This window comes from Rhizobium arsenicireducens (assembly GCF_964021225.1).
In genome coordinates, this window is the sequence record NZ_CAXHYK020000001.1 from 3,255,665 (window position 1) to 3,368,587 (window position 112,923).

At 61.6% G+C, this 112,923-nt stretch carries 106 protein-coding genes, 1 tRNA gene and 4 pseudogenes (1 of these 111 running past the window's edge); 62 read left to right on the top strand and 49 right to left on the bottom strand.

Features of this window, described 5'->3' with window-relative positions:
* Positions 1-16: 16 nt before the first annotated feature.
* Genes fabI through fabA form a run of 3 tightly spaced genes read right to left on the bottom strand, consistent with a single transcriptional unit; the run spans position 17 to position 2,607 of the window.
* Positions 17-823 (bottom strand): enoyl-ACP reductase FabI, encoded by an 807-nt coding sequence (gene fabI / locus ACWPVA_RS16155; protein ID WP_454288651.1) that lies wholly within the window; start codon positions 821-823, stop codon positions 17-19.
* A gap of 4 nt (positions 824-827) precedes the next feature.
* Entirely contained in the window at positions 828-2,051 is a 1,224-nt protein-coding gene (gene fabB / locus ACWPVA_RS16160; RefSeq protein ID WP_454288652.1) for a beta-ketoacyl-ACP synthase I, read from the bottom strand.
* Between the two features lie 40 nt (positions 2,052-2,091).
* A complete protein-coding gene (gene fabA, locus ACWPVA_RS16165) occupies positions 2,092-2,607 on the bottom strand; it encodes a 3-hydroxyacyl-[acyl-carrier-protein] dehydratase FabA (RefSeq protein WP_454288653.1) in 516 nt (171 codons plus the stop codon).
* 306 nt (positions 2,608-2,913) lie between these two features.
* Between fabA and irrA the strand changes: the two genes are divergently transcribed.
* Positions 2,914-3,333, top strand: a complete 420-nt coding sequence (irrA, locus tag ACWPVA_RS16170) for an iron response transcriptional regulator IrrA (RefSeq protein ID WP_454288654.1) — start codon at positions 2,914-2,916, stop codon at positions 3,331-3,333.
* Positions 3,334-3,363: 30 nt separating this feature from the next.
* On the opposite strand, the pseudogene ACWPVA_RS16175 reads toward irrA, so the two are convergent.
* Positions 3,364-4,000 (bottom strand): annotated as a pseudogene (locus tag ACWPVA_RS16175) (trimeric intracellular cation channel family protein).
* 109 nt (positions 4,001-4,109) lie between these two features.
* Here ACWPVA_RS16175 and ACWPVA_RS16180 point away from each other — a divergent pair.
* Positions 4,110-4,583, top strand: coding sequence for a hypothetical protein (locus ACWPVA_RS16180; RefSeq protein ID WP_454288655.1), 474 nt, complete (start codon positions 4,110-4,112; stop codon positions 4,581-4,583).
* Between the two features lie 10 nt (positions 4,584-4,593).
* Here the strand turns inward: ACWPVA_RS16180 and ACWPVA_RS16185 are convergent, their stop codons facing one another.
* A complete protein-coding gene (locus ACWPVA_RS16185; RefSeq protein ID WP_454288656.1) occupies positions 4,594-5,385 on the bottom strand; it encodes a YdcF family protein in 792 nt (263 codons plus the stop codon).
* 168 nt (positions 5,386-5,553) lie between these two features.
* Here ACWPVA_RS16185 and ACWPVA_RS16190 point away from each other — a divergent pair, with 168 nt between their 5' ends.
* Complete coding sequence (locus ACWPVA_RS16190; RefSeq protein ID WP_454288657.1) at positions 5,554-5,748, top strand: hypothetical protein; 195 nt, start codon at positions 5,554-5,556, stop codon at positions 5,746-5,748.
* A 128-nt stretch (positions 5,749-5,876) separates the two neighbouring features.
* Here ACWPVA_RS16190 and ACWPVA_RS16195 read toward each other — a convergent pair whose 3' ends face one another.
* Positions 5,877-7,040 carry a TMEM43 family protein gene (locus tag ACWPVA_RS16195; protein WP_454288658.1) on the bottom strand — a complete coding sequence of 388 codons (1,164 nt, stop codon included), beginning with the start codon at positions 7,038-7,040 and terminating at the stop codon, positions 5,877-5,879.
* 312 nt (positions 7,041-7,352) lie between these two features.
* On the opposite strand from ACWPVA_RS16195, the gene ACWPVA_RS16200 reads away from it, so the two are divergent.
* Positions 7,353-8,789, top strand: coding sequence for a DUF6538 domain-containing protein (locus tag ACWPVA_RS16200; protein WP_454288659.1), 1,437 nt, complete (start codon positions 7,353-7,355; stop codon positions 8,787-8,789).
* 876 nt (positions 8,790-9,665) lie between these two features.
* Here ACWPVA_RS16200 and ACWPVA_RS16205 read toward each other — a convergent pair.
* Positions 9,666-10,034: a hypothetical protein gene (locus ACWPVA_RS16205; RefSeq protein WP_454288660.1), complete on the bottom strand. Its 369-nt coding sequence runs from the start codon at positions 10,032-10,034 to the stop codon at positions 9,666-9,668.
* Between the two features lie 185 nt (positions 10,035-10,219).
* On the opposite strand from ACWPVA_RS16205, the gene ACWPVA_RS16210 reads away from it, so the two are divergent.
* The gene (locus ACWPVA_RS16210) at positions 10,220-10,855 is read left to right on the top strand and encodes a recombinase family protein (RefSeq protein WP_454288661.1); all 636 of its coding nucleotides are present in this window, start codon (positions 10,220-10,222) and stop codon (positions 10,853-10,855) included.
* A 200-nt stretch (positions 10,856-11,055) separates the two neighbouring features.
* Positions 11,056-11,331: a hypothetical protein gene (locus ACWPVA_RS16215; protein WP_454288662.1), complete on the top strand. Its 276-nt coding sequence runs from the start codon at positions 11,056-11,058 to the stop codon at positions 11,329-11,331.
* Positions 11,332-12,146: 815 nt separating this feature from the next.
* Here the strand turns inward: ACWPVA_RS16215 and ACWPVA_RS16220 are convergent.
* Positions 12,147-12,338 (bottom strand): hypothetical protein, encoded by a 192-nt coding sequence (locus ACWPVA_RS16220; protein ID WP_454288663.1) that lies wholly within the window; start codon positions 12,336-12,338, stop codon positions 12,147-12,149.
* A gap of 478 nt (positions 12,339-12,816) precedes the next feature.
* On the opposite strand from ACWPVA_RS16220, the gene ACWPVA_RS16225 reads away from it, so the two are divergent.
* From ACWPVA_RS16225 to ACWPVA_RS16240, 4 genes are all read left to right on the top strand, one after another.
* Entirely contained in the window at positions 12,817-13,233 is a 417-nt protein-coding gene (locus tag ACWPVA_RS16225) for a hypothetical protein (RefSeq protein WP_454288664.1), read from the top strand.
* 191 nt (positions 13,234-13,424) lie between these two features.
* On the top strand, positions 13,425-13,910 hold the full coding sequence (locus tag ACWPVA_RS16230; RefSeq protein ID WP_454288665.1) for a CC0125/CC1285 family lipoprotein: 486 nt from the start codon (positions 13,425-13,427) through the stop codon (positions 13,908-13,910).
* Positions 13,911-14,219: 309 nt separating this feature from the next.
* Entirely contained in the window at positions 14,220-14,678 is a 459-nt protein-coding gene (locus ACWPVA_RS16235) for an SH3 domain-containing protein (RefSeq protein WP_454289616.1), read from the top strand.
* A 103-nt stretch (positions 14,679-14,781) separates the two neighbouring features.
* Positions 14,782-15,297: a hypothetical protein gene (locus ACWPVA_RS16240; RefSeq protein WP_454288666.1), complete on the top strand. Its 516-nt coding sequence runs from the start codon at positions 14,782-14,784 to the stop codon at positions 15,295-15,297.
* A gap of 179 nt (positions 15,298-15,476) precedes the next feature.
* On the opposite strand, the gene ACWPVA_RS16245 is transcribed toward ACWPVA_RS16240, so the two are convergent.
* The 5 genes from ACWPVA_RS16245 to ACWPVA_RS16265 form a co-directional block, all read right to left on the bottom strand.
* On the bottom strand, positions 15,477-16,223 hold the full coding sequence (locus ACWPVA_RS16245; protein WP_454288667.1) for a hypothetical protein: 747 nt from the start codon (positions 16,221-16,223) through the stop codon (positions 15,477-15,479).
* Between the two features lie 625 nt (positions 16,224-16,848).
* Complete coding sequence (locus ACWPVA_RS16250) at positions 16,849-17,793, bottom strand: restriction endonuclease (RefSeq protein WP_454288668.1); 945 nt, start codon at positions 17,791-17,793, stop codon at positions 16,849-16,851.
* Between the two features lie 172 nt (positions 17,794-17,965).
* Positions 17,966-18,448: a hypothetical protein gene (locus ACWPVA_RS16255; protein WP_454288669.1), complete on the bottom strand. Its 483-nt coding sequence runs from the start codon at positions 18,446-18,448 to the stop codon at positions 17,966-17,968.
* A gap of 320 nt (positions 18,449-18,768) precedes the next feature.
* Positions 18,769-18,844 (bottom strand) — tRNA-Ala (locus ACWPVA_RS16260).
* Between the two features lie 151 nt (positions 18,845-18,995).
* Positions 18,996-19,382, bottom strand: a complete 387-nt coding sequence (locus ACWPVA_RS16265; protein WP_454288670.1) for a TIGR02300 family protein — start codon at positions 19,380-19,382, stop codon at positions 18,996-18,998.
* Between the two features lie 402 nt (positions 19,383-19,784).
* Here ACWPVA_RS16265 and cmk point away from each other — a divergent pair, with 402 nt between their 5' ends.
* Positions 19,785-20,423: a (d)CMP kinase gene (gene cmk, locus ACWPVA_RS16270; protein WP_454288671.1), complete on the top strand. Its 639-nt coding sequence runs from the start codon at positions 19,785-19,787 to the stop codon at positions 20,421-20,423.
* 159 nt (positions 20,424-20,582) lie between these two features.
* The gene (gene rpsA / locus ACWPVA_RS16275; RefSeq protein WP_454288672.1) at positions 20,583-22,286 is read left to right on the top strand and encodes a 30S ribosomal protein S1; all 1,704 of its coding nucleotides are present in this window, start codon (positions 20,583-20,585) and stop codon (positions 22,284-22,286) included.
* Positions 22,287-22,386: 100 nt separating this feature from the next.
* On the opposite strand, the gene ACWPVA_RS16280 is transcribed toward rpsA, so the two are convergent.
* Complete coding sequence (locus ACWPVA_RS16280) at positions 22,387-24,168, bottom strand: hypothetical protein (RefSeq protein WP_454288673.1); 1,782 nt, start codon at positions 24,166-24,168, stop codon at positions 22,387-22,389.
* 275 nt (positions 24,169-24,443) lie between these two features.
* Between ACWPVA_RS16280 and ACWPVA_RS16285 the strand changes: the two genes are divergently transcribed.
* On the top strand, positions 24,444-25,841 hold the full coding sequence (locus ACWPVA_RS16285) for a nicotinate phosphoribosyltransferase (protein WP_454289617.1): 1,398 nt from the start codon (positions 24,444-24,446) through the stop codon (positions 25,839-25,841).
* 3 nt (positions 25,842-25,844) lie between these two features.
* Here the strand turns inward: ACWPVA_RS16285 and ACWPVA_RS16290 are convergent, their stop codons facing one another.
* The 3 genes from ACWPVA_RS16290 to ACWPVA_RS16300 form a co-directional block, all read right to left on the bottom strand.
* Positions 25,845-26,216 carry a hypothetical protein gene (locus ACWPVA_RS16290; RefSeq protein ID WP_454288674.1) on the bottom strand — a complete coding sequence of 124 codons (372 nt, stop codon included), beginning with the start codon at positions 26,214-26,216 and terminating at the stop codon, positions 25,845-25,847.
* A gap of 483 nt (positions 26,217-26,699) precedes the next feature.
* On the bottom strand, positions 26,700-27,326 hold the full coding sequence (locus tag ACWPVA_RS16295; RefSeq protein ID WP_454288675.1) for a ribonuclease D: 627 nt from the start codon (positions 27,324-27,326) through the stop codon (positions 26,700-26,702).
* 110 nt (positions 27,327-27,436) lie between these two features.
* Positions 27,437-28,939: an alkaline phosphatase family protein gene (locus ACWPVA_RS16300; RefSeq protein ID WP_454288676.1), complete on the bottom strand. Its 1,503-nt coding sequence runs from the start codon at positions 28,937-28,939 to the stop codon at positions 27,437-27,439.
* A 694-nt stretch (positions 28,940-29,633) separates the two neighbouring features.
* On the opposite strand from ACWPVA_RS16300, the gene ACWPVA_RS16305 reads away from it, so the two are divergent.
* Positions 29,634-30,140: an N-acetyltransferase family protein gene (locus tag ACWPVA_RS16305; protein ID WP_454288677.1), complete on the top strand. Its 507-nt coding sequence runs from the start codon at positions 29,634-29,636 to the stop codon at positions 30,138-30,140.
* A gap of 139 nt (positions 30,141-30,279) precedes the next feature.
* Positions 30,280-31,710 (top strand): phosphomannomutase, encoded by a 1,431-nt coding sequence (locus ACWPVA_RS16310; RefSeq protein ID WP_454288678.1) that lies wholly within the window; start codon positions 30,280-30,282, stop codon positions 31,708-31,710.
* Here the strand turns inward: ACWPVA_RS16310 and ACWPVA_RS16315 are convergent.
* Together ACWPVA_RS16315 and ACWPVA_RS16320 are read right to left on the bottom strand one after the other, a co-directional pair.
* A complete protein-coding gene (locus ACWPVA_RS16315) occupies positions 31,707-32,984 on the bottom strand; it encodes a glycerate kinase type-2 family protein (protein ID WP_454288679.1) in 1,278 nt (425 codons plus the stop codon). The genes ACWPVA_RS16310 and ACWPVA_RS16315 overlap by 4 nt on opposite strands.
* Positions 32,985-32,997: 13 nt before the next feature.
* Positions 32,998-33,312, bottom strand: a complete 315-nt coding sequence (locus ACWPVA_RS16320; RefSeq protein WP_454288680.1) for a Dabb family protein — start codon at positions 33,310-33,312, stop codon at positions 32,998-33,000.
* Between the two features lie 57 nt (positions 33,313-33,369).
* Between ACWPVA_RS16320 and ACWPVA_RS16325 the strand changes: the two are divergent.
* Positions 33,370-33,576, top strand: a pseudogene (locus tag ACWPVA_RS16325) (DUF993 family protein); the annotation flags it as partial.
* Between the two features lie 75 nt (positions 33,577-33,651).
* Positions 33,652-34,452, top strand: coding sequence for an SDR family NAD(P)-dependent oxidoreductase (locus ACWPVA_RS16330; protein ID WP_454288681.1), 801 nt, complete (start codon positions 33,652-33,654; stop codon positions 34,450-34,452).
* 4 nt (positions 34,453-34,456) lie between these two features.
* On the opposite strand, the gene ACWPVA_RS16335 is transcribed toward ACWPVA_RS16330, so the two are convergent.
* From ACWPVA_RS16335 to ACWPVA_RS16345, 3 genes are read right to left on the bottom strand one after another with little or no spacing between them, the layout of a single operon-like run.
* Positions 34,457-35,674 carry a class I SAM-dependent methyltransferase gene (locus ACWPVA_RS16335; protein ID WP_454288682.1) on the bottom strand — a complete coding sequence of 406 codons (1,218 nt, stop codon included), beginning with the start codon at positions 35,672-35,674 and terminating at the stop codon, positions 34,457-34,459.
* Entirely contained in the window at positions 35,671-36,462 is a 792-nt protein-coding gene (locus tag ACWPVA_RS16340; protein WP_454288683.1) for a DUF1365 domain-containing protein, read from the bottom strand. Before ACWPVA_RS16340 ends, ACWPVA_RS16335 begins: the two co-directional genes overlap by 4 nt.
* Positions 36,459-37,817, bottom strand: coding sequence for an NAD(P)/FAD-dependent oxidoreductase (locus tag ACWPVA_RS16345; protein WP_454288684.1), 1,359 nt, complete (start codon positions 37,815-37,817; stop codon positions 36,459-36,461). The genes ACWPVA_RS16340 and ACWPVA_RS16345 overlap by 4 nt, the downstream gene beginning before the upstream one ends.
* A gap of 276 nt (positions 37,818-38,093) precedes the next feature.
* Between ACWPVA_RS16345 and ACWPVA_RS16350 the strand changes: the two genes are divergently transcribed.
* The 13 genes from ACWPVA_RS16350 to ACWPVA_RS16410 all read left to right on the top strand — a co-directional run bounded on the left by ACWPVA_RS16350 (position 38,094) and on the right by ACWPVA_RS16410 (position 51,364).
* Entirely contained in the window at positions 38,094-38,618 is a 525-nt protein-coding gene (locus ACWPVA_RS16350) for a sigma-70 family RNA polymerase sigma factor (protein ID WP_454289618.1), read from the top strand.
* Positions 38,615-39,295, top strand: a complete 681-nt coding sequence (locus ACWPVA_RS16355) for a ChrR family anti-sigma-E factor (protein WP_454288685.1) — start codon at positions 38,615-38,617, stop codon at positions 39,293-39,295. The genes ACWPVA_RS16350 and ACWPVA_RS16355 overlap by 4 nt, the downstream gene beginning before the upstream one ends.
* 41 nt (positions 39,296-39,336) lie before the next feature.
* Positions 39,337-39,738 carry a DUF2177 family protein gene (locus ACWPVA_RS16360; protein WP_454289619.1) on the top strand — a complete coding sequence of 134 codons (402 nt, stop codon included), beginning with the start codon at positions 39,337-39,339 and terminating at the stop codon, positions 39,736-39,738.
* Positions 39,739-39,784: 46 nt separating this feature from the next.
* Positions 39,785-40,795, top strand: a complete 1,011-nt coding sequence (locus ACWPVA_RS16365) for a ligase-associated DNA damage response exonuclease (protein ID WP_454288686.1) — start codon at positions 39,785-39,787, stop codon at positions 40,793-40,795.
* A 6-nt stretch (positions 40,796-40,801) separates the two neighbouring features.
* On the top strand, positions 40,802-42,415 hold the full coding sequence (locus tag ACWPVA_RS16370) for a cisplatin damage response ATP-dependent DNA ligase (RefSeq protein ID WP_454288687.1): 1,614 nt from the start codon (positions 40,802-40,804) through the stop codon (positions 42,413-42,415).
* A gap of 151 nt (positions 42,416-42,566) precedes the next feature.
* Positions 42,567-43,781, top strand: coding sequence for an MHYT domain-containing protein (locus ACWPVA_RS16375; protein WP_454289620.1), 1,215 nt, complete (start codon positions 42,567-42,569; stop codon positions 43,779-43,781).
* A 162-nt stretch (positions 43,782-43,943) separates the two neighbouring features.
* Entirely contained in the window at positions 43,944-44,810 is an 867-nt protein-coding gene (locus ACWPVA_RS16380) for an FAD binding domain-containing protein (RefSeq protein ID WP_454288688.1), read from the top strand.
* A gap of 14 nt (positions 44,811-44,824) precedes the next feature.
* On the top strand, positions 44,825-45,325 hold the full coding sequence (locus ACWPVA_RS16385) for a 2Fe-2S iron-sulfur cluster-binding protein (RefSeq protein ID WP_454288689.1): 501 nt from the start codon (positions 44,825-44,827) through the stop codon (positions 45,323-45,325).
* Complete coding sequence (locus tag ACWPVA_RS16390; protein ID WP_454288690.1) at positions 45,322-47,742, top strand: aerobic carbon-monoxide dehydrogenase large subunit; 2,421 nt, start codon at positions 45,322-45,324, stop codon at positions 47,740-47,742. The genes ACWPVA_RS16385 and ACWPVA_RS16390 overlap by 4 nt, the downstream gene beginning before the upstream one ends.
* 222 nt (positions 47,743-47,964) lie before the next feature.
* On the top strand, positions 47,965-48,843 hold the full coding sequence (locus ACWPVA_RS16395) for an AAA family ATPase (protein ID WP_454288691.1): 879 nt from the start codon (positions 47,965-47,967) through the stop codon (positions 48,841-48,843).
* Positions 48,840-50,045 carry a vWA domain-containing protein gene (locus ACWPVA_RS16400; protein WP_454288692.1) on the top strand — a complete coding sequence of 402 codons (1,206 nt, stop codon included), beginning with the start codon at positions 48,840-48,842 and terminating at the stop codon, positions 50,043-50,045. The genes ACWPVA_RS16395 and ACWPVA_RS16400 overlap by 4 nt, the downstream gene beginning before the upstream one ends.
* An 11-nt stretch (positions 50,046-50,056) precedes the next feature.
* On the top strand, positions 50,057-50,887 hold the full coding sequence (locus ACWPVA_RS16405; protein WP_454288693.1) for an XdhC family protein: 831 nt from the start codon (positions 50,057-50,059) through the stop codon (positions 50,885-50,887).
* A gap of 18 nt (positions 50,888-50,905) precedes the next feature.
* On the top strand, positions 50,906-51,364 hold the full coding sequence (locus ACWPVA_RS16410; protein ID WP_454288694.1) for an SRPBCC family protein: 459 nt from the start codon (positions 50,906-50,908) through the stop codon (positions 51,362-51,364).
* Positions 51,365-51,413: 49 nt separating this feature from the next.
* Here the strand turns inward: ACWPVA_RS16410 and glpK are convergent, their stop codons facing one another.
* From glpK to uxuA, 13 genes are all read right to left on the bottom strand, one after another.
* Entirely contained in the window at positions 51,414-52,910 is a 1,497-nt protein-coding gene (glpK, locus tag ACWPVA_RS16415; RefSeq protein ID WP_454288695.1) for a glycerol kinase GlpK, read from the bottom strand.
* Between the two features lie 76 nt (positions 52,911-52,986).
* The gene (locus ACWPVA_RS16420) at positions 52,987-54,708 is read right to left on the bottom strand and encodes an ABC transporter substrate-binding protein (protein ID WP_454288696.1); all 1,722 of its coding nucleotides are present in this window, start codon (positions 54,706-54,708) and stop codon (positions 52,987-52,989) included.
* Between the two features lie 81 nt (positions 54,709-54,789).
* Positions 54,790-55,071 carry a DUF2160 domain-containing protein gene (locus ACWPVA_RS16425; RefSeq protein WP_454288697.1) on the bottom strand — a complete coding sequence of 94 codons (282 nt, stop codon included), beginning with the start codon at positions 55,069-55,071 and terminating at the stop codon, positions 54,790-54,792.
* 17 nt (positions 55,072-55,088) lie between these two features.
* Complete coding sequence (locus tag ACWPVA_RS16430; RefSeq protein ID WP_454288698.1) at positions 55,089-55,901, bottom strand: carbohydrate ABC transporter permease; 813 nt, start codon at positions 55,899-55,901, stop codon at positions 55,089-55,091.
* Between the two features lie 13 nt (positions 55,902-55,914).
* Positions 55,915-56,784: a carbohydrate ABC transporter permease gene (locus ACWPVA_RS16435; protein ID WP_454288699.1), complete on the bottom strand. Its 870-nt coding sequence runs from the start codon at positions 56,782-56,784 to the stop codon at positions 55,915-55,917.
* Between the two features lie 2 nt (positions 56,785-56,786).
* On the bottom strand, positions 56,787-57,857 hold the full coding sequence (locus ACWPVA_RS16440) for an ABC transporter ATP-binding protein (protein ID WP_454288700.1): 1,071 nt from the start codon (positions 57,855-57,857) through the stop codon (positions 56,787-56,789).
* 14 nt (positions 57,858-57,871) lie between these two features.
* Positions 57,872-58,948, bottom strand: coding sequence for an ABC transporter ATP-binding protein (locus tag ACWPVA_RS16445; protein WP_454288701.1), 1,077 nt, complete (start codon positions 58,946-58,948; stop codon positions 57,872-57,874).
* Positions 58,949-59,004: 56 nt separating this feature from the next.
* Positions 59,005-60,519, bottom strand: coding sequence for a glycerol-3-phosphate dehydrogenase (glpD, locus tag ACWPVA_RS16450; protein ID WP_454288702.1), 1,515 nt, complete (start codon positions 60,517-60,519; stop codon positions 59,005-59,007).
* Positions 60,520-60,622: 103 nt separating this feature from the next.
* Complete coding sequence (locus tag ACWPVA_RS16455; RefSeq protein WP_454288703.1) at positions 60,623-61,414, bottom strand: DeoR/GlpR family DNA-binding transcription regulator; 792 nt, start codon at positions 61,412-61,414, stop codon at positions 60,623-60,625.
* A gap of 190 nt (positions 61,415-61,604) precedes the next feature.
* Positions 61,605-61,889, bottom strand: a complete 285-nt coding sequence (locus ACWPVA_RS16460; RefSeq protein ID WP_454288704.1) for a YARHG domain-containing protein — start codon at positions 61,887-61,889, stop codon at positions 61,605-61,607.
* 163 nt (positions 61,890-62,052) lie between these two features.
* Positions 62,053-62,973 carry a sugar kinase gene (locus ACWPVA_RS16465; RefSeq protein ID WP_454288705.1) on the bottom strand — a complete coding sequence of 307 codons (921 nt, stop codon included), beginning with the start codon at positions 62,971-62,973 and terminating at the stop codon, positions 62,053-62,055.
* Positions 62,970-64,439, bottom strand: a complete 1,470-nt coding sequence (locus tag ACWPVA_RS16470) for a mannitol dehydrogenase family protein (RefSeq protein ID WP_454288706.1) — start codon at positions 64,437-64,439, stop codon at positions 62,970-62,972. The genes ACWPVA_RS16465 and ACWPVA_RS16470 overlap by 4 nt, the downstream gene beginning before the upstream one ends.
* The gene (gene uxuA, locus ACWPVA_RS16475; RefSeq protein ID WP_454288707.1) at positions 64,436-65,653 is read right to left on the bottom strand and encodes a mannonate dehydratase; all 1,218 of its coding nucleotides are present in this window, start codon (positions 65,651-65,653) and stop codon (positions 64,436-64,438) included. Before uxuA ends, ACWPVA_RS16470 begins: the two co-directional genes overlap by 4 nt.
* A gap of 115 nt (positions 65,654-65,768) precedes the next feature.
* Here uxuA and ACWPVA_RS16480 point away from each other — a divergent pair, with 115 nt between their 5' ends.
* From ACWPVA_RS16480 to ACWPVA_RS16540, 13 genes are all read left to right on the top strand, one after another.
* On the top strand, positions 65,769-66,470 hold the full coding sequence (locus ACWPVA_RS16480) for a GntR family transcriptional regulator (protein ID WP_454288708.1): 702 nt from the start codon (positions 65,769-65,771) through the stop codon (positions 66,468-66,470).
* Positions 66,471-66,472: 2 nt separating this feature from the next.
* Positions 66,473-67,708 (top strand): AGE family epimerase/isomerase, encoded by a 1,236-nt coding sequence (locus ACWPVA_RS16485; protein ID WP_454288709.1) that lies wholly within the window; start codon positions 66,473-66,475, stop codon positions 67,706-67,708.
* Positions 67,709-67,750: 42 nt separating this feature from the next.
* Positions 67,751-68,731: a C4-dicarboxylate TRAP transporter substrate-binding protein gene (locus ACWPVA_RS16490; RefSeq protein WP_454288710.1), complete on the top strand. Its 981-nt coding sequence runs from the start codon at positions 67,751-67,753 to the stop codon at positions 68,729-68,731.
* Positions 68,732-68,802: 71 nt separating this feature from the next.
* Positions 68,803-69,294 carry a TRAP transporter small permease gene (locus ACWPVA_RS16495; RefSeq protein WP_454288711.1) on the top strand — a complete coding sequence of 164 codons (492 nt, stop codon included), beginning with the start codon at positions 68,803-68,805 and terminating at the stop codon, positions 69,292-69,294.
* Positions 69,291-70,580 (top strand): TRAP transporter large permease, encoded by a 1,290-nt coding sequence (locus ACWPVA_RS16500; protein ID WP_454288712.1) that lies wholly within the window; start codon positions 69,291-69,293, stop codon positions 70,578-70,580. The genes ACWPVA_RS16495 and ACWPVA_RS16500 overlap by 4 nt, the downstream gene beginning before the upstream one ends.
* A 55-nt stretch (positions 70,581-70,635) precedes the next feature.
* Positions 70,636-72,027, top strand: coding sequence for a glucuronate isomerase (gene uxaC / locus ACWPVA_RS16505; protein WP_454289621.1), 1,392 nt, complete (start codon positions 70,636-70,638; stop codon positions 72,025-72,027).
* A 313-nt stretch (positions 72,028-72,340) separates the two neighbouring features.
* Positions 72,341-73,123 carry an ABC transporter substrate-binding protein gene (locus tag ACWPVA_RS16510; RefSeq protein WP_454289622.1) on the top strand — a complete coding sequence of 261 codons (783 nt, stop codon included), beginning with the start codon at positions 72,341-72,343 and terminating at the stop codon, positions 73,121-73,123.
* Positions 73,124-73,252: 129 nt separating this feature from the next.
* A complete protein-coding gene (locus ACWPVA_RS16515; protein WP_454288713.1) occupies positions 73,253-73,903 on the top strand; it encodes an amino acid ABC transporter permease in 651 nt (216 codons plus the stop codon).
* A gap of 3 nt (positions 73,904-73,906) precedes the next feature.
* Positions 73,907-74,566, top strand: a complete 660-nt coding sequence (locus ACWPVA_RS16520) for an amino acid ABC transporter permease (RefSeq protein ID WP_454288714.1) — start codon at positions 73,907-73,909, stop codon at positions 74,564-74,566.
* The gene (locus tag ACWPVA_RS16525) at positions 74,563-75,327 is read left to right on the top strand and encodes an amino acid ABC transporter ATP-binding protein (protein WP_454288715.1); all 765 of its coding nucleotides are present in this window, start codon (positions 74,563-74,565) and stop codon (positions 75,325-75,327) included. Before ACWPVA_RS16520 ends, ACWPVA_RS16525 begins: the two co-directional genes overlap by 4 nt.
* A gap of 24 nt (positions 75,328-75,351) precedes the next feature.
* On the top strand, positions 75,352-76,992 hold the full coding sequence (locus ACWPVA_RS16530; RefSeq protein WP_454288716.1) for a N,N-dimethylformamidase beta subunit family domain-containing protein: 1,641 nt from the start codon (positions 75,352-75,354) through the stop codon (positions 76,990-76,992).
* A gap of 10 nt (positions 76,993-77,002) precedes the next feature.
* A complete protein-coding gene (locus ACWPVA_RS16535) occupies positions 77,003-77,932 on the top strand; it encodes a 3-keto-5-aminohexanoate cleavage protein (protein WP_454288717.1) in 930 nt (309 codons plus the stop codon).
* Positions 77,933-77,991: 59 nt separating this feature from the next.
* Positions 77,992-79,020, top strand: a complete 1,029-nt coding sequence (locus tag ACWPVA_RS16540; protein WP_454288718.1) for a histone deacetylase family protein — start codon at positions 77,992-77,994, stop codon at positions 79,018-79,020.
* Positions 79,021-79,024: 4 nt separating this feature from the next.
* On the opposite strand, the gene ACWPVA_RS16545 is transcribed toward ACWPVA_RS16540, so the two are convergent.
* Positions 79,025-79,999, bottom strand: coding sequence for a LysR family transcriptional regulator (locus tag ACWPVA_RS16545; RefSeq protein WP_454288719.1), 975 nt, complete (start codon positions 79,997-79,999; stop codon positions 79,025-79,027).
* Between the two features lie 106 nt (positions 80,000-80,105).
* Here ACWPVA_RS16545 and ACWPVA_RS16550 point away from each other — a divergent pair, with 106 nt between their 5' ends.
* Positions 80,106-80,516, top strand: coding sequence for an acyl-CoA thioesterase (locus tag ACWPVA_RS16550; RefSeq protein ID WP_454288720.1), 411 nt, complete (start codon positions 80,106-80,108; stop codon positions 80,514-80,516).
* Between the two features lie 121 nt (positions 80,517-80,637).
* Here the strand turns inward: ACWPVA_RS16550 and ACWPVA_RS16555 are convergent.
* Positions 80,638-81,381 (bottom strand): annotated as a pseudogene (locus tag ACWPVA_RS16555) (IclR family transcriptional regulator); the annotation flags it as partial.
* Positions 81,382-81,510: 129 nt separating this feature from the next.
* On the opposite strand from ACWPVA_RS16555, the gene ACWPVA_RS16560 reads away from it, so the two are divergent.
* From ACWPVA_RS16560 to pcaF, 3 genes and pseudogenes are all read left to right on the top strand, one after another.
* Positions 81,511-82,233, top strand: a complete 723-nt coding sequence (locus ACWPVA_RS16560) for a 3-oxoacid CoA-transferase subunit A (RefSeq protein ID WP_454288721.1) — start codon at positions 81,511-81,513, stop codon at positions 82,231-82,233.
* A pseudogene (locus ACWPVA_RS16565) lies at positions 82,230-82,847 on the top strand (3-oxoacid CoA-transferase subunit B); the annotation flags it as partial. The gene ACWPVA_RS16560 and the pseudogene ACWPVA_RS16565, both read left to right, overlap by 4 nt.
* A gap of 57 nt (positions 82,848-82,904) precedes the next feature.
* Complete coding sequence (pcaF, locus tag ACWPVA_RS16570) at positions 82,905-84,110, top strand: 3-oxoadipyl-CoA thiolase (RefSeq protein ID WP_454289623.1); 1,206 nt, start codon at positions 82,905-82,907, stop codon at positions 84,108-84,110.
* Positions 84,111-84,551: 441 nt separating this feature from the next.
* Here pcaF and ACWPVA_RS16575 read toward each other — a convergent pair whose 3' ends face one another.
* From ACWPVA_RS16575 to ACWPVA_RS16605, 7 genes are all read right to left on the bottom strand, one after another.
* On the bottom strand, positions 84,552-84,971 hold the full coding sequence (locus ACWPVA_RS16575; protein ID WP_454288722.1) for a hypothetical protein: 420 nt from the start codon (positions 84,969-84,971) through the stop codon (positions 84,552-84,554).
* Positions 84,968-85,681: an ABC transporter ATP-binding protein gene (locus ACWPVA_RS16580; protein WP_454288723.1), complete on the bottom strand. Its 714-nt coding sequence runs from the start codon at positions 85,679-85,681 to the stop codon at positions 84,968-84,970. Before ACWPVA_RS16580 ends, ACWPVA_RS16575 begins: the two co-directional genes overlap by 4 nt.
* A 4-nt stretch (positions 85,682-85,685) precedes the next feature.
* Entirely contained in the window at positions 85,686-86,819 is a 1,134-nt protein-coding gene (locus tag ACWPVA_RS16585; RefSeq protein WP_454288724.1) for an ABC transporter permease, read from the bottom strand.
* On the bottom strand, positions 86,816-87,979 hold the full coding sequence (locus ACWPVA_RS16590; RefSeq protein ID WP_454288725.1) for an efflux RND transporter periplasmic adaptor subunit: 1,164 nt from the start codon (positions 87,977-87,979) through the stop codon (positions 86,816-86,818). Before ACWPVA_RS16590 ends, ACWPVA_RS16585 begins: the two co-directional genes overlap by 4 nt.
* Before the next feature lie 2 nt (positions 87,980-87,981).
* On the bottom strand, positions 87,982-88,590 hold the full coding sequence (locus ACWPVA_RS16595; RefSeq protein WP_454288726.1) for a TetR/AcrR family transcriptional regulator: 609 nt from the start codon (positions 88,588-88,590) through the stop codon (positions 87,982-87,984).
* A 213-nt stretch (positions 88,591-88,803) separates the two neighbouring features.
* Positions 88,804-89,562, bottom strand: coding sequence for a response regulator (locus ACWPVA_RS16600; protein ID WP_454288727.1), 759 nt, complete (start codon positions 89,560-89,562; stop codon positions 88,804-88,806).
* A complete protein-coding gene (locus ACWPVA_RS16605) occupies positions 89,559-90,788 on the bottom strand; it encodes a GAF domain-containing sensor histidine kinase (RefSeq protein ID WP_454288728.1) in 1,230 nt (409 codons plus the stop codon). The genes ACWPVA_RS16600 and ACWPVA_RS16605 overlap by 4 nt, the downstream gene beginning before the upstream one ends.
* Positions 90,789-91,069: 281 nt before the next feature.
* Here ACWPVA_RS16605 and ACWPVA_RS16610 point away from each other — a divergent pair, with 281 nt between their 5' ends.
* From ACWPVA_RS16610 to ACWPVA_RS16635, 6 genes are all read left to right on the top strand, one after another.
* Positions 91,070-92,083: a substrate-binding domain-containing protein gene (locus tag ACWPVA_RS16610; RefSeq protein WP_454288729.1), complete on the top strand. Its 1,014-nt coding sequence runs from the start codon at positions 91,070-91,072 to the stop codon at positions 92,081-92,083.
* 115 nt (positions 92,084-92,198) lie between these two features.
* Entirely contained in the window at positions 92,199-93,662 is a 1,464-nt protein-coding gene (locus ACWPVA_RS16615) for a sugar ABC transporter ATP-binding protein (protein ID WP_454288730.1), read from the top strand.
* Complete coding sequence (locus tag ACWPVA_RS16620) at positions 93,659-94,603, top strand: ABC transporter permease (protein ID WP_454288731.1); 945 nt, start codon at positions 93,659-93,661, stop codon at positions 94,601-94,603. Before ACWPVA_RS16615 ends, ACWPVA_RS16620 begins: the two co-directional genes overlap by 4 nt.
* Entirely contained in the window at positions 94,600-95,547 is a 948-nt protein-coding gene (locus ACWPVA_RS16625) for an ABC transporter permease (protein ID WP_454288732.1), read from the top strand. Before ACWPVA_RS16620 ends, ACWPVA_RS16625 begins: the two co-directional genes overlap by 4 nt.
* A 46-nt stretch (positions 95,548-95,593) precedes the next feature.
* A complete protein-coding gene (locus ACWPVA_RS16630) occupies positions 95,594-96,514 on the top strand; it encodes an SMP-30/gluconolactonase/LRE family protein (RefSeq protein WP_454288733.1) in 921 nt (306 codons plus the stop codon).
* Positions 96,515-96,565: 51 nt separating this feature from the next.
* On the top strand, positions 96,566-98,095 hold the full coding sequence (locus ACWPVA_RS16635) for a UxaA family hydrolase (RefSeq protein ID WP_454288734.1): 1,530 nt from the start codon (positions 96,566-96,568) through the stop codon (positions 98,093-98,095).
* A 220-nt stretch (positions 98,096-98,315) separates the two neighbouring features.
* On the opposite strand, the gene ACWPVA_RS16640 is transcribed toward ACWPVA_RS16635, so the two are convergent.
* Complete coding sequence (locus tag ACWPVA_RS16640; protein ID WP_454288735.1) at positions 98,316-99,593, bottom strand: L-fuconate dehydratase; 1,278 nt, start codon at positions 99,591-99,593, stop codon at positions 98,316-98,318.
* Positions 99,594-99,681: 88 nt separating this feature from the next.
* Here ACWPVA_RS16640 and ACWPVA_RS16645 point away from each other — a divergent pair, with 88 nt between their 5' ends.
* A complete protein-coding gene (locus ACWPVA_RS16645; protein WP_454288736.1) occupies positions 99,682-99,810 on the top strand; it encodes a hypothetical protein in 129 nt (42 codons plus the stop codon).
* Positions 99,811-99,850: 40 nt separating this feature from the next.
* On the opposite strand, the gene phnF is transcribed toward ACWPVA_RS16645, so the two are convergent.
* Positions 99,851-100,588, bottom strand: coding sequence for a phosphonate metabolism transcriptional regulator PhnF (phnF, locus tag ACWPVA_RS16650; RefSeq protein WP_454288737.1), 738 nt, complete (start codon positions 100,586-100,588; stop codon positions 99,851-99,853).
* Positions 100,589-100,754: 166 nt separating this feature from the next.
* On the opposite strand from phnF, the gene ACWPVA_RS16655 reads away from it, so the two are divergent.
* The 5 genes from ACWPVA_RS16655 to ACWPVA_RS16675 all read left to right on the top strand — a co-directional run bounded on the left by ACWPVA_RS16655 (position 100,755) and on the right by ACWPVA_RS16675 (position 107,038).
* The gene (locus ACWPVA_RS16655; protein ID WP_454288738.1) at positions 100,755-101,684 is read left to right on the top strand and encodes an ABC transporter permease; all 930 of its coding nucleotides are present in this window, start codon (positions 100,755-100,757) and stop codon (positions 101,682-101,684) included.
* A 15-nt stretch (positions 101,685-101,699) separates the two neighbouring features.
* Positions 101,700-102,623 (top strand): ABC transporter permease, encoded by a 924-nt coding sequence (locus ACWPVA_RS16660; RefSeq protein WP_454288739.1) that lies wholly within the window; start codon positions 101,700-101,702, stop codon positions 102,621-102,623.
* A gap of 94 nt (positions 102,624-102,717) precedes the next feature.
* The gene (locus ACWPVA_RS16665) at positions 102,718-104,274 is read left to right on the top strand and encodes an ABC transporter substrate-binding protein (RefSeq protein WP_454288740.1); all 1,557 of its coding nucleotides are present in this window, start codon (positions 102,718-102,720) and stop codon (positions 104,272-104,274) included.
* Between the two features lie 65 nt (positions 104,275-104,339).
* Positions 104,340-105,218 carry a metallophosphoesterase family protein gene (locus ACWPVA_RS16670; RefSeq protein ID WP_454288741.1) on the top strand — a complete coding sequence of 293 codons (879 nt, stop codon included), beginning with the start codon at positions 104,340-104,342 and terminating at the stop codon, positions 105,216-105,218.
* A gap of 8 nt (positions 105,219-105,226) precedes the next feature.
* Positions 105,227-107,038 carry an ABC transporter ATP-binding protein gene (locus tag ACWPVA_RS16675; protein ID WP_454288742.1) on the top strand — a complete coding sequence of 604 codons (1,812 nt, stop codon included), beginning with the start codon at positions 105,227-105,229 and terminating at the stop codon, positions 107,036-107,038.
* An 85-nt stretch (positions 107,039-107,123) separates the two neighbouring features.
* On the opposite strand, the gene ACWPVA_RS16680 is transcribed toward ACWPVA_RS16675, so the two are convergent.
* The 3 genes from ACWPVA_RS16680 to ACWPVA_RS16690 form a co-directional block, all read right to left on the bottom strand.
* Complete coding sequence (locus ACWPVA_RS16680) at positions 107,124-108,575, bottom strand: amidohydrolase family protein (protein ID WP_454288743.1); 1,452 nt, start codon at positions 108,573-108,575, stop codon at positions 107,124-107,126.
* Between the two features lie 81 nt (positions 108,576-108,656).
* The gene (locus ACWPVA_RS16685) at positions 108,657-109,460 is read right to left on the bottom strand and encodes an IclR family transcriptional regulator domain-containing protein (protein WP_454288744.1); all 804 of its coding nucleotides are present in this window, start codon (positions 109,458-109,460) and stop codon (positions 108,657-108,659) included.
* Positions 109,461-109,485: 25 nt separating this feature from the next.
* Positions 109,486-110,349 carry a dioxygenase family protein gene (locus ACWPVA_RS16690; RefSeq protein WP_454288745.1) on the bottom strand — a complete coding sequence of 288 codons (864 nt, stop codon included), beginning with the start codon at positions 110,347-110,349 and terminating at the stop codon, positions 109,486-109,488.
* A 116-nt stretch (positions 110,350-110,465) separates the two neighbouring features.
* Here ACWPVA_RS16690 and ACWPVA_RS16695 point away from each other — a divergent pair, with 116 nt between their 5' ends.
* The 3 genes from ACWPVA_RS16695 to ACWPVA_RS16705 form a co-directional block, all read left to right on the top strand.
* Positions 110,466-111,242 carry a citryl-CoA lyase gene (locus ACWPVA_RS16695; RefSeq protein ID WP_454288746.1) on the top strand — a complete coding sequence of 259 codons (777 nt, stop codon included), beginning with the start codon at positions 110,466-110,468 and terminating at the stop codon, positions 111,240-111,242.
* Positions 111,239-112,381 (top strand): CaiB/BaiF CoA transferase family protein, encoded by a 1,143-nt coding sequence (locus tag ACWPVA_RS16700; RefSeq protein WP_454288747.1) that lies wholly within the window; start codon positions 111,239-111,241, stop codon positions 112,379-112,381. Before ACWPVA_RS16695 ends, ACWPVA_RS16700 begins: the two co-directional genes overlap by 4 nt.
* Before the next feature lie 72 nt (positions 112,382-112,453).
* Positions 112,454-112,923, top strand: the beginning of a protein-coding gene (locus ACWPVA_RS16705) for a C4-dicarboxylate TRAP transporter substrate-binding protein (protein ID WP_454288748.1). Its footprint extends 610 nt past the window's final position; the window shows 470 of its 1,080 coding nt (coding positions 1-470); the start codon lies at positions 112,454-112,456; its stop codon lies off the right edge, out of view.

The window sequence follows — 112,923 nt, forward strand, 5'->3', positions numbered from 1 at the left end:
GATTGAGGGAGAAGCCTTACTCGGAGTCAGAGCTGCGCAGCATGTCGAGCGTCGGCATGGACGTGATGTTGTAGCCGGAATCGACATAGTGGATTTCGCCAGTTACGCCGCGCGACAGGTCCGACAGCAGGTAAAGCGCCGAGTTCCCGACGTCCTCGATCGTGACGGTGCGGCGCAGCGGCGCGTTCTTCTGCTGCCATGAGAGCATTGCGCGTGCATCCGAGATACCGGCCCCTGCGAGCGTCCGGATCGGGCCGGCAGAGATGGCGTTGACCCGAATACCTCGCGGACCGTAGTCGCCCGCAAGATAGCGGACCGAAGCCTCCAGAGCGGCCTTGGCGACGCCCATGACGTTGTAGTTCGGCATGATACGCACGGAACCGCCATAGGTCAGCGTCAGCATGGAGCCACCATCGGTCATCAGGTTGGCTGCCCGCTTGGCAATCTCGGTGAAGGAGAAGCACGAGATCACCATTGTGCGGGTGAAGTTGTCGCGCGTCGTATCAGCGTAGAGGCCCTTGAGCTCGTTCTTGTCCGAGAAGCCGATCGCATGCACGATGAAATCGAGCTTGCCCCAACGCTCTTTCAGCGCCTCTATGACCGCGTCGACGGAGGCGATGTCCTCTACGTCACAGGGCAGAAGGAAGTCCGAACCGAGTTCCGAGGCCAGTGGCTTGACGCGCTTGCCGAGCGCCTCACCCTGGTAGGTAAAGGCTAGCTCTGCGCCAGCGCCAGCAAGCGCCTTGGCGATTCCCCAGGCGATCGAGTGGCTGTTCGCGACGCCCATGATAAGGCCGCGTTTTCCCTGCATAGAGGCGATCATACCGTTATCCATTATGACGCTGGAAGACCAGGGTTGCGTTGGTGCCGCCGAAACCGAAGGAGTTGGACAGAACGGTGTCGATTTTGGCATTGTCGATGCGCTTGCGAACAATCGGCACACCCTCGAATTCCGGATCAAGCTCGGTGATGTGGGCGCTTTCGCCGATGAAGCGCTCCTGCATCATCAGCAGGCCATAGATCGATTCCTGCACGCCGGCCGCACCGAGCGAATGGCCTGTCAGCGACTTGGTCGACTGGATAGGCGGGATCTTGGCCCCGAAGACTTCACGGATGGCGCCAACCTCCTTCGAATCGCCGACCGGCGTCGAAGTCCCGTGGGTATTGATGTAGTCGATGTCGCCCTTCACGGTGGATAGCGCCTGACGCATGCAGCGGATTGCGCCTTCGCCCGACGGAGCGACCATGTCGTAGCCGTCGGAGGTTGCACCATAGCCGACGATCTCGGCGTAGATCTTGGCGCCGCGTGCCTTTGCGTGCTCCAGTTCCTCGAGCACCAGCACGCCCGCACCGCCGGCGATGACGAAGCCGTCCCGCGAGGCGTCATAGGCCCGCGATGCGGTCGAAGGCGTATCGTTGAACTTGGAGGACATGGCGCCCATGGCGTCGAACAGATCAGACATGGTCCAGTCAAGATCCTCATGGCCGCCGGCAAACATCATGTCCTGCTTGCCCCACTGGATCATCTCATAGGCATTGCCGATGCAATGTGCCGAGGTCGAGCAGGCCGACGAGATCGAATAGTTGACGCCGTGGAGCTTGAACCAGGTCGCGAGCGTCGCGGAGGCGGTGGACGACATGGCCTTCGGCACGGCGAAGGGTCCAATGCGCTTGGGACTGTTGTTCTGGCGCACGATGTCGGCGGCCTCGACGATGGTGCGGGTGGAGGGACCGCCAGAACCCATGATGATGCCCACGCGTTCATTCTGCGCGTAGTCGGCCTCTTCCAGAGCGGCGTCGGCGATCGCCTGCTTCATGGCGACATGGTTCCAGGCGCCGCCCTGAGACAGGAAGCGCATGGCGCGACGGTCAACGTGTTCAGTCGGATCCAGTGCGGGCTTGCCCCAGACCTGGCACTTGAAGCCATGCTCGGCGAAATCGGGAGAAAAGCTGATGCCCGACTTCGCCTCACGCAGAGATGCAGTCACCTCTGCCGCATCGCCGCCGATAGAGGACACGATACCAAGTCCCGTAACAACTACCCGTCTCATCTCTCAGACCTTCTTATTATCGTAACTGGACACGGCCTCTTCAGGCCGTCTTTTCCTTTGACAGACCCACGCGAAGGTCTGTTGCCTGGTAAATTGTCTCTCCGTCAGCCTTCAGCCAGCCGTCGGCGGTGCCCAGAACCAGGCGGCCACGCATGACGCGCTTGAAATCGATCCCGTACTCCAGGAGCTTGGTGTCTGGGCGAACCATGCCCTTGAACTTCACTTCACCGGTTGAAAGCGCCATGCCGCGGCCGGGCTCGCCCAGCCAGCCAAGAAAGAAGCCAGTCAATTGCCACATGCCATCGAGGCCGAGACAGCCGGGCATGATGGGATTGCCCTGGAAATGGCAGGGGAAATACCAGTCATCCGGATGGACGTCATATTCTGCACGGATATAGCCCTTGTCGAAGGCGCCACCGGTTTCGGAAATGTCCGTGATCCGGTGTACCATCAGCATCGGCGGCAGAGGGAGCTGCGCATTGCCGGGACCAAACAGTTCGCCGCGACCGCAGGCGAGAATCTCTTCGTAGTTATAGCTGGATTGTCTTGGTGCCATTTTCTTCTTCTTCCCCCTCAGGCTTCGCGTTCACGGACCCTTAGAGCAAGATAGGGACAAATTGAAGTCTCACAATAGCCGACACAGAATGCCAGGGAACTTCCCGATCCGCCGCCAGTTGGTGACTAAGCCGTCGCATTACAGGAAGCACCCCGTCAGGGCCAGTCCCCAAACCGCCAAATCGCGGCTTTTTCGACGCATTGTGGAGCGGTGACCCGGTAGAAACTATTGAAAGGGCAGCGCGTAAAAGTTATATCGTCACATGAAGTCGGTGAACGACCGATAGGCAATGCGGAGATCGTCTTGATGACGACGGAAGACCGTTCACGTACGGAACTGAAATTGCGGCAGGCGGGCCTTCGCCCGACGCGTCAGCGTATTGCACTCGCAAGCCTGCTTTTCGCCAAGGGCGACCGTCACCTGACCGTGGAAGAACTGCACGAGGAAGCCACAGTTGCCAAAGTGCCAGTGTCACTCGCGACGGTTTACAACACGCTACACCAGTTCACCGAGGCGGGCCTCATCCGCGTGCTGGCCGTCGAAAGCGCCAAGACCTATTTTGATACCAACACCTCAGATCATCACCATTTCTTCATTGAGGGCGAGAACGAGGTTCTCGACATCCCGCTCAACAATATTGCCATCGACAATCTCCCCGAGCCGCCGGAGGGCATGGAAATTGCCCATGTCGACGTGGTGATTCGTCTTCGGCCGAAGATTCGCTGAGGCCTTCGCCCCCCCCCCCCCACGAACTCCCTACAAAACATCTTCTGGCGCTCGTCCGGGACGTGAATTGTAGCGCGGAAAGCTCCAGCCGAAGCGAAGCGCGCCGCCTCTGATGGCGAAGGCGGTGACTCCACCGAGCATCGACGCGACAAGGAGCGGCAGGCCGAACATTGTGCTCGCTGTGAAAACGCAGGCACCAGCCAGGGCCGCCGTCACATAAACCTCGGGGCGCAGGAGCACGGAAGGTTCGCCGGCGATGATATCGCGCAGGATGCCGCCGAATGTGGCGGTCAGCGTGCCGGTGACGATCGCCACTGTCGGGGAACCGGTCGCGGCAAGCCCCTTGGCTGCCCCCATGACGCAATAGGCCGAAAGCCCGATGGCGTCGAGCCAGATCAGCAGTCGGTAGCGCGATTCAAAGAGATGTGCGGTGAAGAAGACCAGCACGCCGACAAAGGCGCAGACCAGGATGTAGCCAGGATCGCGCACCCAGAAGACCGGAGCACTGCCGAGTACAAGGTCGCGCAAGGTGCCGCCGCCGATGCCGGTAACAGCCGCCAGAAACAAGAAGCCGATCACGTCGAAGCTCCTTGCGCGAGGCCGAAAGTGCACCGGTCGCAGCAAAGACGGCGACCCCCGCATAGTCGAGAAATCCGAGCAGTGTCATATCAGCCCTTTCCGGCGAAAGCGTTTGGCAACCTTAACGGCGTCAGGGCCGCACAAGCAACGAGACATAGAATAGGAAAAAGAGAGCTCATCTTCCTGGGACGATCGCTGTGAAATACCTGCTTATGGCCCTTCTGCAAAGCGCGTTTCTATTGACCGCGAACTCCATATCGCTTGCCCAGCAGGCACTCATCAGTGATCCCGAGATCTATGAAAAGCAACATTTCCAGAAACGCTGCAGCGAGGCCACGTTTGGCCCGGACTACATCACCCGACTGGATATCAACAATGACGGCATCAAGGACGTCGTGGTGAACGAAGGCGAACTGGTCTGCGACGGCGTGCGCGGCCCGGACTGCTCCGACGACGGCTGCCCCTATAACTTCTATCTGCAGGTGAAGGAAGGCGGCTACTTCATGATCGCCACCGCCAAGATGTACGGTTACGACTTCATCAAGCGCTTCGGCAACATGGTCTTCGTGATGCAGATGCACCCGCGCTTCTGTGAACGCACCGACGAGGTGCCATGCGAGATCACCGTCCGCGTTCGCGGCACCAAGTTTCTGACAATCTCGAAAAAATAGCTACTGCCGTTCAGGGGGCTGGATACAACGCCTCGATGCGGCCTGTCAGGTAATAGGCGGCAAGCCCGATCCACTCGCGTATCGCGGTTGCAGTCTGTTGGGCATTCAGCGTCGGCTGGGTAAAATCCACCCCGAGTTGCACCTTTCCGCTCGTGCGGTAGTCGGTCGACCAGGGTATGACGGGGATCCCGACCCTGCGGAAAAGGCCCACGGCACGCGGCATATGAAAGGCCGACGTGATCAACAGGCAATCCGCTAAGCCCAGGTCCGCGAGGAGCGTCCGACTGTTGTCGGCATTCTCCGAGGTCGTGCGCGACAGCGTCTCGCCGATCAACCGGTCGGACGAGACGCCGAAGGTGGTAAAGAAGCGTTCGGAGGCGACGGCATCGCCCTCATAATCCCCACTCAAGGACCCGTCGCCACCCGACACGATAATGACTGACTGGGGAAACCGGTGCGCAAGGCGCAAGGCCTCGATGAAACGGTCCGCCGCCTGGTTCATCTCGATCCCGCCCCGCGTCGTCGTCACCTCGGTTTCGAAGGCCCCGCCGAGTACGATCACGCACGAGAGGGTTTTCGGCTCTGCGCCCGGTTTGGGGAAGCGCGCCTCCAGCCCCTGCAGCAGGAAGGATCCAGTGCTCGTGTAAAGCATCACGAAGAGAATGAGGCCCGCCAGGGCACAGAGGGCCAGGCCGAATCGGCGCAGGCCCGAGAGGAGCGCGATGACTGCAGCCAAGATCATCAGGAAAGCCAGCGACAGCGGCTGGGCAAACAGCCAGAACAGCTTGGAAAGTATAAACATTCGTCTCGCTCTCTGCACGAGGTGGCCGCGGTCGCGGGAAAGCGTCGTGCTACCAACTGCCCAAATATGAGAGTTGCTCATATGGCAACAGCCTCGCTCAAGGCAGCTCACTTAAGCCTGCGACACTCGAAAATAAAGATTTTTACGCGATTGAATTTTGGGGGGCTCATGCGCTTCGCAATCGATACCCTGGACGAAGCGGGCAACAGCCGGATCTATATCGGCGTGCCGCTCGGCAGATCAGGTGACAAGCTCCGCGTTCAACTCCGGAACGGCGAGGCCGAGCTTGAAATAGACCGTATTACCGACTGGTTCCAGATCGATCAGGCGACGAGCGAGGAGCGGGGCGAACTGTTCTACTGACCCGCAAGCTGGTTCAGCAAACCCTATCCACAGGCGGACAGCCAAGTCCAGCGAACCCTGAAAGGCGCGCCCCGTCTGTGCGGCACGCCTCCCGCAAGGCCGGGACGCATCCGCTCATCTCGCAAGGTTCAGTTCGCCGCACTCACCCGAGGCATCATGCGTCGGCGAAACCGGAGGACAGCGAAGGCCACTAGCACACCGCAGGCCACCAACCCGAGAGACAGAAGCGGCCGATAGGCAAACCAGCCGATGGCAATCGCCAAGGGCCCGACCAGCGCGGTCAGCACCAGTGCGATCAAACCCGTACCGAAGCGCACCAGCGAGCCGGCAATCGGAACCACATCGGCAATGACGCCGAGGATCGAGAAGAACAGGCTGAACCCGACCAGGAGGCCGACAATACCGCCGAGACGGATCAGCCACATGATCATCGTGTTTTCCGCCTGGGCGGCATCGAACATTGTCGCGGCATTCGCCTCTCCGGCTGCGCTCAGAAAGATCTCGCGACCGTTCGATGCGGTAAAGGGCTTCAGCCATCCGCCACTCTGTGCCGCCACGAAGCTGGCCTCGGCCAGGTCCGCCCGGTTGTAGCGGATGCGCAGATCGCCCACCCGCGGCTGCGACGGATCAGATCCGACATAGAAGCCGCCACGGTCGAGATGTACAGTACGAGAGAGCAGCCGTTCAGCGCGCCGGACCTCCTCTTCCGTCAGCCTAAGGTCGGTTTCGGCGCCAAGGCCAGCGACGTTTTCGCCCGACACGGTAAAGGCGCCGACCTTGGCGCTGTCGATGGCAAACGACTGACCGTCGACTACGAGATCGGGGTTTTCGTGGCCCTCCGGCTGGCGGAAGTCACCTAAATCCTCCCGCCCGGATTTCCACTCCCTGGAATAAGTGTAGGTGGTGACGGTTTGCTCGCTTCCCCCCAGTTTGGTCTCGGAACGCGATTCGCTTTTCTCCACCCACTGGTACATCTCGACCTCGCGCCGGATCGCCACGGCGCCGTCGGCGGCAATCCCGAATTCTGGATCGGTCGGAACGCCGCCTGGCGTCAGCTTGCCGGAGATGTGGATGAGCTTTCCCTCGTTCGAGGGTGCGATCTCTTCGGCACTGACCGAGACCACCACGCCCGCGCCTTCAGTCAGCGCACGATAGGCCTTGATCGAGCGGCCCTCGTTCCATACCAGCGCCCATATGGCGGCGATGACCAGAATAATGCCGATGACAGCGCCAATCAGTGCATTCTTCAACCGCGCAAGCCACGATGTCCGCGTCGTTTCCGTGAAGCTCATGTCACCACCACCCTTCAGCAATCCGAATATGCATACCCGATGTATGTTCGCGATTCCCTATGGGAATCGCGGAAGCGCATCAAGCGGCGGCACAGGACTGCAGCCTGACTTGTTTTGGCAAAATCCGGGGACCGTGTGGAATGGCTGCATCACGTTGCGGAAAACGAACATAATGCTCGAGAAGACCTAAAGGGAAGGTATCGAGAGATTTGGTGGAGCTAAGCGGGGGACAACCTCAGGTCGGAATTTTTCCTTTAGCTTCAAATTCTTGTTGAATATCAGAGGCTCTTGGGACTAAGACTGGGTACTTTCTTGGGTACTCAGCAGGGAATTATGCCGGCTCCATCATCAGCAGACACGAAATACCTTGAGGTCCACGGCAGCAAATGGCGTGTGGTCATGAATGTTCCGCGAAAGCTACGCCCGAAGCTCGGGACCAAACTAAAGCGAGCGCTCGGCACCGATAGCCTCAGTGAAGCTAACCGCCTCAAGTGGGACGTCGTGGCCGAATTTAGAGCCGTCATAGAGCAAGCTCAGAACCCGGCCATGACTAAGGACGCAGCCTTGGCGGTTGCACGGGTTAGGGCGATGGACGAGGCTCGGCGGCTCTCAAGGCTTAGGTTGCTGGCCATGAGCAGTGAGCAGCGAGATCGGATTGACGACAGCATCGAAGACCAAGCCGAAGAATTGGCAGGTTTCCCTATAGGTGTTGGTAGCCATGGTATACCGGAGTTCGACCCCGGACGGGATGCCCTTTCCCTAGAGTTCGTTTCTATCGCGAAGAACGAGCAAACGCCTCTCGACTTCCACCACGACAAATACATGTCGATGTCCTCTGTGAAGCCCCGGACGGCAGCGGACGATAGGCGAGCGCTCAAATATCTGAAGACGTGGTGTGAGCGGAACGACGTGCGCCCGACCCTTCAGTCTTTCACCAAGCGAGAAGCGGTGCGGTTCTGCGATGACCTTGCCGGACTGGTGGGCAAGACTGACCCCGCGACCCTCAACAAGTACATTAGCCGTCTCTCGGTCTACTGGACGTGGCTGGAGAAGCGTCACGAGGTTGACGGCAACATCTGGCGGGGCCGGAGGTTCGTGAAGCCAATGCAGACGACAGACGAGAAGGAGCGCCCCTTCACGGATGCTGAGATGAAAGCGCTGCTCACCGGTCCTGCTTCTCAGGCGATGCACGACGTTATGCGGATCGGAGCCCTAACGGGGGCAAGACTGGATGCTATAGTCTGCCTTCGGGTGAAGGACTGCCGGAATAACAACTTTGTCTTCAAACCCCAGAAGAAGGAGCCCGGGCCGCGTCTGTGTCCGATCCACCCGGCTTTGGTCGAAATCGTTTCCCGGAGGTCCGAAGGCAAAGAAGAAATGGATGACATATTCCCCGAATGGCCCGGACCTAAGAACTCGAAATCCCTCCGAGAGCGTTCGTTCAAAACATCCAACCAGTTCACTGACTACCGTCGAGAAGTTGGTGTCGATGATCAGAAGACGGGAAAGCGGCGAAGCCTTGTGAATTTCCATTCCTTCCGACGCTGGTTTGCGACCAAGGCCGAACAGGCCGACCAGCCGGAACACATCATCGCAGCTGTAATCGGCCACAAGCGTAATGGGATTACTCTTGGCATCTACTCAAGAGGACCGCTGCTGGAACAAGCGAGACGGTGTGTGGAGGCGGTTAATCTGCCGGATTTAACCCCGAGCCACGCCGCTGCCAATGTGGAAGAAGAGGCTGCATAGGCCGTCGGGAAGGGGCTCGGCTCTATCTGTGCCATCCTGACTGCCATGCAAATCATGGTGTCAGACTGAGAATGTTTGGGGAAAATTTCTCCGCCACCCATCAGATATACGGCAAACCGTTCACCCCCCCGGGTGCCCCCTAGACTTGCTTTGGAGACGTTCTCTGATAGGCCTTCATCTGAAATGACTGGGAGGCTTGATCTTGCATTGCGCGGTTGTGGACATTGGCTCGCCCAGCAAGGGCAACCTTGGCTGGTGGCTGTATGGTCCCGATTGGGACGTCGGCGGCACGGACCCGGCAGCGATGAAGGCCGCATTCGCCATTTGCTTGGCACAGGGGCCCATGGCCCTCGGGTTCGAAGCACCGATGTATGTCCCCGCCAAGCGAGACCTGATGAAGTCCCTTCAGCAGAGACCGGGGGAAGGCAACCGACCGTGGAGCGGCTCTGCGGGAGCAACAGTCGCAACGATCTCGATGGCAATCGTCCCGTCCCTCCTCGACTTCCTAGGTGCCGAGGTTCCACGGGCAACCGCGTGGCAAGATTGGAAGCGGACACCCACTGAGGCCGGGCAGATGCTCGTGTTTGAAGCCTTCGTCTCGGGCGGACGCTCCTCGGGGCACGATGTGGACGCGAGGCAAGCCGCAGTGGAAGCCTACCGATTGCTGACCGGTTCAGCCGAAGTGCGGAGCTGTTTGGGTTCTGAGGAGTGCTTCAGTCTGTTGGGCGCTGCCTTGATCCACGCTGACCTATCCAATGACCTCTCCGAACTCAAAAGACCGTGTCTCGTGGTCCGTGCTGAGAAGCTTTGGCAGAGCGTGGATAGCGCAGCAACGCCTTCCGCCTGAAAGCCAGCGCTCGGCTGCCGGTCCTGCCTTCAGTCGCCAGCGCTGTAACCGTCGATACCCTCCTTCCCACGGTCGAGGCCGGAGACGGCTGCGGCTTTCTCCGTGCGGGAGAACATGCAGATCAGCAGGGCTTGCTGTTCGTTCAGGTAGAAGACCTTGGCTGGTCTCCCCGCCTTTCCTGAATTTGGAGTAGACGCCTCCAAAATACAGTGGGCTTCCAGCTCTCGCTGGTTTGGAGCGATCAGATCGGATCGGATCCTGCGCGGGATATTCATCCCGAGGCGTTTGGCCAAGTCCGTGTCGAGGACGCGGGGCTCCTCGTTCTGGACGACGATGGGGAGCAGCGGCTGGAGGTTGGTGATGACGGTCTCCGGGGATTTGCTCGGGTCTCCAGACACAGAAGATGTACGTTCTGGCGTGTCTAGCGGTCCGCTTAAGGGCCAAGCCAGGGCGCTGTTCCTGATGGGTTCGCTTGGGTGTGCCTCTGGCGAACTACCCGCGAACCGGTTCGATAATGCCCCATTGACAAGTCAAAGCGAACCATTGATAAGAGAACCACCTAAATCGAACTCAGGGGTTCCCGATGCATGTCCGTGCCTACCTCCGCGCAAGTACCAAAGAACAGGATGCAAGCCGCGCGAAAGCCGACCTCCAGAGGTTTGCCGAAGAGCGCGGACTGAAGATCGTCTCTTGGTATATCGAGAACGAGAGCGGCGCTTCCTTGGCCCGACCAGAGCTATTCCGGCTGCTGTCCGATTGCCACCCCGGGGACGTTCTGCTGTGTGAGCAGGTTGACCGCCTGAGCCGCCTGAACGCGGAAGACTGGGCAAAGCTCAAGGCAGAGATTGCCGCCAAGCGGGTTCGGGTGGTCGCTCTGGACCTGCCCACGTCTTATCAGTTGGCCAGCGCCGGGGACGATTTCAGCAGCCGAATGCTGGACGCAATCAACGGCATGATGCTGGACATGCTGGCAGCCATCGCCCGGAAGGACTACGAGGACAGGCGGCGGCGACAGGCTCAGGGCATCGCCACAGCCAAGGCTGACGGGGTTTACAAGGGCAGACCCGAGGATGCGCAACGGAATGCCGAGATTGTTCGGATGCTTCGCGAGGGCAAGAGCTGGAGCAGCATCATCGCCGCGACCCGATGCTCCCGGTCAACGATCAGCCGCCTTCTCCAGCGGGTGAAGGAAGGACCGGAGGAGAGCCTTGCCGAATAGGCTCGCTTTCTTCCGCCCTCGGGGCCGATTTCTCGCGTTTTGCGGTCGGCCGGTACCGAGGTAGCCAAAATTGATGGATCGCGCCAAATCGCTCTTACGCGGGAATGAGGCGGTATCGAATAGGGGCCACATGAGCAATTTCCAACAAAGTCGTTTTTGTCATTTCGCACGGCATCCACGACGCAACGAAAGGCTCTCAAATGTCGCATGTTTCCGCCACCCGCACCGCCGCCCTCCCGCGCTACTTCGAAGCGTTCTTCTTCTCGGATGATTTCTTCTTCGATGGCCATCAGCGCCTGATCGTCTGCAAGGACTGGAATGAAGCACACTCCGCCGCCCACAAGTCGGGACCGGACGAGGCGCTGGAGGTCTATCTGGAGGAGCTTTCTCCCGAAGAGTTCGAAGCGCGGTGCGACCTCTATCAGCAGATTGATCCGCAACAGAAATGGATCGTGGCCGTCACGCCTGACGCCTGAACCTCCCAGACACAGACCATCAATCGGCCTCGGTTCATCCCGGGGCCTTTTTCTTAGGAGAAACGCATGCAGCCCACACCGCCCACACGTCCGCAGCCGCCGATACCATCAGCCCGTCCGGCCAACCGGCACCGGGTCCGACCCGCTACTTTGCCGTGACCTACTTCGACGGCGGCCAAGCCATGGACGACAGCGCCAACCGAACCTTCCGGGCGAAGAAGATGCAGAGAGCAAGGCGCATCGCCATGAGCTTCATGCCATGGAATGCCGACCGCATGGAGATTGTCGAGATCAACGGGCACGAGTTCGAACAGCACCGGGCGAAGCGAAAGGACGCTTTGGCCAGCCCGGGCCGGAACCGTGGTCAGACCCCGGCAAGACCTCCGGTATCGGAGCCCGGAAGCGATAGGGACCACAATAGGTACGCCCCGGGTTAAACACTTAGGTTATAACCATGGTTAGGGCATGGGCCTGACCCGGTAGGGATGGACCCATGGTTGAGCCATGGACTGGCTATGGCTGTCTGTGGTCCCCATGATGGTGAGGGATGATCATCATCATCATTCCCTCTTGTCCAAAGCAGGAGCCTAAGCCCACCATGGTCAGCTCCCGAGCCTGAGCCTGTCAGGTGGAGCTTTGGTCTCCTCCCCTCGGGCTGTAACCATGGCATCCACCCGGGAGCATCCAAGGAACGCCTAGGCCCATTACTGAAGCCCACAACAGCTCAGGAAATCACCTTGGGGTCCGATGGTCTCCGGCCCGGTGCTGATGAGGTCGACAAAGACCGATCGGCCCAAGTCAACCACAGCACACCATCAGCCTCGTCTCCGGACCTCGCCTTGCGAACCCTTGGCCTCTCGCTTCGCCAGTTCGTCCCGGGCTTCCTGCTCGGCAAGGGCGATCAGATACACCAGCATATCCGCTCCCTCTGTCTCGGCAATCTGTCCCAGCCGCCCGAGTTCCGTGGTGAGGGTCGCCAGCGCCGCCGTGTTTGTCTGTTCGGTCATTGCTTGGCCTTCTCGTTTCCCTGTGGGTGGCGGCTCTCTATCAGGGCCATCTCTATCAGATAGACGAGGAATGGCCGTCGCTGAGCCCTAGCAATGTCCAGCGCTGCACTCAGGTAACTTCCGACATGCCCCCCTTGGTCCATCGCAGCCTCCCCCGTTGACCCCCGACAGGCATACTCTCACAAATTGCAGACCGTCGCGAGCCCCGCTCCGCCATCCGCCAGGACGATCTTGGACAGGCACCGGCTGCTCTGGTGACGACGGCGGCGCGACCTCCGCCCCGGATAATGGCCGCTGTGGTCCTCGCCATAGACAGGCTCGGGCCGTCCTACGGCACCAGCCCCCACCTCACATCGCCACGCTCATAAATCGCGTTGACCGGATCGGAAAGAATGCCGGTTCCGCCGCGAAGGACGTGCGCCTCCTCCCCCCCTCCCGCTTCTCATCCCCCAACCAACAGGAAAGGTATCCTGACTTGATGACTTCGCTTCTCACCGTCTGCCACACAATCGAGCTGATCGGCTCCCACATCGCCCGCCATGTCGAGAGCGGCTTGACCATTGACCTCACCTCCCGCCGGAACCGCAGCACGACCAAGGGCCCGATCTCTCCGCTCTGCCGGAAGATGCTGGAGGAAGGCCACAGCCCTGCCGACCGTGTCCACATCATCCGCAAGTCGCTGGACCACGATGGTCATATCCCCGTCTTCAAGCGGGACCGCTCGCTGAAGGTTTGGGCTGATGCGGACTGTGTCGAGAGCGAGACTAAGTCGGTCCGGTTCGTGAAATACTGCCCGCTTCCAGACACGGTCAAAGCCAATTACGCGCGTGGGGCAACCCGGGGCAGGGTAGCCGCAGCCGAGGGCGAAAGGCGCTCTGTGGTAAGTCCGTGCTAGCGCCCCGCTGACCCCACCCACCTGCCGCCGTGGCTCCCTTCCGAGGTTGAGCCATGGCAACCGCCCCCAATCAGTCTGTTTTGGTCCCGCCCGTGCCATCGGTGTATCTGGCGAATGCCCGTTTTGGTCACACCTTTTGGTTGACACGGGTCCGAGCTTCTCGTTTCTTATCAGGACTGGGGGAAATTCACATGGATATGAAACGCTTCGCACTGGTGGCGGTTGCTGCCGTAATGCTGTCTGCCTGTCAGACCCAATACCAAGATATGGGTGCAACGGGCGGGGTAACCGCTGCTCCAATCACCAACGACACCTACCGCATTTCTTCGAGAGGCAACGGCTTCACGGACGCTACCACCATTCAGGATTACACCCTCTTGAAGGCCGCCGAAGTGACCTTGGCCGCCGGGGGCTCACACTTCCTTGTTGTGACGTCTAACGATGCGACAAGGCGTTCTGTCGGATCGACACCGGGGACCTTCCAAACGAACGTCTACGGCAACACGGCTTTCACCACCTACAATCCGGGTGTGAATTACGACATCGTCAAGCCGGGACAAGACGTGATCATTCAGGTGTTGAAGCTCCCGAGCGGTGCGGCAGCGCCCCCGGGCTCCTTTGACGCTCAACAGGTCTACAACAACATCAATCCCCGGGTGATGAGGCCTAAGAAGTAGGTCCCGAGCCGGGCGCTGGCCAGAAGGTTCGGATCAGTCGGTGTGGGCTGATGAGCTGGAAAGTCCAGAGTTGCACCCATGCGCAAGTTTGCGGTCTATATCGCACTCTTTCTCGCTGCCGTCGCGTTGTTTGGCCGCAAGCCCGATGCGCCGTCTACGATTGCGCCAAGTCCACCCGCGCCCCCGGCTACCTCGTCTCCGGCTCAAGCCCCGGCTCAGGCTCCGGTGGAAACTCCGGGGATGGCCCTCGCACCGACCCCGGTCCAGACTGTCCCGGTGCCAACTCCAGAGAAGCCTCCCGCTGTCAGGATGTATGTGACTGGCAGTGGCGTTGGTTTCCGCTCTGGTCCCAGCACTGCCGCCGCCATCATTGATCGCTTCGACAGGGGCCGCGAGGTCAGTGTCCTTGGGTCGGCTGAGGAATGGTCGCAGGTGCGAGACCAACTCTCCCAGCGAGAGGGGTGGATGGCTACACGCTTTCTGTCGTCAACGAAGCCAGCGGCAGAAGAGGCTAAGCCGAGCAAGCCCAAGCCAACAGAGGTCACACCACAGCCACCACCTGCGGTCTCCGATGCCGCGATTGTTCAACGGATCATCGCCCAGTCAATCGCAAGCTATCCGGGGTCTTGCCCCTGTCCCTACAACACGGACCGAGGAGGGCGAAGATGCGGCAAAAGAAGCGCCTATTCAAAGCCCGGAGGATATGCGCCTATCTGCTTCGCGGGGGATGTGACGCAAGCCATGATCGAGGCCTTTGGGCGGCAGTGACGTAGTGCCTGAATTGCGACTGCTGACAGTCTATGGGCAGTCCGCTGATCGTTAATCTTATGATGCCATAGTTATGGCGTGCGTTGTCTGAGGTGATGTTTAAATGCGGATCTTTATACTCATTGCTGTATTCTCGCTGGTGACATCTCAATTAACCGGTGCAGCCGCAAATGCGGCCGAGTTCCGACCCGAGAAGACCGTTCGGCACGGGGTTTGGGAGGCCACGCTTTACAGGAACCTCGGTAGCAATCAGCTGTTCTGCGCAGCCGAGACCCGTGATGGCAATACCGATTTCCGCATCAACAGGTACAAGGTGTCAGGTGAGAGTTTCCTCGAGATTTATAGCCAAGAATGGTCCCTCATGCCTGGCAACGTGGGTTTCAAAATTGACTTCAACGTGAGAGGTCAGGCTTACACAGCAGAATTGCGTGGTCGCTCCTGGGGTGACAGCTACACCCATGATTTTACGGACGTGAAAAACTATGAGGCCCTATTAGGGCTGATAGCCCAATCGAGTTCGTTCGACGTTAAAAACTCAAACGATGTAACCATCGCTCAATTCAGTGGCATAGGAGCGAAAGATGCAATCCTGGCTTACCTTGAATGTGTGGAGGATTGACGGGGGACCCTAAGAATTTGGGCAGATTTGCAGCAGCCACTCTCGGCCCAGCACTCCGTTTCTCCGGCATTCCGCCTAGCGCTATCGAACGCCTACCGGGTAACTCCGTGCCAGCGGTTGTCGTCCAAATGACACAACGCAAATTGGAGCAGTGCGATGTAAAGATTACTTGCTCTGCACTAACAGCCGTTTTCCGCACGAATTGTCTTTATGAAGTCGCGGCCGCCCCGTTTCACCGTACTTATCGTGGCCGATCCATCGCATCGCCGTGTCCCGTTCTGAAAATGATATCTGACAGCGAAACGGCTCTCACCGATCCTGCGGATGTCGAGCAGCGTGATTGGCTCAGACAGAGCGCCATAGAACGCCGTGAGAGCCTGGGGGCTGAATGCTCCCTTTCCCGTCTTCTCTGGAACGACAAAAGTCGCTGCAAGCCTTCCATTCCCCACTCGTAAGGCAGCATAGAACGCTTCTATCGTGGTGGCAGCCGTACCGTAGCTCTCAACGATATCACGCGCAGAAGCGACTGACTTCACCCAAGCTAGCAGAGGTCGATGATGGTGGCCTGTCATTGCTGGCATCGGATCCACGACTTCTACCAAGACATCGGTATCCTGCAGACGGGCCAACTCCTTCTCGGTCCATTCGTTCGGAACGAGCTGGATCTCGTCGAACATATGCGATGGGTCCGCGAACTCGTCGCCAGTGATGCAGATCGAGCGATCGAGTTTCAAAACATACCCGGGTTCGGGAGTGTCGCCCTTCTGCACATCCTCGAAATTCGGAGGGCCTGCGAAGATCCTATGCGTCAAGTGGCCACTGAGGCTGGAAGGCTCTCCCTTGGAAACATCGTAGCAGTCTGCATGAGCGATTGAGCCGAACACCATCGATGCAATGATCGCGCAGATCCCAGTGTAGGCCCTCATCGCTACTCTCCAGTTTACCAACGTGAGAAAGATAGATGGATAGCCCATAGATTTGTAGTCGCTTTCTTTCCTTGATTTGAGACAAGGAGAAACTCGTGGGCAAATGAAGCGAGTTTACTTAGGCATGCGCCCGACCCCGGCCAACGAGGTCTCGCTGTTCAAGTTCAAGGACGCCGGTGTTCTGCGGATCGGACGCTTGCCTCATCCTCGGCCTTACGAACGCGGGAAACGCCTATGCACGGCTCGAAGATGGACAGAAGACCAACATCCGGCGAACGGATGTAGGGTTGAGTGCTGGCCGACCGATGAGCGGACTAGCAAGAAAGTTGCTAGGGCGCACCCTCGCAGATCGTCATTGCTGAGAGCGGCCTCTACAAGCTGGTCCTCCGGTCGAAGGTCGCCGGGGCCAAGGACTTCCAGCCGCTGGCGCTCAGAACTGGGTGACCAAGGTCGTCCTCCCGGCCATCCGCAAGGACGGCGGCTATATCCACGGCGAGGAGCATGTGATCAGGGAAATGCCGCCAACGAATTGTTGGCCGGTGCCACGATCAAGTGGACCCCATGGCCGGACGTCAGACAGAAGCTTCGTGGTGCAGGCCAGACCTCTCGTGAGGCCGCAAACCACCTATTCGGACACATCAGCGAAGAATGCCTCGTCAACACCTTGAACGATGTAGTTTCGGTGTGTCCGAACACCGACACCGTGTTGGATCATAAGTTGCGCGAGCTTTCTACCGTTTATTAGTACCACTCGATGTTGGACGCGGTGGAGATATTCCTGCGCCTCCTTTGAGAAGTCAGACGTGGTCACAAAGACGCCCTTTGTCGCGCCCTCACCCGTCAGAGAACCTATGAACCTCTGAATATCGGGACGGCTCACCTTATTTTCCGGAGCGTAGCGCTTCGCTTGGATGTACACCGCGTCCAGTCCGAGAGCATCCTCGTGGATCACGCCATCGATCCCACCGTCACCAGCCACCTTGGTCAATTGCCCATTAGACGCTTCACCGCCACCATAGCCCATAGCTGTCAGCAGCTCGAGAATGAGGCGTTCAAAGCGTTGCGGTGACATCTGCTGCAGAAGCGCTTGCAGTTCATCCCGAAGGGCGGAGTTGAGCAGCGAATACGCAGCTTCGATGGCATCTTCCGGCGTTTGGCTGTCATCCATCGGGGTAACTGGAGTGATCGGAGCAGCATCTGAAGAGTACCTCTCGGTATCAACTTGACGGGACTGCACGATCCAGTCTGTAAATCCACTGAACTCCGCGAGCGTTGAGTTATCAATCTTCTCCGGCTTCCGGGAGAGCAGCGCCTTGCCTGCTTCTGTTATGACATGCTGGTTACGCCGAGGCGACATTAGAAGGCCAGCTTTCGAAAGGTAGGTTCGAGCCCAGTGTGTTCTGCTTTGCAGAATGGTGACACGGCCGCTAGGGATCAACTCCGCAGCTTCATCATCGCTGATGCCATACATCGCTTTGAGCCTTGGCACACACTGCGCGACATTAGTGGCGCCCTCCGCGAACAGCTTGAGGGTGGGGAGCATCAGGGTTTCATAATCGGGAATGGCCATTGATAACACCGGGGTTGCACTTATTCAGACGGTGATCATGCACAGCCGCGTAGCTTTTTCCAGCGTGAGGCCATGTAAAGGGTGAGGCGGGCGAGAGTGTTTCGTGGGAAGGGGAGTAGATTGTCAAAACCCGAAAAACTCGCGGCGCGAAATCGACGAAATACCAGACGGCTCAGCGATCACACTGCCATTCGTCCGCCCGGCCGCACCCGTGTCCGGGGCCTCCTAAACCCATACACTTTACCAAGATCCCGCCAAGCAGAACAACAACCAGTATCGTCAAAACAATATTCCCTCCCCGCTCCCGCTCCTTTGTGATCTTGTCCATAGCGTCGATTTGCAGGGGACCAGACCAATTCGCCCGGCGGCGGGCATCGGCTGCCTTCTGGGCTTGGTGAGCTTCTGCGGCTAATCTCTGCTCGGCGTTGAAGAGCTGCCGAGCCGCCTCCTTCTCATCTGCGTAACGCTCATATTCCCACCAACCGCGCTGCTTCATTTCGCTGCGCAAAAAAGCGTCCAGTTCGGGCGGGTCGCCAGTACGCAGGGGAAACGGATTGTAGGCGACGTTATAGAATACCGTACCGCTAGCAGGATCAGGCTTTCCCGGCCCCTCCTTGTACCACCATTGCCTTATGTCCTGCTCCTCTAGGATCATTCGGGCACGACGGCCGGTTAAGATACGGAGCGGAGACCTTGGAGGGCGGTCGGCCATTTCTTCCTCTCGCTGCTAACCATTTCCTTGGACGGCACCCAATAGACGGAGGCTCAGGATCAAAGGGCTGCACCGAGGGCGATCTTGCCCTGTCCCCACTTGAATGGTGAGCGTCTTCCCGCACCCATGTTGATCCACGTACTATCCCGCTGGTGTTACCAAGAACGTGGGTACGCACTCTGGGTACTTTCTTGGGTACTCACTTTTTCGATGATCGTATCAAGCGATTGAAATCATTATCACATTATAAATAGAGAGGAGGTTGGTGGAGCTAAGCGGGATCGAACCGCTGACCTCTTGCATGCCATGCAAGCGCTCTCCCAGCTGAGCTATAGCCCCAAACCATGGGTCCGGCATTGCCGGTTCCGGGAACCTGCCGAACAAGCTGTCCGGCGGGGTGGCGGCTTATTACTTCCGGTGCTCGGAGATGGCAAGCCGAAAATTGCAGGCTCGGAAATTTTTTCGTGATTTCCGAGCCTGACAGAGTCGATCAGACTTCGTCATCGTCGCCGGTAACGCCGATGATGCCGGTCATGTCATCGTCATCATCGTCTTCGTCGGCTTCGAGGAAGGTATCGTCGTCATCGTCGTCGAGTTCGACATCGTCGTCGCCGATATCCGGGATGTCGTCATTGCCGTCGTTGTCATCCGCCTCCTCGAGCGAGACCAGCTCGACCTCGGTGTTTTCGGCGTCGACTTCAGCGACTTCCTCCTCTTCGGCCTTTTCCATAATCGTGGCGACCGAGGTCTCCTCGAAGTATGAAAGCGGCCAGGATTTGCCGGTGTAAGGCGACACGACCGGATCGTTGTTCAGATCGTAGAATTTCTTCCCCGTGTCCGGGCAGGTGCGTTTGGTGCCAAGTTCTGCTTTCGCCACTGTCAAAGCCTCTTGAAGTCCTGAAGAAATTACCGGCGCGTGCGGTCAATCCGCTTTTACCCGGTCAGACTGTTAGCCGGTCCCCATAGTCGTTGCAATATCTTCTGTCAAAGGCAAACTTTGCGACCCCATTGCGGGCTTTTTGACAGACCAGGGATGACCGTATTTCCGCTTTGTGCTAACGAGCCGGAAAACAGCGCCGAGAGAAGCCCGACGAGAAGCCCGACGTTCGTCCCCGGTGCATCACACGAGACCTGATCAGAGGACGACTGAATGGCGGATGAGAGGCCGCAGCAACTCGCGATGGCGTGCATCTCACCCAGCACTCCGGCATCATCCGCCTCCTTTTGACAACACGACAGAACCGGGCGACCCAATCATGGTATTACAAGGCTAAGCTGCATGGCTTCTTTCATCATCGCCATCGACGGTCCTGCTGCGGCGGGCAAGGGAACCCTCTCGCGGCTCATCGCAGCGCATTACGGTTTCCACCATCTCGATACGGGGCTGACCTACCGCGCGGTCGCCAAGGCGCTGCTCGATGCCGGCCTGCCGCTGGATGACGAAGGAGTCGCCGAGAAAACGGCGATCGAGATCGATCTCGCCGGCCTCAATCGTTCAGTTCTCTCCCAGCACAGGATCGGCGAAGCCGCCTCCAAGATCGCCGTCATGCCGTCGGTGCGTCGTTCGCTCGTTGCAGCCCAACGCAGGTTCGCCGCCAAGGAGCCCGGTGCGGTTCTCGACGGCCGTGACATCGGCACGGTTGTCTGCCCCGACGCACCGGTGAAGCTCTATGTCACGGCCTCGCCCGAGGTGCGCGCCAAGCGCCGCTATGAGGAGATCATCGCTGGCGGTGGCTCGGCGGTCTTCGATGAAGTTTTTGCCGATGTAAGGAAGCGCGACGCGCGCGACATGGGGCGCGCAGACAGCCCGTTGAAACCTGCGGACGATGCGCACTTGCTAGACACGTCGGAAATGAGTATAGACGCGGCATTCTTGGCGGCTCGCGATTTCATCGATGCTGCCTTGAAGAAGCACTGAACTGCGGTTGCCGGCTTGCCGGGAGCCTTGATCAAACCAGCCGATACGATCGTCCCCGCGCCGGACAGCCCTTCAAAGGGCGGACGATCTGTCAGGCTTTGTACAACTCGAACCCACCGGCGCATACCGCGTCCTTGTTGGATGCGTTTAGGAGATTTCATGTCTGTTTCTACTCCCTCGCGCGATGATTTCGCAGCAATGCTCGAAGAGTCGTTTGCCAAGACCGATCTGGCAGAAGGCTATGTAACCAAGGGCATTATCACGGCCATCGAGAAGGACGTCGCAATCGTTGACGTCGGTCTCAAGGTCGAAGGCCGCATCGCGCTCAAGGAATTCGGCGCCAAGGCCAAAGACGGCACAATGAAGGTCGGCGACGAAGTCGAAGTTTATGTCGAGCGCATCGAAAACGCTCTCGGCGAAGCCGTTCTGTCGCGCGAAAAGGCTCGCCGCGAAGAAAGCTGGATCAAGCTCGAAGCCAAGTTCGAAGCTGGCGAGCGCGTTGAAGGCGTCATCTTCAACCAGGTCAAGGGCGGCTTCACTGTCGATCTCGACGGCGCCGTAGCCTTCCTGCCGCGCTCTCAGGTGGACATCCGTCCGATCCGCGACGTGACCCCGCTGATGCACAACCCGCAGCCCTTCGAAATCCTCAAGATGGACAAGCGTCGCGGCAATATTGTCGTATCGCGCCGTACGGTTCTCGAAGAATCCCGTGCCGAGCAGCGTTCTGAAATCGTTCAGAACCTCGAAGAAGGCCAGGTCGTTGACGGCGTCGTCAAGAACATCACCGACTACGGTGCGTTCGTCGACCTCGGCGGCATCGACGGTCTGCTCCATGTCACCGACATGGCATGGCGTCGCGTCAACCATCCGTCGGAAATCCTGTCCATCGGCCAGTCGGTCAAGGTTCAGATCATCCGCATCAACCAGGAAACCCACCGCATCTCGCTCGGCATGAAGCAGCTCGAGTCGGATCCGTGGGATGGCATTGCCGCCAAGTACCCGGTGGGCAAGAAGATCTCCGGCACCGTCACGAACATCACCGACTACGGTGCATTTGTCGAACTGGAGCCGGGCATCGAAGGCCTGATCCACATCTCGGAAATGTCCTGGACCAAGAAGAACGTTCATCCCGGCAAGATCCTTTCGACCACGCAGGACGTCGACGTGGTCGTTCTCGAAGTCGATCCGTCCAAGCGTCGTATCTCGCTCGGCCTCAAGCAGACCCTCGAGAACCCGTGGCAGGCATTTGCCTACAGCCACCCGGCCGGCACTGAAGTTGAAGGCGAAGTCAAGAACAAGACCGAATTCGGCCTGTTCATCGGCCTCGAAGGCGACGTCGACGGCATGGTTCATCTCTCGGATCTCGACTGGAACCGTCCGGGCGAACAGGTCATCGAAGAGTTCAACAAGGGTGATGTGGTCAAGGCTGTCGTTCTCAACGTCGACGTCGAGAAGGAACGCATCTCGCTCGGCATCAAGCAGCTCGGCAAGGATGCCGTCGGCGATGCAGCCGCTTCCGGCGACCTGCGCAAGAACGCTATCGTTTCCTGCGAAGTCATCGGCATCAACGATGGCGGCATCGAAGTGAAGCTCGTCAATCACGAGGATATCACTTCCTTCATCCGTCGTGCCGATCTCTCCCGCGACCGCGATGAGCAGCGTCCGGAGCGTTTCACGGTTGGTCAGGTTGTCGACGCTCGCGTCACCAACTTCTCCAAGAAGGATCGCAAGGTGATGCTGTCGATCAAGGCTCTGGAAATCGCTGAAGAGAAGGAAGCTGTTGCTCAGTTCGGTTCGTCCGACTCGGGCGCTTCGCTCGGCGACATCCTCGGCGCAGCCCTGAAGAACCGCGGCGGCGAATAAGCCTCCATAGAACTGAAATGAAAGAGCCCGCCGGTCATCGACCGGCGGGCTTCTCTTTAGGTCGCAGAATGCCCCGGGCTGGCCGCGATCGCGATCGCCTTCAAGACCAACCGGCCATGCGCCAATAGAGATCGTTCGGAGTTTCGTCCTCGCCACCAGCTTCGATCTGGTCCGCTCGTTCGCTCTCGTTCATGTGCGGCTGGCCGATGCTTTCGGGCTGCGCCTCGCCCTCCCTTTCGTCTTCGCCTCGCTCGTCGGCTAAGCCATCGGCGTCGCCGTCGCTCGCCTCACCATCCCGATCATCGCGGAAGCGATGCTTTATTCCTTTCTGCTCCTCCATCTCGTCCTCGGCGAAGAGATAGCTGACCAGTGGCAGCGGCACGCCGTCGCGCCCAATGGCAGGCTGACGCTGCAAGGCGGTCTCTACATCGGGCAGATCATGCGGGAGGCTCTCCCTTGCCGACCTTGCATCATCCGCAGCTTCGGCATGGACCGCAGCGCCTTCCGGTTGGTCGAGCGCCTCGTCGATATGGCGCTCCGTCGCGGGCACCGATTGCTTGGCAGCGGCCTCTGGCCCGTCGCCTGTAAGGCCTGCGTTCTGCGACGCCTGTGCGGCCTCGGCATCGCCAGCGGCGGCAGAGCGCAACAGGCGCGCGGGTTCAGGCTCGACTTCCTGCGCTGTCCGGGAAAGCGGCAGCAGGGTCTCCGCTTGGCTGGAGCTCTCCTCCGTCCAGCGCTTAAGGGCGAACAGCGTCTGTGCCTTTGTCGTCGGCTCTGGCTGATCTTTGCCGTCCTTCTCGGGCGATATCCGGATCATCGGGCCGGCCGGTTCTAAGGAAGAAGTATTCTTGGAGGGCACCGGATCGTCTGCGGTATCGATGACAGCAGCCGGGGTCGCACGGGCACTCGTCGCAGGCACTTCAAACGACTTCTCAGCCGACATCCTGCCCGATATCGCGGGCGCTTCGCTTTCCTTGCCAAGCTGGCGTGCCCGTTGCTCCTGTGGAGGAGCGGCGTCATCGGTCCCCTTGCCTGTTTCGACCAATGCCGGTTCTGCTACGGAACCGCGCGCGGTGCTCATCGCACCATGAAACATGGCGGCCTGCATAGCGCGGGCGGCCGCGAGCTTCAGCGTCTTGCGTGACTGCTCGTCCTGCATGCCGAAAAGCCTGCCTTTCGCGACTGACGCCATCGGGTCGTCGGGCGCCTCGCCGTCGACCAGGACAATCTCGCCGCGATTGGCCTCACCCACCGACGTCGACGTTTGTTGGGCGGACGGAAGCCCGCGTGCCGGGTGGACCGGTGCGGCACTGGAGCTCAGTCGACCTGCAGACGTCTGCGCAGTCAAGGGAATTGCCCCAGCACGCGCTTCGCCGGAATTCTGACGATAGGATGTCACCACCGTCCGGGTGGCAAGATCCTTGTCCTTGGTTCGATAGTGCTCGAGATAGATCGCAAGGGTGGCAGCTTCCGGTCCAACGGGATTGCGGAAGGCTTCCATCAAGGTGCGCAACTGCAACCCCGCGAACATTTGGGTCAACTGGCGCTGGACGGATTGCCGCGCCTGCGGACTCAACTCGCCAAGCGCCTGGACGAGGCGGGCCGCATAGCCGCTTCCACTCTCGCCTTCGCGCCGCTCGATGCCGAGCCTATTGCCCAGCAGGTTGACGAGCATGGCCAGGCTCTCAGACATCCGTTCCTGGCTGGACAGGATGAGAATATTGAGACGGCCGGCGATGGTTGCGTTCTGTTCCAGGCCATTTGCTGCTTGGGGTGGCGCGCCTTGCGGCCGCAGATTTGCAGCGACCGGACCGGCTTGCACGGGGCGCGGTTCCTGAAACCCAATGGACGAATTGGCGGCGGCGTTGACCGGAAGCAGCATGATAGCTCCCCATCCTGCAATTTGCTGAAGGATCACTGGCAATAACGGTTCGCTCATGCGACCGGATTCTCCGTCGATGACGACGGCGCCTTTTAAGGAGGGACTTGCCCTGTCCATGATCGGATATCTTGCGGCACAATTCTTAAGAAAGCGTTAACCATAATTGCGACTACTAACCTTGTCGCCCAATGGGGCCTCGCGTACAGATTTTGAACAATGCGATTCCCGCCCAAGCGGTTTTCTGCGCCCGACAACAGAACGCTGGATGCTGTCCGATAAATCACCAAAATCTCATTCTGAACACAGACAGCTACAAGCTGGGGCATTACCTGCAGTATCCTGAGGGGACGCGGGCAGTCTCCAGCTACATGACCACGCGAGGCCATTCCTACAAGCCCGAGGTGATGTTCTTCGGCCTACAGATGTTCCTCAAGGACTATCTCTCGAAACGCGTCACGTTGGCCGACATCGATGAGGCCGAGGAGATCGCCGCGATGCACGGCCAGCCCTTCGACCGATCGGGCTGGATGCGTGTGTTGAACGCCCATGGCGGACACCTGCCCCTCGTGATCGAAGCCCTGCCGGAAGGGGTTGCGATCCGCCGCGGTGTTCCGGCAATGCAGGTGGTCAATACCGATCCACAGCTCCCCTGGTTGACCGCCTATATGGAAACGGCGCTGCTTCGCGCGGTCTGGTATCCCTCAACAGTGGCAACACTTTCCTGGCGCCTGCGCCAGACGATCCGCCCCTTCCTCGACCGAACGTCCGATCGCGCCGATCAGGTCATGGCCGGCATGGTCAGCGATTTCGGCGCGCGTAGCGCCACCAGCCTAGAGCAGGCCGCCATCGGCGGTGTCGCTCATCTCGTGCATTTCCAGATGTCCGATTCCCTGCCAGCCATCCACCAGGCACGCCGCTGCTATGGCGCGCCGATGGCCGGCCGCTCAGTACCCGCATCGGAACACACGACAATGACCGCCTGGGGGCAGAGCCGAGAGACGGAAGCCTATTCCCATATGATCGACCGCTTCGGGCGTTTCGGCGCCTATTCGGTTGTCTCGGACAGCTACGACCTGCACAACGCCGTCGCCGAGATCTGGGGCAAGACGCTGCAGACGAAGGTCCGGGCTGCCGGTGCAACACTGATCGTCCGCCCCGACAGCGGCGATCCGATCGACACGCCGGTTCAGGTCGTGGCTCAGCTCGCCTATGCCTATGGCACACAGCTGAATGGCAAGGGCTTCAAGGTGCTCGATGACACCGTGCGCGTGATCCAGTCGGACGGCGTCACGGCGCAGGACATACAAATGATCCTCGGCCGCCTGGAGGGTATGGGATTTGCCGCCGAAAATATCGCCTTTGGTGTCGGCTCCACGCTCCTGCAAAAGCTCAGCCGTGACACGCTTTCCTTCACCATGCTGGCAAGCGCGCTGCAGGATGACAGTGGCTCCTGGCACGATATCGGCCGACGGCCCGCCAACCCCAGGGAGCGTCCACTTGCTGCCGGCCGCCAGGCCGTCATTCGTGACGGAAAAGACATATTTCCCATTCCCCTTGCCGATCTGGGACAGCGGGAGAACCTGCTTCAGCCGGTCTGGCAGGACGGACGGCTGTTGAAGGACTGGGGATTTGAAGAGATCCGCCGCCATGCCGATGCCGCCATGGAGCAGTGAGCGTCACGGCGAAACGTTCCTGAACATACGATAGAGACCATTATCGTCGGAATTGACCGCGGATATTTGGCCCGAGCGGTCTGTGCTCGGTTCGGAATGGTCCCGGCCAAGGGCATCCAGCCAGGTGGCCGGAACGTAAGCCTTTTGCACCTCGATCGGGGGATCCGGTGCATCGTAACCTTCCCACCCGAAGTCCATGGAGGACCCCGGTGTGGGATTGCCAGTCTCTTCGAGCCAATGACTGAGTATCTCGCTGACGGCAGCGTCTTCCGCATCGCTGCGGGCTTCAATCGGAATAGCCGCACGCGTGTGGGTCAAAGGGTCTACAGGTTTTGTCGATGCTTCCATCATGGCCGCATTCATGTCTTTGGTCATCGTTCAGTGGACAGGGATGATGCGCCGGAATCATTAAAAACCGGTGCAGGTTCCTCCCATTGCCAGACCAAAGGGGAGCGCCCTTTTTTCGGCAGGACAAACTGCGACTGGATGAAAGGCGCTTTCGCTCGCCCTTCTCCTCCACCGACCGCAATGGTGCGGCGCTGCTGGCGCTCAACGACGAACTTGCCGCGGAGCAAGCCGATGCCGTCGGGCGTACCGGCCGGAAGGGGGAAGCCGCCCTCGCGGCTCTGGCAACGGCGAGAGCGGAAGGCGTCGAAGCTCCGCGCATCGTGGAGCTCGCAGACGAGGCCGCCGAACTGGGCGGAGCTCTCTTACGCAGTGGGAAATCTGCGGCTTGCCCAGCCAGACGCATGCGGTGAAGAGCTATCAGACCCCGTGCAAGATGCAGGCTCACGTCGGAGCGGGACCAAAACGGTCAGGCGGCCCCTTGACCTGTGGCGATGGCTGACTGAACGGTGGTCAGCTATGGGCGAAAATGTCGGTCTCTTCCCAGCCGAGCAGGTCGAGCTTGGCGCGCGTCGGCAGGAATTCGAAACAGGCCTTGGCATGCTCGATCCGTCCGTCCCGGACCAGGCGCGCGGTTTGCTTGTCGCGCAGGGCATGCAGGTAGAGCACGTCCGAGGCGGCGTATTCGAGCTGCGCCGGCGACAGCCTCTCGGCCGCCCAGTCGGACGACTGCTGCGCCTTGGAGATATCGACCTCCAGCATCTCCTTGAGATTGTCCTTCAGGCCGTGGCGATCGGTATAGGTCCGGCTGAGACGCGAGGCGATCTTGGTGCAGAAGACCGGGGTGGTGGTGACGCCGAAGGTGTGGAAGAGCACGGCAATGTCGAAGCGGCCGAAATGGAAGATCTTTTCGCGGCTCTGGTCGGCCAGCATGGCGACCAGATTCGGCGCCTCCGTCTGCCCTGCTGCGATGCGGATGACGTCGGCGGTGCCGTCACCCGGCGAAAGCTGCACGACGCACAACCGGTCCCGGCGCGGCACGAGGCCCAGCGTTTCAGTGTCGATGGCGATTGCCCCGGTATAGCGGGCCGCGTCGGCTGCGGAAATGTCACCTTCGTGATAGCGGATCGTCGCTGCCATCATTGTCTCCAGATCGCGATGAATGTTGTTGCCGCCGGCTATAGCTGAAAGCAGAGCAAAGCACTACCGCTTTCGCCCGAGCCCCGACAATCGCGTCGGCGCTGCGCAGATCATAGCGTCGGCCGGCTGACCGGGCCCTCGACCGTCAGTTCGGTGAAGGCCAGGGTCTGGTCGAGATGGGCGGCTCGAAGCGCCAGCAGCTTTTCTGCATAGCGCAGGCGAACCGGGAGATAGGCCGGGTCTTCCGCGACATTGCGCAGTTCCATCGGATCCGCCTTCAGATCGAACAACAACGGCGGCATCCCGGAAAAGTGCACGTATTTGAACCCCTCGTCACGCAGCACCGACAGGTTGCACTGGTCGGAACGCAGGCCGAACTGCGCCTCCCGCGTACCATTCACCACATCACGGAAATCGAATTCGAAGAAGGCCGCGTCCCGCCAGCGCTCCGGTTCGCGGCCCGCGACGAACGGCAGAAGGGAGCGGCCGTCCTGATGATTGCGCGGGACAAGGCCAAGCCGTTCGCAGAGCGTCGGCATGATGTCGGCGGCGCTGGTGAAGGCGTCGACCTGCCGGCCCGCAGCCGAGGTCGCCGCAGGATCCCGGATGATGAGCGGAATATGATAACTGCCCTCGTGATAGCCGCCCTTACCCAGGCTCCAATGGTCGCCCATCATCTCGGCATGGTCGGACGTGAAGAGGATGATGGTGTTGTCCCACTCGCCGCTGTCGCGAAGTGCGGAGACGATCCGGCCGAATTGCGCGTCGACCTCGGCGATCATGCCGAAGTAAGTAGCGCGGATGCGATCAAGATCCTCCGCGCTCCAGTCGCTGACCGGCCCCTCTGCGCCTCGGACAAAGCTTGATTTCTGCTGGATGGCCATGGCGAAATGCAGGAACGGGTGCAGGTCTGCCTCGTCCTGCCGATCGGCGGCGCGGGCATAGGCCGGTCCGTCGCCGGGCACGAACATGCTGGCATAGGGTTCCGGCACGCAAAAAGGCGGGTGTGGCCTCAGAAAGGAGATGTGCGCGAACCACGAACGATCCTGGATCTCCCGCCAGTTGAGGAAGGCATCGGTCAGGAAAGCGGTCTGCGTCTCGTCGCTCGAATAGGCGGGGGGAGCGTTCAGGTGGTTCGTCTTGTGGACGTCGCGGGTAAGCGCATCCCCGTGCCCCTTCGACCGCAGCCACGAAAGCCATTGTTTCTCATGTTCGAGCAGGATCTGGCCAACGGTGAACCCGGGCAGCACGCCTTCGTAGCTGTTCAGTACCGGGTCCTGGGGATCGACCGCGCGCGGATCGGGCGAGACGTCGGTATAGCCGAACAGGGCCGGATCATAGCCGGCGCGTCGCGCGGCGAGCGCCAGGTTGTCAAAGCGCGCATCGAGCGGCGAGCCGTTCTGGCAGACACGATGATTCGCCTGGTAGAGGCCGGTGTAGAGCGTTGCGCGGGCCGGGGAACAGGGCGCGGCTCCGGCATAGTGACGGCGGAACAGGACACCTTCAGCGGCGAGCGCATCGATATGCGGGGTCATGACCGTCGGATGGCCCGCCGCCGACAGGCAGTCGCCCCGCCACTGGTCCGCGGTGATAAGCAGGATATTCGGCTTCATGAAAGGTGGCTCCGGCGAGACATGGTTCTTTCGGGCGATCGACCACTCGACCACTCGACCACTCGACCACTCGACCACGGCCGTGCAGTTTCCTCGCTCTGCGGCAAGAAGCAAATGAAAAGCAGAAGTGTCCGGCACGTCGCACCAGGTTATCCGCTACCATCATCCATGGAACCGGGCCAACCCGATCTACGAGACACCTCCGGGTTCAGGAGCCCCTGCATCAGTTGGAAAACTCTGGGCGGTTTCGCCCAAGGTTTGATCAATTTCGAGGCAGATGCCGCCCCGGCAATTCTGCTTTCCGCTCGCAGTATTATGATCGCGACCAAAACGCCGCAGTGAGCCATGCAAAAATAGCACTGCTGCATTGCAGCAATCGAACTGGCAATCGGGAAAAAAGAGAATATCTTACAACCATCGACGCGGCGCACTCCTCCTCCCAGTGCCGCTAGATAGGATCGGCAATCCTCCTCCTCCTCCCAATTGCCGATCAAGTTTAAGAGCCTGGCGCACCTCCTCCCGCGCCAGGCTCTTTTCGTTTTGGCCTTCGGCCCTTTCCTCCCCCATTCCCGAAAACTATAGTTGGCATTCGACCGCTCTATTTGAACTCCGGCGGAAATGGAGGATATTTGCCCGCTTTGACGCAATCCGAATTTCGGCCTTGCCCGACGCGCAGGCTTCCCGAGGAGTTCCCATGACTGACATTACAACGGTAACGATCCGCGAGGCGCGTGCCGAGGACGTCGGCCTGTTGCACGAAGCGTTGCTTTCACTCGCGCGCCACACCGGCGACGAGCACAAGATCGAGAGCACAGTGGAAGATCTGCTCGAACACGGCTTTGGTCGGCAGCGCTCCTTCGAGGCGCTGATCGCCGAAATCGGCGGTCAATTTGCCGGCATGTGCCTTAGTTTTCCGAGCTTCTCAACCTGGCGGGGACAATCCGGCATTTATGTTCAGGATCTCTATGTCGATGACGCGTTCCGGGGAAAACGAATCGGTGAACGTCTTCTTCAGGCCGCAGCCGCGCGTGGACGTGCCCGCGGCGCCCGTTACCTCAGACTCTCGGTCGAGCGAGCCAATGTCTCGGCCCAGGCTTTCTACGAACGCATCGGGGTCAGTCACTCGCGCGATGAACAGATCCATATGATGCGGGGTGAACAATTCGATACTTTTGCGCAGCGATGGAACGGCGACGAATGAGGGCATCTCCAGCTGGATTGCCGATGCAGCAGCGCCATCCCCGTATTACCCCCTGCAATGGGCACACATTGCCTCGTCCACGCAACCACCCTACTTATAATCAGGACTGGATGAACGGCAGGGACAGGAGACCGGCAATATGGCAGTGAAATTCGGGACGAGCGGCCTGCGCGGGCTTTCCACGGAACTGGCCGGCAGCGTCTCGGCACTCTACGCCACAGCCTTTGCCCGGTTTCTGCTCGGTGAAGGGCTGGCGGCTCCCGGCGGCCCGGTCGTCGTCGCCCAGGATTTCCGCCCCTCTAGCCCCGAAATCGTCGCGACCGTGATGGCTGCGCTTAAACGGGCGGGCCTGACGCCCATCGACTGCGGGCCCATCCCGACACCGGCGCTCGCCCTTTATGGCGGGAAGATCGGAGCGGCCGGCATCATGGTGACTGGGTCACATATCCCCGCCGACCGCAACGGCATCAAATTCTACCGCCCGGGCGAAGAGATCACCAAGCGGGATGAGGCAGCGATCACCACGCTCGCCGACACGCTTTCCAGCGATACGACCGCCAACCTGGTGGAGGCCGGCTCGGGCGAGAACCACCAACAGGCGGCGACAGAACTCTTCCTCGCCCGCAACATGGCTGTGCTACCGGATGGCGCGCTGAAAGGTCTCCGCATCGGTATCTACCAGCATAGCACGGTCGCCCGCGACATGATGGTCAAGGTATTCGAGCACTATGGCGCGACAGTCTTCCCACTCGGCCGCTCCGAACAGTTTATCCCCGTCGACACCGAAGCCGTTTCGGATGACACGATCCGGTTGATGGCTGAGTGGACAGACGAATTGTCGCTCGACGCGGTCGTTTCGACCGATGGCGACGGCGACCGGCCCCTGGTGGCAGACGAACACGGCCGACCACTACGCGGCGATTTCCTCGGCCTCATCGCCACCCGCTTCCTTGGGGCAAAGGCGGTAGCGACACCGGTTACCTCGAATTCCGGACTGGAAGCCATCGGCGGTTTCAACGTGATGCGCACGCGGGTCGGCTCGCCCTTCGTGATTGCCGCGATGGAGGAAGCTCTTGCCGCCGGCGAGGCTGGCGTGATCGGCTTTGAGGCCAATGGTGGCCTGATGCTGGGCTCCAATTTCACGATTGGCTCCTCGACGCTGAAGGCCCTTCCGACGCGCGACAGCTTCCTGCCGGCGCTTGCCGTGCTCGGCACGGCGGCCAAAGCCGGTCAGTCACTCTCAGAGTTGGCAACAGCCTATAGCCTGCCGATCGCGCTCAGCGACCGGTTGGAGAACTTTGCCGTCGAACGCAGTGTGGCGCTCATGGTCCATCTGAGAGCATCGGCGGACAACCTTTCGGGCTTCGTAGCGCCAATCGGCATGATCAAGGCGGTGAGCGATATCGACGGACTGCGCATCACGCTCTCCGACGACAGCGTCATCCATTTCCGTCCCTCGGGCAATGCGCCGGAAATGCGTTGCTATGTCGAGGCGCCGGATCAGCGTGCGGCGGAAGCGCTACTCGCCAAGGGGCTTGCGGCGCTCAACGACTGGAAGCCGGCTGATTAATTGTCGATCACGAAGATTGCGCGGAAATCGTTGACATTGGTGCCGGTTGGACCCGGCACGTACAGGCTCTTGGCGAGCGAAAAAGCCGACCAGGCGTCATGACCGGCGAGAAACGTGCGTGGATCGCCACCAGCGGAGCGAATGAGTGCCGCCGTCGTGCCGTCGGCGAAAGCGCCGGCATTGTTCTCCGAGCCATCGATACCGTCGGTGTCGGCCGCCAGTGCATGAATACCGGCTGAACCCTCGATATCGAGCGCCAGTGACAGCAAAAACTCGCTGTTGCGCCCGCCCTTGCCGTAGCGATCGTTGGAAATCGTCACCGTCGTCTCGCCACCGGAGAGGATCACCACCGGCCGGGCGAAGGGGCGGTTTCGCTCCCTCACCTCCCGCGCGATCGCGGCATGCATGCGACCGATATCGCGGGCCTCGCCCTCGATCGCGTCGGAGAGGATGACGGCCGGAACGCCGAGTGCCTCCGCCTTGCGCGCAGCCGCCGCGAGCGAGACGCTGGCCGAGGCGATCACGTGCACTTCGTTGCGGGCAAAAACCGGGTCGGCCGGATCCGGCGCATCCGCAGCTTCGGTTTTCAGATGGGCCATGACGGCGGCGGGGAGTTGCATCCCATATTCGGCGATGATCGCCAGCGCCTCCGCGGGGGAAGTTTTCGACGGCACGGTCGGCCCCGAGGCGACGAAGGCCGGATTGTCGCCCGGCACATCGGAGACGATCAGGCTGACGACACGGGCCGGCGCACAGGCTGCGGCGAGGCGCCCACCCTTGATGCGCGAGACATGTTTTCTCACCGTGTTCATCGCCGAGATCGGCGCGCCCGAGGCGAGCAGCGCCTTGTTGACGGCAATCTCCTCTTCCAGCGTCAGCCCGTTCGGCGGGGCGGGCAACAGCGCCGAGCCTCCGCCGGAGATCAGCGCCACGACGAGGTCGTCCTCGCTGAGACCTTCAACCCTCTTCAACAGGGCATCCGACGCCCGCAATCCCGCCTCGTCCGGAACCGGATGGGCCGATTGCAGGACCTTGATGCGCTGGCAATGCTCGATCGGGCCGTGGCGCGCGACCACCAGCCCTTCGAGCGGACCATCCCACAGCCTCTCGAAGGCGCCGGCCATCTGGCTCGCCGCCTTGCCGGCGCCGATCACGATTGTGCGGCCCTTGGGTCTTTCCGGCAGGTGCGCCTTGATCGCGGCATAGGGGTCTGCAGCCGCCACGGCCGCCTCGAAAAGCGATGTCAGGAAAACGCGTGGGTCTATCAGGGTCACGAATTTTGGTCCGCTATCTCGATGTCATAGACCAGAATGCCGTCGAGGCCGTCGACGGCGTTGTCGACGATCCTGGCGCCGGTCTTCCGGTGTACGCATCTGCAAGATAGGCATCCCGCGCCTCCGGTCCATCGAAATCGACGACGAAGCCCTCACTATGGCCCTTGTCCATGCCTGTTTCCGGGCTGACATTATTGCCAATGTGGGCGGCGAGAACGCCGGGCAGTCGCGATTTCAGCGTCGCAATCTCGGCATAGATCGCTGCCTTGGCTTCCTTCGGCGTTTCGCGACGTCTGGGCGATGGACTTCGTTCACGACCAGCTCGCAACGGGCAAGAAACTGCGCATCCTAGCCGTGGTCTGCACTCATTTACGCTTTTGCCCTGCAGTCGACGAAGGCGGGCGTCGTGTTCCTTGCCTGGCTGAACGGGCATCAGGACCACTTCACCATGCCGGCCGGCATGCAGTCGGCCCGGGGCATCCTGCACTATTGCGACGTCTTCCGCCTCACCGACCAGGCCAATGTGCTCGACCACCCGGAACTGGCGCTGCTGCGCATGGAGAACTTCGTCGCCGTCAATGGCGGGCGTTGACCGGCCGCTACCCATCTGAACCGATCGAAGCCGTTTGCCGTATCGGAAGATAGGTAAACGGTTCGAGAGGTTTTCATGGAAAAGATCAGCACGATGCAGCGGGCAGGTGCCAGTGTGACAGCAACACGCCGCATTGCCTGGATCACCGGTGCGAGCTCCGGCATCGGCCGCGCTCTGGCGCTGCGTCTCGTCCGTGACGGTTGGACCATCGCTGTCAGCGCCCGTAGCGTCGATGAGCTTGCTTCGCTGGCCACCGAGAGCGATGGACGGATCGTCGCCTTCCCGCTCGACGTGACGGACAAGGCAGCGGTCGACGAAACCGTGCAAGCGATCGAGGATCGGTTGGGATCCATCGATCTCGCTGTTTTTGCCGCCGGAACCTATTTCCGCGATTATGCCGTGGGTTTCGACAGCGCTCGCTTCCGCGCTATGGTGGAGTTGAACCTGATCGGCACGGCGCAGTGCCTCGAAAGGGTCATGCCGGCGATGATTGCCCGGGAGAGCGGCCAGATCGCCGTCGTCGCCTCGGTTTCCGGCTATGTGGGCCTACCGGGCGCGGCCAGCTATGGCGCAACCAAGGCGGCACTCAACGTCATGGGCGAGGCCCTCTATCCCGAGCTCCGGTCGCATGGCGTGAAGCTGTCGATCGTCAACCCGGGTTTCGTCGACACGCCGCTGACCCGCAAGAATGATTTTCCTATGCCTTTCCTCATTTCGGCAGAGGAAGCCGCCGACACGATCGCTGATGGTCTTGTCGCCGGCAAATACGAAATCGTCTTTCCGCGGAAAATGGCGTTGGCGATGAAGGTCCTGCATGCTCTTCCGGCGCGTGTGCGGTTCGCGCTGACGCGCCGGATGCTGAAATCACCGTCCTGACGGCTCAGGCCGGCCTGTCGAGGCGAAACTGCACGACATCGATGCGGCCGGTGCGAAAACCGACGGCACAATAGTGCAGATAGAAGCGCCAGAGCTTGTAGAACTTGCGGTCGAAGCCGAGCGTTTCGATCGTCGGCCAGTTGGACACGAAGGCTTGATCCCAGGCAAGCAGTGTCCGGTCGTAGTCGCTGCCGAAGGCGAGCATATGGCCGACCTCGAGTCCCGCATGCCGCGCGCCGGCGCTGAAGGCTTCGACCGAGGGCAGCATTCCGCCGGGGAAGATATAAGTCTGAATGAAATCGGCGTTGCGCCGATAGCTGTGAAAGCGATCCTCGTGAATGGTGATCGACTGTACCATCGCGCTACCGCCGGGCTTCAGCCGGTCCCGCACCGCTTCGAAATAGACTGGCCAGTTCTCCTCGCCGACCGCCTCGAACATCTCGATCGAAACGATCTTGTCGAACGTTCCCTCGCAGTGGCGATAATCCTCCAGGCGAATGTCGGCATAATCGGAGAGGCCGCCACGCTCAAGACGGTCGCGGGCGAACTTGGCCTGTTCGACGGAAAGCGTGAGACCCGTGACACGGCAACCGGTTGTGCGGATGGCGTATTCGGCAAAGCCACCCCAGCCGCAACCGATCTCCAGAACATGATCCTCGGAGCCGATTCCCAGTTCGCTGACAATTCGCGCATATTTCGCCTCCTGAGCCTCGGCGAGGCTTTGCGCGCGATCGGTGTAAAGGGCAGAGGAATAGGTCATCGTCCGATCGAGCCAGAGCTGATAGAACGTGTTGCCAAGATCATAGTGAAACGAAATATTTCGCCGGCTACCCTTTACCGAATTTCGCCGCAGACGATGGCGCAGCCGAGCGAGCCCGCCGATGAGGGCGGATGGTGCCATCAGTCCGGAAAAGGACTCTTCATTGGCGACAGCCAGCTCGAGCACGGCGCCAATGTCCGGGCTGTCGACGTCGCCATCGATGAAGGCCTTGGCAAAACCAAGCGTCCCGCCGGTCAGGAGGCGCAACAGCGCTCGCGGGCGGCGTAGGGTCAGAACCGCCTGCGGCCCGTGGGCAGCGCCAACCGCGACATGCTCGGCGCCACCTTCGAATTGTAGGACAAGACGTCCACTGGCGATCCGGTCCGCAGAACGACACAGTATCTTCTGCCACATCGGACGGGCGGCGGCGAAAGTCGAAGTTCCCTGTTCGGCGTAACTCATGGCTTTTCCATCCCGTTGTTCAACACGATCGTACTGGCTATCGGCTCGGATGCGGCCACGTGACGATGGATCGGTATGCGCTTCAACCAGAGTCGCAGCGCCTCCCAGTGGATCCCCCCGAGTACCTTTAGTGTCATCAGAGGATAGGCCAGCAGCATGGCTGATAGCGCGCGGTCCGAAAGTTCTCGCCGCTTGCCGGCAAAGGATGCGAAGAGCAACATTCCCTCGCGATCGGTCTCGCTGATGTTGACGGCGACCGTCTGACCAGGCTGATGGATGCGGAAATTGTAGGTGCAATCCATCGGCATGAACGGCGAGACGTACATCTCCTTGGCGCAGGCATGTCTCACCGCGCCCGGTTCGCCACCGACCGGGATGACGTAGGTGTGCCGCTCCTTGAAGGTGTTGCACACTTCGTAAAGGATGGCCGCCGGCGAACCGTCTGCCTTGTTGCAGAAATAGACCGTCAGCGGATTGAATACAAAACCCAGGATGCGCGGATAGCAAAGCATACGAATGGACATGCCCGGTTCGAATGCGCCGGCGCTCTTCAGGTGGCTTTCAGCCCAGGCCTTCAAACCGCCGATCGTTCCGTCACCATGATCCGTGTCACGCAGGGAGAACACTGCCCGTCGATTATATCCGAACAGCGAGAGGTTCCGGTCTAACTCCGGCAATTCGTCGAGATCGATCAGCAACGAAAACACGCTGTAGCGCATTTTGTGCTTCTTCGGCCGGTGCCGCACATGCAGCACATGTCCCGTATAGATTGCAGAGAGAAAGCTCATTCGGCTGCCTCGAGCTGTCGGACATGGTCTATTCTGGCGGATTCGCCCTCAACCGTCCACGGGCGCCGCACGCCTCCGAGCGCCTCCGCCACGGCGAGGCCGGCCTGCAACCCATCCTCGTGGAAGCCGCTTCCGAAATAGGCGCCACAGAACCAAGTATGATTGCGCCCTTGAATTTGCCAGAGACGCCGCTGTGCCGCAATGGCTTTCAAATCGAAGAGCGGGTGCTTGTAGTCCATCACTTTGATCACATGCTGCGGATCGATGGTACGGCTGGGATTGAGTGTAACGAACAGCGGCCGGGCCGGATCGAGCGACTGAAGCCGGTTCATCCAATAGGTGACGCACAAGGCCTTGCCATCGGCGTCACCACGGTCGGCGATATAATTCCAGCTCGACCAGACCTGCCGGCGCTTCGGCATCAGGCGCGGGTCGGAATGCAGCACGGCGGCGTTCGGGGTATACTGGAAAGCACCGAGAGTCTCGCGCTCGGCGGTGTCAGCGTCGGACAGCATGCCCAGCGCCTGATCTGCGTGGGCCGCAATGACCACGTCGTGGAACCGGTCGACATGGCCCTCGCCATCGGTCAGTTCCACGCCCAACGCGTCGCGCCGGACCTGGCGCACAGGTCGTCCGAGGCGAAGCTCGCCCGAAAAATCAGCGAGCAGGCGCTTCACGTATTCGCGGCTGCCGCCGGCCACCGTTCGCCACCTTGGCCGGTCATTGAGCGACAAGAGTCCGTGATTGGCGAAAAACCGGATAAATGCATGCAGCGGATAAAGGCGCATCTCGCCCGCTGTCGTCGACCAGATCGCTGCGCCCATCGGAAGCAAATGGTCCTCGACGAAGGAGGCGCTGTAGCGGCCGGACTCCAGATAGTCGCCGAGGCTGACACCAGCGAGATCGGGGCGCTCAAGAAGCCCGGGCGCTTCCTTGTAGAAACGAAGGACATCCGAGACCATCGACCAGAAGCGCGGTCGCAGGAGATTGGTTTTTTGGCCTGTAAGTCCCTTGAGACCCGAACCGGAATATTCGAAGGCTCCACCATCGAGCGAGGCGGAAAAGGACATTTCGGAGGCGAGCGTCGGCACCTTGAGATGCTCGAAGAGCGCAACCAGATTGGGATAATTGCGATCGTTGTAGACGATGAAGCCAGTATCGACCGCAATGTCGCCGGAACCTGAAGATGCGAGGACCGTGTTGGAGTGGCCCCCCGGCCGGAGTTCGGACTCATAGAGTACGACATCGGCATTCCTTGCGAGCAACCAGGCGGCGGAGAGGCCGGAAATCCCCGATCCGATAACTGCAATCCTGCGCCTGCCCGAAAACGTCGCCTTGCCGAAGCCGGTATCCATTGAATAAACCTCTTTTGCTGTTTGTTTTAGCCACACTACGCACCGGGATGGCGACCGGATCGATGGCGAGCGAAAGATTCAGGCTCAGTGATCCGCCTCAAAGCGGCGCGCGTAATCGACATCATGACAACAGCATTTTTCATATCGGCGGACGCAAGTCGGGGTGCTATGAGTAGGGTGGCGTGGCATACGCAAGCCATGCCGTTCAATCATGGGAAAAGACCGGCTTTGGCGAGCAATACCGACGAAGAGATTACCCAGCAGAGCCTTTCGCAGATGCTCACGGCTGTCGGACAGAGCAAGGACATCGAAGCTTTCGAGTCGTTGTTCCGACACTACGGGCCGCGGGTGCGCGCCTATATGGCCAAGCTTGCCCGCGACGGCCAGGCCGCCGAAGAGCTGATGCAGGAAACCATGCTCGCCGTTTGGAACAAGGCACATCAGTTCGACCCGGCGCGTGGCAATGTCTCAAGCTGGATCTTCACAATCGCCCGAAACCTGCGGATCGATTCCTATCGCAAGGATAAGCGGCCAACCTTCGACCCGAGTGACCCAGCCTTCGTTCCCGACGACGTGCCCCCGGCCGATGTCGAATTTGAAGGCCGACAGCAAGCAGACCGGCTGCACCGCGCCATGGAGACGCTGCCGAGCGAACAGCTTGAATTGCTGAAGCTCGCTTTTTTCAACGAGGAATCGCACAGCACGATCGCCGCCAAGCTCGGCCTTCCTATGGGAACGGTCAAATCGCGCATTCGTCTTGCCTTCGCCAAACTCCGCGCCGCGCTGGAGGATAACACATGACCATTCAGCACCATATCAGCGACGAACTCCTCCTGGGCTATGCGTCAGGCACGCTCGCCGAGGGTTGGAGCATCGCTGTAGCAACCCATCTGGCGCTTTGCCCGTCCTGCCGTCGCCGGCTCGACTTCATGGAACATGCTGGCGGCGAAGTGTTGGAAATGGCGTGCTCCGATGTCGCGGACGACTCTAGCTGGGCGGCGATGAAGGCACGGCTTGGTGAGGACAAGGCCTCGGCCTCAACCGTGGTGGCCGCGCCGGGGCCATCGGCAAAGCCGACGAAGTCGGCGGGAGACGTAGTCATACCGGAACCGCTTCGCTCCTATCTCGGCGGCGATCTGGCGGATCTGAAATGGAAAGCGCTCGGGCGTGGCGCCTATCATATCCGTATTCCGACAGGCGACCGGGAGACAAGCGTGCGGCTCCTTAGGATTCCGGCCGGCAAGCCCGTGCCGGAACATTCGCATGGCGGGCGGGAGTTGACGCTGGTGCTTAAAGGCAGCTTCCAGGACGGCGAAGCGCTGTTCAGGCGTGGTGATCTGGAGGAAGCCGACGAGAGCCTGCAGCATCAGCCTGTGGCGACACCAGATGAGGACTGCATCTGTCTGGCCGTCACCGACGCGCCGCTGAAGTTCCGCGGTTACCTGATGCGGCTGGTGCAGCCAGTGCTCGGCATCTGAGCCAAGCGCCTGCGAACGTAACGACCCTGGATCGGATCATGATGACCTATGCCATTGCCTATGTCGCCACCGCCGTTGTGTTTTTCGGGCTCGACTATGTCTGGCTGTCGCGCATCGCCATCGCATTTTACCGCCGTCATATCGGCGAACTCCTGCTGGCGACGCCCAATTTCGCCGCGGCCGGGCTGTTCTATCTCTTCTATGTTGCCGGGATCGTCTATTTCGCCGTCATGCCGGCCGTGTCCGGTGGCAGCTGGCTGATGGCGCTGGCGGGCGGCGCGCTGCTCGGCCTGATCGCCTACGGCACCTATGACATGACCAATCTTGCAACGCTCAAGGACTGGTCGCTCACGGTGACCATTGTTGACATGGTCTGGGGAAGTTTCCTGACCGCCACTGCAGCGACTGCCGGCTATTTCGCCGTCACACGCCTGACGTCCTGACGGCCTCTGGTAGGGTAATACAGCGCGCCCTATCTGCAGGTTCATGATGAAGCCCGAAACCCTGCTCTATCCGACCCAAGCGGGCCTTTACTGCCCGGTCGGCGACTTCTACGTCGACCCCGTTTGCCCGGTCGAGCGGGCGCTGATCACCCACGGGCATTCCGACCATGCGCGCCCCGGGCACGGCAAGGTTCTGGCAACACGGCAGACCCTCGATATCATGCGCATTCGTTGCGGCGCAGAGTTCTGCGGCAGTGAGCAGGCGGTCGATCTTGGCGAGCGCCTCATCCTCAACGGCGTCGGCATCAGCTTTCATCCGGCCGGACATGTGCTCGGATCGGCGCAGATCGCCGTCGAAAAAGACGGGATGAGAATCGTCGTCTCCGGCGACTACAAGCGAAGCCCCGATCCGACCTGCGCGGCCTTCGAGCCGGTAGAATGCGATGTGTTCATAACCGAGGCGACCTTCGGCCTGCCGGTGTTTCACCATCCGGACCCGGTCGACGAAATCGCCAGGCTGCTGACCTCGCTTCGCCAGTTTCCGGAACGCAGCCATCTGGTCGGCGCCTATGCGCTCGGCAAGGCGCAGCGTGTCATATCGCTCTTGCGTCGATCGGGCTACGATCGGCCGATCTACATCCATGGCGCGCTGTCGAAGCTGTGCGCCTACTATGAGAACCAAGGCGTCGAACTCGGTGATCTCAGGCCCGCGACCGACGATGACCAGGATGCGCCAAACTTCCGCGGAGAAGTGATCGTCGGCCCGCCTTCGGCCTTCAACGATCGCTGGGCGCGGCGCTTTGCCGATCCACTTTCAGTGTTTGCCTCGGGTTGGATGATGGTTCGCCAGCGCGCCAAACAACGGGGCGTCGAGCTGCCGCTCGTCATTTCCGACCATTGCGACTGGCCGGAACTGACCGAAACGATCTCGGAGCTCAATCCGGGAGAAGTCTGGGTTACTCATGGCCGCGAGGAGGCGCTGGTGCGCTGGTGCGAGTTGCAAGGTATCGCGGCGCGGCCGCTGCATCTGGTGGGCTACGAGGATGAGGGAGACTGATCGCACATGAAGGCCTTCTCCGATCTGCTCGATCGCCTCGTGCTCACCCCGAGCCGCAACGGCAAGCTGACACTGCTCATCGACTATTTTCGCGCAACCCCGGATCCGGATCGCGGCTATGCGCTGGCGGCGCTCGCCGGCACGCTGGATATCGGCGCGGTCAAGCCGGCCGTGCTGCGCGAACTGGTCCTCGAGCGGATGGACGAGGTGCTGTTTCGCTATTCCTACGATTATGTCGGCGACCTCGCCGAGACGATTGCGCTCGTCTGGGACGGGGAGAAGGGCGCGCCGGAGAGCGAAGTCGAGCAGCCGCGACTATCGGACGTGGTGGAAAAAATGCGGTCGCTCGGGCGAACCGAAATCCGGAACGCGGTGCGCGATCTACTTGACCGGCTCGACAGTTCGGGCCGCTTCGCCTTTCTCAAGCTCGTGACCGGCGGCCTGAGGATCGGGGTCTCCGCCCGGCTTGCCAAGCAGGCGCTGGCGGCTTTCGGAGACAGGGAAATCGTCGAGATCGAAAGCCTGTGGCATGGCCTTACGCCGCCCTACCAGACGCTGTTTGCCTGGCTGGAGGGGCGAGCGGAAAAACCGGCACTGGCGACACCCGCCATCTTCCATTCCGTCATGCTGTCGACGCCGGTTGGCGAGGGCGACCTTGAGAGCCTCGACCCGGCGGACTTCGCTGCAGAGTGGAAATGGGACGGCATTCGCGTCCAGCTCTCCCGCTCCGGCAACCGCACGCGGCTCTACTCGCGATCGGGGGACGATATTTCCGCGGCCTTCCCGGATGTCGTCGAAGCGGCCGATTTCGAGGGCGCGATCGACGGGGAACTGCTGATCGGCGGAACGCTGCGTTCCAACGAGCCCACCCGCACCTTTTCCGACCTGCAGCAGCGGCTGAACCGCAAGGCGGTCTCGTCGAAGATGCTGGCAGAATACCCGGCATTCCTGCGCGCCTACGACATTCTCTTCCAGGGGGAGGAAGATGTGCGCTCGGAGACATTCGTCCAACGCCGCGAGCGATTGGCGGTTCTGATCGACGCCAGCCAGCCCACCCGCTTCGATCTCTCGCCGCTCGTGCCTTTTTCCAGTTGGGAAGAACTCGAGCGTCTGCGCACCAATCCGCCCGATCCGGTGATCGAAGGCGTGATGATCAAGCGGCTGAACAGCGTCTACCAGGCGGGACGCGCCAAGGGGCCGTGGTTCAAATGGAAGCGCGAGCCGTTCAATGCCGATGCCGTGCTGATCTATGCGCAACGCGGGCATGGCAAACGGTCCAGCTATTATTCCGACTTCACTTTCGGGGTCTGGACGGTGGGGGCGACCGGCGACGTGCTGGTGCCGGTCGGCAAGGCCTATTTTGGCTTTACCGACGCGGAACTGGAGATCCTCGATCGCTACGTGCGCAACAATACCATCGAACGGTTCGGGCCAGTCCGGGCCCTGCGAGCGGAACCCGACCATGGCTTCGTCGTCGAAGTCGCCTTCGAAGGCATAGCGCGCTCGAGCCGACACAAGTCGGGTATCGCCATGCGCTTTCCGCGCATCTCCAGGCTGAGACAGGACAAGCTGCCTCGGGATGCCGACCGCCTCGCCACGCTTCTCGCGATGATCGACTGAGTATGTCCCCATAGCCCCGATTTCCTTCATGACCCTCACCGGACTGTGAGGCCCCATATAACAGCCTTCGCTTGCCAATATCGCCGCCGCAGTTGTACCTTCCCCCCCAGGAGGTGGTCGCCGGAGGAGGAATGCGGTGGCCAAACACTTGATGTTCGCAGGACACGATCCACTTCTCGTGGCGCTTTCGGTCGCCGTCGCGATCCTGGGCGGCTATACGGGCTTCGGCATTGCGGCCCGCATCCGCACGGCGTCGCGCGCCAATCCGCGGCTGCTTCTGACCGGCGCGGCAACCTTTCTTGCGATCGGCATCTGGACCATGCATTTTGTCGGCATGCTGGCTGCGCCGATCCCGGCAGACGCAAGCTATCTCGTCCTGCCGACCGTCATCTCCTTTCTGCTGTGCGCCCTGGTGGTGGGAATCTCGCTGTTCTTTGTCAGCATAGGCAAGCCGTCCGAGGGGCGGGTCAGCGCCTCGGCCCTTCTGCTCGGGCTCGGCATCGCCTCGATGCACTATGTCGGCATCCATGGGCTGGCCGGCAATTTCTCCATCGAGCATGATTATGGAATGCTCGTGCTCTCGGTGGCGATTGCCGTCGCAGCGGCCTATGGAGGCTTGAAGATCTATCTCGCCCGCCAGGGCGGCTTGCGGCTGGCACTCAGCGCCATCGCCTTCGGCATCGCGGTCTCCGGGATGCATTACACTGCCATGTACGGCATGCATTTCGTCCCGGCCGCGCAGGGCCATCACCACGAGTTCGGTGGGCTGGTCGCGTCACCGCAACTGCTTTCGCTCGCGGTCGCGCTTCTTTGTTTCGTGATCGCCGCCGGATTCCTGCTGTTTCTCGTTCCCGAGCACCGGCAGCGATTGGTCGCAATCGGTCCAGACGAAGGCGACCTCGGCACAATCGATCCGCTGGCCGGTCTCGAATATCGGCCTTCGCGCCAGGTAGACCAACCCGCTTCGCGGGCCCTTCCTCTGGGCGGTATCGGCCAGCCAAGGCTGACACCGGTCGCTCGTATTCCCCTCGTCAGCGCCGAAGGCACCCTTCTCATTGACATTTCCGAGATCCGCAGCATCCGCGCCGACGCCCACTATACGCTGATCCATGACGGGCAGCGCGAGCGTATGTGTCCCTGGTCCATATCCGAGGCGGAGGCCCGGCTCGATCCTGATCTCTTCACCCGCGTTCACCGCAGCCATATCGTCGCGCTACCGCATGTCAGCTTCATGCGCAAAGAAGGCGACGGCGCCGTTATCGAACTCGACGGACCTGTGACACATGTCGTTCCGGTCAGTCGGGCCAAGATTGCTGAGGTCAAGGCGCGGCTGGGTCTGTCACGCGGCACGGCCATGCGCCAGTAAGTCAGAACAACTGACGCAGTTCGTGCGGAAAATGCCGCAATTCGTGCGAAACGGCGGGCTTCGTGACGAGATCAGAGCCCGCCGCTTGCGCATCCTGAAATGCGCGAACACCCTTCCCTCATCGTTCGTGTCGACGCCCGACCGACGAATGGGAGGAAGACCATGATACCAGGCGAATTCGAATACCATCGGCCAGCAACGCTCGCCGATGCCGTGAAACTGTTGTCCCAGCTCGGCGAAGAAGCCCGGCCGCTCGCCGGCGGCCATAGCCTCATCCCGATGATGAAGCTGCGCTTCGCAACACCGGAGCATCTGATCGATCTTGGTGGCATCGGCCAGCTCAAGGGCATCTGTCGCGACGGCGACGCGCTGGTCATCGGTGCGATGACCACGCAGCACGACATTATCGCATCCGCCGACATCGCCTTGCATTTGCCGATTGTGAAAGAAACGGCGCTGATGATCGCCGATCCGCAGGTTCGCTATGTCGGTACGCTCGGTGGCAATGTCGCCAATGGCGATCCGGGTAACGACATGCCGGCCGTCATGATGGCGCTCGGCGCAAGCTATCGCCTGGAAGGACCGGAAGGCACCCGCGACATTCCGGCCACAGATTTCTACCAGGGCGCCTATTTCACCGCGCTCGAACCCGGTGAAATCCTCACCGCCATCTCCATCCCGGTTCAGCCGGCTGGCCACGGCTATGCCTACGAAAAGCTGAAGCGCAAGGTGGGTGACTACGCGACAGCGGCAGCGGCCGTGACGCTCACCATGGCGGGCGGCAAGGTCGCTGCCTGCTCGATCGCGCTCACCAACCTGTCCGAGACGCCTTTGCTGGCGGAAGCGGCGGCGCAAGCCGTGATCGGCACGAGCCTGGATGACGCCGCGCTGAAAGCGGCAGCTGCGGCGGCACGCGCGGTGATGAACCCGGCGGCCGATGCGCGCGGCACCAGCGAATATCGCACCCATGTCGGCGGCATCATGGTCATGCGGGCGCTTACACGCGCCGCGTCGCGTGCTGCGGCCTGAGGAGGAACGACAAGATGGCGAAGACTCATGTGAAGATGATGGTGAACGGAGCTGAGGTCGAAGGCCTCGTCGAGCCCCGGACCCTGCTCATCCATTTCATCCGCGAACAACTGCTTCTCACCGGCGCGCATATCGGCTGTGAAACCACCCATTGCGGCGCCTGCACCGTCGACATCGACGGCCGCTCGGTAAAGAGCTGCACGCTGTTTGCCGTTCAGGCCAATGGCACCGAGATCCTGACGATCGAGGGCATGGCCAGTGCCGACGGTACGCTCTCGGCGCTGCAGGAAGGCTTCCGGCAGATGCACGGCCTGCAATGCGGCTTCTGCACCCCCGGCATGATCGTGCGCGCCCACCGCCTGCTTCAGGAAAACCCCAACCCGACCGAGGAAGAGATCCGCTTCGGCATCGCCGGCAATCTCTGTCGCTGCACCGGCTACCAGAACATCGTAAAGGCGATCCAGTACGCCGCCGCCAAGATCAACGGAACTGATTTCCAGGAGGCAGCAGAATGAACGACATGACTCCCACGCGGGAAGAGAGAGAAGCCCGCCTCGAAGGTATGGGTTGCAAGCGCAAGCGCGTCGAGGACATTCGCTTCACCCAAGGCAAGGGCAATTACGTCGACGACGTGAGGCTGCCGGGCATGCTGCACGGCGACTTCGTCCGCTCGCCGCACGCCCATGCACGCATCAAGTCTATCAACACGGAGAAAGCGCTGAAGGTGCCCGGTGTGCTTGCGGTCCTGACCGCGGAAACGCTGAAGACCGTCAACCTCGCCTGGATGCCGACACTGGCCGGCGACGTGCAGATGGTGCTGGCCGACGGCAAGGTGCTGTACCAGAACCAGGAGGTCGCCTTCGTCGTCGCCACCGACCGCTATGCCGCCGACGACGGTATCGGAGCGGTGGAGGTCGAATACGAGGCACTGCCTCCCCTGATCGATCCCTTCACCGCAATGAATGCGGATGCGCCCGTGCTGCGCGAAGATCTCGCCGGCAAGACCGAAGGGGCACACGGCCCCCGCAAGCACCACAACCACATCTTCGAATGGACGGTCGGCGACCGGGAACTGACGGATCTCGCCTTCGACAAGGCGGAGGTGACGATCAAGGAGATGATCTCCTATCACCGCACCCACCCGTCGCCGCTCGAAACCTGCCAGTGCGTCTGTTCCTTCGACAAGATCAAGGGCGAACTGACCATCTGGGGTACGTTCCAGGCGCCGCATGTCATCCGGACGGTCGTGGCCCTGATCTCCAAGATCCCCGAGCACAAGATCCATGTGATCGCGCCGGACATCGGCGGTGGCTTCGGCAACAAGGTCGGCGCCTATCCGGGCTATATCTGTGCAGCAGTCGCCACCATCGTCACCGGCAAGCCGGTGAAATGGGTCGAGGACCGGATGGAGAACCTCACCACGACGTCCTTTGCCCGCGACTATCACATGACGACGGAAATCGCCGCCACCAAGGAAGGCAAGGTCACGGGCCTTCGCGTCCACGTGCTCGCCGACCACGGTGCCTTCGACGCCTGCGCCGACCCGTCCAAGTGGCCGGCCGGTTTCATGAACATCGTGACCGGCTCCTACGACTTCCCCGTCGCGCATCTGGCCGTCGACGGCGTCTATACCAACAAGGCGCCGGGCGGCGTCGCCTATCGCTGCTCCTTCCGGGTGACGGAGGCCGCCTATTGCATCGAGCGCGGCATGGACATCCTGGCACAGAAGCTCGGCATGGATCCGGCCGAGCTTCGCCTGAAGAACTTCATCAAGGCGGAGCAGTTTCCCTATCACTCGGCGCTTGGCTGGGAATATGATTCGGGCGATTATCACACCGCCATGAAGAAGGGCATGGAGACCATCGACTATGCGGGTCTCCGGCGCGAGCAGGCGGAAAAGCGCGAAGCCTTCAAGCGCGGCGAAACCCGCGAGATCATGGGCGTCGGCGTTTCGTTCTTCACCGAAATCGTCGGTGCGGGACCGTCGAAGAACTGCGACATCCTCGGCATCGCCATGTTCGACAGCTGCGAGATCCGCCTGCATCCGACCGGCTCGGGCATTGCCCGCGTCGGCACCAAGAGCCAGGGCCAGGGCCACGAGACGACCTGGGCGCAGATCATTGCCACCGAGATCGGTATCCCGGCCGACGACATCATGGTCGAGGAAGGCAATACCGATACGGCGCCTTACGGTCTCGGCACCTACGGCTCGCGCTCGACGCCGGTCGCCGGCGCTGCGATCGCGCTGGCCGCCCGCAAGATCCGCGCCAAGGCGCAGATGATCGCGGCCTACATGCTGGAAGTGCACGAGGGCGACCTCGAATGGGATGTCGACGGCTTTCGCGTGAAGGGCCTGCCGGAGAAATACAAGTCGATGAAGGACATCTGCTGGGCGGCCTATCATAGCGTGCCGCCGGGCATGGAGCCGGGTCTCGAGGCGGTCAGCTATTATGATCCGCCGAACATGACCTATCCCTTCGGCGCCTATTTCTGCGTGATGAACATTGATGTCGATACCGGGGTCTACAAGATCCGCCGTTTCTACGCGCTGGACGATTGTGGCACCCGCATCAATCCGATGATCATCGAGGGGCAGGTGCATGGCGGGCTGACTGAAGCCTTCGCAATCGCGATGGGCCAGGAGATCCGCTACGACGCCACCGGCAACGTGCTCGGCGGCTCGTTCATGGACTTCTTCATCCCGACCGCGGTCGAAACCCCGCATTGGGAAACCGACCATACCGTCACCCCCTCGCCGCATCATCCGATCGGCGCCAAGGGTGTCGGCGAGAGCCCGAATGTCGGCGGCGTTCCGGCCTTCTCCAACGCCGTCAACGACGCCTTCTCCTTCCTCGGGTCGACGCATATCCAGATGCCCCACGACTTCTGGCGCAACTGGGAAGCGGCGAAGTCGCTGGGGCTGACGGGCTGAGGGAGGCGATGAGAAAAGGCCCTCTCTGGCCTGCCGGCCATCTCCCCCACAAGGGGGGAGAAGACCGAGCCGAAAGCGCTCGCTTTTGTCCGCCGAGGGTTCGGCTGGGTTAGGCCCTCCCCCTTGTGGGGAGGGTTGGGAGGGGAGTGTTTTCCCGTCCTGTGGGGCAAGCCGGCAGTCAGGCCGTGCGTTCTGTGACCATCGAAAGAAGCGATACGATCCATGAGCAAGCTCAACCGCGATGAAATCGCATCAGGACTTTCCAGGGTCGGCTACGTCGCAGACGGCGAGCTGGCGACGGCGATTTCGCTGATGGCCTTTCTCAAGCGGCCCTTGCTCCTCGAGGGCGAGGCCGGGGTGGGCAAGACGGCAGTGGCGGCTGCCCTTGCCGATCTCTACGACACCCGGCTCATCCGGCTGCAATGTTATGAGGGGCTCGACCAATCGGCGGCGCTCTACGAATGGAACTACCAGCGGCAATTGCTGGCGATCCAGGCGCATCAGGGCCGTGGCGCGGTCGAGATCGAGGGCGAGATCTTTTCTGAGAAATACCTGCTGGAACGACCGCTGCTCGCGGCAATCCGCCAACCGAAGGCACCGGTCCTGCTGATCGACGAGGTAGACCGGGCGGACGAGGAGTTCGAGGCCTTCCTGCTGGAAGTGCTCTCCGAATTCCAGGTGTCCATTCCCGAACTCGGCACGATCCCGGCGACGACCATCCCGCATGTTGTGCTGACCTCGAACGGAACGCGCGAGCTCTCCGACGCACTACGCCGCCGCTGCCTTTACCACTATGTCGACTATCCCGAGCCCGACCGCGAGGCGCGCATCATCATGGCGCATCTCTCTAGCATCGGTGCCTCGCTGGCGCTGCAGATCGCCCGCATGGTCGAGGCGATCCGCAAGGAGGATCTGCGCAAGGTTCCGGGCGTCGCCGAAACGCTGGATTGGGCGGCCGCACTGGTGGGTCTCAACCTGCGCGACCTGCACGACGATCCGGAGGCCCTGCACGACACGCTGCTTTGCCTGTTGAAGACCCGCGAGGACAGGACGCGGATCAGCCCCGAGGTGACCGAACGTCTGCTCGGGAGGGTCGCATGAGCTGTTGCGGCCAGCCGATGAACCAGGACGAAATGGACGCCGTCTCCGGGCTGGTGTCGGAGAAGCTTGCGGCTTTTCTCAAGACTTTGCGCGACAATGCCTTTGCCGTCGGGCTCTCCGAGGGCAAGGATGCGGCCGCGCTGATGGCGGCCGGCTATGCGACCCGTCCATCGCTGTTGCGGCAGGCCTTCAAGCAGTTGTTCTGCGCCCGTAAGAGCGAATGGCAGCGCTTCGACGGGTTGTTCGACGCCTTCTGGCTGGCCAAACGGGTGCGCGGTCGTTCCGCCGTTTCCGGCACGCCGTTGCCCTCTGCCAACCCCGCGCTCAAGAGCCTGCAGGACCCACAGGCATCGCATCAAGGGAACGAGGCGACCGACCAGGTGCCCTCCTCCGGCGAAGACGGCACGGACCAGTCCGGCGAAGGCCGGATGGAGGGCGCCTCGGTCATCGAGAACATTGCCAAGAGCGATTTCCGCAAGCTTGCCAACCCGGACGAGATCGAGCGCGCCCATGCCGTCGCCGCCCAGTTGGCGCGCGCCATGCAGGCGCGCCTGACGCGGCGCGACCTGGCCCGCAGACGCGGCTATCGCATCGACCTTCGCCGCACCATTCACCGCAATATCGGCCACGGCGGCGTGCCGGTGTCGCTGGTCATGCGCCAGCGGCGCGAAAAGCCGCTCAGGCTCGTGCTGCTGCTCGACGCATCCGGATCGATGAGCATGTATACCGGCGTCTTCCTGCGCTTCATCCATGGCGTTCTCGACAATTTCCGCGAGGCGGAGGCCTTCCTGTTCCACACGCACCTCGCGCATGTCTCCGACGCCATGAAGGAGCGCGATCCGGCCCGCGCGCTCGACCGGCTGTCGATGATGGCGCAAGGGTCCGGCGGCGGGACGCGGATCGGCGATTGTCTCGCCACCTTCAACCGCCACCACGCCGCCCGCGTCATCCATTCGCGCACGTGCGTGATGATCGTCTCCGACGGCTACGAGACCGGCGACGCGGCAAAGCTCGGCGCGGAGATGGCGGCACTCGGCCGGCGCTGCCGGCGGATCGTCTGGCTCAATCCGATGATGGGCTGGGACGGCTATGCGCCGGAGGCCGCTGGCATCAAGGCCGCCCTGCCGCATGTCGATCTTCATGCGCCGGCCCATTCGCTGGAGAGCCTCGCGGCGCTCGAACCCTATCTGGCCCGATTGTGAAGGAGGCAAGCATGACCATGCATGTCGACGTTATGGATCTCATGGCGAAACTCAAATCGTCGGAAGAGGCCTTCGTGCTGGCGACCGTGGTCAGGACGGTCTCCGTGACGGCGGCGAAGGCCGGGGCAAAGGCGATCATCCGGCCGGACGGCACGATCGCCGCAGGCTGGATCGGCGGCGGCTGCGCCCGTGGGGCGGTGCTGCGGGCCGCCACCCAGTCGCTGCGCGACGGCAAGGCGCGGCTGGTTTCGATCCAGCCGGGCGACCTGCTCGCCGAACTCGGTGTGAAACCCGGCGAGGCGCGCGGCGGCGTGCAGTTCGCTCGCAACATGTGCCCGAGCCAGGGGACCATGGACGTCTTCATCGAGCCGATGCTACCGCGGCCCTCTCTCATCGTGTTCGGGGCAAGCCCGGTTGCCCTGGCGCTTGCCGCACAGGCCCGCCCGCTCGGTTTCAACGTGACGCTGGCGGGCCCTATGGACGATCTAGTAGAGGTGCCGGACGTGGACCATCTGGTCGATGGCTTCGCCATCGAACCCGACGGCCGCGAACGCTACCTTGTCGTCTCGACGCAAGGCCGGGGCGACGAAGCAGCCCTCAAGGCGGCCGTCGCCGCCAAGGCCGACTATGTTGGCTTCGTCGGAAGCCACCGCAAGATGGCCTCACTGAAGCGCGAACTCACGGAGGACGGCATCGAGCCCACCGCTCTCGATCGGGTGAAGGGGCCAGCCGGGCTCGATCTCGGCGCCATCACGCCGGAGGAAATCGCGCTCTCGGTACTCGCAGAAATCATTTCGATCCGCCGTCGCGGCCAGCGCGGCGAAACGGCACAACAGGCTTAAAGGAAGAGGAAGCATAGCATGGACATGAATGGCAGCGAACGCATCGAAGCGCCCGTTGAAACCGTCTGGCAGGCGCTGAACGACCCGGAGATCCTGCGACAGGCGATCCCCGGCTGCGAGAGCCTGGACAAGACCTCAGACACGACCATGACGGCTAAGGTCGTGCTGAAGGTGGGTCCGATCAAGGCGAAGTTCGAAGGCGCGGTCGAACTGCAGAACCTCAACCCGCCACATTCCTATACGATTGCCGGTGAAGGCAAGGGCGGCTTGGCCGGCTTTGCCAAGGGCGGCGCCGACGTCTCGCTCGAAGCCGACGGACCGAACGCGACGATCCTCACCTACACGGTCAAGGCCGAGGTCGGCGGCAAGATCGCCCAGCTGGGCAGCCGTCTGATTGATTCGACCTCGAAGAAGCTGGCCGGTGAGTTCTTCTCCAAGTTCGGCGAACTGGTCGGCAATTCAGCCGCCGCCGCCTGAGGGATCAAGCGCGCCGCGAGGGTGGTAGGACCTCTCGGGGCGCGCGATCTCAACCGCGCTTGGTGAGGCAGCGCGACACGCAGTCCCCCCATCCGGCGACTGCGGCCTGACGATCATCCTCGGCCATGCCCGGCTCGAAGCGGCGATCGCGTTTCCAATGTTCGGCAAAGCCTTGTCGGTCCGGCCAGATGCCGGCGCGGGAGCCGGCGAGCCAAGCGGCGCCCAGCACCGTGGTCTCGAGGATCTCGGGGCGATCCACCGGTGCAGCCAGAATGTCGGCGAGACGCTGCATCGTCCAGTTGGAGGCGACCATGCCGCCGTCGACGCGCAGCACGGTCCTTTCGCTCGCGCCATCCCAATCCTTCTTCATCGCCTGCAGCAGATCATAGGTCTGGTAGGCAACGCTTTCGAGCACGGCACGGGCGAACTCCGCGGGGCCGGTGTTGCGGGTCATGCCGAACATCGCGCCGCGGGCCTCGGCATCCCAATACGGCGCGCCAAGCCCGGTGAAAGCCGGAACAAGATAGACGCGCTGGTGCGGGTCGGCCTTGGCGGCCAGGCCGTCGGTCTCAGCGGAACTGCCGATGAAGCCGAGGCTGTCGCGCAGCCACTGCACGGCCGCGCCGGCGATGAAGATCGAGCCTTCCAGCGCATAGGTGGTCTCGCCGTTCAGCCGATAGGCGATCGTCGTCAGCAGCCGATTCGAAGATGCGACGCGGTCGGTTCCGGTGTTTAAGAGCGCAAAGCAGCCCGTTCCATAGGTGGATTTCATCATGCCGGGCTCGAAGCAGGCATTGCCAATCACCGCCGCCTGCTGGTCGCCGGCAACGCCGAGGATCGGGATTTCTGCGCCGAAGATCTCCGGATCGGTCACGCCGAAATCGTCGGCGCAGTCCTTGACCTCGGGCAGCATGGCACGCGGGATGGCCAGGATGTCGAGAAGTTCATCGTCGAACCGGTTTTCACCAATGTCGTAGATCAGCGTGCGCGAGGCATTCGTGGCGTCGGTCGCGTGCACCCGTCCGGCGGTCATCCGGAAGATCAGCCAGCTATCGATCGTGCCGAAGCAGACCTCGCCCTTTTCGGCGCGGACGCGCAGCCCCTCGACCGAATTGAGCATCCAGGCAAGCTTGGTGCCGGAGAAATACGGATCGAGCAGCAGGCCTGTCTTGGCGGTGAAGAGCGGCTCCAGAGCCTTGGCCTTCAACTCCTCGCAGAAACGGGCGGTGCGGCGATCCTGCCAGACGATGGCGCGATGGAGCGGTTCGCCGGACTTCCGGTCCCAGACCACGGCGGTTTCGCGCTGGTTGGTGATGCCGATCGCTGCAACGTCGCGCAGCGTGATGCCCGCCTTGGCGACTGCCATGCGGGTGGTCGAAAGCACGCTCTGCCAGATCTCCTCGGCGTCATGCTCGACCCAGCCGGAATCGGGGAAGAACTGGGTGAATTCCTGCTGGGCGACCCCGACGATGTGCATGTTCTGGTCGAAAACCATCGACCGGGTCGAGGTGGTTCCCTGGTCAATTGCCAGAATGTATCCGCTCATCGGGCCTCTTCTCCTTGGATGAAGACCGGGGCGCTTGATCTGCGCCCCGGTCCCTTGTCATGCTAACGAGGCAAGATCAATTCTGCCAGCTCTTCACCAGTTCGTCGTAATTGACGGTGAGCGGCTGTTCCTTCTCGTTTTCGATCTTCAGCTGCGGGGCGAGATTGCCCTTGGCAACTGCATCGGCGTTCCACTCTTCGAGGGTCTTCTCCTCGGCGAGCTTCGGGCCGATGTCGCCCTGAACGCCCGCACGTTCCAGGCGCTGCATCACCTTTTCCTGCTCGGCGCACAGCGAGTCCATGGCTTCCTGCGCCGACTTCGCACCCGAGGATGCGTCGCCGATCGCCTGCCACCACAGTTGGGCCAGCTTCGGATAGTCCGGAACGTTGGTGCCGGTCGGCGACCACTGGACGCGGGCCGGCGAGCGGTAGAACTCGATCAGGCCGCCGAGCTTCGGCGCACGCTCGGTGAAGCTCTCATGCTGGATCGACGACTCGCGGATGAGGGTCAGGCCGACATGGCTCTTCTTGACGTCCACGGTCTTGGAGGTGACAAACTGAGCATAGAGCCAGGCGGCCTTGGCGCGGTCATCCGGTGTGGACTTGAGCAGTGTCCAGGAACCGACGTCCTGATAGCCGAGCTTCATGCCGTCCTTCCAGTAGACGCCATGCGGGCTCGGAGCGAAGCGCCACTTCGGCGTGCCGTCCGCATTGACCACCGGCAGGCCGTCCTTGACGAGGTCAGCGGTGAACGCGGTGTACATGAACATCTGCTGGGCGATCTCGCCCTGCGACGGAACCGGACCGGATTCCGAGAAGGTCATGCCCTGGGCAGCGGCCGGCGCATAGGCCTTCAGCCAGTCGAGATACTTCTGGATGGCGTAGACCGAAGCGGGGCCGTTGGTGTCGCCACCACGGGCAACGCACGAGCCGACCGGACGGGAGTTTTCATCGACCTTGATGCCCCATTCGTCGACGGGAAGACCATTCGGCAGGCCCTTGTCGCCGTTGCCGGCCATGGAGAGCCAGGCATCGGTGAAGCGCCAGCCGAGCGACGGGTCCTTCTTGCCATAGTCCATGTGACCATAGACCTTTTTGCCATCGATCTCGCGGCCAGTGAAGAACTCGGCAATGTCCTCGTAAGCCGACCAGTTGACCGGTACGCCCAGATCGTAGCCGTACTTGGCCTTGAAATCGGCCTTGTTCTTCTCGTCGTTGAACCAATCATACCGGAACCAGTAGAGGTTGGCGAACTGCTGGTCGGGCAACTGGTAGAGATCGCCATCCGGCGCGGTGGTGAACTTCAGGCCGATGAAGTCCTCGAGGTCGAGGCCGGGATTCGTCACATCCTTGCCTTCGTTCGCCATCCACTTGGTGAGCGAACGGGCCTGCTGGTAACGCCAATGGGTGCCGATCAGGTCCGAGTCGTTGACATAGGCGTCATAGATGTTCTCGCCGGACTGCATCTGCGTCTGCAGCTTTTCGACGACGTCCCCTTCGCCGATCAGGTCGTGGGTGATCTTGATGCCGGTGATCGCGGTAAAGGCCGGGGCCAGAACCTTGGATTCATACTCGTGGGTGGTGATGGTTTCCGACACCACCTTGATTTCCATGCCGGCAAAGGGCTTTGCAGCATCGACGAACCACTGCATTTCCTTTTCCTGGTCCGCGCGGGAAAGCGCCGAGAGGTCACCGACCTCCTTGTCCAGGAACTGTTTAGCCTCGTCCATACCGGCAAAAGCGGAGCCGGTCATCGCCAGCAGCATGGCTGCGGTCGTCGTCAAAAGGTGCTTTCGCATGATTTTCCTCCCAAAGGTTGCGATTGCAGTCTCTTCGTAGTCCGGGATGGCGGAAGCGGCCCGCCATCCTTTTTTCTAGCCTCAGACGAAACGGAATACGCCGATCGCGTAGACCACCGACAAGGCGAGAGCCCACCACAGGTTGGGACCTCCCAGTCCCAACCATGCAAGGTGAATGAAAGCCGAACCGAGCAGCGATATGAACAAGCGATCGCCTCGCGTCGTTTCAAACCGCAGAATGCCGATGCGGGGATTGCCGCCCGGCGAGAAATATTCCCAGACCGCCATGCAGGCGATCAGCGTGAAGATGCCGATGAAGAACAGCGCAGTCGGCAGCGTCCATGCCATCCATGAGAAGTTCATTGTCTGCCTCCCTCCCCCTAGACGCGGCCCAGGGCAAAGCCCTTGGCGATGTAGTTGCGGACGAAATAGATGACGAGCGCGCCCGGGATGATGGTGAGCACTCCGGCGGCGGCCAACACGCCCCAATCCATGCCCGAGGCCGAGACCGTGCGGGTCATGGTGGCGGCGATCGGCTTGGCGTCGGTCGTGGTCAGCGTGCGGGCGATCAGCAGTTCGACCCAGGAGAACATGAAGCAGAAGAAGGCGGCGACCCCGATTCCGCTCGCGATCAGCGGCATGAAGATCTTCACGAAGAAGCGCGGGAAGGAATAGCCGTCGATATAGGCCGTCTCGTCGATCTCCTTCGGCACGCCCGACATGAAGCCTTCAAGAATCCAGACCGCCAGCGGCACGTTGAACAGGCAATGGGCGAGAGCCACGGCAATATGGGTATCGATCAGGCCGAAGGCCGAATAGAGCTGGAAAAAGGGCAGCGCGAACACCGCCGGCGGCGCCATACGGTTGGTCAAGAGCCAGAAGAACAGGTGCTTGTCGCCCAGGAAACGGTAGCGCGAGAAGGCATAGGCGGCCGGCAAGGCCGCCGCGACCGAAATCACCGTGTTCATCACCACATAGATGATCGAGTTGATGTAGCCGTTGTACCAGGACGGATCGGTGAAGATCACCATGTAGTTCCTGAGCGTCGGATTCTGCGGAAAGAGCGAGAAGGCCCCGAGGATCTCGTTGTTTTCCTTGAAGCTCATGTTGACCAGCCAGTAGATCGGCAGGAGCAGGAAGATGATGTAGATCGTCGGGATCAGGAAGGAAAAGCGGCTCTTGTCGTGGTTCATCTTCGCATTCCCCTTACTTGGCCTGAGCGTCGTGGCTGGTCATGACCGTGTAGAAGACCCACGACATGAGCAGGATGATCAGGAAGTAGATGATCGACATGGCAGCCGCCGGGCCAAGGTCAAACTGGCCGACCGCCATCTTGACCAGATCGATGGACAGGAAGGTCGTCGAATTGCCCGGGCCACCGCCTGTGACGACGAAGGGCTCGGTATAGATCATGAAGCTATCCATGAAGCGCAGCAGTACAGCGATCAGCAGAACCCGCTTCATCTTGGGCAACTGGATGTAGCGGAATACAGAGAAACGCGAGGCGCCGTCGATCTTGGCGGCCTGGTAATAGGCGTCCGGTATGGAGACGAGGCCGGCATAGCACAGCAGCACCACGAGGCTCGTCCAGTGCCAGACGTCCATGACGATGACCGTCACCCAGGCATCGACGGGGTCCTGCGTATAGTTGTAATCGATGCCGAGAACGGTCAGGTAGTGGCCAAGGAAGCCGATGTCGACGCGGCCGAAGACCTGCCAGATGGTCCCGACGACGTTCCACGGAATGAGCAGCGGCAGCGCCATCAGCACGAGGCAGACGGGCACGCCCAACCCCTTTTTCGGCATGTTGAGCGCGATCAGGATGCCGAGCGGCACCTCGATGGCGAGAATGACCAAAGAGAAGATCAGGTTGCGGCCGAGCGCATTCCAGAAGCGATCGGAAGACAGCATTTCCGTAAACCAGTCGGTGCCGGCCCAGAAGAACTCGTTGTTGCCGAAGGTGTCCTGCACCGAATAGTTGACCACGGTCATCAGCGGAATGACAGCCGAGAAGGCCACCAGCAGCAGAACCGGAAGGACCAGGAACCAGGCCTTGTTGTTGAAGGTCTTTTCCATCCTCAGCCCTCCTGCCCTGCGCGCCAGCTGTCGGCATAGATGCCGATGGCCTGGGCTTCGAAAGTGACACGTGCCTCGCTCGGGATTTCGGTGTCCTCGGGCGCGACGATCGACAGCGGATGGCCGCAGAACATGGTGCGGACGATCTTCTGGCGGCCGGTATCCTCGACCTTGGTGATCTTGACCGGCATGCCTTCGCGGCCGAGGCGGACGAATTCCGGCCGGATGCCGAGCTCGATCCGGGCGCCCTCGGCCAGTTTAGGCGCGCCGTTCAGCGCGATGGTCTGCTCGCCGACGACGGCCTGAGATCCGCTCACTGCTGCCGGCATGAAGTTCATGCCCGGCGAGCCGATGAAATAGCCGACGAAGGTGTGGCTCGGACGCTCGAACAGTTCGGCAGGCGTGCCGATCTGGACGATTTCGCCGTCATACATGACGACGACCTTGTCGGCGAACGTGAGCGCTTCGGTCTGGTCGTGGGTGACGTAAACCATTGTGAAGCCCGACTGGCGGTGCAGCCGCTTGAGTTGCGAACGCAGAACCCACTTCATGTGCGGGTCGATGACCGTCAGCGGCTCGTCGAACAGGATCGCATTGACGTCGGAGCGGACGAGCCCGCGGCCGAGCGAGATCTTCTGCTTCTGGTCGGCGGTGAGCCCCTGCGCCCGCCTGCCGGCCATGCCGGCCAGATCGGTCATCTCGAGGATTTCCTTCACCCGGCGGTCGACGTCCGCCTCCGCCACATGGCGGTTGCGCAGCGGGAAGGCGAGATTGTCGTAGACCGTCATGGTGTCGTAGACGACGGGGAACTGGAAGACCTGGGCGATGTTGCGCGCCTCGGTCGAAAGGGCGGTGACGTCAGCGCCGTCAAACAGGATGCGGCCGTCCGAGGGGTGAATAAGCCCGGAAATGATGTTGAGCAGCGTGGTCTTGCCGCAGCCGGAGGGCCCGAGCAGGGCATAGGCGCCGCCGTCGGCCCATTCGTGATGGACTTCCTTCAGCGCGTAGTCGCCGGCGGCCTTGGCCTTGGGGCTGTAGGCGTGGCGGATATGGTCGAGATTGATGCGTGCCATGGTCTCTTCCCCCCTCACGCCGCGGCGACGTCGGTGAGCGCGCGCCCGTCGGAGCCGAACGCCATCAGGTGGCGCGGATCGATGAAGACTTCGAGCTCGTGATCCGGATCGATGTCGTGGATGCCGTGGGCCAGCATGACCCAGCGTGCGCCGGCGAAGTGCAGGTGGATGAAGCTCTCCGAGCCGGCGATCTCCGAGACCAGCGTCTTGGCCGAAAGCGCCGTCGTCGCATGGTCGTTGCGCTCGAGATAGAGGTGATGCGGCTGGAAGCCGATCGTCACCGGACCATCGGCGATGGCGGCCAGATGGGCCGGGACCGGCAGGATCGGCCGGTCGGCCAGCAGGAACTGACCGCCGGATTTCACCAGCTCGATCGTGTTGAGCGGCGGATCGGCAAAAGTGCGTGCGGTCAAGAGGTCGAGAGGGTGACGATAGACCTGGATCGTCTCGCCGAACTGCGTCACCGCACCCTGGCTCAAGGTCGCGGTATTGCCTCCGAGCAGGAGCGCTTCGGACGGTTCGGTCGTGGCGTAGACGAAGATCGCGCCGGACTGAGCGAAGAGCTTCGGCAATTCCTCACGCAGTTCCTCGCGCAGCTTGTAGTCGAGATTGGCGAGCGGCTCGTCGAGCAACACGAGATTGGCGTTCTTGACGATGGCACGCGCCAGCGCCGTGCGCTGCTGCTGGCCGCCGGACAGGCTGAGCGGGGTGCGATCGAGATAAGGCGTCAGCCCCAACAGTTCGGCGGCTTTTTTTACCTCGCGGTCGATGGTCGCCTTATCCTTGCCTGCGATCCGCATCGGCGAAGCAATGTTTTCATAGACGGTCAATGCCGGATAGTTGATGAACTGCTGGTAGACCATGGCGACATTGCGCTTTTGCACTGGCACGCCGGTGACATCCACGCCATCCAGATGGATCGATCCGCCGGTCGGCTTGTCGAGACCCGCCATCAAGCGCATCAGCGAGGTCTTGCCGGAGAGCGTCGGCCCCAGCAGGACATTCAGCGACCCTCGCTGCAAGACGAGATCGGTCGGGCGAATGTGATATTCGCCAGCAACCATCTTCGACACATTGCGCAATTCAAGCATCTATTCCTCGGGCCTCCTCCGAACCGTCGGTCATTTTCAATACCGGCAAGCGCGCCCTAGCGGGCCGTCGCTTCCGCCATATACGTCGCGAGTTCCTGAGCCTCCCCGGCCGTCAGGAACAAACCTTGCTTGGTACGACGCCACAGCACGTCTTCCGCGCTGTGGGCCCATTCGCGGTCGATCAGCCAGCGGACTTCACATTCGTACAGCGAACCGCCGAAATGCCGTCCCATATCCTCGGCACGCGCTGCGCCGGACAAAATGGTCTCGGCATCTGTGCCGTAGCAGCGGACCAATCGCTCCGCATGGCCACGCTCCATGAAGGGACAGGCCTTCAGCAGTCTGTCGACTTCCGCCACATAGGCCGTCGCTTCGAAATCGCCGCCGGGCAATCGGCTCGTCGCCGTCCATGGACTGCCCATGGTGCCGATCGCCTCTCCGATCTTTTCAAGCGCGTGCTCGGCCAGACGCCGATAGGTGGTCAGCTTGCCGCCGAAGACATTGAGAAGCGGCGCTTCCTCCGTCGGGCGGTGGTCGAGCTTCAGCACATAATCGCGCGTCGCTTCCTGGGCTTTCGATGCACCATCGTCATAGAGCGGGCGCACGGCCGAATAGCTCCAGACGATGTCGTCCTTCTTCACCGGCTCGGCGAAATATTCGCTGGCCGCATTGCAGAGATACGCGATTTCCTCTTCGCTTATTTTCACATTTTTCGGATCATCCGTATAGTCACGATCCGTCGTGCCGATCAGCGTGAAATCATTCTCGTAAGGAATCGCGAAAATGATGCGGTTGTCCGGGTTCTGGAAGAAATAGGCGCGCTTGTCGGTAAACTTCTTCTTCACCACGATATGACTGCCCTGGACGAGCCGGACATTGTGGACATTGTTGCGGCCGAAGGCGCCGGCAAGCACCTGGTCGACCCAGGGACCGGCAGCATTGACCAACATGCGCGCCTTGAAGGCTTGCGACTTGCCAGTCGACTGGTCCAGAACCGTCACGGACCAAAGCCCGTTCTCCCGGCGGGCCGAGGTGACCCGGGTCTGGCTCATGATCGTCGCACCGCGATCGGCCGCGTCCCGCGCATTCAGAACCACCATGCGGGCATCGTCGACCCAGCCGTCGGAATACTCGAAGGCCTTGGAAAACATCGGCTTCAACGGCTTTCCGGCCGGGTCGCGGCGGAGGTCTAGTGTCTTTGTCGCCGGCAAGAGCTTGCGGCCGCCGAGATGGTCGTAAAGGAAAAGCCCGAGGCGTATCAGCCATGCCGGGCGGACGCCGCCTTTCTGGAAGGGCAAAACGAAACGCAGCGGCCAGATGACGTGCGGCGCCATCGCCCACAGCACTTCGCGCTCCATCAGCGCCTCACGCACCAGGCGGAATTCATAATATTCGAGATAGCGAAGGCCGCCATGGATCAGCTTGGTGGCGCCGGAGGACGTGCCCGAGGCGAAGTCGTTCATTTCTGCGAGCGCGACCGAATAGCCGCGGCCGACAGCATCACGCGCGATGCCGCAGCCGTTGATGCCGCCACCGATGACAAAGATGTCGAAGACTCTCTCGACCGACATGCGCTCTCGCCCCCTTTTCGCATTGCACAATTTTATGCAATTGCGAAAGCTCAATCATCTAATTTGAAAGAGAAGCGAATGTCAAACGAACATTAACGAAAAACTACCGACTATCGTCGACCTCATCCCGCTGGCTTTGCGTTTCCACCAGATGCACGTCGCTTTCCGCACAGATCCTACGGATCCCCTCGACCGGACAATGGTCTGTGATGAAGGTGTGGACCTGGGAGATATGGCCGATGCGCACCGGTGCGGTGCGCTCGAACTTGGAGGCGTCAGATACCAGGATGACATGGCGAGCATTGGCGATAATCGCCTGGGCCACCTTGACCTCCCGATAGTCGAAGTCGAGAAGCGCGCCGTCCTCGTCGATTGCCGACACGCCGATGACGGCAAAATCGACCTTGAACTGGCGGATGAAGTCGACCGCGGCCTCGCCCACGATACCGCCGTCCGACCCGCGCACAACACCGCCAGCAATCACCACCTCGATCGAGGGGAACACACGCAAGCGATTGGCGACATTGATATTGTTGGTGATCACCATCAACTCGCGATGGTCGATCAACGCCTCGCCGACGGCCTCGGTCGTTGTGCCGATATTGATGAACAGCGAGGAGTTATCGGGAATGAGCGCCGCGGCAGCCCGGCCGATCGCCTGCTTCTCCGGTGCGGCGATGGAGCGACGTGCCTCGTATTTCACATTCTCGTTGCCGCTCGGAAAGATTGCACCGCCATGAATGCGCGTCAGCGCCTTGCCATCGCAGAGGTCGTTCAAGTCCTTTCGAATGGTCTGCGGCGTGACGGCGAAACGCGTCGCCAGTTCATCGACCAAGACACGTCCCTCCGCCTTGGCGAGAGCCATGATTTCCGCTTGGCGGCTGGAAAACAGCATTGTCACCCCTTTTCGTTCGGCTTCATCCCAGGGGACAGTGAAAATCGGGCAATAGCAGACACGAGCCCCTGACCGCAACCATTCAGCCGCGTCGCCCGGTGCACTGGCGAAGCGGCTCAACGGGGGCCAAAAGGACCTGGCGCCGATTTGACCAACGCTAGATATCATTGCCGCGCACGGATTGTTCCTATCAACGGCAGCCCTGATAGACTTCCCAGCGCTCGATGTCACTGACGCGACGTTGCTCGCCGGGCGTTAACTTGCCGTAGGGCGGGAAGCAGCCACGGCCGAAGACATTGCGGGCACGCTGGGTCTTGAAGCAGTAGCCCTTGGCTGCGTAGATCGCATTGCGCTCGTACCAAAGTTGCTCGCAGGTCATGCCGCTCTGGGCCATTGACGGCGACAAGGCCCCCATGCCTACCAACATTGGAATAACGGCGATTGCGGTTGCAGCGAGTATTTTAATGTAGCCCATGACGGAACCCTCCCCTGTGCGGAACGAAAACAAGCTACCACAACAGAGCTGGCCGCAATTGACCCATATCAAGACTATTCTTGGGTGTGCATGGCCGACCTGACTTACAAGAGCCCAGGATCAAAAGCCGCCGTGCGTGCACGCTGATACGCGGGCGGGCAGATTAACGCGCGACCCGGATTTGTTCCCGCGGGATGAGAGCGCCGGGCCGGCAAACAACCTGTGCCGCGATGCGATGGCCTTCCGCCGCGGCCTTGTCCGGTCCCTCTCCACCGAGGCGTGCGGCAAGGTAGCCGCCATTGAAGGAATCGCCCGCCCCCGTGCTATCGACCGCTTTGACACTCTCGAAGGTAAGTGTCGAAATCGAGTCATCCGACGTGGCAATCGCCATCGGTCCGCCGCCATTCTTCACGATGACTTCACCGGCCCCGGACCGCAGCCAGCGGGCCGCGCAATCCTCGATGCCAGCGTCGCCGAACACGGCTACCTCATCATCGAAGCTCGGTAGGGCGATCGAGGCGGTCGCAGCCGCGCGCGCGAGACAATCGCGCATCGTCTCTGCGTTCTCCCAGAGCTTTGGCCGGATGTTCGGGTCGAAAACGGTCGTCTTGCCGGTGTCACGGGCTTCGCCGATTAGTCGCAACAATGCTTCTCGGCGACCGGGCTCGAGGATCGCCAGCGTAATGCCGGAAAAATAGACGACATCGGCATCCACAATCGCCGCAGAAAGTGCTTGTTCGTCGTCGGCCAGCCGGCGCGCCGCGGACTGTCCGCGCCAATAGGAGAAGCTTCGCTCGCCGTCATGAAGTTCGATCGCATAAAGCCCGACTGTGCGCTCCCGGTCACGCGCGATGAACCGCGTGGCGATATCGTTGCTATCGAGAAAATCCAGCATGCGCCCGGAAAAAGGATCCATGCCCAGTCGGGTGAAATAAGCAACCTCCCACTGTGCCGGCAAGCAGGCGCGGATATACCAAGCCGTATTCAGCGTATCGCCGGCAAAACCCATGCGCCACAAGCCTCCCTCGGCCTGCGACAGTTCCACCATCGCTTCGCCGATCGAGAGAAACAGCTTGTCACTCATCCCTTCGCCTCCTCCGCGATTGCGCCCCGCATGCCCAAATCGAGCATGCGACCGAGAGCTCGGCTGACCTCGCATCGCCATTGAGAAGCTTCGAGAAGCTTGGCGGGAAAGAGACCGGGGAGTCTCTGCAAGGCGTCCGAGATTGCTTCCGCCTCATGCGGCAGGCTCGCGAGCACGGCAGTTATTTCAACCGCGCGCGGATCGCGCAAGGCATAGGTGTCGCCGCCGTCGGTTTCCCCAAGGCAATAGCGCATCCACGCGGCCACGGCAAAGGCGAAGGGCCTGACCGGCAGTCCGGCTTCCAGCGCCAGAACGGCTGGAGCAAGAAGCCGCTGCGGCAGCTTTTCAGTCCCGTCCATGGCGATCTGATAGGTCTCGTGAGCAATTGTCGGGTTTTCAAAGCGCTCGGCGAGTGCCTGTCCGTAAGCCGCAAGATCAATCCCGCAAAGCGGCGGAAGGACAGCAGCGGCAGAACTGAGGTGGCGCCGGACGAGGGCAGCAAGCGAATCGTCGGCCATAACGTCCCGGACATAGTGGTGGCCGGCGAGAAAGCCGGCGTAGGCCAGCATGGAGTGGCTGCCGTTCAACATGGTGAGCTTCATCCGCTCATAGGGCGTGACGTCCGACACGAAGATGGCGCCGGCCTTTTCCCAGGCCGGGCGACCGCCGGGGAAATGGTCCTCGATCACCCATTGATGGAAGGCTTCTGTTTCCACCGCCGCAAGGTCGCGGCAGCCGGTCAACTGCTCGGCAGTCGCCAGTGTCTCCGGCGTGACGGCCGGGGTGATCCTGTCCACCATGCTGGAGGGAAAGGCGACCTCGGCAGCGATCCAGTCGGCGAGGTCCGGATCAATCCGCCGCGCGAAGCCGATCACCCCGTCGCGCAGCAGCGCGCCGTTTTCCGGCAGATTGTCACAGCTGAGAACCGTAAACGGCGCCGTGTTCCTGGCGCGGCGCAATCGCAAAGCCGCGGTCAGCAATCCGAGCACACCCGCTGGGGCCTCAGGCGCGGCGAGGTCAGCGGCCACGGTCGGATGCGACCAGTCCGGACCGCGGGCGGTACGATCGATCCCATAGCCCTTTTCCGTCACCGTCAGGGTGACAATGCGCACGGCGGGATCGGCCATTGCTGTCAGTGCGGCTTCTGGATCCGCGGCAATCACATCGGTGATCGATCCGATTACGCGGCCGGTGGTACCCGAAGCGCTACGCTCGATCAGTGTATAGAGCCCGTTCTGCGGATTAAGCGCTTCGGCTACTTCCCGGCTGCGCAGGCTGACGCCCCGGATACGCCAGTCGCCACCGGCCGCGGCCAGCGCTGCATCCGTGTAAGCCGCCTGATGCGCCCGATGGAAGGCACCAATGCCGAGATGGACTATGCCGACGCCATGGGACGAGGGCTCATAGGCGGGTAGGAGCGCCTCGCCCGCAACTTGCCAAAGCTCTGTCAGGCGCGGCGTACTCATGGGCGGATCCCCTCGACGGGATGCTGGAGCGCCGTCATGATGCCCCGTAGTTCGGCTAGGCCCTTCAGACGTCCGATTGCGGGATAGCCGGGCTGCGCACTGCGGGTAAGGTCGTCGAGAATGTCCTGGCCATGGTCGGGGCGGAAGGGAATGCTGCAATCAGACCGCCCGCCCGCCCGCCGACGCTCCTCCTCGCGCAGGGCAGCCGCGATCACCGCGACCATGTCAGTCCCACCGCCGAGATGTTCCGCCTCGTAGAAACTGCCCATGATGCCCTGCGATTCGCGCTGCACATTGCGCAGGTGGAGAAAATGCACACGGTCGCCCAACCGATCCATCATCCCCGGCAAGTCATTGTCGGGTCGGGCTCCGAGTGAGCCGGTGCACAGCGTGATGCCGCTCGCCGGCAGATCGACCGCAGCCATCATCTTGCGATAGTCGTCTTCCGTTGACATGACCCGTGGCAGGCCGAGCAGTGAGAACGGCGGATCATCCGGATGACAGCAGAGGCGCAGACCGAGGTCCTGGGCGACTGGTGCCACTTCCGCCAGGAAATCGATGAGATGAGCGCGAAGTTGGTCTTCCGAAATAGCCGCATACTCTGCGAGATGCGTTCGGACATCCTCAAGGGTGAAGTGTTCCGCGGCGCCGGGCAGACCGAAGACGACATTGCGGGCGAGCGAGCGACATGCCTTCTCGTCCATTGCTGCGAAGCGACGGCTGGCCTCCCCGACCACCTCCGGCGGATAATCCTCCACCGCGCCGGGCCGGGCAAGGATATGGATGTCGAAGGCGGCAAAATCATTGAGGTCGAACCGCATGCAGGTCGCACCGTTGGGCAGGCGGCAGGCGAGGTCTGTGCGCGTCCAGTCCAGCACCGGCATGAAATTATAGCAGATCACTTCGATCCCGGCATCGCGGAGCACCTTGAGCGAGCTCTTGTAATGGGCAATGTGTTCGCGCCACGCCCCCTTCTGCTTTTTGATATCCTCGGACACGGGCAGGCTTTCGACCACTTCCCACTTGAGACCCGATGGGCTGCCGTTCTTCATTCGGCCGATCTCGGTCTGGCGCTGTTCCACCTCTTCGGGCGTCCATGCGGCGCCGGTCGGCACGTGATGCAGCGCGGAGACTACACCCTCCACCCCGGCCTGCATCATGTCATCGACGGAAACGAGATCCTTCGACCCGAACCAACGCCAAGTCTGCCGCATACACCATTCCTCCTGAGCCTGAACGATAGATCATACTGGATTCCTGTTTAGCAGTCACTCATCCTGTTGACTAGTATGGAAGTTGCAGACTATACAGTTTGAAGGGAGAGATTTGATGGCACTTGTCCGCGCAGAACCAATCGCACTCGAGCAAAGCTCGGCCGTCGGGCCACAGCTTTACCGCCTGTTGCGCGACCGGATCGTCAGGGGGGACCTTGCTCCCGGCGTGCGCGTTTCGGAATCTGAAATTGCCGCCAGCTACAAGGTCAGCCGCCAGCCGGTGCGGGAGGCCTTCATCAAGCTCGCCGAAGAATCGCTTGTCGAAGTGCGGCCGCAACGTGGCACTTATGTGCGCCGTATTTCGGTACCCGCCGTGATGACCGCCCGTTTCGTTCGCGAGGCGGTCGAGGCCGACATCGTTAGGGCGGCGGCGCGCGCGATCACTCCCAAGATACTGGCGTCCCTCGAGGCCAATCTTACGGCGCAACGCGCGGTGGTCGACAGCGATGACCCAAGCCGATTCATGGAGCTGGATGAAGCCTTCCATCGTCTTCTGGCCGAGGCCGCGGGCCAGGCGGCCATCTGGGACATCCTGGAAGATCTGAAGACGCAGATGGACCGGGTGCGCCACATCAGTACCCGCCAGTTTCCGCGGGAGCGCCTGATCGCTCAGCATGCCGCCGTCGTTGCGGCCTTGCGCGCCGGCGATGCCGAGGCTGCCGAGACGCAAATGCGGGCTCATCTGAAGGGGGTCCTGACCGACCTGCCGGCCATCGCCGAAGCCATGCCCGAATTCTTCGACGAAGCGGGAGGCTGACGATGGCGATAGCCAAGAGAGCACAGCCGATTGCGAGGGGCGAGCAAGACGACCGAACGGGGCAGGAATGGGCTGCATGGTTCCATGGCGCGCTCATGCCCTGGTGGCTGGAGCAAGCGCGCGACTCTGTTCACGGCGGCTTTTTCGATGCTTTGACCGAAGACGGAGTTCCGCTGAATGATGATCCCAAGACGACGCTGGCTCAGGCCCGGCTGCTCTTTACATTGTCGCATCTCTATCTCCAGAAACGGGACGATCGCCTCCTTGATGGCGCCCGCGCGGCCCATCGGTTTCTGACGAATTTTCTTCGTGATGCGGAAGACGGCGGCTATGCCCGCGCGGTCGATCGCTCCGGGGCGCCGACCGGCCTTGCCACCGACCAGATCAAGCGCAGCTACGACCAGTCTTTCGTCTTGCTGGCTCTTTCGACCTATCAGCGGATGGAGCCGAGCGACGCCTTGGCGAAGCAGTTGCAGGAATGCTGGTCGTTCATCGAGGACCGGCTGACCGATCCGCAAACGGGCGCGCTGCTTGAAGACGACACCGTCCATGGCGCGGGCACTGCCCGCGAACTACGCGCCCAGAACCCGCATATGCACATGTTCGAGGCGCTGTTGCAGGCTTATGAGATGACAGGCGAAGCGATCTGGATGCAGCGCGCTGAGGACATGCTGGCCGTCGTCAGGCGCCACTTCATCGATCCCGACCACGGCACGATCATCGAATTCCGCGCTGCAAACTTCAGCAACGCAGAGGGACGCGACGGATCCTTGCGTGAGATCGGCCACCAGTGCGAATGGGCCTGGTTACTTCATCGTTATGTCCGCCTCGGTGGCAGAGCCGAGATGCTCGCACTTGCTGACCGCATGATGGGTTTCGCCGAGCGCTTCGGCTTTCAGGGTGAAGGCCTGATGAAGGGTGCCGCCTTTGACGCAGTCCATGCAGATGGCCGCGTCATGACGGACACGATGCTGCTCTGGCCCCAGACCGAGGCCGGCAAGGCCTATGTGGCCCAATTCGAACGCTCTGGCCGAACGGCCGATGCGGTCCGCGCGCACGACTTCTTGCGTGTCGTTTTCCAGCACTACTTCGCCGGACGCAGAGCGTGGCGGAACCGTGTCGACGCTCAAGGGCAAACACTACAGCCATATGCCCTTAGCCGGCTACTTTATCATGTCGCCATGTTCGTCACGGAAGGCGAAAGGGTCGGGCTTTGGGCCGACCAACCGACTGGCTGACGCCAGATATCCGATTTTCATCAAGTAACGGAGGAGAAGACTATGATGAATTCCCTGAAATCCTTTGGCCTCGCGGCCGCATTCATCGCCGGCCTTGCCAGCACCGCCCATGCGGAAATCGCCTTGAACCTGTCCACCTCGCAGAACCCGCAGGATCCGCTCGTCATCGCCATGGAGGGCGCGAAGGAGAAGATCGAGGAACGCAGCAAGGGCGAGATCAAGATCACCATCTTCCCGAGTTCGCAACTTGGCTCCGACAATGATGTGCTCGAGCAGATCCGCAACGGCGCCAACATCGCCGTGCTGGTGGATGCCGGCCGTCTCGCTCCGTTCCAAAAAGAGCTGGGCATCCTCTCGGCGCCCTACCTCGTTGACGATTACAGCAAGTATTCCGCCATCACGTCCTCGCCCGTCTATGCCGAATGGGTCGAGAAGCTTGCCCAATCTTCGGGTATCCGCCTCCTGAACTACAACTGGTTCCAGGGCACTCGCCAGATGTTCTCCAAGAACCCGGTCAAGGGTCCGGCCGATCTCTCCGGCGTGCGCGTGCGCACAATCGACGCGCCCGGCTGGATCGCCACCGTCAACGCAATGGGCGCGACCGCCGTACCAATGCCGTGGTCGGAGGTCTATTCCGCGCTCCAGCTCGGCGCGATCGACGGTGCGGAGGCGCAGCTGACCGGCGCCTACGGCATCAAGATGCATGAGGTGGTCAAGAACGTCGCCCTGACAAATCACGTGCAACTCTATACCGGCCTTGCCACATCCGAGCAGTGGTTCCAATCGCTCCCGGAGGAGATGCGCAAGATCATCGTCGAGGAGCTTGCCGCCGCTGGTGACGAAGCGACCCGGATGACGGTCGAGAAGCTGGACAGCGTTCGCAAGGAGATGGAGGCCGCCGGCGTGACCTTCACCGAAGTCAATCTCGATGATTTCAGGACCCGCGTGCCTGGCGTCTACACCGAACTCGGCCTGGAAGAGCCGCGCAAGGCGCTGGAGCCGTTCATCGCCGCTGCCCAGTAAGCACAGGCCCTGACGAGGCGAACAAAAAGGTCAATGACGCAAGCCCGCGTCATTGGCCCTGGAGGGGACATATGTGGAAATTCTTTGATCGCGCCGAGGAGATCCTGGCGCTCGTCTTTCTGGCAGGCACGGTGATCAGCGTATTGGCCGGCGCCATCGGACGCTCGATCGGCTCGCCGTTTCCACAAGGGCCAGAAATAGCCCAACTGCTGTTGATCTGGACCTGCATGCTAGGGGCAGATCTCACCATCAAGCGCGGCGAACACATTCGCGTGTCCGCTTTGCCGGATGCGCTTTCGCCTCGCTATCGGATCGTCCTGAACTGGGTCTGCCTCATCTGCATCGTCCCTTTTCTCGGTTATATCGTCTTTCTCGGCACGCAACTCGCCCTGTCCAACTGGGCTCGCGAACTCGGAGCGTCTGGCTTGAGCTATGGCATGGTCACTCTGGCCCTGCCGGTCGGCGCGGCGCTGATGATCATTTCCGTCTTGCGCCGGGTCTTCGCCCATGGCGTGCTCTTTGCGCTTGAACCCGAAGTCGCAGAGCAGGAGTATCCCTTGTGATTTCCGCCCTTATCCTGATCCTGGCGTTGGGCTTCATCGTCATCGGCATGCCGGTCGCTTTCGCAATTGGCATTGCCAGTATGACCTATTTCCTTCTGCCCACGACCTTTCTGCCGGACAGTATCGCCGTGCAGCGCATCGTTGCGTCCAGCCAGTCCTTTCCGTTGCTCGCCGTCCCGCTGTTCATTCTCGTCGGGCATCTGATGAACGGTACCGGCATCACGCCGCGACTGACCAGTCTCGCGACCACGCTGGCCGGCTGGATGCGCGGCGGGCTTGGCCAGACGAGCCTTGTGCTGAGCGCGCTGATGGGCGGCATTTCCGGCTCCGCCGTTGCAGATGCGGCCATGCAGTCGCGCGTTCTCGGCGAACCGATGATCAAGAACGGCTATTCCCGCGGCTTCACGGGGGCACTGCTATCGATCGGCGGGCTGATCACCGCGACCCTCCCGCCCAGCCTCGGACTCATTCTCTATGGTTTCCTAGGCGAAGTTTCGATCGGCCGACTGTTCATCGCCGGTGTCGTGCCCGGCGTGCTCTTGACGATCGCGCTGATGTTCGCCACCAGCTGGGTGGCGCGCAAGCGTGACTACAAGCCGATAAACGACAGGCTGCCGACCTTCCGTGAGGTGGTCGCGGGATTCCGCATCAGCTTCTGGGCGATTCTTTTCCCCGTCTGGCTGCTGGTCGGCATTCGTTTCGGCCTGTTCACGCCGTCAGAAGCCGGCGCCTTCGCCGTTGCCTACACGCTGTTTATCGGGTTCTTCATCTATCGAGAATTGACACTCGCAAAGCTGGTGGATGCGCTGATGGCCAGCGTGCGCGACATCGGCATGATCATGATCATCATTCTGCTGTCAGGCGCCTTCGGCTATGTGATCACCTTCGAACGGGTGCCGCAAACCATCGCCGAGGTAACGCTCGGCCTGTTCTCCAGCCAGACCATGCTGCTCTTCGTCATCGCCATCTTCCTGCTGGTCTTCGGCATGCTGGTCGAGGCAACCGTCATCGTCATGCTTTTGACGCCGATACTCGTGCCCGTCATCACCGCCGCCGGCGTCGATCCCGTGCATTTCGGCCTTGTGATGATGACGCTCGTCACTTTCGGCGGAATGACGCCGCCGGTTGGCGTGTCTATGTTCACCGTCTGCGGCATCCTGAACTGTTCCTACAAGGAATATACGGTCGAGATGGTACCGCTGGTCGTTGCGGTGTTCGCGGTCGTCGTGGCGATGATCCTCTTCCCCGAGATCGTGTTGTTCCTGCCGAACTACTTGATGGGCTGAAGCCATCGAGGGGCGCCTGCGGCCGCCCCTCAAGATTTCCACAGTGAGTGACGCCATGCTGCTGCATCCCGACCGTCTGTTTCCCGCCGACCCCGCGACACGGGCCGTCGCCCGCGATCTCTACCGCACCGTCGAACTCTTGCCGATCGTCTCGCCGCACGGCCACACCGATCCACGCTGGTGGGGAGAAGACCCAGCCTTCGGCAACCCCTCGGAACTGTTCGTCATCCCCGATCACTACGTCGTGCGCATGCTCGTCAGCCAGGGCGTCCCCTATGAGGCGCTGGGCATCGGCGCGGATGCGGAGAAGAACCCGCGCGCCATCTGGCGAACGTTCGCCCGCCATTATCACCTGTTCCGCGGCACGCCGTCGCGCCTTTGGCTCGACCATGCCTTTTCCGCGGTCTTCGGCCTGCAGGAGCGCCTGTGCGAAGACAACGCCGAACGCCATTACGATGCGATCGCGGAGCGGCTGGACGAGCCGGGCTATCGACCGCGGGCCCTCTTCGACCGTTTCGGCATCGAAGTGATTGCCACGACCGACAGTGCGCTCGACGATCTGGCCCATCACCAGGCCGCTCGGGCCTCCGGTTGGAAGGGCCGGATCGTGCCAACCTATCGACCCGACGGCGTTGTAGACCCCGATACCCACGAATTCCGGCAGAACATCGAACAGCTCGGCATGCTGACCGGCTGCGACGTTGGAACCTGGGAAGGTTATCTCGCCGCCCACCGCAGCCGCCGTACCTTTTTCCGGTCCATGGGCGCGACCGCGACCGATCACGGTCATCCGACCCCACAGACGGCGGATCTCATGCAGGCCGAAGCGAGCGCGCTCTACCAGAGGGTCCTCAATGCCGAGCTGCATAGGGGCGATGCCGAACTGTTCCGGGCCCAGATGCTGACCGAGATGGCCCGCATGTCGATCGAGGACGGACTGGTCATGCAGTTGCACGCCGGTTCACTGCGCAGCCATCATGCCGGCGTGTTGAAACAGTATGGGCGTGATCGCGGCCTCGACATCCCGCTTGCGACGAGCTTCACCGAAGCCTTGCGGCCGCTGCTCAACGCGGTCGGCATGGATCCGCGGCTGACGCTCATTCTCTTTACCCTCGACGAAAGCGTCTATGCGCGCGAACTGGCGCCGCTTGCAGGCGTCTATCCATCGCTCCGCCTCGGCCCGCCCTGGTGGTTCCACGACAGCTATGAAGGCATACGCCGCTATCGCGAAGCGACGACCGAAACGGCCGGATTCATGAACACCGCCGGTTTCAACGACGACACGCGCGCACTCTGCTCCATCCCGGCGCGGCACGACGTCAGCCGTCGGACTGACTGCGCTTTCCTCGCCGAACTCGTCACCAGCCATCGGCTGGACGAGGCCGAGGCCCATGAACTCGCTCCGCTTCTCGCCGGCGATCTTGCCCGGCGTGCCTATCGGCTCTGAATGATGACGGCACCGGCATTGACATCGGCGACACCAACAGCGCGCTATACTCGCCCTGTCCGACCCTGGACTATACGTAAAGATAGCCTATGCCGCCAGGCTGTTCGCTTGTTTTGGAGCGCGCCTGTATTGCGCGACAGGAGTACCATGCGCTCCGATGAGTGAAGCCAGCCTCAATCATTCCCCAAAACTATGCTTCCTATTTTCTCTATCTATTTGATTGATGCATCCTGTCGGGCGATCCTTTCCGTGCGTGGTCGCCGTCTTGCAGAATCCGGCGGTCGCCCGACAACAAAAAAGGGGAACGTTCATGATGAAAGCCATTCTGTCCTGCGCACTGGCTGCCGGTCTTGCGATCGCAGCGGTTGCACTGCCGTCCGTGGCCGCTGCCGACGAGCTGGAGACCATCAAGGCCGCCGGCGAGTTCAAATTTGCCAATAGCGGTGCCTATCCGCCCTTCAGCTTCGTCAACGACCAGAATGTCGTCGTCGGCTTCGACGTCGACATCGGCAACGAGATCGCCAAGCGTCTCGGCGTCAAGGGCGTCAACGTCTCCACCGCCTGGGACGGTATCATCGCCGGGTTACTGGCCGGCAAATACAATTCCGTCATCGGCAGCATGACCATCACGGCCGAGCGTCAGAAAGCTGTCGACTTCGCTGGCCCTTACTACCGCTCGGGCCGCGGTATCTTCGTACCGGAAGGCTCGGATGCAAAGTCGCTCGACGATCTCAAGGACAAGACCATCGGCGTGACGCTGGGCGAAACCCACGAAAAATGGGCCCGCGAACGCGGTGGCTGGGAAATCCGCACCTACAAGGGGCTGCCGGAACTCTTTCTTGAGCTGAAGGCCGGTCGCGTCGACGCAATCATCGTCGACAGCATTCCGGTCATGGTTGCCGTGAAGGACAACGGTGAAAAGCTTCGCAAGCTCGAAACGTCCGACGTAGATGGCGGCGCCGTCGACATCGGTATTGCCATCCGCAAAGAAAATCCGGAACTCAAGGCCGCGGTGCAGAAGGCTTTGGACGACATGATGGCTGACGGCACCTACGAAGCCATCTCCATGAAATGGATCGGCGCGGACATCCGCTAAGGCTCTTTGATCGGGCGGGGTCCATCCCCGCCCGTTAGTCCAGCACCTGGCGAAACGGCAGATTTGCGCATCACGGAAAAATCGTCCGTCCGCCTGCTTCCGAACGCGTGTCCGACAAGGTCCCTTGCGATGGATTTCGCTCTCATCATCCGCATTTTGCCGGTCTTTATCGACGCGGCCTGGACGACCGTCGAGATCTCACTGATCTCGCTGCTGCTCGGCCTTGCCGTCGCGTCGCTGATAACGGCCGCCCGCATGTCCCATTTTGTCTGGTTCCGGTTCCTCGGCGCGGCCTATGTCAGTGTGTTTCGCGGAACGCCGGCACTCATTCAGATTTTCCTGCTCTATTTCGGCGGGCCGCAGGTCGGCATCCAGCTCGAACCCTTCGCAGCAGGATCGATCGCACTCGGCCTCAACATCGGCGCTTATATGGCCGAATCCATGCGCGGCGGCATTCTGGCCGTCGACCGCGGGCAGATGGAAGCCGCCCGATCCCTTGGGTTCGCGAGCGGCCAGGCGTTTCGCTGGATCGTCCTGCCCCAGGCGGCCAAGCTCATGATTCGCCCGCTCGGGGTCAATACGGTTGCGCTCGTCAAGGGCACGGCGCTCGTTGCTACCATCTCGGTGGTCGACCTGACCTACACCGCGCAACGCTTTATCGGCTCGACTTACAAGCCTTTCGAGATCTTTGCGGTGACCGCGGTCCTCTACATGGTCATGGTGTACGGTCTGACACTTCTGATCGACGCGCTCGATCGCCGTTACGCCGAGGAGACTTGAGCAATGCAAGGCCTCGATTTCAGCGTTGTTCCGCCCTACTGGACGCTCCTTGGCGAGGGTATCTGGTGGACCTTGGTGCTCTCCTCCACGTCGGCGGTGTTCAGCATCATCGCCGGTGTCATTTTCGCGCTGCTGATACTCTATGGCGCGGCGATCGTGCGCTATCCGCTACGCCTGTTCATGTGGATGTTCATGGGCACGCCGCTCCTGTTGCAGCTTTTCCTGATCTACTTCGGGCTGGTACAGATCGGCATCGACATTCCCGCCATCTGGGCCGGCATTATCGGTCTTTCCCTACATTTCGCCGTCTACAACGCCGATATCTTCCGCGCCGGCATCGTCGCACTCGACAGCGGCCAGACGGAAGCTGCGCGCTCCCTCGGTTTCGGCCGCTGGCAAACGCTCTTTTACATCGTGGTACCCCAGGCGGTGCGCAATACACTGCCGGCCGTCGGCAACATGATGATCGCACTTCTGAAAAAGTCTTCGATCGTGTCCATGATCGGGATCGCCGAACTGGTGCATAGCGCACAGCTTGCCATCAGCGAGACCTACCGGCCGTTCGAATTCTACATCACGGCGGCCGCTCTCTATTACATTCTCAACCTGATCCTCGAGGCCGTCCTGCGCCGGATCGAACGCAAAGTGGAGCTTTCGCGATGAACGATATGCGCCCGATGATCGAGGTGCGCCAGGCGCGCAAGTCATATGGCTCTCTGGAGGTTCTCAAAGGCATTGATTTGAGCGTCAATCGCGGCCAGATCATCGCCGTGATCGGTCCGAGCGGATCCGGCAAAAGCACGCTCCTGCGCTCGATCAATCATCTGGAGACGCTCGACAGCGGCGAGATCTGGCTGGATGGCGTCAAGGTCAACCAGACACTTCCCCGGCGTGCCTTCGAGAAGCACATCAATCAGGTGCGCCAGCAAATGGGAATGGTGTTCCAGCACTTCAACCTGTTCCCCCACCTGAGCGTTGCGGACAACATCTCCATCGCGCCGGTCAAGCTCAAGGGCATGACCAAGGCGGCCGCTCGCGAGCTGGCATTGACCATGCTCGACAAGGTCGGGCTCACTGAAAAGATCGACGCCTTTCCGGCCCGTCTTTCGGGCGGTCAGAAGCAGCGTGTCGCGATTGCGCGGGCGCTGGCCATGCAGCCAAAGGTGATGCTGTTTGACGAGGCAACCTCGGCGCTCGATCCGGAGTTGGTGGACGAGGTCAATCTCGTGATGAAACAGCTCGCCGCCGAGCACATGACCATGGTCATCGTGACCCATGAAATGCGCTTTGCCGAAGAAGTCGCCGACACGGTGCTCTTCATGGCCGACGGTATGGTAGTCGAGGAGGGCAAGCCCCACGATTTGTTCAGCAATCCCAAGCAAGAGCGGACCCGGACCTTTCTCCGGAAGTTCCTTAACGCCTGACCGAAGGAAGGAAGGCAAGCAAGCATGACAAAGGTGGAATTCCCCGACTTCGGCCTGACGGAAACGCAACGCCGCGAAGCGGTGCTTGGGCATTATTACGAATATCCCGGCATGGACGGAGAGCGCGGCGAGATCTGGTGCTATTCCGACCGTTTCTCCTACGCGCCGGGCGATGAGGTGACGCTGTTCATCAGCTCGACGGCTTCCTCTTGCGATATCGACATCCTTCGCGACGGTGCGAGCGAAGAGCACGCACTGGCCATCTGCTCCGTTCCAACCTCTTGGCAGGAGACCCCGGATCAATGCTCGGTCGAGGGCTGCGGCTGGCAACCGAGCCACAGCTTCCGCATCCCAAACGACTGGCCATCCGGCGCCTACCGGCTGACGTTGAGGGCTGAGGGCCGCGACGGGAAGCCAATCCACTGCCATCATCTTTTCATCCTCTGCCCTGCGGCCGGGGCCAAGCCGGGCCGCATCCTGCAGATCGCCGCGACGGGCACATGGACAGCCTATAACACCTGGGGCGGCTCCAATCATTATCAGGGGATTACCGGTGCGAACCGCGATCAATATGCGACGCGGGTGAGCACGCAGCGGCCCTGGTGCCGCGGCTTCGTTGTTCTGCCGAAAGAGGCCCCGCGCGTGCCGCTCGAAATCGAAACGCCGCCAGCGACAGCGCCGCGCTATCCCCATATGGAATGGGCCTATTCAACCGGGCACTCGAAGAAATACGCCTCCTCCGGCTGGGCGAGCTATGACAGCCATTTCTTCCGCTGGGCGGAAGAGGCAGGCTATGCCATCGACCTTGCCAGCCAACACGAATTGCATTCCCGGCCGGAAATTCTAGATGACTATGACTGCGCCGTCTTCGTCGGCCATGACGAATACTGGACCTGGGAAATGCGCGATGCCGTCGACCGATTCGTCGAGCGCGGCGGTTTTGCCGCACGCTTTGCCGGAAATTTCATGTGGCAGACACGGCTGGAGGACGGCGGCCAGACCCAGGTCTGCTATAAATACCGGGCACGCGCCGAGGACCCGGTCTACGCGGGCGGCGACGTCACACGCGCCACCAATTCCTGGGAGGCCCCGGAAATCGGGCGGCCGGGCGCGTTGACCTTCGGGCTCAATGCCACGCGCGGCCTATACGCCGGCTGGGGCGGTTGCGCGCCACGCGGCGCCCGCGGCTTTCCCGTTTACCGGCCGAGCCACTGGGCCTTCGCCGGGACAGGCATCTACTATGGCGACCTGCTCGGAGCCGGGAGCCACGTCTTCGGCTACGAGGTCGACGGACTGGACTACGTGATCCGCAACGGTCTTCCCGAACCGGGCGGCGAGGACGACGTGCCTGACGGCCTCGAGATCCTGGCGCTCGGCATGACCTCGCTGGTCGAGGAAAGTGCCGACATCGCCGTCGAGGATCAGTTCCTGACTGACGAAGACGGTCGTTTCGTCGCAGAAACGCTCTATGGCTCGCGCAGCGATGCGAACCTGGAGAAGGTCAAACGCGGCTGCGGCATGATCGTCAACTTCCCGAAGGGCAAGGGGGAGGTCTTCCACGTCGGTTCCACCGAATGGATCGCCGGACTCCTGCGCGCAGATACCATGGTCGAACGCGTTACCCGCAACGTGCTCGATCGCGCCCTTCATCCCTCCAGCCGATAACGTGGTCATCATGAAATCGAAGAAAGTCGTCATTACCTGCGCCGTAACCGGCTCGGTCCACACCCCCTCGATGTCGCCGCACCTGCCCTACAAGCCGGAAGACATTGCGACACAATCGATCGACGCGGCCGAAGCCGGCGCCTCGATCCTGCATCTGCACGCACGCGATCCGGAGAACGGCCGTCCGACGGCCGATCCGGCCATTTTCATGCGTTTCCTGCCAGTGATCAAGCAAGCCTGCGATGCCGTGATCAACATTTCTACCGGCGGCTCTTCACTGATGTCGCTCGACGACCGGCTGGCGGCGGCTCTTTCGGCCGAACCGGAAATGTGCTCACTCAACATGGGGTCGATGAATTTCGGCCTTTATCCCATGCTGGACCGGCCGCGCGAGTGGCAGCACGCTTGGGAACCGCAATTGCTGGAAGCGACGCGTGGCACGATCTTCAAGAATACCTTTGCCGACATCGAGGCGATCCTGAAGCGCCTGGGCGAGGGCTGCGGCACGCGCTTCGAATTCGAATGCTATGATGTCGGCCACCTCTACACGCTTGCCCATTTCCGCGATCGCGGCTTGGTTTCCGGACCGCTGTTCATTCAGTTCGTTTTCGGCGTCCTCGGCGGCATCGGGGCCGACCCGGACAACCTCGTCCACATGAAACGGATTGCCGACAAGCTGTTCGGCGACGAGTATCGCTTTTCCGTCCTGGCAGCTGGGCGACATCAGATGCCGATGATCACCATGGGAGCGACCATGGGCGGCAGCGTCCGCGTCGGGCTGGAGGACAGCCTTTTTGATGGCCGTGAACTGGCCACGTCCAATGCCGCCCAGGTCAGACGGATCCGAAAAATCCTCGAAGGCCTGTCACTCGAAGTCGCAACGCCGGAGGAGGCCCGTGCCATGCTGTCCCTCAAGGGCGGCGACCGAGTCGCCTTCTAGGACGGGGACGCAGACAAGCGCGGCACGCGGTAGCAAGACAAGAACCCAGCGGAGCGATCATGAAGACCTTCTTTGCCGATGAACAGAAACGCCATGACCCGAAGTTCTTCCTGTCGAGTGGCGGGCGTCAACCCAATCCCGAGCAGCCGGAACGCGTCGAGCGGCTGCTCGAGGGCGCCCGCGCCGCGGGTCTCGAGATCGTCCGGCCCGTCGATCATGGGCTTGGACCGATCTCGGCCATTCACACGCCGGAATATCTCGATTTCCTGAAACGCATCTACGGACGCTGGCAGCACATCGAGGGCGCTTCGGAAGAGGTCATCCCTAACATCCATCCCATCGCCCGCACCGGCTCCTATCCGGCCTCGGCGGTAGGCCAAGCCGGCTACCATATGGCCGACACCTCCTGCCCGATTTCTGCAGAGACTTGGGAGAGCGCCTGCTGGAGCGCGTGGAGCGCCACCTCTGCGGCGGAGGCGGTGGCCGCCGGCGATCCGTGGGCCTATGCACTCTGCCGTCCGCCGGGCCACCATGCCTTCCGCGATGTGGCTGGCGGCTTCTGCTTCTTCAACAATTCGGCGATCGCCGCGCAGCGGTTGAGGCGCTCGGCTGAACGGGTGGCAATCATCGACGTCGATCTTCACCATGGGAATGGTACACAAGGCATCTTCTATGAGCGGAGCGACGTGCTCACCGTCTCCATCCATGCCGATCCGGTGCGTTTCTATCCGTTCTTCTGGGGCCATGCCGACGAGCGAGGCGAGGGCTTGGGCCTCGGCTACAATTACAATCTGCCGCTTGCGCGCAAATCGGATGATGCGGCCTATCTCGAAGCATTATCGGCGACGCTGCGGCGTGTGGAGGCCTTCAGCCCCGACGCCATCGTCATAGCACTCGGGCTCGACGCCTTCGAAAAGGATCCCTTCGGCGGGCTCTCGGTCTCTACACCGGGGTTTTCGCGGATCGGCGAGGCGATCGCCAAGCTCGATCGCCCGGCAGTCATCGTTCAGGAAGGTGGCTATCTCTGCGACGAACTCGGCGACAACCTGACCGCCTTCCTGACTGGCTACGGCACCATCGCCGTCTGAGGCGCTAGGTTTGGGCGCTCGCCGGGCCGGGATAGGTTCGCTCGGCAAGCGGCAACGAGGCAATCGCCTTGCGCAGTTCGGCGAGGAGAATACTCTCGGCACGGCCGCGACGCGCCGCACGGTCATGGACGAGATGGACGTCTATGTTCGGCGCCGTCTCGTATGGCGGCAGCCGCCAGAGCCGGCCGGCGCGCACGTCGTCTTCAACCACATGGATCGGCATGGGGCCAAAACCGAAGTTGGCTATGATAAGTCGCTTCACCTCTTCCAGATGCGACGAGGTGCCGATGACCGCGCCCTCGAACCCCTCCTGCTGGCGCAGGAGGGCGACGGGCCACAGGGCGCCGGACATCTGGTCGGTCTTGAACGAGACGTAAGGTTCGTGGCGCAAGGCCGAAAGCGGAATATCCGACTTCCCGAACAGCGAATGGCGGGGGCCGCAGAAATAGCCGAAAGCTTCGCGATAGAGCAATTCGTACTCGAGCTTCGGATGCCGCTCCTCCATCAGGCAGACACCAAAACAGGCATCCCGGTTCGCCACCGCCACCGCGACATCACGGCTCGGCGCCACCGTCATCGACAGCGTCACCTGTGGAAAAGCGCGATGGAAGGCGGCAAGAACCTCGTCGAAGAAAGGGCAAACCACATGGCTGGCGAGGGCAATATCGATATGGCCGCTGAGGTCGCCGGGAAGTTGCTCCACCTGCTGGGGCAGCCCGGAGACGATATCGAACAGGGCGACGCATTCGCTGAACAGGCGTCGCCCTGCAGGCGTGACCGAAAAATGCGAAGCATTGCGCTCGATCAGCCGGCAATCCATGTGGATTTCAAGGCGCCTGAGGGCGTTACTGATGGTCGGCTGCTTCAGCGAGAGCTTTTCTCCAGCCGCCGTCAGCCCCTGCTCCTGTACGATCACCATGAAGGTGCGGAGCAGGTTCCAGTCCAATTCCCAAACGAAACGCCGTCGCGGACCAGCCATGCCCACATCATTCCTTCTGCGAATGCTTGTGGTTATAGCTATTGCATGAATTGATTTGGCGTCAAAGCCGAACACCGGCCGGACAAGAAGAAGAGGAGACAAAGTGATGACAATCCTGACCTATCAAGGGGTCGTCTATCCCGCGCAATGCGACGCCATGGGGCATATGAATGTACAATTCTACATCGCCGCCTTCGACCAGTCGCTGTGGCACCTGATGGCGGCTTCGGGATATTCAGCCTCCTGGATCACCGAGCGCCGGCAGGGCTGGGCCGACCGCCGCTACGAAATCGATTTTCGTCAGGAACTCCCGGTCGGCAGCCTGTTCGAGATCAAAGGTTCGGTGATGAAGGTCGGACGCACCTCGCTGACCACCTACCACGGCCTGACGAACAAGGCGGATGGCACGCTTTGCGCCGAGCTTCTCGCCGTGTCGGTCTATTTCGACCTGGCGGCGCGCCAAGCGCTGGCCCTGCCAGATGAGATTGTCGAGGGCGCAGCCAAGCTATTGGGCTGAGAGAGGCTGCCCTTTCGCGAGAAACCTGAAAAAAGCGGTCAGCCGCACGGCTGGCTTCGGCAGAAGGATCCGGATCTCTACGCGGAGCGAAGCGCAGATCCGCTATCGTACCATTGCTTTCGAGCTCCGCCTGGACAGACTGCAACGGGGGCAGATATCGCTCGGCGAGATCCTGTAGGTCATCGCCGCGCGCCGGTAGGCCGACATTGAGCGCTGCGATGGTAGCGCCACGCGCAGTGAGCACCGGCACGGCGATAGAGCGTAAGCCAAGTTCGACCTCCTGATCGATCACGGCATAGCCCTGCTCTCGCACGACGCGGATGCGCTCCACGACGATGTCGGGATCGGTCACGGTGAGCGGCGTGCGGGCGACGAGCGGACGCCGTGCAAGACGATCACGGATCTCGCCCTCCGGCAGCGCCGCCAGAAGAACGCGGCCCATCGAGGTGCAGAAGGCCGGCAGGCGAGAGCCCGGCATCAAGGCGATCGACATGACCTTGCGCTGGGCGGCGCGAGCGACATAGACGATCTCGTCCCCATCGAGGATGGAGACCGAGGAGCTTTCGCCCAGTTCGTCCGATAGCCGATCGAGCAACGGCTGCACCATTTGCGGCAGAGGCATTGTGGCGAGGCAGGCCGTTCCGAGGCGCAGAACGCGCGGTGTCAGCGTGAAGAATTTGCCGTCATAGTCCGCGTAGCCGTAATGGGCGAGCGTGAGCAGGCAGCGCCTGGCGGTAGCCCTGTCTAGGCCGCTTGCCGCCGCCACTTGCGCAATGCTCTGACGCGGATGGTCCGCGGTGAATGTTTCGATCACGGCCAGGCCCTTGGCCAGCCCCCCCATGGTGTCGCGTTCAGAAATGCTCATTGCAACGCTCGTGCGATATGTCAACAAATACATCATATCGCACAAAGTGCATTGCCGAGAAAGCCCATTATTCCTATCCATTACAGATAGGCCGCATGATCGCGATCGGCGGCGAACGAGGAGATACCGATGGACAAGACAGTCCCCAGCCTGGCTGAGGCCGTGGCCAAGATCGGCGATGGCGCAACGGTGATGATTGGCGGATTCGGCGGCTCGGGGGCGCCGATCGAACTGATCCACGCGCTCATCGACCGCTTTGTGCAGACCGGCCACCCCACGAATCTGACGGTGGTGAACAATAATGCCGGTAACGGCCATGTCGGTCTCGCGGCGCTGATCGAGCAGGGCATGGTGAAGAAACTCATCTGCTCCTTCCCGCGCTCAGCCGATCCCAAGGTTTTTACGGAGAAGTATTTCGCCGACGAAATCGAACTCGAACTGGTTCCCCAGGGAACGCTCGCGGAGCGCATCCGCGCCGGTGGCGCCGGTATTCCGGCCTTCTACACCCCGACGGCCTATGGCACGGATCTCGCCAAGGGCAAGAAGATCGAGGAGTTCGACGGCCGGTCCTATGTTCAGGAGCGTTGGCTCAAGGCCGACTTCGCGATCGTCAAGGGGCATGTGGGCGACACGCATGGCAACCTGACCTACAACAAGGCGGCTCGCAATTTTAACCCGCTGATGTGCATGGCCGCGGCCCATACCATCGTGCAGGTATCGAAGCTCGTCACAGCCGGCGAGATCGACCCCGAAAACGTCATCACACCCGGCATCTTCGTTCAGGCGGTTGTCGAAGTCCCCGAGCCTCAGCAGGAAGAAGTCCTTAACCGCGCGGGAGCGAGCTATCCATGACCGACAAGCTATCCAACGCCCAGATCGCCTGGCGCGCAGCCCAGGACATCGAAGACGGCGCCTATGTCAACCTCGGCATCGGCTTTCCCGAAATGGTCGCGCAATATCAGCCGCCGGGACGCCAGGCGGTGTTTCACACCGAAAACGGCATCCTGGATTTCGGCGAACCGCCAGCGGCAGGCGACGAGGACTGGGATCTGATCAATGCCGGCAAGAAGGCAGTGACGCTCAATCCAGGCGCCGCCTTCTTCCACCACGCCGACAGCTTCGCCATGGTACGCGGCGGGCACCTCGACGTCGCCATTCTCGGCGCCTACCAGGTGGCCCAGAACGGCGACCTGGCCAACTGGAGCGTCGGCGCGGGCGGCGTGCCGGCTGTGGGCGGGGCCATGGATCTCGTGCATGGCGCAAAGCGGGTCGCGGTCATCACCGAGCATGTGACGAAAAAGGGCGAGCCGAAGCTTCTCGATCGCTGCACCCTGCCCTTGACCGGCGTCGGCTGCGTGACGCGCGTCTATACCAGCCTCGCCGTGATCGACATCGAGAATGGCCGTTTCGTCCTGCGCGAAAAGCTGCCGTCGATCTCGCTTGAACAATTGCAGTCCATGACCGGCGCCGAGCTTCTCGTGCCCGGTCCGGTGGCCGACCTCATCGTGCCGGAAGCCTCTGACATGACCGAAGCTTACATCTGCGACTATATCCGCACCCCGATCGGCCGTTTCGGCGGATCCCTGTCCTCGGTCCGCGCCGACGATCTCGGCGCGATCCCGCTCAAGGCGTTGATGGCAAAGCACGGCAATCTCGATTTCGAGGCCGTGGAAGATGTGATCTTCGGCTGTGCCAACCAGGCGGGCGAGGACAATCGAAACGTCGCGCGCATGTCGCTGCTGCTCGCCGGCCTGCCGGTGAGTGTGACGGGCACAACGATCAATCGCCTCTGCGGCTCGGGCATGGATGCGGTGATGACCGCGGCCCGCGCGATCAAAGCCGACGAGGCCGAACTGATGATCGCCGGTGGCGTCGAAAGCATGTCGCGCGCGCCCTTCGTCATGCCGAAGGCCGAAACGGCCTTCTCCCGCCATGCCGAGATTCACGACACGACCATTGGCTGGCGCTTCGTCAATCCGCTGATGAAGAAGCAATACGGCGTCGATTCGATGCCTGAGACCGGCGAGAACGTCGCCTCTGATTTCTCGGTCAGCCGCGACGATCAGGATGCCTTTGCCTTGCGCTCGCAGGCGAAGGCTTCTGCTGCCCATGAGAACGGCCGGCTGGCGAAGGAAATCACGCCGGTGACGATCCCGCAGCGCAAGGGCGATCCGGTCGTCGTCGACAAGGACGAACATCCGCGCGCGACGACGATCGAGACCCTCGCCAAGCTCGGCACCCCGTTCAAAAAGGAGGGCGGCACGGTGACGGCCGGCAATGCCTCGGGGGTCAACGACGGCGCGGCCGCGCTGATCATCGCCTCGGAAGCGGCCGCGAAAAAGCATGGCCTCACCCCGATTGCGCGCATCCTCGGCGGCGCGACCGCCGGCGTTCCACCGCGCATCATGGGCATCGGCCCGGCACCGGCCTCGCAGAAGCTGATGGCGCGGCTGGGCATGACCCAGGACCAATTCGACGTGATCGAGCTCAACGAGGCCTTTGCGTCGCAGGGCCTGGCGACGCTGCGCCAGCTCGGCATTGCCGACGACGATCCGCGCGTCAACCGGAACGGTGGCGCCATCGCACTTGGCCATCCGCTCGGCATGTCGGGCGCCCGCATCACCGGCACGGCGGCACTTGAACTGCAATTGACCGGCGGTCGATTCTCGCTTTCCACAATGTGCATCGGCGTGGGTCAGGGTATCGCAATCGCGCTGGAGCGCATCTGAAGTGCGTCGGCCGTGAAGTGCCTGGACAGCCACTTCACGGCCGGGGCGTGACGCGTACCCGCCTGTCGCCCGGGGTCAAGGCGAGCAATCGATAGCGATGCGGCCGGACGACCGCGTTTCTATCCGCCCAGAACGGACATGTGGCGCGCTATGCCATTTTTTGCGCGTGGCAAGATTTCGAACGAATGGCCCTTAGGCCTGTGGCTCAACGCCTCACGGACAAGCCGGTCGATCGCAGAGACCGGATCCTTGCCGCGTAGCGAGCGCTACGGCATATCGGGACAGGAAGGTGCCATTGGTCCTTGGTGTCACTTCGCCCAGATCGCCGCTCCGAGGATGCGGCGACAACAACTCGAACAGTTGCGTGGTGTTCTTGCGCGCCAGCGGCTCGCCCCGGTCAGCCTGATCTTGCCAGCCGCCACGCATGACGGAGCGCCACAATTACCTCGGACTTAGAACTTCCGATTGCCGACGCATGGTCCGCCATGAGACGATCGCGATGCACGCCCAAACCGCTGCGCGCAGCAGCATCGCCCCCACGGTCCGCATCTCGTAGAGGCCTCCGCCCGCGACATGCAGACCGAAGGCCGCCAGCACCAGAAGAGTTGCCACGGCGATGGCAATCGACAGCCAGACGGCCCAACTCCGGTTCAGCACCAGACCCAGCCCGGCCAGGACGTAGGCAAACCCCGCGACAAAATTGAACCACAACACGAACGGTACGGCATTGCCGACGGCCGCTCGTGCAGCCTCTCCGCCGAACAGCGCCGTGCCCCCTGAAAAGATCGTCAACAGGCCAAACACCATGCCGATGGTACCTGCCGCCTTCAGACCCCAACCGCTCTGCTCAATCCTGCTCATGTCTTGCTCCCTTCCTGGTCTTCCAACCGACCATCGCGCAGATGGAAAAGGCGATCGAGGCGGTCATAGATCTTTTCGTCATGCGTCACCGCCACGATGCAGGCGTCCTGCTCGGCGGCGAGCTTGCGCAGCAGGTCCATGACGATCCCGGCCCGCTTGGAATCGAGCGCCGCGGTCGGCTCGTCTGCGAGAATGATGCGCGGGCTGTTGGCGAGCGCACGGGCAATCGCAACACGCTGCGCCTCGCCGCCCGACAGCAGCGCCGGCATGGCGTCCTTGCGGTTTCCGACTTCCAGATAGTCCAAGAGCTCGATCGCCCGGCGCCTCGCCTCGCCCGCCGACTTTCCCGCCAGTTGCAGCACGAGTGCGACATTGTCCTTGGCGTCGAGGAAGGGCAAGAGGTTGTGGAACTGGAAGATGAACCCGATCTTGTCGAGCCGCAGGCGCCGAAGATCGCTTCTCAGCCAGCGGTTTTCGTAGACCGGCTCTCCATCCAGCCAGACCCGCCCCTCGGTCGGGTCGATGATGCAGCCGATGATGTTGAGCAACGTGGTCTTTCCCGATCCCGATGGCCCGAGCAAAGCCACAACCTCGCCGGAGCGAACCTGAAGATCGACGCCGCGCAGGGCATCGACGCGCGTCTCACCCTCTCCGTAGTGCTTGGAGATCGCCTTGAGATCGATGATCAGGCGGCTTTCGTTAACAGTCATTGCGTCAGCCTCCGATCGCGGTCGCGGGATCGACCCTGAGCGCCGCACGAATGCCGAGACCGCTGGCGAGGATGCAGACGACCAGAATAATGCCGGCCAGAGCCGCCGCGTTGATCGGCTCCAGCATCACGCGACGGGGAAAGAAGTCCTTGATCAGCAGGATCAGCATCAGGCCGAAGGCCCAGCCGACAGCGCCGAGCGCGATCGATTGCTGGACGATCAGCCCGACGATGGTGCGATCAGGCGCGCCGATCAGCTTCAGCGTCGCGATCTGTTTCAGCTTCTCCATGGTCATGGTGTAAATGATGAGCGCGATGACGACCGCCGACACCGTCAGCAGGATACCGAGAAACAGGCCGATCTGCCGGCGCGCCCGATCAACGACGGAGCGGACCAGCAGGTCTTCCTGTTCGGCCTGGGTCATGGCCGAGAGATGTTTCCACTGGCGAACCGTGCGCGCCACGGAATCGACATCGGCGTTGGCGTCGACGCGGGCGATGACCGCAGCCACCGTATTCCCGCTCTCGCCCGTCGCGCCGCGCGCCTCAAGGACGCGGGCGGCAGGCGGTGCGAGCTGCGATTGCAGCGTCTGCGCATCGGAAAGCGTGATGTAGAGGACGGGATCGCCGCCGGAGTTCATCGCATCCTCGACAAGTCCGACCACCTCGAACCGATTGCGGCCAAGCGCGATCCGCTCGCCAATGACGAGCCCCGACTTGCGGTCGGCGACCGCCTCGAAATGGCTCTGCGCGATGCCGCGCCCCTCAACGACCGCATCCGGGCCGCCGGGACGGCCGCGCTCATAGCCGATGATATAGAGCCGCAGCGTCCTGCCGGCAAAGGCGGCTTCGACGGTCTGGTAGGTGATGCTGCCGGCATCGCTCACGCCATGCAGGCGTGCCACGGCATCGCGAGTCTGGCCGGGTATCTTGGAGGATTCGGCGAAAGGTCCCTGCCGACCGGCTTCCACCACCCAGAGATCGGCCTTCGGCGCCCTGACGATGTTCAGCGCATCGGCCACCAGGCCGTTGTAGATCCCCATCATTGCCAACACCACCGCCATCAGCAAACTCAGGCCAAGGCAGGTGAGCACGAAGCGAAACAGGTTATGACGGACATCGCGATAGGCAAGGTTCATGGAGACGCCTCCCCGGATATGCGCGCGGCGCGTCCCTCGACAAGCCCCTTGGAAGGCGCCGTGACGACGTGGCTGCCTTCCGGCAAGCCCGCCACGATCTCGACCCGGGCATCTTCCGTGCGATGGCCGAATGTCACCGGCACCTGGGCGAGCTTGCCATCCATGACGACGAAGACGCGACCCTGATGGCCATCGAACCCACTGATCGCCGCTTCCGGCACCAGCAGTGCCTCGGGTAGTTCGTCGACCGTGATCCGCACTTCGGCCTGTTCTCCGAGAAAGGCCTGCGACGGACACTTGTCACAGGTGATCCAGACACGGCGCTCCTCGTTGGCGCGGTCGCTCTCGATGCCGATCCGCGCCACCTTGCCGGTGTAGACGTCATGCGGCATGGATCGGAGCCGAACCTCCGCCGGCTGTCCGACGGCCAGCGCGCCTGCGCGCTCCTCGTCGACATAGGCAAGTGTCCAGACGGTTTTGGGATCCATGAGCGTGTAGATGACGTCGCCGGCCCGTACCACGGCGCCCGCTTCGGCGTGACGTGCGACGACCACCGCATCAAACGGCGCTTCCAGAACATGCTGCTTGAGCATGGCAGTTTCAAAGTCGAGCGCCGCGCTGGCATCGATCGCTTGCGATCTAAAAACTTCGACCTCCGTCTGCGCGACCGTCAGTTCGGCGGCCGCAACCTCGACGTCGCGCTTCGCTTCCTCGGCGGTCTGGCGCGAAATCGCGTTTCGCCCGGCCAGTTCCTGTTGGCGCGCGTCGGCCGCCTGGCGCTGAGCGAGTACCGCCCTCGCCTTCTCGACATTCGCCTCGGCTTTGCCGACATTCGCCGCGGCCGCAGCGATCGCCGCACGCGCACGCGCGACCCGAGCCTGCTGCGCGTCCCGATGCAAGCGCGCCAGCCCCTGACCGCTCGTCACGAGATCGCCGCTGTCGACAGAGAGCTCGCTCAGGGCTCCCCCGACTTCGAACCCGACTTTCGACACGATGCGCGCTTCGACCGTGCCGAGCCCGTAGACCCTGACGGCAACGTTGCGCTCGACCGCTGCAACGGGAACGACAATCGGCCGTTTGGTCGAGAAGACATAGGCCAGGGACACTGTCGTGATGAGTGCGACAGCCACCAGAAGACCCCGGATCGTTGCGCGTTTCATGATCATTTCTCCTTGGTAGACGGCGCCGTGAACAATGCCATCTGCACGGTCAGCAGCCGCATTCCTTCCGGCTGGAGGGCAAACCCGCGGGCGCCCAATGACCAACGCATCGCCAGGCCCTGAACGAGCGAGATCAACAGTACCGCACCATCCGCCGGATCGAGATCATGACGCATAGTGCCGGCCGCGCGCGCCTGCGCGAGTTCGGCCGCGAGAACACCGTGGAAAGTCTCCATCAGGCCTGAGAAGGCCTGGCGAAGTCCGCTGTTTTCCACGCGGAGTTCGCGCGAGAGCAAAATGGCGGGTATTGCGGGGTTGGCCTCGATGAGGCGCAATTGTGCCTGCACGAGTGCGACGATCCGTCCTTCCGGCGTCGCAGTCGAGGCCAGAGCCTCCCCCCACACAGCCTTCAGCCGATCGCGAATGTCCGCTGCGACCGCTTGCCACAAGGCCTGCTTGGTGGGGAAATGGCGAAAAATTCCCGGTTGCGTCAACCCGATCGCCGCAGCAACGGCATTGGTCGTCAACCGGTCGGGACCCAGTTCGTCGGCGAGCCGCAAGGTCGTTGCCAATATCTCGGCCTTGCGGTCTTCTGCTGGCTTGCGCGCCATGGCCAAACTCTCTTGTTAGTTATTACTCACTAACTAATGCGTTCGAGCGCGAGTGTCAATCATGAAGAGTGGCCGGCCGCAAGCATGAACTTGGAGGGGTGCAGCGGGTCAAGGAGCGCAGGATCGCTGTTGTACAGGCGGCCGTGATCTTAATGTCCACGAGAATGTGTTGCGCAAATGGGCTCGGGTTTTCAATGGGACTGCGCGCCGCTTCTATAAGGACGCCGAACGGCGGTTGATGGCGGCAGCATGCTTGCGCTCTAGCCATTGCTCGAGCTCCGCTTCGGCGCGCTCCAGCGCATTGTGGTTGAGCAGCTTGCGCAGCAGTGCCACGGTCACCGCCCGGGCGCGCAGGTTGAAGCGACCTTCTTCCGCTTCCTCGCCAACCGGCTGATAGACGCCGAGTTTCTCATAGAGCTGCTGCAGACGGTTCTGGACGCTGCGCAGCGACAGATTGCGGCGGCGCGCGATCGCCCGGTCGGTCAGGCCGAGGGCGATGTCGATCAGGATTTCGTATTCGGATTCGGTGAACCCCTTGGCGTGACCGAGGCTCTTCTGCTGCAGGCCGCGAACCTCGCGATCGATCACGCATTGCGCCTCGATGAAGATTGAGCGCAAGGCAAGGCGCAGGCGCTCGTCTGAGGCGGATTTCAGCACATAGCCATAGGCTGCGCCTTCCGGCACGATGCGAGCGATACCGCGGACATTCGCCTCGTCGGCATAGTTCGACCAGAACAGGATTCGCGTGTCCGGCCGCTCCTTCCAGATGGTGCGGGCGGCCTCTATGCCGTTTCTCGGGCTCATCTGCAGGTCCATGACGATGAATTCCGAACGGTGTTCGCGCGCGAGTTTTTCCCCGGTGAGACCGTTGTCGGCCTCGAACACGGTGTCGCATTCCGGCAGGGCGGAACGCACGGCCTCATTGAGATAGGCCCTGTGAAGGGCATCATCCTCGACGATCAAAACCTTCACGCCTTCTCCTCCTCTGCCTGATCCGGCAGCGGCAGGCAGACACGGACAAAGGTCTCGTCATTCTCCCGGCCATAGTTGAACCCGGCCGAAATCAATCGCGCCCGTGTCTTCATGTTCTCCAGCCCGCTGCCCGGCCGTCGCGCGACCTTGCCGATGCCGATCCCGCTGTCGCGGATCTCAAGAAGCAGCTTGCCGTCGGAGCAGGCAAGGCGAACGGAGAGGCGAGCGCCCTGGGAATGGCGAATGGCATTGTTGATGGCCTCCTGGGCAATGCGGAACAGCGCGACGCGCACGGAATGACCGAACCGGTCGGTTGCACCGCCGGTATGGTCAAGGAGCTGGTGTTCGATCGCCTGCCCGCTGTCGCGCACCGAACGCTCGAGGTGGTTCTCGATCGCATCGGCAAGACCGAAAAGCTGCAACACCGAAGGGCGCGCCTCCTCGATGATCTGCCGCAGGTCCTGCATCGAGTGCTGCAGGCTACGAAACAAAGGCTCGAGCGTCTCGCCGCTGATCGTCGGCATCAGGCTCAGGCGCTCGAGACGCTTGGCAAAGCGGGTGAGGTCGGCCAGCGTCTGATCGTGCAGGTCCATGCCGATCCTCTGCCGCTCGGCCTCGAGGGCTTCCGTCAGGCGGAGTGCCCCAAGGCGCAAGCCCTCTTCGCGCGCCCGCGCTTCGGCTTCGACGATGGCCGAACGCTTGGCCTGGTCGGCGGCCCTCAGCGCAAAGAAATAGGGGGCGAGCAGGTCGGCGATCGAGCGCGCGCGGTCAATGTCCTCGGGGCTGTAGAAATTCGGCTGCAGGCTGGAGCAAGAGAGAGCGCCGATGGTTTCCCCCTGAACCTTCAAGGCCACATGCAGCCGGCTCCGCAGGCCGTGGTCAAAGATCGGCTTCGAAAAAGCGCCGGAGAAGTTGAACGTCGGGTCGGCGCTCGCATCCGCCGTCAGCATTTCGTCCACCTCTCCGCTCAGAAGATCGCGCAGCGGGCTGTTGGCGATGAGCGCAGCGGACATCTTGCTCCAGGCGGTCTCAAATCCGCTTTCGTAGGCCGTGTGATAGGTGCTGCCCGGCGTGATGATGCACACGTCCATGTGGTCGTTGGGTATGATCAGCTTGATTTCCCTGGCAACCGCGCGTATGGCGGAATGGAAATCGAGTTGACCGGCAAGCAATCTCGAGATCGTCAAATACTGGCCCAGCAACGAGGCCGAGGCGTCTTCCAGCATCGTCTTCCTCCCTTGGTCTTGGAACTCCCTCCAGAGCTGCAAAGCCGATCTTCCCACAGTTCATTAGCGCAAGTTTCGCCTGTCGCGTCTTGCGAAGATCCGCAATTATCCTGCGGGATCCCGCAGGTTCGCCGCTTCAATTCGTCTATACAGCCTTTTCGCTTTCCTTCATCCTGCTTTTCACTGAGGCCTCAGTCCTCAGGGAGCAACATTTCCGGATCAGCCGTTGAGGAGCGGTCCCGGAAATCTGCCGGATCGCACCGGCATCTAGGGAGAGAGAGATGACCATCAGGAATTACTTCCTGGCTTCGGCCGCGCTTGTCTGCGCGGCGATGCCGCTATCGGCCCATGCTGACACGTCGGGCAAGAAGATTGCGCTTTCCAACAACTATGCCGGCAACTCGTGGCGCCAAGCCATGCTGACCAGCTGGGACAAGGTAACCCAGGAAGCGGTAAAGGCCGGCACGGTTGCAGCGGCGGATCCCTTCACCACCGCCGAGAACCAGGCGACCGAACAGGCCGCCCAGATCCAGAACATGATCCTGGAGGGTTACGATGCCATCGTCGTCAACGCAGCTTCCCCGACCGCACTGAACGGTGCCGTCAAGGAAGCCTGTGATGCCGGGATCGTCGTCGTTTCCTTTGATGGCATCGTCACCGAACCGTGCGCCTGGCGCATCGCCGTCGACTTCAAGGAGATGGGTCGCAGTCAGGTCGAGTATCTGTCCAAGAAGATGCCGGACGGCGGCAATCTTCTCGAGATCCGCGGTCTCGCCGGCGTCTTCGTTGACGACGAGATCTCCGCCGGCATCCATGAAGGCGTGAAGCAGTATCCGCAGTTCAAGATCGCCGGTTCGGTGCATGGCGACTGGGCGCAGGACGTCGCACAGCGCGCCGTGGCCGGCCTCCTGCCGAGCCTGCCGGAGATTGCCGCTGTCGTGACCCAGGGTGGTGACGGCTATGGCGCCGCCCAGGCCTTCGAAGCCGCCAAGCGCCCCATACCGACGATCGTCATGGGCAATCGCGAGGACGAACTGCAGTGGTGGAAGAAGCAGAAAGACGCCAGCGGCTATGAGACCATGTCGGTCTCAATCGCACCCGGGGTCTCGACGCTCGCCTTCTGGGTCGCCCAGCAAATTCTCGACGGCAAGGACGTGAAGAAGGATCTCGTGGTGCCCTTCCTGCGCATCGACCAGGACAATCTGGAGAAGAACCTCGAAACCACCGAGAAGGGCGGCGTCGCCAACGTGGAATACTCGCTCGAGGACGCCCAGGCGGTCATCGCCGGCAAGTGACGGTCTTGTCACGGCGGGTTTCTTCACCCCGCCGTGATCTCCCGCCACCCGGCGCCACCACAATGGCGCCGGGTGGTCATCTCACGAATATTGCGAACGGACAGTGGCCAAGGGCATGAGTATTGAAGCCGAACACCCGGCGGTCGTCTCCGCACGCGGGATCAAGGTCGAGTTCGGCGCGGTCAAGGCGCTTAACGGGGTCGATCTTTCCATTCTCCCCGGTGAGGCAATCGGTCTGGTCGGTCATAACGGGGCCGGCAAATCGACGATCGTCAACGTGATCAATGGCGGCCTGCTGCCGCACCAGGGCACGATCGGCTATGGCGGAACGGAAGGTGCAGGTGGTGGGATTGCCACGGCGCGGGCCAACGGCGTGCGTTGCGTTTTCCAGGAGCTGTCGCTCTGCCCAAACCTGACCATCGTCGAGAACACCCGCTTGATGCATGCCGGGCTCAAGGGTTTCGGATGGCGCAAACGGGCTCTGACGCTCATTCGCGCCAAACTCGACGAAATATTTCCTGGCAATCATATCGACTGCACCAGTACCGTCGGTGATTTGTCGATCGCGGAGCGGCAGATGGTTGAGATCGCCATCACTTTTGCTGCCGTGACCGACCGCCCCAAGCTGGTGATCCTCGACGAGCCGACATCATCTCTCGACGCAGGCCTTGCCGAACAATTGCTCACCCATGTCCGCCGTTTTGTCGCCGCCGGCGGCGCCGTACTGCTGATCTCCCATATTCTCAGTGAGATCCTGTCGACCTCCAGCCGGATCGTGGTGATGAAGGATGGCAAGGTGGTCGCTTCTCGGCCGGCCGGCGAATTTACAGTGCACAGCCTCGTCGAGGCAATGGGCAGCGTCGTCAAGGAGCGCACGCGCGGCGGAGAAAGGGCGCAGAAAGATGCGCCCTACACGATCGAGCGCCCCCTCACCGGCGCGTCACAGATCGGCTTTAGGGCTAGGGGCGGCGAAATCATCGGTCTTGCCGGCCTTGGCGGCCACGGCCAGACCGACATGCTGCTCGAACTTTTCCGCGACCGCAGCAGCAACTGGCTCCCTGGTCACGGCGATGCGATCGCGTTCGTCGCAGGCGACCGGGCGCTGAACGGCACCTTCCCGCTCTGGAGCATTCTCAAGAACCTGTCGATCGGCAGCCTGCCGCATCTTTCACGACTTTCGGCAGTCGATGCCGGACGTGAAGAGGCGCTCGGCGCAGACTGGAAACAACGCATGGAAATCCGCACTCCTGATTTGGGCAATCCCATTCTCTCGCTCTCGGGTGGCAACCAGCAAAAGGTGCTGTTTGCCCGGGCACTGGCCACCAAGGCCGAAATCGTGCTGATGGACGACCCGATGCGCGGCGTCGATATCGGCACCAAGCAGGAAGTCTATTCAATTCTCAGTTCGGAAGCCGCCGCTGGCCGTACCTTCATCTGGTACTCCACCGAAATGGACGAGATCTGCCTTTGCGACCGAGTCTATGTATTCCGGGACGGGGAGATCGTCGCCGAACTGACGGGAGACGAGATCGAGGAAAAGAACGTGCTGGCCGCATCTTTCTCGGGAGAGAGCACATGAAAGCTCCTTCCGTTGCCACACTCCGCCTCATGCTGCCGGTCGCATCGCTAGCGATCCTGTTGGCCGCAGTCTTCTATATTCAGCCACGCGCCATGAGCTATACGGGGCTCAACCTGCTTTTCAATCTGGCGGTGCCGATTGCCCTCGCCACGATCGCCCAGATGCTGATCATCGCGGTCAACGACCTTGACCTCTCGATCGGCGCTTTCGTCAGCTTTGCGGCTTGCGTTACGGCGGTCTACATGCCCTCCGCTCCGGTCACGGCGATCACCATTCTTGCCGGCGCTGTGGTGGTCTATGCGGCGCTCGGCATGATCATTCATATGCGGAACCTGCCCTCCATCGTCGTCACGCTCGGCATGAGCTTTGTCTGGGCCGGGCTTGCGGTGATCATCCTGCCCACACCAGGGGGCGAAGCTCCGGTCTGGCTGCGCGCAATCATGGTTTCCAAGCCGCCTTTCGTCCCCATGGCTATCATCGCAAGCCTGTTGATCGCGCTTGTCGCCCATGTGCTTGTCATGCGCACCACCTTTGGTGTGCTGATGCGGGGTGTGGGTGGCAACGCCCGCTCGGTCTCGCGTGCGGGCTGGTCAGTTGTCTGGATCAAGGGGGCGACCTACGCCGCCGCCGGCTTTTTCGCCATCCTGTCCGGCATCGCCCTGGTCGGCCTCGCCACCTCGGCGGATGCCAATATCGCGTTGCGCTACACGTTGCTGTCGATCGCCGGCGTCATTCTCGGTGGCGGTGAGTTCGTCGGTGGCCGTGTGTCGCCTGTCGGCGCCGTTGTCGGCGCTCTCACGCTCACGCTTGCAGGCTCGTTTCTTTCCTTCATGCGCATCTCGCCAGACTGGCAGATCGGTGCGCAGGGAGCGATCCTCATCATCGTGCTCGGGCTGCGGCTGGTGCTCAATCGCAAAGGCCAGCAGGAGAAGCAGCCATGACCCGCGTGAACGCTCTTTTCGGCAAGGCCTGGATCTGGTCCTTCGTCGCGGCCATCGCAACCTGGATCGTCACGGTGCTCTTCACCGGCGGTGCCAGTTCCGCTGGCCTCAGCCAGGCAGCGCTCACGTTTGCCGCATTCTCCATCATTGTCGGCCTTGGCCAGATGCTGGTAATCACGCTTGGCCCCGGCAACATCGATCTTTCGGTGCCGGCCACGATGACGCTTTCGGGCACCATGGCACTCAAGCTGATGGACGGCCAGGACTCGCTGATCCTTGTCGGCCTTCTGGTTTCAATCCTGATCGGCCTTGTCGTCGGGGTGCTCAACTTTTCGCTTATCAAGCTACTCAGGATTCCGCCAATCATAGCCACGCTGTCGATGAGCTTCATCGTCCAGTCTTCGGCCATCTGGTACAATCGCGGATTGAGGGTCAAGCCCCCGGAAATGCTGGCGCAGTTTACCACCTCGACCAGCTTCGGCATTCCGAACATTGCCCTGGTAGCGCTTGCGCTTTCCGTCGTCGTCTGGTGGCTGCTCGACAGGGCGATCTATGGCCGCTGGATCTCGGCGATCGGCCAGAGCCGCTTTGCTGCGCGCATGGCCGGCATCCCGGTCGATGGCGCGCGCCTGCTGACCTATGTGCTCTGCGCGGTGCTTGCGGCCACCTGTGGCTATCTGCTGGCCAGTTTCTCCGGCGGTGCGGCACTCAACATGGGTACGGAATATCTACTGATGTCGATCGCCGTCGTCGTCATTGGCGGCTCGGCGGTCGCCGGTGGCAATTCCAACGTACCCGGGATCTGGGGTGCTTCGCTCTTCATGTTCCTGGTCGTCTCGATGCTCAATACCTACGGCTTTGGCGCGGGCATCCGGCTGATCCTGACGGGCCTCATCATTTTCACCGTCATCCTGCTCGCAAGTCGTCCGCAACGCAGTGCATGATGACGGTCTGTTTCATCTCATTTTTCAGGTCTTTGGAAATACCCCCATGGTGACTTCCCCTTCTTCGATCTACGAGATCCGAGACGCCCGTTTCCGCCAGTTGATCGTCCTGAGCGCCGGGCTCGACGAACTCTATTCCGATTGCCGCTGGGCGGAAGGCCCCGTCTGGTTCGGCGACCTAAACTGCCTTTTGTTCAGCGACATTCCCAACCAGCGCATGCTGCACTATGCGCCGGGTGGCGGCGTGTCGGTGTTCCGCGAGCCGTCGAACTTCACAAATGGCAATACCCGCGACCGTGAGGGCAGGCTCATTTCCTGCGAGCATGGCGGACGTCGGGTAACCCGCACGGAAATCGATGGTCGCATCACGGTTCTTGCCGATCGTTTCGAAAATAAACGGCTCAACGCCCCCAACGATGTCGTGGTCAAATCCGACGGCAGTATCTGGTTTACCGATCCGACCTACGGCATCCTGTCCGATTATGAGGGATACCAGGCCGAACCCGAGCAGCAAACCCGCAACGTCTATCGGCTCGATCCCTTGAGTGGTGCGCTTTCAGTTGTTGTCGACGATTTTCGCCAGCCGAACGGACTGGCCTTTTCGCCCGACGAGACGAAACTCTATGTTGCCGATTCCGCCAGAAGCCATGACGAAACCGCGCCCAGCCACATTCGTGTCTTCGACGTTGTCGAGGAAACAAGCTTGGTGAACGGTCGGGTATTCTGCGACCTCGACAAGGGCATCCCTGATGGTTTCCGTATCGACATCGATGGCAATGTCTGGACCAGTGCGGGCGATGGCGTGCATTGCTTTGCGCCCGACGGCACGCTGCTCGGCAAGATCCTGGTGCCGCAGACGGTCGCCAACCTGACCTTTGGGGGACCCCGTCGCAACCGGCTGTTCATCACTGCGACGCGCTCGCTCTATGCCGTCTACACAACGGCGACAGGCGCGCAATATCCATAACGGGTCTGCTGTCCCGCTCGCTTCCATTTCGTCTGCCCAGGGAGACCCGCCATGACCATCGCCGTATCGCCGATCATCATCCTGAACCCCGCCGATGATGTCGGCGTCGCCCGCAAGCCTATTCCCGCCGGCGCACCGGCAGGCGCCGGAGGGCTCGTCGCCAAGACCCAGATCGGCCGAGGCCACAAGGTCGCGCTCCACGATATTCCCGAAGGCAGGGAGGTGTTGAAATACGGCCAGGTGATCGGGGTTGCCTCAAAGGCGATCGCAGCCGGCGAAGCCGTCCATCTGCACAATTTGGCAATGGTCGATTCCCACCATGACTACGAGTTCGGCGGCCTTCCGGGACCGGTCCTCCTGCCAGAGACCGAACGGCGCACGTTCATGGGCTTTGATCGCGGCCGGGGTGGGGTGGGCACGCGCAACTATATTGGCGTGATTTCCTCGGTGAACTGTTCGGCCACCGTGTCCCGCTACGTGGCCGAGCATTTCAACCGCCACCACGGGCTCGATGGTTTCCCTAACATAGACGGGGTTGTGGCTCTGACCCACGGCACGGGCTGTGCGCTCAATCCGCAGTCGGAAGGTTATCACATCCTGACGCGTACCATTCAGGGCTATGCCCGCCATCCCAATTTCGGCGGCATCTTGATGATCGGACTGGGGTGCGAGACCAACCAGATTGCCCCCATTCTTGAGCATTACAAGCTGGCCGAAGGCGCTCTGCTCAAAACCATGACGATCCAGCATACGGGTGGCACGCGAAAGACCATCGAGGCGGCCTGCGAGGCGATCAAGGAGATGCTGCCGATCGTCAATGCCGTCGGCCGCACGCCGCAACCCTTGTCGGGCATCAAGCTTGCGCTCGAATGCGGCGGTTCTGACGGCTATTCCGGCATTTCGGCCAATCCGGCGCTCGGCGTTGCCTCGGATCTCTTGGTCAAGAACGGCGGGACGTCGGTGCTTGCCGAGACCCCGGAGATCTACGGCGCCGAACATCTGCTGACCCGACGCGCGGTCAGTCCGGCGGTTGCCCAGAAACTGCTCGACCGTATCGAGTGGTGGCGTCAGTACACCGCCCGAAACGGCGACGAACTCAACAACAATCCCTCCTTCGGAAACAAGCTCGGCGGCCTCACCACCATTCTTGAAAAATCGCTGGGGGCCGTCGCCAAGGGCGGTTCAATGCCGCTTTCGGCGGTTTACGAGTATGCCGAGATCATCACCGAGCCCGGCTTCGTCTTCATGGATACGCCCGGTTATGATCCGGTCGCAGTGACGGGCCAGGTGGCGGGTGGCTGCAACGTCATCTGTTTCACCACCGGTCGCGGCTCGGTCTCAGGTTTCAAGCCGGCCCCCTGCATCAAGATCGCCACCAATTCCGAAATGTATCGCCATATGCAGGAGGACATGGACCTCAACTGCGGCGACATCGTCTCGGGCGAGGACACGATCGAGGCGGCGGGCCGACGCATCTTCGAGGAGGTGATCGCGGTCGCCTCCGGCAAGAAGACGCGTAGCGAGGAATTCGCATACGGCGACAACGAATTTGTGCCGTGGCAGGTCGGAGCGGTCACCTGAGGCCGTAGGAGGTCTACCCAATTCGCTGAGACCCGCATTCCGGGAGCAGGCCTTAGAGCGTTTCCTGACTCGATTGAAGCATTCTGCTGGCTCAAACGGAGTCGGATGATTGCCCGGCTGGCCGCATCGAAGCGACGAAAATGTCAGCGAGCACATGCGGCATTGCGTTGGAATGGCCAGAAATGCGGCCGGTCACGCCGTTCTGAATGGCCGGGCCCATTCAGCCCTCGAAGCGATAGCGCTCGATCGAGTCCGGCTTCATCTCGATCGAGAAACCGGGCAGGCTGGGCGGCATGTAGGCGGCGTTCTCGATCCGGCAGGGGTCGATGAAGTGCTCGTGCAGGTGATCGACGTATTCGATCACGCGGCCCTCCTTGGTGCCCGAAACCGCGACATAGTCGATCATCGACAGATGCTGGACATATTCGCAAAGGCCGACGCCACCGGCGTGCGGCCACACCGGCAAGCCATACTTGGCAGCCATCAGCAGCACTGCCAGGACCTCGTTCAAACCTCCCATTCGGCAACTGTCGATCTGCACGATGTCGATCGCGCCGCCGGCAATCATCTGTTTGAAGACGATCCGGTTCTGGCACATCTCGCCGGTCGCGACCTTCACTGGAGCGACCGCCTCGCGGATCGCCTTGTGGCCGGCGATGTCGTCCGGGCTCGTCGGCTCCTCGATGAAGAAGGGCCTGTAAACCGAAAGCGCCTTGACCCAGTCGATCGCATCGCCAACCTCCCAGACCTGATTGGCATCGATCATCAGGTAGCGGTCGGCGCCGATCACTTCGCGGGCAATCCTGAGACGACGCTTGTCGTCCTCCAAGTCGCGGCCGACCTTCATCTTGATGTGGGTGAAGCCCTGGTCGACGGCTTCCTGGCACAGGCGACGTAGCTTGGCGTCGTCATAGCCGAGCCAGCCGGCCGATGTCGTGTAGCAGGCATAGCCTTCCTTCTCGAGCCGGGCGATGCGTTCTGCCTTGTCTGCTTCCGCCTTCCTGAGGATCGCCAGCGCTTCGTCCGGCGTGATCGCGTCGGTCAGATAGCGGAAATCGACGATGGAGAGGATTTCCTCCGGGGTCATATCGGCAACGAGACGCCAGACCGGCTTTCCGGCCTCCTTGGCCATGAGGTCCCACACGGCATTGACGACGGCGCCCGTCGCAAGGTGCATGGCGCCCTTGTCCGGCCCGATCCAGCGCAACTGGCTGTCGCCGGTAATGTAGCGCCAGAACCGGCCAGGATTCGCCTTGACCCATTCGAGATCGAGGCCGACGATAAGGTGATGCAGCGCATCGATCGCCGCGCAGCAGATCTCGTTACCGCGACCGATGGTGAAGGTCAGGCCGTGGCCTTCGAGTTGCGGATTGTCCGTTCCTAGCACGACATAGGCGGCGGAATAGTCAGGATCCGGATTCATCGCGTCCGAGCCATCAAGGCTCTGCGAAGTGGGAAAACGCAAGTCGATCGAGCGCAGGCTGGTGATCTTGGTCATAGGGAGAAACTGCCTTGAGTTGACCGAGGGGTCAAGCGCCAGCAGGCCCTGCGCGGAAGGGCGCTACATCAGGCTCGGGCATTGCACCGTGATCATATCCACGACCTATGGATCGGCCTTCGGCAGATCGAGCGGCATTCCCGGCACGGGGCACGAGGCGGCACGGCTGCGGATCGAGCCATCCAATGTCAGGACCCGGATCTCATCTGTGCTCTGACCAACGCAACATTGCGTTCGAGTACCGTATTTCTGCTCGCTTAGGTGTCGATCCTGATGCGCATCGTGCGTTTCGGGAAGACGCCGTGGCCGTAGAGGATCGGCGTGCCGTCGCTGTCGGTATCGACATAGGTCATGATCATGACCGGTAGCGAGATCGAAACCGCAAGGGCGGCCGCCTCACGCGGGCGCGGCATGCGGCAGTCGATCCATGTCGAGGCACGGAAGAAGGCTTTGACACCGAAGGTGGCCAGCGCCCGGGTGAAGCTCGCGGTCTCCTGGAAGGCCGCGGCTATTCCGTCGAACCTATCCTTTTCAAACATGTGATATCCATATGTGGCGATGCCCGGACCCACCGTGCGCAGAGTCTCTGTCAAAATCAGCGGTGTGCCGACCTCGAGCTTCAGGGCGCGGGCAATCGCCTGGCTTGCCGGCTGCTCATAGCTGTCGAGCAAACGCCCGCCGGATCCGCCGTCGAAGCGCTTCTCCACCTCGCTCCACTTCGCGTTACGGTCCAGCCGGTATTCGAACGGTTCATCGGCAACGAAAACGCCCTTGCCCTGATGCGCCTTGACGATCCCCTTCTGGGCAAGGCTGGCGAGCGCCTGGCGCACCGTATGTCGATTGACGCCGTATTTTGCCGTCAGCTCATGCTCGCTCGGCAGTCTTTCTCCGGCGCCGAACACGCCCGTCTGGATGTCCACCTCCACGTCCGCCTCGATCTGTCGCCAGACCGGCAGGTCCCGATCCCGCCACATGGGGTTGTTCGAAATGTCCATTCACTGACCCTTGCCTGACCCAAATTCGGCGCCGTTGGTTGCCGTATTCCCTCATTGTCCGTTGCTTCCAACCGGCTCAAGCCGCGTCACAAAAAAATCATGCGCCGGCAACACGGCTGTAACAGAACATGTCCATACAATCCAGACAAGTTCACAGGACAAAGCGATGCTCGAATTCATCATCAGCAGATTGTTGCGCATGTGCCTGACCGTGGCGGTCATCCTCACGGCGGTCTTCTTCGCCACCCGGCTTTCCGGCAATGCGATCGACTTCCTGGCCGGCGAGGGTCTCAGCGCGAAGGATCGCCAGTTGCTCATCGAGTATTACGGGCTCGATGGCTCTTACGGCGAGCAGTTCGTGCGCTATCTCGCTTCGCTGATAGACGGCAATTTCGGCCTGTCGTTGATCGAGCGGCGTCCTGTGGCGCTGATCTTCGCCGAGCGGGTCTGGCCCTCGCTCCAGCTTCTGATCGGCGCCGTCGCGCTGACGCTCGCCGTCTCCGTGCCCGCGGGGATCGCCGCTGCGATCTATCGCAATTCATGGATCGGCAATGCCATCATGAGTGGCGCCTTCTTCGGCTATGCCATTCCCAATTTCGTTCTCGCCATCCTGCTACTGCTGATCTTTTCGTTCTGGCTCGGCTGGCTGCCATCGACGGGCAATTCCACCTGGCTGCACTTTGTCATGCCGGTCACAGCGCTTTCGACCTTCTATATCGCCGGGATGACGCGCTTCACGCGCAACGCCATGCTCGACGTGCTCAGCCAGGAATACCTGCGCACGGCGCGGGCGAAGGGGCTGCCGGAGCGGGTCGTCATCTTCAAGCATGCGTTGCGCAACGCCAATATCACCATCCTGTCCGTGCTCGGCCTGCAGATCGCCGGTCTAGCCGCCGCGGGTAGCGTGGTCATCGAAACGGTCTTCTCCTGGCGTGGCATCGGCGAGCTTCTGGTCACCTCGGCCATTCGCCGGGACTATCCGGTGCTGCAATTCGGTGTGCTGTCGGTCGCGCTTGCCGTCATCGTCATCAATCTGCTGGTCGATCTTGCCTACGGCCTTGCCGATCCGAGGGTCCGCCTCGGAAAGAACGCGTGAGAAAGGATGGCGCACATGTCCGACACTACGATTGATTCCCTGCCCGAAGCCGCCGGCAATCCGTTCCTCGCCCGCCTCCGCATGCCGGCAAAGATGCGCCGCCTCTGGACCGGACTTGACTGGTCGATGCGCCTGGTTCTGATACTTGCCGCCCTGCTGGTGTTTGCTGCGCTCGCCGCACCGCTGATTTCACCGTTCGAACCCAATGCGCAGAGTCTGCTTTCGCGGCTGAGGCCGCCGATCGGATTTGCCGACGCGAGAGTCGGCCATCTCTTCGGAACCGACGAACTCGGCCGTGATGTGCTGACGCGCTGCCTCTATGGACTACAGATGACGCTCTCGATCGCCCTTTCCGGCGCGGTCATCGGGATGATGATCGGCGGAACGCTCGGCCTTTTGGCCGGTACTGCGGGCGGACGGATCGACGCACTGGTGATGGCGCTTGTCGACATCCAGATTGCCGTCCCCTTCACGCTTGTGGCACTTCTGGCCGTCTCCGTCTTCGGCAGTGACCTCCAGGTGCTCATCATCGTGCTCGGGATCGCCTACTGGGAGCAGTATGCCCGCATCATCCGCGGCGAGGTGCTGAAGCTTCGTGAAATGCCCTTCATCGAGGCGTCACGGGCCGCCGGTGCCTCACCGCTCAGGATTGCATTGCGGCACATCGTACCCAACGTCATTTCGCCGCTTGTCGTGATGTTCACGCTCAACTTCTCGAACATTGTGCTGCTGGAATCGAGCCTCTCCTTCCTCGGCCTTGGCCTCAGACCGCCGACCGCGACACTCGGCTCCATGGTCGGCATCGGCCGCGACTACATGCACACGGCGCCCTGGATCGTCGCGGCCCCGGCACTGCTGATCCTGTCCATCACCTTCGTCGTGCAGATGCTGGGAGACCGGCTGCGCGATCGCATGGATGTGCGCCTGCGGGACCGCTGAGCGCCAAGACCCAAGCGGCGATCCCCGCCGCCGAACTGATTGCCGGCGGCATGACAAGCGGTCGGACCTTTCAAGCCCTGCAACGGAGACTACCATGAAGACCAGAATGATCATCGCTTCGACGCTGCTCGCGCTCATGAGCGGCAGTGCCCTTTCCGCCGAACTGAAGGTCGGCTCGGCCAATATGCCGTCCTATCTCGATCCGGGCCGCGACCACTCCAATGTCGGTTCGCAGTTCTACTACAACAGCTTCGACGTCCTTATCGACAAGGATGCCGAAACCGCAGAAACGACGTTCCGTCCGGGCCTCGCGACCGAATGGAAGCTCGTCGAGCCGACCGTAATGGAGCTGAAGCTGCGTCAGGGCGTGGTCTTCCAGAACGGCGACCCGATGACAGCCGACGACGTCATCTTCTCGCTGAACCGCATGCTGCAGCCGACCTTCAAGCCCTATATCGTCCGCGCCAAGGATCGCCTGGGCAATTTCGACCGCGCCGAGAAGGTCGACGAACACACGATCCGCATCGTCGCCAAGCGCCCCGAGCCGCTGTGGGAAACGCTGATCAACATGCAGCAGCTGATGATCATGCCGGAGAAATACACCAAGGCGCTCACCGGTGATCCGAACGTCGCCGAGGACGCCGACTTCGAAGCCTTCTCGCTCGCCCCCGTCGGCACCGGCCCCTACAAGATCTCGCAGTTCGTGCCCGGCGAAAAGCTCGTCTGGGAGCGCCATGACGCGTTCTGGGGCGACAAGGCACCCTTCGAGAAGGTGACGGTCTCCTACGTTCCGGAAATGGCGAGCCGCATCACGGCGCTGAAGAACAAGGAAGTCGACATCATCACCAACGTGCCGCCGGACCAGCTGTCGACCATCGAGGCCGACAGCAATCTGAAGATCGCCAGCGACGTCACGCCGCTGTTCCACATCCTGATCTTCAACACCCAGAACGACGTGATGAAGGATCCGAAGTTCCGCCAGGCGATCAGCTATGCGGTCGACCGCGAAACGCTGAACCAGGCGCTGTGGCTCGGCAAGGCCGTGGTCCCCTCGACCCACACCTACAAGCAGTTCGGCGAACTCTACATGCCGGACGTCAAGACCTTCGAATACGACCTCGAAAAGGCCAAGAAGCTGCTGGCCGAATCCTCCTACAAGGGCGAGGAGATCCGCATGGATACCGCGGCCGGCTACTACACCAATGGCCTGCTCGCCATGCAGGCGATCGCCGAAATGTGGAATGCGATCGGCATCAAGACCCGCATCAATGTCGACGACAAGTGGACGGGCGGCGATCCGACCATGATGGTGCGCAACTGGTCGAACCCGATGTACTTCGCCGACCCCTTCGGCTCGTTCGGCGTGATGTGGGCACCGGAGGGCCCGTCGGAAGGCGAGGGCCGCTTCAAGACCGACGAAGCCTATGCCAAGACCTGGGAGAAGTTCCGCTTCTCCGAGAAGGTCGAGGACCGCAAGGCCGCCTATGCCGAGCTGATGGACCGCATCAAGCAGGACCCGCCGATGCTCGTTCTCTATCAGCCCTATGAATCCTGGGCGATGCAGAAGGGCATTCAGTGGGCTCCCAAGCCGGGCCACATTCCCTACGTGCTCGACTTCCGCGCCGGCTCGATCTCGGTCGCTTCCAACTAAGACCCGATACTGCCGGGCGGCGCCTTCGCCGCCCGGTTCCACTCCCATTCACAAGCGGAACTCCCATGGCCACGACACGCCTCTGCATCGTCACCGACATCCATCACGGCAAGGACAACTTCACCAAGAAGGGTTCCTCGGCGCTCACCCTGCTCGAGGAATTCTCGCGTTTCGTCGAGGCGACCAGGCCGGACGCCGTCATCGACATGGGCGACCGCATCTCGGATTGCGACAAGCAGACGGACAAGCAACTGGAGCAGGATGTCGCGGCGATCTTCGCCGGCATGAGCGTTCCGCGCTTCCATATCTGCGGCAATCACGACCGTGACTATCTGAGCGTCGACGAGAACGCCGCCATCCTCGGCCAGGATCTCTCCAGCACGACGGTCGACATGGGCGACTGGACGCTGGTGATCTGGCGGGCCGACGCGAAGATCCACCGGCCGGGTGGCTTCATCCTGCCGGAGGCCGACCTGCTCTGGCTTGCCGGCGTTGTCCGCAATGCGACGCGGCCGCTGGCGATCTTCAGCCACGTTCCGGTCTCTGGCCATTCCCAGGCCGGCAATTACTACTTCCAGCGCAATCCGGATGCCTCGACCTATCCCGGGGCTTCCGAGCGGGTGCGCGCCATTCTCGCCGGAGCCCGCGTGCCGGTTGCCTGCTTTGCCGGCCATGTGCACTGGAACACGCTCACCATGGTCAACGGCCAGCCGCACTTCACCCTGCAATCGCTGACCGAGACCTTCACCACCCATCCCGAGCCCGCCGGTTCCTATGCGCTGCTCGAGCTTTCCGAGCGGATCGACTGGACCGTGTTCGGCAAGGATTCGATGCGGGTCTCGCTCGATGCCGAAGAGACGGCGCGCCGCTGGATCGAGCCGCTGCCGCCCTTCCACGAGCATCCGGAAATCAGGCTTCGCCATCTCCAGCAAGCTGCCGAATAGGTATGACGATGACTGGCAATACCAGAACCCCGCTGCTTTCGATCCAGAACCTGTCGGTATCCTTCGGCCCGACAACGAGGCCGTCGGTTGCGGTTGAGGATCTTTCCTTCGACCTCTTCGCCGGCGAAACGCTGGCGATCGTCGGCGAATCCGGTTCCGGCAAGTCGGTCACCGCCCTTTCCATCTTGCGGCTCATCGAACGGGAGGGCGGGCGGCTCGACAAGGGTCGCATCGCGTTCCGGCTTGATGACGCGAGCGTCGTCGACCTTGCCGCGAGCAGCGAAGCGCAGCTGCAGCGCATTCGCGGCAATTCCATATCGATGATCTTCCAGGAACCTATGACCTCGCTCAATCCGGTGCTGACGATCGCCGACCAGATCTGTGAGACGCTGATCCATCACAAGCGCCTGTCCCCGAGCCAGGCGCTGCGTGAGGCGCGCGATCTTCTCGACCGCGTCCGCCTCTCCGACCCCGACCGGCGGCTGCAACAATATCCGCACGAGCTTTCGGGCGGAATGCGCCAGCGGGTGATGATTGCCATGGCGCTTGCCTGTTCGCCTCGGTTGCTGATCGCCGACGAACCGACCACGGCGCTCGACGTCACCATCCAAGCCGGCATTCTCGATCTCATCCGCGAGCTGCAGCAGACCAGCGGCACCGCGGTCGTCTTCATTACGCACGACATGGGGGTCGTCGCCGAAATCGCCGACCGGGTGGTCGTGATGCGTCAGGGCAAGATGATTGAGACGGCCGACACAAATGCACTGTTTAGCCAGCCGCGCGCCGACTATACGCGCGAGCTTCTGAATGCCGTGCCAAAGCTCGGTTCGGGAGCGCCAGTATACGCCAAACCGAAATCCGCAGCAGGCGCCGAGGACCGTGGGCATGGCGCAGTCCCGGACGATGGAATTGTTCTCGAGGTCAAGAACCTCGTCACACGCTTTCCGATTCACAAGGGGATGCTGAAACGGATGGTGGCACAGGTCCATGCCGTCGAGGATGTCAGCTTCACACTGCGCGCGGGCGAAACGCTTGGACTGGTCGGCGAGTCCGGTTCCGGCAAGTCGACCATCGGTCGTTCGGTTCTCAAGCTCATAGAGCCGGAAAGCGGGCGAATTCTCCTCGGCGGCAAGGACCTCGTGCCGCTGACCCGTCGCCATATGCGGCCAATGCGGCGTGACTTGCAGATGATCTTCCAGGATCCCTATGCGAGCCTCAATCCGCGCATGACGGTCGCCGACCTTGTCACCGAACCGCTGTGCATTCACACGCAACTCAATCTGCGCGAGAGGCGGGAGATCGCAGCGGAACTTCTTGCCAGGGTGCGCCTGCCCCTCGACAGCATCGACCGCTATCCGCACCAGTTCTCCGGCGGCCAGCGCCAGCGGATCTGCATAGCCCGCGCGCTTTCATCGAAACCGAAGATCATCGTCGCGGACGAGGCCGTTTCGGCGCTCGATGTCTCGGTGCAGGCGGAAGTAATCGACCTGCTGCAGGAACTGCAGCGCGAAGATGGCATCGCCTACCTTTTCATCTCGCACGACATTGCAGTCATCGAGAAAATGAGCCACCGCGTGGCGGTCCTGGACCAGGGCCGGATTGTCGAGATCGGTGCCACGGACGCGGTTCTGCAGCGGCCGCGGCACGATTATACGCGACAGTTGCTCAACGCTGTTCCGGTCGCCGATCCGAACCACCGCCGCGCGAGCGGGCTGGTTTTGCAGGTCGAACGTAAAATCCCGATCCGCCCCATGGGCTACCTGCCACTGGCGAATGAGTATCTGAGTGCGGGTACTGATCACCTGTTTCTCGCAGGCTAGGCAAGCCCACCGCTTTCATGGTCCCCGAGGTGTCAGGCCCACCCGCATTTCGTCACGTTACAACGGACGAGATTGAAACAAGCCATCAAGTCCTGAACAGGTCTCTCTCGACGCCGGCCTTTTCGAAGAGATAGTCGCGGCTTGCCTCCAGCTCGTGCCGCAGCTTTTCAATGTCATGCCCGATCAGGTGACCCTGCCATTTGCGGACTTGGCCTGCACAGATGACAGTGGATACATTGCTGCGCTCCATCAGCGTCACCACGGCCCCCGGCACGTGATTGAGCGGAGCGACGTTGAGCGCCGTGGCGTCGAGCAGAATGATGTCGGCCTCCTTGCCCGGCGTCAACGTACCGGTCTTATGGTCGAGCTTCAGCCCGCGCGCGCCCTCGATCGTGGCGAAGCGGATAGCATCGATTGCAGAGAGAAGCTTAGGATAATCCTCGCCACGCAAGGCCTTCTCGTTGGCAACCATGCGCTGAAAGGTTATCGCCGAGCGCATCTGCGTGAACATGTCAGCCGTCATCGTGCATTCGACATCCGTCGACAACGACGGCTGGATGCCGAGATCAAGGGCCTTCTGTAGCGGCGGCTCGCCATGGCGCATCTGCATCTCGATGGGCACGGAGAGTGAAACATGGGCACCGGCATCGGCCGCTGTCTTCCAGGCCATCTCGCTCATGCCGGTCATGTGGATGAAGATGTTGTCGGGACCAAACTTGCCGGCCATCGCCAGGCCATCAAAGGTCGGCTGCATGCCGAAGGTGCCGACGACATGCAGCGCGATCGGAATGTTCAACTCGCGACCGATCGCCCAGGCCTCCTCGTGGAACGGCAGGTAGATCTCGCCGCCCATCACCATGGTCAGCAACTGGTCGTCGCTGGCGAAGTGTTCGGCCTTGATCCGGCGCGCGTCGCCCGGATATTTCGCCCCGTCGCCCCAGCCCTCGAAATAGCCGAAGACAGCGCGCCGGCCGGTGTCGCGCAGCGCCTCGATCGCTGCATCGGAATGCTCCGGCGAGTGGTGAATCTGACTGACATCCATCACGGTGGTCACGCCTGCATCGATCTGGGCGATGCCGCCGAACAGTTCGGAGATATAGACATCCCGTGGACGATAAAGCACCGAGAATTTCTGCAGCATCCATTCATAATAATTAGCCGTGCTTTCCGGCCGCCCGTCATTGACCAGGATCGCATCGGACAGGAGGCTGCGCAGCGCCGTTTCGAACTGATGATGATGGGTGTCGATGAAACCCGGCATCACGATCATGCCCGCCGCGTCGATAACCGTGACATCGCCGCCGTCGATCAACGGGCCGACCTCGAGGATTTTCGATCCTTCGATTAGCACGTCGCCCACCGTGAAATTGCCAACTGCGGCGTCCATGGACAGCACCGCACCGCCCCTGATCAGCGCGCGGCGACCAGCCTGGCCAATACCTTTCGGCATGGCGGCTGGCGCCGCGCGCGCCGTCATCGACGGCCCCCCGCCGACCTCGGCCGGAGCCCGCAGGCGGGTATCACAGAACTTGCACATGGCTTCCTCCCATTTCGGAATGCGAAAATTTATTCGGCTAATTTCGGGACCAGCTCTACCGCGAGTCCGCATCATGCTTAGTCAGTTTCCGTTGAGAACGGCAGACAGCGCAGGCGCGCGGGCCGAGGCAGCGCTGATGCGGCTTGCGGCGGCGCGAAGATCCTGGAGGCGTTCGGCGACCATCTGGTCTACACTGACCAGACCGGAATAGCCGGAAGAATTGACGGCGGCAGTCGTTCGGCCATCGGCATTGCGGATCGGCACCGCAAGCGCGGTGATGCCATAATCGAGCTGATCGACCGTGGTGGCATAGCCGAGTTCGCGCGCCTTCCACACCAGGCGGCGCAACTCCTCCTTTGAGACTACCGTGCGCGAGGTCAGCGCCTTTGGCTCGACGGTTTCGAAATAGCGGTTGAGTTCCTTGTCTGGCAGGCCTGCTAGCAATACCCGGCCGAGCGAGGTGGCGTGGGCCGGATAGCGCGCACCAACCACAGCTGTGGCCCGGCGTGCGCGCTGGGTCGAATGGTGGGCAATATAGATGACATCATGGCCGTCGAGCATGGCAACGGAGGCCGCGTCCCCATGCGCGTCCACGATCTGGCGCAGTTCCGGGAGCAGCAGTTCGTCGATCCGGGCGGCGAAATAGAAGCCGGAGCCGAGCGTCATCACCTTGGGCCGCAGGTGGTAGCGCTTGCCGGTCAGCCCGACGTAGCCGAGCGCCGACAATGTGATCAGGGAGCGACGCGCGGCGGCGGGTGATAGGCCCACGCGCCTTGCGATCTCGCTGAGCGTCATATCGGGATGGGCGGCGTCGAAGCATTCGATCACCGCGATACCCTTGGCAAGGGCCTCGACGAATTCCGACGGTCGCGCCTTTTGATCCACCGTGTCACCCCGATCCAGCAAAGGTTCAGCCCTCTGGCGCGAGGACAAAGTCGAACCGGCACTTCGCATCCGGGCGATTTTCCAGAGCGAAGCCGAGTTCCTCGGTTTTTTTGACAGGTTCGAGCTTGCCAATCAACGATTTTCGCACACCGAAAACTGCGTCATTGTCGATATATTCGGTGTTCTCGAAGAACAGTTCGGTGGTGATTGCGCGCATTCCCTCGGCGCGCACGATGTAGTGCAAATGCGCGGCGCGCCAGGCATGGCGGTTGCCGGCCCGCAGCAACTTGCCCACCGGGCCATCATAGGGAACCGTATAAGGCTTGGGCAGGACGGTCGTGTAATAGTACTCGCCCTTCTCGTTGGTCGTCATCTTGCCACGCAGGTCGTATTTGTCCTGGCCTGACGCCTGCTCCTGGATCGGATAGGTGCCCGTGCCATCGGCCTGCCAGGTATCGACGATTGCCCCCGGCAGCGGATTCCCCAACGTGTCGCGAACCATGCCGTAGACGAGCAGCGAGGTGCCGTCGCGTCCCCGGGCAAGATCAGCGCCCAGTTCAAGCACCGGCGCGTTGTCGAGATAGAATGGACCGAGATTGGAGCCTTCGGTCGCGCCACCCTTGGTGTTGAGCATGTCGACCAGCGCCGACAGGCCGATCACGTCGGACAGCAGGATGAATTCATGGCGCTCCGGTGTGGAGATCTGACCGCAATCATAGAGGAAGTTGAGCATGCCCATCCATTCCTCGTGGGTCATGTTCACCTCGCGGGTAAAGTCGTGCAGGTGATCGATAAAGGCCTCGAGGAGGAACTTGAAGCGACTGCCCTCCTCCGCCTTGAAGCTGTCCTTCACGGACTCCGTAATGGTGAACTGATTTATCTGGCGCATTCTTTCCTCCACATCCCCCCGAAACTCTGTCCCGAAACCCGGGTTGACGCAAAGCTAAAACAGGTCATATTATTCGGCAAGTGAATTTTTATTCGCTAGGCGAAAAAGGATAGGCGATGCGGATTGGAAAACAGGACAATGCCTTCACGGCCATTGCAACCTCGGACGAGCATTCGATTACCGTGCGTGGCCATGACCTGTGCCGTGACCTGATCGGCAAGATCGACTTCACCGACTATTTCTGGCTGTTGGTCTGCGGTGTCAGGCCGACGGAAAAGCAGACGGCCGCGATGAATGCCTGTCTTGTGGCAATCGCCGAGCACGGGCTGGTCCCCTCGGTTCAGGCCGCACGGATGACTCTGGTTGCAGCGCCGGAGGCCTGGCAGGGCGCCATGGCCGCCGGTCTTCTCGGCATGGGCACCGTGGTCGCAGGGTCGTCGGAAGTTGCTGGCCGCTATCTTGCCGAGGTCGTGGCAGCTGGCGGCGACGATGCGGCGGCGATCGCCTCGCTCAAGGATCTGAAGGCCGCGAGGAAAAAGGTGCCGGGTCTCGGGCACCCGCAGCATTCGGGCGGCGATCCACGCGCCGACCGGTTGCTGGAGATCGCCGACGAACTCGGCGTCTCCGGGGCGCATGTTGCGGCGCTGCGCCATCTTGGCCGCCACGCGCCCGATATCATGAACCGGCCACTGCCGATCAACGTGTCGGGGGCGATCCCGGCCCTGATCCTTGATGCGGGATGGCCACTGGAGGCGCTGAAGGCGGTGCCGTTGCTGGCCCGCGCTGCCGGCCTTGCCGCCCACCTCTACGAGGAGAGCCAACGGCCGATCGGCTTCATCATGTCGCATCAGGCGGACCAGGCGATCGCCTATGACGGAAAGGCCGCAGAATGAAACCGCTGAAATCCATCCGCGTCATCGAAATGGGCACCTATATCACCGGCCCGGCGGCGGCCATGCAGCTCGCCGATCTCGGCGCCGACGTGATCAAGGTGGAGCGTCCCGGCGAAGGAGACCCCTTCCGCGCGTTCAAGGGCGGCCTCTATTCGCCGCATTTCCAGACCTACAACCGCAACAAGCGGTCGATCGCGCTCGACACGCGCAAGCCCGAAGATCTCGGCGTGTTCCACGAACTGATCACCTCGGCCGATGTCTTCATCCAGAACTTCCGCCCCGGCGTCGCCGAAAAAGTTGGGGCCGGTGCGGCGGATCTGCACAAGCTCAACCCGGCGCTGGTCTATTGCGCCATCTCGGGCTTCGGCACGTCGGGTCCCGCCCGCGACCGGCCGACCTATGACACGGTGGCCCAAGCCGCGAGTGGTTTCCTGCGGCTGCTGACGCCGCCTGAAAGGCCAAGGGTGATTGGTCCGGCGCTCGCGGATGCGGTAACGGGCCACTATGCCGCGACCGGAATTCTCGCCGCACTGATTGAGCGGGGCCAGACCGGCAAGGGGCGGCGGCTCGATATTTCCATGCTGGAGGCGATGAGCCATTTCAACCTCGACAGCTTCACCCATTACTACAGCGTAGGCGAGATTATGGGCCCCCTGTCGCGCCCGGTCGTGAGCCAGTCCTACACCTTCGAATGCGCCGACGGGAAGTGGATCGCCTTCCACCTGTCGTCGCCGCCGAAGTTCTGGGAAGGCCTGCTGGAGGCGACCGGTCAGCAGGCACTGGCCAGCGATCCGCGCTTTGCCGAACGGCTTGAACGGATCGATCATCAGGACGAACTGATCGATATCCTGACGCCAGTGTTCAAGACCGCCACGCGGGACGAATGGTGCGCCCGGCTCGAGGCCGGCGAAGTGCCCTATTCCCCCGCCTATGACAGCAACGAGGCGCTGGAAGACCCGCAGGCCAAACACCTGCACATCGCCGTCACCGTGCCGCATCTGACGATGGGCGAGTTCACCACCGTGCGTGCGCCCTACAGTTTCGACGGCGAGACGGAATTGGGCCTGACGCCGCCGCCGCTGCTCGACCAGCATGGCGCAGAAATCCGCGCCGAACTCGCCCGCCGCAAGGCCGGATGATCGACCACGCGGACGCGCGGGAGGCGCGACCGCTCCACATCAACAACCAAATCGCATGTGAGGGAGAGAGACATGAGATTGATCGCAACACTTCTGACAACCGGCGCGCTCGCGCTGCCCATCGGCGCCTACGCACAGGAAACGGTGAAGCTGACCGTCGCTTCGTCGCATCCGACAGCCATTCCATGGATCGGTATGATCCAGACCCATTTCATGAAGGAAACCGACCGCCTGCTGGCCGAAAAGGGCGCCTACAAGGTCGAATGGCAGGAGGCCTTCGGCGGCACGCTGTACAAAGCCAATGCCACGCTCACTTCAGTCGAGGAAGGTATCACCGACATCGGCTGGGTCTTCTCCTATCTGGAGGCCGCCAAGATGCCGCTGAGCCAGATCACCGCCTATACGCCATTTTCCACCAACAACGTGCCGGCCCAACTCGACACGATACGCGACCTGTTCAAATCGGTGCCTGAATTCAGGACGGAATGGGAGCAATATAATCTTGTCTTCCTCGGCGCCACCGGCTCCGACAGCTACGATCT

Bases quoted from the DNA above. Each gene is read 5' to 3' on its own strand.
- ACWPVA_RS16230 (WP_454288665.1), top strand. From the start codon at position 13,425: ATGGATATGAAACGCTTCGCACTGGTGGCGGTTGCTGCCGTAATGCTG.
- rpsA (WP_454288672.1), top strand. From the start codon at position 20,583: ATGTCTGTTTCTACTCCCTCGCGCGATGATTTCGCAGCAATGCTCGAA.
- ACWPVA_RS16485 (WP_454288709.1), top strand. From the start codon at position 66,473: ATGGCGATAGCCAAGAGAGCACAGCCGATTGCGAGGGGCGAGCAAGAC.
- ACWPVA_RS16510 (WP_454289622.1), top strand. From the start codon at position 72,341: ATGAAAGCCATTCTGTCCTGCGCACTGGCTGCCGGTCTTGCGATCGCA.
- ACWPVA_RS16380 (WP_454288688.1), top strand. From the start codon at position 43,944: ATGATACCAGGCGAATTCGAATACCATCGGCCAGCAACGCTCGCCGAT.
- ACWPVA_RS16695 (WP_454288746.1), top strand. From the start codon at position 110,466: ATGCGGATTGGAAAACAGGACAATGCCTTCACGGCCATTGCAACCTCG.
- ACWPVA_RS16195 (WP_454288658.1), bottom strand. From the start codon at position 7,040: ATGAGCTTCACGGAAACGACGCGGACATCGTGGCTTGCGCGGTTGAAG.
- ACWPVA_RS16340 (WP_454288683.1), bottom strand. From the start codon at position 36,462: ATGAGCTTTCTCTCTGCAATCTATACGGGACATGTGCTGCATGTGCGG.
- ACWPVA_RS16495 (WP_454288711.1), top strand. From the start codon at position 68,803: ATGTGGAAATTCTTTGATCGCGCCGAGGAGATCCTGGCGCTCGTCTTT.
- ACWPVA_RS16305 (WP_454288677.1), top strand. From the start codon at position 29,634: ATGACTGACATTACAACGGTAACGATCCGCGAGGCGCGTGCCGAGGAC.
- ACWPVA_RS16255 (WP_454288669.1), bottom strand. From the start codon at position 18,448: ATGATCCTAGAGGAGCAGGACATAAGGCAATGGTGGTACAAGGAGGGG.
- ACWPVA_RS16665 (WP_454288740.1), top strand. From the start codon at position 102,718: ATGAAGACCAGAATGATCATCGCTTCGACGCTGCTCGCGCTCATGAGC.
- ACWPVA_RS16640 (WP_454288735.1), bottom strand. From the start codon at position 99,593: ATGACCAAGATCACCAGCCTGCGCTCGATCGACTTGCGTTTTCCCACT.
- fabA (WP_454288653.1), bottom strand. From the start codon at position 2,607: ATGGCACCAAGACAATCCAGCTATAACTACGAAGAGATTCTCGCCTGC.
- ACWPVA_RS16455 (WP_454288703.1), bottom strand. From the start codon at position 61,414: ATGCTGTTTTCCAGCCGCCAAGCGGAAATCATGGCTCTCGCCAAGGCG.
- ACWPVA_RS16365 (WP_454288686.1), top strand. From the start codon at position 39,785: ATGAAGCCCGAAACCCTGCTCTATCCGACCCAAGCGGGCCTTTACTGC.
- ACWPVA_RS16295 (WP_454288675.1), bottom strand. From the start codon at position 27,326: ATGGCAGCGACGATCCGCTATCACGAAGGTGACATTTCCGCAGCCGAC.
- ACWPVA_RS16490 (WP_454288710.1), top strand. From the start codon at position 67,751: ATGATGAATTCCCTGAAATCCTTTGGCCTCGCGGCCGCATTCATCGCC.
- ACWPVA_RS16390 (WP_454288690.1), top strand. From the start codon at position 45,322: ATGAACGACATGACTCCCACGCGGGAAGAGAGAGAAGCCCGCCTCGAA.
- ACWPVA_RS16660 (WP_454288739.1), top strand. From the start codon at position 101,700: ATGTCCGACACTACGATTGATTCCCTGCCCGAAGCCGCCGGCAATCCG.
- ACWPVA_RS16690 (WP_454288745.1), bottom strand. From the start codon at position 110,349: ATGCGCCAGATAAATCAGTTCACCATTACGGAGTCCGTGAAGGACAGC.
- ACWPVA_RS16680 (WP_454288743.1), bottom strand. From the start codon at position 108,575: ATGTGCAAGTTCTGTGATACCCGCCTGCGGGCTCCGGCCGAGGTCGGC.
- ACWPVA_RS16290 (WP_454288674.1), bottom strand. From the start codon at position 26,216: ATGACCAAAGACATGAATGCGGCCATGATGGAAGCATCGACAAAACCT.
- ACWPVA_RS16700 (WP_454288747.1), top strand. From the start codon at position 111,239: ATGAAACCGCTGAAATCCATCCGCGTCATCGAAATGGGCACCTATATC.
- ACWPVA_RS16610 (WP_454288729.1), top strand. From the start codon at position 91,070: ATGACCATCAGGAATTACTTCCTGGCTTCGGCCGCGCTTGTCTGCGCG.
- ACWPVA_RS16580 (WP_454288723.1), bottom strand. From the start codon at position 85,681: ATGACTGTTAACGAAAGCCGCCTGATCATCGATCTCAAGGCGATCTCC.
- ACWPVA_RS16420 (WP_454288696.1), bottom strand. From the start codon at position 54,708: ATGCGAAAGCACCTTTTGACGACGACCGCAGCCATGCTGCTGGCGATG.
- ACWPVA_RS16625 (WP_454288732.1), top strand. From the start codon at position 94,600: ATGACCCGCGTGAACGCTCTTTTCGGCAAGGCCTGGATCTGGTCCTTC.
- ACWPVA_RS16465 (WP_454288705.1), bottom strand. From the start codon at position 62,973: ATGAGTGACAAGCTGTTTCTCTCGATCGGCGAAGCGATGGTGGAACTG.
- ACWPVA_RS16405 (WP_454288693.1), top strand. From the start codon at position 50,057: ATGACCATGCATGTCGACGTTATGGATCTCATGGCGAAACTCAAATCG.
- ACWPVA_RS16525 (WP_454288715.1), top strand. From the start codon at position 74,563: ATGAACGATATGCGCCCGATGATCGAGGTGCGCCAGGCGCGCAAGTCA.
- ACWPVA_RS16280 (WP_454288673.1), bottom strand. From the start codon at position 24,168: ATGCTGCTTCCGGTCAACGCCGCCGCCAATTCGTCCATTGGGTTTCAG.
- ACWPVA_RS16550 (WP_454288720.1), top strand. From the start codon at position 80,106: ATGACAATCCTGACCTATCAAGGGGTCGTCTATCCCGCGCAATGCGAC.
- ACWPVA_RS16355 (WP_454288685.1), top strand. From the start codon at position 38,615: ATGACCATTCAGCACCATATCAGCGACGAACTCCTCCTGGGCTATGCG.
- ACWPVA_RS16590 (WP_454288725.1), bottom strand. From the start codon at position 87,979: ATGAAACGCGCAACGATCCGGGGTCTTCTGGTGGCTGTCGCACTCATC.
- ACWPVA_RS16540 (WP_454288718.1), top strand. From the start codon at position 77,992: ATGAAGACCTTCTTTGCCGATGAACAGAAACGCCATGACCCGAAGTTC.
- ACWPVA_RS16410 (WP_454288694.1), top strand. From the start codon at position 50,906: ATGGACATGAATGGCAGCGAACGCATCGAAGCGCCCGTTGAAACCGTC.
- ACWPVA_RS16620 (WP_454288731.1), top strand. From the start codon at position 93,659: ATGAAAGCTCCTTCCGTTGCCACACTCCGCCTCATGCTGCCGGTCGCA.
- ACWPVA_RS16605 (WP_454288728.1), bottom strand. From the start codon at position 90,788: ATGCTGGAAGACGCCTCGGCCTCGTTGCTGGGCCAGTATTTGACGATC.
- ACWPVA_RS16345 (WP_454288684.1), bottom strand. From the start codon at position 37,817: ATGGATACCGGCTTCGGCAAGGCGACGTTTTCGGGCAGGCGCAGGATT.
- ACWPVA_RS16225 (WP_454288664.1), top strand. From the start codon at position 12,817: ATGACTTCGCTTCTCACCGTCTGCCACACAATCGAGCTGATCGGCTCC.
- ACWPVA_RS16350 (WP_454289618.1), top strand. From the start codon at position 38,094: ATGCTCACGGCTGTCGGACAGAGCAAGGACATCGAAGCTTTCGAGTCG.
- ACWPVA_RS16240 (WP_454288666.1), top strand. From the start codon at position 14,782: ATGCGGATCTTTATACTCATTGCTGTATTCTCGCTGGTGACATCTCAA.
- ACWPVA_RS16440 (WP_454288700.1), bottom strand. From the start codon at position 57,857: ATGGCACGCATCAATCTCGACCATATCCGCCACGCCTACAGCCCCAAG.
- ACWPVA_RS16530 (WP_454288716.1), top strand. From the start codon at position 75,352: ATGACAAAGGTGGAATTCCCCGACTTCGGCCTGACGGAAACGCAACGC.
- uxaC (WP_454289621.1), top strand. From the start codon at position 70,636: ATGCTGCTGCATCCCGACCGTCTGTTTCCCGCCGACCCCGCGACACGG.
- ACWPVA_RS16360 (WP_454289619.1), top strand. From the start codon at position 39,337: ATGACCTATGCCATTGCCTATGTCGCCACCGCCGTTGTGTTTTTCGGG.
- ACWPVA_RS16425 (WP_454288697.1), bottom strand. From the start codon at position 55,071: ATGAACTTCTCATGGATGGCATGGACGCTGCCGACTGCGCTGTTCTTC.
- irrA (WP_454288654.1), top strand. From the start codon at position 2,914: ATGACGACGGAAGACCGTTCACGTACGGAACTGAAATTGCGGCAGGCG.
- ACWPVA_RS16560 (WP_454288721.1), top strand. From the start codon at position 81,511: ATGGACAAGACAGTCCCCAGCCTGGCTGAGGCCGTGGCCAAGATCGGC.
- ACWPVA_RS16435 (WP_454288699.1), bottom strand. From the start codon at position 56,784: ATGGAAAAGACCTTCAACAACAAGGCCTGGTTCCTGGTCCTTCCGGTT.
- uxuA (WP_454288707.1), bottom strand. From the start codon at position 65,653: ATGCGGCAGACTTGGCGTTGGTTCGGGTCGAAGGATCTCGTTTCCGTC.
- ACWPVA_RS16575 (WP_454288722.1), bottom strand. From the start codon at position 84,971: ATGAGCAGGATTGAGCAGAGCGGTTGGGGTCTGAAGGCGGCAGGTACC.
- ACWPVA_RS16535 (WP_454288717.1), top strand. From the start codon at position 77,003: ATGAAATCGAAGAAAGTCGTCATTACCTGCGCCGTAACCGGCTCGGTC.
- ACWPVA_RS16655 (WP_454288738.1), top strand. From the start codon at position 100,755: ATGCTCGAATTCATCATCAGCAGATTGTTGCGCATGTGCCTGACCGTG.
- glpD (WP_454288702.1), bottom strand. From the start codon at position 60,519: ATGTCGGTCGAGAGAGTCTTCGACATCTTTGTCATCGGTGGCGGCATC.
- ACWPVA_RS16190 (WP_454288657.1), top strand. From the start codon at position 5,554: ATGCGCTTCGCAATCGATACCCTGGACGAAGCGGGCAACAGCCGGATC.
- ACWPVA_RS16245 (WP_454288667.1), bottom strand. From the start codon at position 16,223: ATGAGGGCCTACACTGGGATCTGCGCGATCATTGCATCGATGGTGTTC.
- ACWPVA_RS16395 (WP_454288691.1), top strand. From the start codon at position 47,965: ATGAGCAAGCTCAACCGCGATGAAATCGCATCAGGACTTTCCAGGGTC.
- ACWPVA_RS16460 (WP_454288704.1), bottom strand. From the start codon at position 61,889: ATGGGCTACATTAAAATACTCGCTGCAACCGCAATCGCCGTTATTCCA.
- fabB (WP_454288652.1), bottom strand. From the start codon at position 2,051: ATGAGACGGGTAGTTGTTACGGGACTTGGTATCGTGTCCTCTATCGGC.
- phnF (WP_454288737.1), bottom strand. From the start codon at position 100,588: ATGGACATTTCGAACAACCCCATGTGGCGGGATCGGGACCTGCCGGTC.
- ACWPVA_RS16250 (WP_454288668.1), bottom strand. From the start codon at position 17,793: ATGGCCATTCCCGATTATGAAACCCTGATGCTCCCCACCCTCAAGCTG.
- ACWPVA_RS16630 (WP_454288733.1), top strand. From the start codon at position 95,594: ATGGTGACTTCCCCTTCTTCGATCTACGAGATCCGAGACGCCCGTTTC.
- ACWPVA_RS16470 (WP_454288706.1), bottom strand. From the start codon at position 64,439: ATGAGTACGCCGCGCCTGACAGAGCTTTGGCAAGTTGCGGGCGAGGCG.
- ACWPVA_RS16385 (WP_454288689.1), top strand. From the start codon at position 44,825: ATGGCGAAGACTCATGTGAAGATGATGGTGAACGGAGCTGAGGTCGAA.
- ACWPVA_RS16300 (WP_454288676.1), bottom strand. From the start codon at position 28,939: ATGAAGCCGAATATCCTGCTTATCACCGCGGACCAGTGGCGGGGCGAC.
- ACWPVA_RS16445 (WP_454288701.1), bottom strand. From the start codon at position 58,948: ATGCTTGAATTGCGCAATGTGTCGAAGATGGTTGCTGGCGAATATCAC.
- ACWPVA_RS16375 (WP_454289620.1), top strand. From the start codon at position 42,567: ATGTTCGCAGGACACGATCCACTTCTCGTGGCGCTTTCGGTCGCCGTC.
- cmk (WP_454288671.1), top strand. From the start codon at position 19,785: ATGGCTTCTTTCATCATCGCCATCGACGGTCCTGCTGCGGCGGGCAAG.
- ACWPVA_RS16210 (WP_454288661.1), top strand. From the start codon at position 10,220: ATGCATGTCCGTGCCTACCTCCGCGCAAGTACCAAAGAACAGGATGCA.
- ACWPVA_RS16235 (WP_454289616.1), top strand. From the start codon at position 14,220: ATGTATGTGACTGGCAGTGGCGTTGGTTTCCGCTCTGGTCCCAGCACT.
- pcaF (WP_454289623.1), top strand. From the start codon at position 82,905: ATGACCGAAGCTTACATCTGCGACTATATCCGCACCCCGATCGGCCGT.
- ACWPVA_RS16400 (WP_454288692.1), top strand. From the start codon at position 48,840: ATGAGCTGTTGCGGCCAGCCGATGAACCAGGACGAAATGGACGCCGTC.
- ACWPVA_RS16615 (WP_454288730.1), top strand. From the start codon at position 92,199: ATGAGTATTGAAGCCGAACACCCGGCGGTCGTCTCCGCACGCGGGATC.
- ACWPVA_RS16635 (WP_454288734.1), top strand. From the start codon at position 96,566: ATGACCATCGCCGTATCGCCGATCATCATCCTGAACCCCGCCGATGAT.
- ACWPVA_RS16430 (WP_454288698.1), bottom strand. From the start codon at position 55,901: ATGAACCACGACAAGAGCCGCTTTTCCTTCCTGATCCCGACGATCTAC.
- ACWPVA_RS16675 (WP_454288742.1), top strand. From the start codon at position 105,227: ATGACTGGCAATACCAGAACCCCGCTGCTTTCGATCCAGAACCTGTCG.
- glpK (WP_454288695.1), bottom strand. From the start codon at position 52,910: ATGAGCGGATACATTCTGGCAATTGACCAGGGAACCACCTCGACCCGG.
- ACWPVA_RS16370 (WP_454288687.1), top strand. From the start codon at position 40,802: ATGAAGGCCTTCTCCGATCTGCTCGATCGCCTCGTGCTCACCCCGAGC.
- fabI (WP_454288651.1), bottom strand. From the start codon at position 823: ATGATCGCCTCTATGCAGGGAAAACGCGGCCTTATCATGGGCGTCGCG.
- ACWPVA_RS16185 (WP_454288656.1), bottom strand. From the start codon at position 5,385: ATGTTTATACTTTCCAAGCTGTTCTGGCTGTTTGCCCAGCCGCTGTCG.
- ACWPVA_RS16335 (WP_454288682.1), bottom strand. From the start codon at position 35,674: ATGAGTTACGCCGAACAGGGAACTTCGACTTTCGCCGCCGCCCGTCCG.
- ACWPVA_RS16520 (WP_454288714.1), top strand. From the start codon at position 73,907: ATGCAAGGCCTCGATTTCAGCGTTGTTCCGCCCTACTGGACGCTCCTT.
- ACWPVA_RS16595 (WP_454288726.1), bottom strand. From the start codon at position 88,590: ATGGCGCGCAAGCCAGCAGAAGACCGCAAGGCCGAGATATTGGCAACG.
- ACWPVA_RS16480 (WP_454288708.1), top strand. From the start codon at position 65,769: ATGGCACTTGTCCGCGCAGAACCAATCGCACTCGAGCAAAGCTCGGCC.
- ACWPVA_RS16585 (WP_454288724.1), bottom strand. From the start codon at position 86,819: ATGAACCTTGCCTATCGCGATGTCCGTCATAACCTGTTTCGCTTCGTG.
- ACWPVA_RS16215 (WP_454288662.1), top strand. From the start codon at position 11,056: ATGTCGCATGTTTCCGCCACCCGCACCGCCGCCCTCCCGCGCTACTTC.
- ACWPVA_RS16310 (WP_454288678.1), top strand. From the start codon at position 30,280: ATGGCAGTGAAATTCGGGACGAGCGGCCTGCGCGGGCTTTCCACGGAA.
- ACWPVA_RS16670 (WP_454288741.1), top strand. From the start codon at position 104,340: ATGGCCACGACACGCCTCTGCATCGTCACCGACATCCATCACGGCAAG.
- ACWPVA_RS16220 (WP_454288663.1), bottom strand. From the start codon at position 12,338: ATGACCGAACAGACAAACACGGCGGCGCTGGCGACCCTCACCACGGAA.
- ACWPVA_RS16330 (WP_454288681.1), top strand. From the start codon at position 33,652: ATGGAAAAGATCAGCACGATGCAGCGGGCAGGTGCCAGTGTGACAGCA.
- ACWPVA_RS16515 (WP_454288713.1), top strand. From the start codon at position 73,253: ATGGATTTCGCTCTCATCATCCGCATTTTGCCGGTCTTTATCGACGCG.
- ACWPVA_RS16545 (WP_454288719.1), bottom strand. From the start codon at position 79,999: ATGGCTGGTCCGCGACGGCGTTTCGTTTGGGAATTGGACTGGAACCTG.